General features: G+C 71.7%; 94 protein-coding genes and 1 riboswitch (1 of these 95 running past the window's edge). Of the genes, 60 read left to right on the forward strand and 34 right to left on the reverse strand.

Translation table 11 applies throughout. From position 1 onward, the window contains the following. Positions 1 to 104: 104 nt before the first annotated feature. The 6 genes from F9C41_RS23735 to F9C41_RS23760 all read left to right on the forward strand — a co-directional run bounded on the left by F9C41_RS23735 (position 105) and on the right by F9C41_RS23760 (position 5,011). Complete coding sequence (locus tag F9C41_RS23735) at positions 105 to 878, forward strand: hypothetical protein (protein ID WP_155389048.1); 774 nt, start codon at positions 105 to 107, stop codon at positions 876 to 878. 170 nt (positions 879 to 1,048) lie between these two features. Further along, positions 1,049 to 1,624 (forward strand): TetR/AcrR family transcriptional regulator, encoded by a 576-nt coding sequence (locus F9C41_RS23740; protein WP_155389049.1) that lies wholly within the window; start codon positions 1,049 to 1,051, stop codon positions 1,622 to 1,624. Further along, positions 1,608 to 3,068 carry a nitrilase-related carbon-nitrogen hydrolase gene (locus tag F9C41_RS23745; protein ID WP_155389050.1) on the forward strand — a complete coding sequence of 487 codons (1,461 nt, stop codon included), beginning with the start codon at positions 1,608 to 1,610 and terminating at the stop codon, positions 3,066 to 3,068. Before F9C41_RS23740 ends, F9C41_RS23745 begins: the two co-directional genes overlap by 17 nt. 35 nt (positions 3,069 to 3,103) lie before the next feature. Beyond that, a complete protein-coding gene (locus F9C41_RS23750) occupies positions 3,104 to 3,829 on the forward strand; it encodes a M23 family metallopeptidase (protein WP_155389051.1) in 726 nt (241 codons plus the stop codon). A gap of 35 nt (positions 3,830 to 3,864) precedes the next feature. Then, on the forward strand, positions 3,865 to 4,371 hold the full coding sequence (locus F9C41_RS23755) for a hypothetical protein (protein ID WP_155389052.1): 507 nt from the start codon (positions 3,865 to 3,867) through the stop codon (positions 4,369 to 4,371). Positions 4,372 to 4,426: 55 nt separating this feature from the next. After that, on the forward strand, positions 4,427 to 5,011 hold the full coding sequence (locus F9C41_RS23760) for a mycothiol transferase (RefSeq protein WP_155389053.1): 585 nt from the start codon (positions 4,427 to 4,429) through the stop codon (positions 5,009 to 5,011). Between the two features lie 52 nt (positions 5,012 to 5,063). Here the strand turns inward: F9C41_RS23760 and F9C41_RS23765 are convergent, their stop codons facing one another. Then, positions 5,064 to 6,467, reverse strand: coding sequence for a pectate lyase (locus F9C41_RS23765; RefSeq protein WP_155389054.1), 1,404 nt, complete (start codon positions 6,465 to 6,467; stop codon positions 5,064 to 5,066). 321 nt (positions 6,468 to 6,788) lie between these two features. Between F9C41_RS23765 and F9C41_RS23770 the strand changes: the two genes are divergently transcribed. Then, positions 6,789 to 7,244 carry a hypothetical protein gene (locus F9C41_RS23770; RefSeq protein ID WP_155389055.1) on the forward strand — a complete coding sequence of 152 codons (456 nt, stop codon included), beginning with the start codon at positions 6,789 to 6,791 and terminating at the stop codon, positions 7,242 to 7,244. Between the two features lie 60 nt (positions 7,245 to 7,304). Then, positions 7,305 to 8,006 carry a class I SAM-dependent methyltransferase gene (locus F9C41_RS23775; RefSeq protein ID WP_155389056.1) on the forward strand — a complete coding sequence of 234 codons (702 nt, stop codon included), beginning with the start codon at positions 7,305 to 7,307 and terminating at the stop codon, positions 8,004 to 8,006. 10 nt (positions 8,007 to 8,016) lie between these two features. Here F9C41_RS23775 and F9C41_RS23780 read toward each other — a convergent pair whose 3' ends face one another. Continuing rightward, on the reverse strand, positions 8,017 to 8,748 hold the full coding sequence (locus F9C41_RS23780) for a TioE family transcriptional regulator (RefSeq protein ID WP_155389057.1): 732 nt from the start codon (positions 8,746 to 8,748) through the stop codon (positions 8,017 to 8,019). A 117-nt stretch (positions 8,749 to 8,865) separates the two neighbouring features. On the opposite strand from F9C41_RS23780, the gene F9C41_RS23785 reads away from it, so the two are divergent. Beyond that, positions 8,866 to 10,128 carry an erythromycin esterase family protein gene (locus tag F9C41_RS23785; RefSeq protein ID WP_155389058.1) on the forward strand — a complete coding sequence of 421 codons (1,263 nt, stop codon included), beginning with the start codon at positions 8,866 to 8,868 and terminating at the stop codon, positions 10,126 to 10,128. 78 nt (positions 10,129 to 10,206) lie between these two features. On the opposite strand, the gene F9C41_RS23790 is transcribed toward F9C41_RS23785, so the two are convergent. Beyond that, positions 10,207 to 11,760 (reverse strand): DUF1349 domain-containing protein, encoded by a 1,554-nt coding sequence (locus tag F9C41_RS23790; RefSeq protein ID WP_155389059.1) that lies wholly within the window; start codon positions 11,758 to 11,760, stop codon positions 10,207 to 10,209. A gap of 110 nt (positions 11,761 to 11,870) precedes the next feature. Here F9C41_RS23790 and F9C41_RS23795 point away from each other — a divergent pair, with 110 nt between their 5' ends. Further along, the gene (locus tag F9C41_RS23795; protein ID WP_155389060.1) at positions 11,871 to 13,043 is read left to right on the forward strand and encodes a sensor histidine kinase; all 1,173 of its coding nucleotides are present in this window, start codon (positions 11,871 to 11,873) and stop codon (positions 13,041 to 13,043) included. Next, positions 13,040 to 13,708 carry a response regulator transcription factor gene (locus tag F9C41_RS23800; RefSeq protein ID WP_196279915.1) on the forward strand — a complete coding sequence of 223 codons (669 nt, stop codon included), beginning with the start codon at positions 13,040 to 13,042 and terminating at the stop codon, positions 13,706 to 13,708. The genes F9C41_RS23795 and F9C41_RS23800 overlap by 4 nt, the downstream gene beginning before the upstream one ends. Before the next feature lie 16 nt (positions 13,709 to 13,724). Here the strand turns inward: F9C41_RS23800 and F9C41_RS23805 are convergent, their stop codons facing one another. Next, complete coding sequence (locus F9C41_RS23805) at positions 13,725 to 15,332, reverse strand: ABC-F family ATP-binding cassette domain-containing protein (protein ID WP_155389061.1); 1,608 nt, start codon at positions 15,330 to 15,332, stop codon at positions 13,725 to 13,727. Positions 15,333 to 15,553: 221 nt separating this feature from the next. On the opposite strand from F9C41_RS23805, the gene F9C41_RS23810 reads away from it, so the two are divergent. Beyond that, the gene (locus F9C41_RS23810) at positions 15,554 to 17,527 is read left to right on the forward strand and encodes a PASTA domain-containing protein (protein ID WP_230689944.1); all 1,974 of its coding nucleotides are present in this window, start codon (positions 15,554 to 15,556) and stop codon (positions 17,525 to 17,527) included. A gap of 30 nt (positions 17,528 to 17,557) precedes the next feature. Here F9C41_RS23810 and F9C41_RS23815 read toward each other — a convergent pair whose 3' ends face one another. Both F9C41_RS23815 and F9C41_RS23820 read right to left on the reverse strand, forming a co-directional pair. Then, the gene (locus F9C41_RS23815) at positions 17,558 to 17,785 is read right to left on the reverse strand and encodes an ATP-binding cassette domain-containing protein (RefSeq protein ID WP_155389062.1); all 228 of its coding nucleotides are present in this window, start codon (positions 17,783 to 17,785) and stop codon (positions 17,558 to 17,560) included. Further along, positions 17,782 to 18,183, reverse strand: a complete 402-nt coding sequence (locus tag F9C41_RS23820) for a GntR family transcriptional regulator (protein ID WP_155389063.1) — start codon at positions 18,181 to 18,183, stop codon at positions 17,782 to 17,784. Before F9C41_RS23820 ends, F9C41_RS23815 begins: the two co-directional genes overlap by 4 nt. Positions 18,184 to 18,392: 209 nt before the next feature. Between F9C41_RS23820 and F9C41_RS23825 the strand changes: the two genes are divergently transcribed. The 11 genes from F9C41_RS23825 (at position 18,393) to F9C41_RS23875 (ending at position 41,401) form a co-directional block, all read left to right on the forward strand. Then, positions 18,393 to 19,871 carry a glycoside hydrolase family 3 protein gene (locus F9C41_RS23825; protein ID WP_155389064.1) on the forward strand — a complete coding sequence of 493 codons (1,479 nt, stop codon included), beginning with the start codon at positions 18,393 to 18,395 and terminating at the stop codon, positions 19,869 to 19,871. A 371-nt stretch (positions 19,872 to 20,242) separates the two neighbouring features. Further along, a complete protein-coding gene (locus F9C41_RS23830; protein ID WP_196279916.1) occupies positions 20,243 to 23,314 on the forward strand; it encodes a condensation domain-containing protein in 3,072 nt (1,023 codons plus the stop codon). Continuing rightward, the gene (locus tag F9C41_RS23835) at positions 23,311 to 28,848 is read left to right on the forward strand and encodes a non-ribosomal peptide synthetase/MFS transporter (protein WP_230689945.1); all 5,538 of its coding nucleotides are present in this window, start codon (positions 23,311 to 23,313) and stop codon (positions 28,846 to 28,848) included. The genes F9C41_RS23830 and F9C41_RS23835 overlap by 4 nt, the downstream gene beginning before the upstream one ends. A 43-nt stretch (positions 28,849 to 28,891) precedes the next feature. After that, positions 28,892 to 30,418: a class I adenylate-forming enzyme family protein gene (locus F9C41_RS23840; protein ID WP_155389066.1), complete on the forward strand. Its 1,527-nt coding sequence runs from the start codon at positions 28,892 to 28,894 to the stop codon at positions 30,416 to 30,418. Beyond that, positions 30,415 to 33,612 (forward strand): non-ribosomal peptide synthetase, encoded by a 3,198-nt coding sequence (locus F9C41_RS41890; protein ID WP_155389067.1) that lies wholly within the window; start codon positions 30,415 to 30,417, stop codon positions 33,610 to 33,612. Before F9C41_RS23840 ends, F9C41_RS41890 begins: the two co-directional genes overlap by 4 nt. Continuing rightward, on the forward strand, positions 33,609 to 33,860 hold the full coding sequence (locus F9C41_RS23850) for a phosphopantetheine-binding protein (RefSeq protein ID WP_155389068.1): 252 nt from the start codon (positions 33,609 to 33,611) through the stop codon (positions 33,858 to 33,860). The genes F9C41_RS41890 and F9C41_RS23850 overlap by 4 nt, the downstream gene beginning before the upstream one ends. Further along, positions 33,860 to 35,329, forward strand: a complete 1,470-nt coding sequence (locus F9C41_RS23855) for a condensation domain-containing protein (protein WP_155389069.1) — start codon at positions 33,860 to 33,862, stop codon at positions 35,327 to 35,329. Before F9C41_RS23850 ends, F9C41_RS23855 begins: the two co-directional genes overlap by 1 nt. Further along, positions 35,326 to 37,203, forward strand: coding sequence for a N,N-dimethylformamidase beta subunit family domain-containing protein (locus F9C41_RS23860; protein WP_155389070.1), 1,878 nt, complete (start codon positions 35,326 to 35,328; stop codon positions 37,201 to 37,203). The genes F9C41_RS23855 and F9C41_RS23860 overlap by 4 nt, the downstream gene beginning before the upstream one ends. Before the next feature lie 183 nt (positions 37,204 to 37,386). Continuing rightward, positions 37,387 to 39,798: a hypothetical protein gene (locus tag F9C41_RS23865; RefSeq protein ID WP_155389071.1), complete on the forward strand. Its 2,412-nt coding sequence runs from the start codon at positions 37,387 to 37,389 to the stop codon at positions 39,796 to 39,798. Then, on the forward strand, positions 39,795 to 40,454 hold the full coding sequence (locus F9C41_RS23870; protein WP_155389072.1) for a hypothetical protein: 660 nt from the start codon (positions 39,795 to 39,797) through the stop codon (positions 40,452 to 40,454). The genes F9C41_RS23865 and F9C41_RS23870 overlap by 4 nt, the downstream gene beginning before the upstream one ends. Beyond that, positions 40,451 to 41,401: a hypothetical protein gene (locus tag F9C41_RS23875; RefSeq protein WP_155389073.1), complete on the forward strand. Its 951-nt coding sequence runs from the start codon at positions 40,451 to 40,453 to the stop codon at positions 41,399 to 41,401. Before F9C41_RS23870 ends, F9C41_RS23875 begins: the two co-directional genes overlap by 4 nt. Positions 41,402 to 41,438: 37 nt before the next feature. Here F9C41_RS23875 and F9C41_RS23880 read toward each other — a convergent pair whose 3' ends face one another. Continuing rightward, a complete protein-coding gene (locus F9C41_RS23880; protein WP_155389074.1) occupies positions 41,439 to 42,953 on the reverse strand; it encodes an FAD-binding oxidoreductase in 1,515 nt (504 codons plus the stop codon). A gap of 197 nt (positions 42,954 to 43,150) precedes the next feature. On the opposite strand from F9C41_RS23880, the gene F9C41_RS23885 reads away from it, so the two are divergent. The 12 genes from F9C41_RS23885 to F9C41_RS23940 all read left to right on the forward strand — a co-directional run bounded on the left by F9C41_RS23885 (position 43,151) and on the right by F9C41_RS23940 (position 58,429). Beyond that, positions 43,151 to 43,699, forward strand: a complete 549-nt coding sequence (locus F9C41_RS23885) for a hypothetical protein (RefSeq protein ID WP_155389075.1) — start codon at positions 43,151 to 43,153, stop codon at positions 43,697 to 43,699. Between the two features lie 159 nt (positions 43,700 to 43,858). Then, a complete protein-coding gene (locus F9C41_RS23890; protein WP_155389076.1) occupies positions 43,859 to 44,332 on the forward strand; it encodes a hypothetical protein in 474 nt (157 codons plus the stop codon). After that, positions 44,329 to 44,415 (forward strand): K(+)-transporting ATPase subunit F, encoded by an 87-nt coding sequence (kdpF, locus tag F9C41_RS42210; RefSeq protein WP_120315222.1) that lies wholly within the window; start codon positions 44,329 to 44,331, stop codon positions 44,413 to 44,415. Before F9C41_RS23890 ends, kdpF begins: the two co-directional genes overlap by 4 nt. Before the next feature lie 21 nt (positions 44,416 to 44,436). Beyond that, positions 44,437 to 46,107: a potassium-transporting ATPase subunit KdpA gene (gene kdpA / locus F9C41_RS23900; protein ID WP_155389077.1), complete on the forward strand. Its 1,671-nt coding sequence runs from the start codon at positions 44,437 to 44,439 to the stop codon at positions 46,105 to 46,107. Between the two features lie 31 nt (positions 46,108 to 46,138). After that, positions 46,139 to 48,352 (forward strand): potassium-transporting ATPase subunit KdpB, encoded by a 2,214-nt coding sequence (kdpB, locus tag F9C41_RS23905; protein WP_155389078.1) that lies wholly within the window; start codon positions 46,139 to 46,141, stop codon positions 48,350 to 48,352. Continuing rightward, positions 48,352 to 49,233, forward strand: a complete 882-nt coding sequence (locus tag F9C41_RS23910) for a potassium-transporting ATPase subunit C (protein WP_155389079.1) — start codon at positions 48,352 to 48,354, stop codon at positions 49,231 to 49,233. The genes kdpB and F9C41_RS23910 overlap by 1 nt, the downstream gene beginning before the upstream one ends. Before the next feature lie 83 nt (positions 49,234 to 49,316). Next, complete coding sequence (locus tag F9C41_RS23915; RefSeq protein ID WP_155389080.1) at positions 49,317 to 51,893, forward strand: sensor histidine kinase; 2,577 nt, start codon at positions 49,317 to 49,319, stop codon at positions 51,891 to 51,893. Beyond that, positions 51,890 to 52,591: a response regulator gene (locus F9C41_RS23920; RefSeq protein WP_155389081.1), complete on the forward strand. Its 702-nt coding sequence runs from the start codon at positions 51,890 to 51,892 to the stop codon at positions 52,589 to 52,591. The genes F9C41_RS23915 and F9C41_RS23920 overlap by 4 nt, the downstream gene beginning before the upstream one ends. A gap of 56 nt (positions 52,592 to 52,647) precedes the next feature. Further along, the gene (locus F9C41_RS23925) at positions 52,648 to 55,278 is read left to right on the forward strand and encodes a sensor histidine kinase (RefSeq protein ID WP_155389082.1); all 2,631 of its coding nucleotides are present in this window, start codon (positions 52,648 to 52,650) and stop codon (positions 55,276 to 55,278) included. A gap of 112 nt (positions 55,279 to 55,390) precedes the next feature. Continuing rightward, entirely contained in the window at positions 55,391 to 56,299 is a 909-nt protein-coding gene (locus F9C41_RS23930) for an ABC transporter ATP-binding protein (protein ID WP_155389083.1), read from the forward strand. Next, positions 56,296 to 57,921 (forward strand): ABC transporter permease, encoded by a 1,626-nt coding sequence (locus F9C41_RS23935; protein ID WP_155389084.1) that lies wholly within the window; start codon positions 56,296 to 56,298, stop codon positions 57,919 to 57,921. Before F9C41_RS23930 ends, F9C41_RS23935 begins: the two co-directional genes overlap by 4 nt. Positions 57,922 to 57,955: 34 nt before the next feature. Continuing rightward, positions 57,956 to 58,429 carry a GbsR/MarR family transcriptional regulator gene (locus tag F9C41_RS23940; protein WP_120315213.1) on the forward strand — a complete coding sequence of 158 codons (474 nt, stop codon included), beginning with the start codon at positions 57,956 to 57,958 and terminating at the stop codon, positions 58,427 to 58,429. 75 nt (positions 58,430 to 58,504) lie between these two features. Here the strand turns inward: F9C41_RS23940 and F9C41_RS23945 are convergent, their stop codons facing one another. Together F9C41_RS23945 and F9C41_RS23950 are read right to left on the reverse strand one after the other, a co-directional pair. After that, a complete protein-coding gene (locus F9C41_RS23945) occupies positions 58,505 to 61,381 on the reverse strand; it encodes a beta-L-arabinofuranosidase domain-containing protein (protein WP_155389085.1) in 2,877 nt (958 codons plus the stop codon). A 95-nt stretch (positions 61,382 to 61,476) separates the two neighbouring features. Continuing rightward, a complete protein-coding gene (locus tag F9C41_RS23950) occupies positions 61,477 to 62,079 on the reverse strand; it encodes a class I SAM-dependent methyltransferase (protein WP_155389086.1) in 603 nt (200 codons plus the stop codon). A 159-nt stretch (positions 62,080 to 62,238) separates the two neighbouring features. Here F9C41_RS23950 and F9C41_RS23955 point away from each other — a divergent pair, with 159 nt between their 5' ends. After that, positions 62,239 to 63,327 (forward strand): mandelate racemase/muconate lactonizing enzyme family protein, encoded by a 1,089-nt coding sequence (locus tag F9C41_RS23955; RefSeq protein WP_155389087.1) that lies wholly within the window; start codon positions 62,239 to 62,241, stop codon positions 63,325 to 63,327. 15 nt (positions 63,328 to 63,342) lie between these two features. Here F9C41_RS23955 and F9C41_RS23960 read toward each other — a convergent pair whose 3' ends face one another. The 6 genes from F9C41_RS23960 to F9C41_RS23985 all read right to left on the reverse strand — a co-directional run bounded on the left by F9C41_RS23960 (position 63,343) and on the right by F9C41_RS23985 (position 69,185). Continuing rightward, a complete protein-coding gene (locus F9C41_RS23960) occupies positions 63,343 to 65,844 on the reverse strand; it encodes a M48 family metalloprotease (RefSeq protein WP_230689988.1) in 2,502 nt (833 codons plus the stop codon). Then, on the reverse strand, positions 65,844 to 66,326 hold the full coding sequence (locus F9C41_RS23965) for a hypothetical protein (RefSeq protein WP_155389089.1): 483 nt from the start codon (positions 66,324 to 66,326) through the stop codon (positions 65,844 to 65,846). Before F9C41_RS23965 ends, F9C41_RS23960 begins: the two co-directional genes overlap by 1 nt. Then, on the reverse strand, positions 66,323 to 66,943 hold the full coding sequence (locus F9C41_RS23970; RefSeq protein WP_155389090.1) for a hypothetical protein: 621 nt from the start codon (positions 66,941 to 66,943) through the stop codon (positions 66,323 to 66,325). Before F9C41_RS23970 ends, F9C41_RS23965 begins: the two co-directional genes overlap by 4 nt. A 118-nt stretch (positions 66,944 to 67,061) precedes the next feature. Next, a complete protein-coding gene (locus F9C41_RS23975) occupies positions 67,062 to 67,742 on the reverse strand; it encodes a DUF4166 domain-containing protein (protein ID WP_155389091.1) in 681 nt (226 codons plus the stop codon). After that, positions 67,739 to 68,299 carry an SRPBCC family protein gene (locus tag F9C41_RS23980; protein WP_155389092.1) on the reverse strand — a complete coding sequence of 187 codons (561 nt, stop codon included), beginning with the start codon at positions 68,297 to 68,299 and terminating at the stop codon, positions 67,739 to 67,741. Before F9C41_RS23980 ends, F9C41_RS23975 begins: the two co-directional genes overlap by 4 nt. 85 nt (positions 68,300 to 68,384) lie before the next feature. Then, a complete protein-coding gene (locus F9C41_RS23985; RefSeq protein WP_155389093.1) occupies positions 68,385 to 69,185 on the reverse strand; it encodes a helix-turn-helix domain-containing protein in 801 nt (266 codons plus the stop codon). A 42-nt stretch (positions 69,186 to 69,227) separates the two neighbouring features. Here F9C41_RS23985 and F9C41_RS23990 point away from each other — a divergent pair, with 42 nt between their 5' ends. After that, entirely contained in the window at positions 69,228 to 69,803 is a 576-nt protein-coding gene (locus tag F9C41_RS23990) for a TIGR03086 family metal-binding protein (protein WP_155389094.1), read from the forward strand. A 52-nt stretch (positions 69,804 to 69,855) separates the two neighbouring features. On the opposite strand, the gene F9C41_RS23995 is transcribed toward F9C41_RS23990, so the two are convergent. Then, positions 69,856 to 71,928, reverse strand: a complete 2,073-nt coding sequence (locus F9C41_RS23995) for an NPCBM/NEW2 domain-containing protein (RefSeq protein ID WP_155389095.1) — start codon at positions 71,926 to 71,928, stop codon at positions 69,856 to 69,858. 220 nt (positions 71,929 to 72,148) lie between these two features. Between F9C41_RS23995 and F9C41_RS24000 the strand changes: the two genes are divergently transcribed. Both F9C41_RS24000 and F9C41_RS24005 read left to right on the forward strand, forming a co-directional pair. Continuing rightward, positions 72,149 to 72,838 (forward strand): response regulator transcription factor, encoded by a 690-nt coding sequence (locus F9C41_RS24000; protein ID WP_155389096.1) that lies wholly within the window; start codon positions 72,149 to 72,151, stop codon positions 72,836 to 72,838. Between the two features lie 64 nt (positions 72,839 to 72,902). After that, positions 72,903 to 74,540: a sensor histidine kinase gene (locus F9C41_RS24005; protein ID WP_155389097.1), complete on the forward strand. Its 1,638-nt coding sequence runs from the start codon at positions 72,903 to 72,905 to the stop codon at positions 74,538 to 74,540. A 5-nt stretch (positions 74,541 to 74,545) separates the two neighbouring features. Here F9C41_RS24005 and F9C41_RS24010 read toward each other — a convergent pair whose 3' ends face one another. After that, entirely contained in the window at positions 74,546 to 75,052 is a 507-nt protein-coding gene (locus F9C41_RS24010) for an NUDIX domain-containing protein (protein WP_155389098.1), read from the reverse strand. A 110-nt stretch (positions 75,053 to 75,162) separates the two neighbouring features. Between F9C41_RS24010 and F9C41_RS24015 the strand changes: the two genes are divergently transcribed. Beyond that, entirely contained in the window at positions 75,163 to 76,053 is an 891-nt protein-coding gene (locus F9C41_RS24015; protein ID WP_155389099.1) for a DUF3152 domain-containing protein, read from the forward strand. Positions 76,054 to 76,370: 317 nt separating this feature from the next. Further along, positions 76,371 to 77,531 (forward strand): serine hydrolase domain-containing protein, encoded by a 1,161-nt coding sequence (locus F9C41_RS24020; protein WP_230689946.1) that lies wholly within the window; start codon positions 76,371 to 76,373, stop codon positions 77,529 to 77,531. 26 nt (positions 77,532 to 77,557) lie between these two features. Here the strand turns inward: F9C41_RS24020 and F9C41_RS24025 are convergent, their stop codons facing one another. Next, complete coding sequence (locus F9C41_RS24025; RefSeq protein ID WP_155389100.1) at positions 77,558 to 77,938, reverse strand: hypothetical protein; 381 nt, start codon at positions 77,936 to 77,938, stop codon at positions 77,558 to 77,560. A gap of 43 nt (positions 77,939 to 77,981) precedes the next feature. Further along, on the reverse strand, positions 77,982 to 79,010 hold the full coding sequence (locus F9C41_RS24030; protein ID WP_120315197.1) for a LacI family DNA-binding transcriptional regulator: 1,029 nt from the start codon (positions 79,008 to 79,010) through the stop codon (positions 77,982 to 77,984). 189 nt (positions 79,011 to 79,199) lie between these two features. On the opposite strand from F9C41_RS24030, the gene F9C41_RS24035 reads away from it, so the two are divergent. The 5 genes from F9C41_RS24035 to F9C41_RS24055 all read left to right on the forward strand — a co-directional run bounded on the left by F9C41_RS24035 (position 79,200) and on the right by F9C41_RS24055 (position 87,731). Beyond that, entirely contained in the window at positions 79,200 to 81,095 is a 1,896-nt protein-coding gene (locus F9C41_RS24035) for a glycoside hydrolase family 127 protein (protein ID WP_230689947.1), read from the forward strand. 66 nt (positions 81,096 to 81,161) lie between these two features. After that, positions 81,162 to 82,451: an ABC transporter substrate-binding protein gene (locus F9C41_RS24040; protein ID WP_155389102.1), complete on the forward strand. Its 1,290-nt coding sequence runs from the start codon at positions 81,162 to 81,164 to the stop codon at positions 82,449 to 82,451. Positions 82,452 to 82,520: 69 nt separating this feature from the next. Continuing rightward, positions 82,521 to 83,480 (forward strand): carbohydrate ABC transporter permease, encoded by a 960-nt coding sequence (locus F9C41_RS24045; RefSeq protein ID WP_155389103.1) that lies wholly within the window; start codon positions 82,521 to 82,523, stop codon positions 83,478 to 83,480. Positions 83,481 to 83,491: 11 nt separating this feature from the next. Continuing rightward, a complete protein-coding gene (locus F9C41_RS24050; protein WP_155389104.1) occupies positions 83,492 to 84,301 on the forward strand; it encodes a carbohydrate ABC transporter permease in 810 nt (269 codons plus the stop codon). A 124-nt stretch (positions 84,302 to 84,425) separates the two neighbouring features. After that, the gene (locus F9C41_RS24055) at positions 84,426 to 87,731 is read left to right on the forward strand and encodes a discoidin domain-containing protein (RefSeq protein ID WP_155389105.1); all 3,306 of its coding nucleotides are present in this window, start codon (positions 84,426 to 84,428) and stop codon (positions 87,729 to 87,731) included. A 69-nt stretch (positions 87,732 to 87,800) separates the two neighbouring features. Here F9C41_RS24055 and F9C41_RS24060 read toward each other — a convergent pair whose 3' ends face one another. After that, positions 87,801 to 88,967: a serine hydrolase domain-containing protein gene (locus F9C41_RS24060; RefSeq protein WP_230689949.1), complete on the reverse strand. Its 1,167-nt coding sequence runs from the start codon at positions 88,965 to 88,967 to the stop codon at positions 87,801 to 87,803. A 295-nt stretch (positions 88,968 to 89,262) separates the two neighbouring features. Next, complete coding sequence (locus tag F9C41_RS24065) at positions 89,263 to 89,469, reverse strand: hypothetical protein (protein WP_155389107.1); 207 nt, start codon at positions 89,467 to 89,469, stop codon at positions 89,263 to 89,265. Between the two features lie 208 nt (positions 89,470 to 89,677). Here F9C41_RS24065 and F9C41_RS24070 point away from each other — a divergent pair, with 208 nt between their 5' ends. From F9C41_RS24070 to F9C41_RS24080, 3 genes are all read left to right on the forward strand, one after another. Beyond that, positions 89,678 to 90,883: a helix-turn-helix domain-containing protein gene (locus tag F9C41_RS24070; RefSeq protein ID WP_155389108.1), complete on the forward strand. Its 1,206-nt coding sequence runs from the start codon at positions 89,678 to 89,680 to the stop codon at positions 90,881 to 90,883. Beyond that, on the forward strand, positions 90,880 to 91,626 hold the full coding sequence (locus F9C41_RS24075; protein ID WP_230689950.1) for a nucleoside 2-deoxyribosyltransferase domain-containing protein: 747 nt from the start codon (positions 90,880 to 90,882) through the stop codon (positions 91,624 to 91,626). The genes F9C41_RS24070 and F9C41_RS24075 overlap by 4 nt, the downstream gene beginning before the upstream one ends. A gap of 180 nt (positions 91,627 to 91,806) precedes the next feature. Continuing rightward, positions 91,807 to 93,270 carry a hypothetical protein gene (locus F9C41_RS24080; RefSeq protein WP_155389110.1) on the forward strand — a complete coding sequence of 488 codons (1,464 nt, stop codon included), beginning with the start codon at positions 91,807 to 91,809 and terminating at the stop codon, positions 93,268 to 93,270. Between the two features lie 7 nt (positions 93,271 to 93,277). On the opposite strand, the gene F9C41_RS24085 is transcribed toward F9C41_RS24080, so the two are convergent. From F9C41_RS24085 to F9C41_RS24100, 5 genes are all read right to left on the reverse strand, one after another. Then, positions 93,278 to 93,940 (reverse strand): hypothetical protein, encoded by a 663-nt coding sequence (locus F9C41_RS24085; protein WP_155389111.1) that lies wholly within the window; start codon positions 93,938 to 93,940, stop codon positions 93,278 to 93,280. Positions 93,941 to 93,989: 49 nt separating this feature from the next. Beyond that, positions 93,990 to 94,688 (reverse strand): ATP-grasp domain-containing protein, encoded by a 699-nt coding sequence (locus F9C41_RS24090; RefSeq protein ID WP_196279928.1) that lies wholly within the window; start codon positions 94,686 to 94,688, stop codon positions 93,990 to 93,992. Continuing rightward, positions 94,571 to 94,924, reverse strand: a complete 354-nt coding sequence (locus F9C41_RS24095) for a serine hydrolase domain-containing protein (RefSeq protein WP_155389113.1) — start codon at positions 94,922 to 94,924, stop codon at positions 94,571 to 94,573. The genes F9C41_RS24090 and F9C41_RS24095 overlap by 118 nt, the downstream gene beginning before the upstream one ends. Next, the gene (locus tag F9C41_RS40795) at positions 94,834 to 95,049 is read right to left on the reverse strand and encodes a hypothetical protein (RefSeq protein ID WP_196279918.1); all 216 of its coding nucleotides are present in this window, start codon (positions 95,047 to 95,049) and stop codon (positions 94,834 to 94,836) included. The genes F9C41_RS24095 and F9C41_RS40795 overlap by 91 nt, the downstream gene beginning before the upstream one ends. A 92-nt stretch (positions 95,050 to 95,141) precedes the next feature. Further along, entirely contained in the window at positions 95,142 to 95,855 is a 714-nt protein-coding gene (locus F9C41_RS24100) for a hypothetical protein (protein WP_155389114.1), read from the reverse strand. A 211-nt stretch (positions 95,856 to 96,066) separates the two neighbouring features. On the opposite strand from F9C41_RS24100, the gene F9C41_RS24105 reads away from it, so the two are divergent. The 3 genes from F9C41_RS24105 to dinB all read left to right on the forward strand — a co-directional run bounded on the left by F9C41_RS24105 (position 96,067) and on the right by dinB (position 98,349). Further along, the gene (locus tag F9C41_RS24105) at positions 96,067 to 96,621 is read left to right on the forward strand and encodes a TIGR03086 family metal-binding protein (protein WP_230689951.1); all 555 of its coding nucleotides are present in this window, start codon (positions 96,067 to 96,069) and stop codon (positions 96,619 to 96,621) included. A 91-nt stretch (positions 96,622 to 96,712) separates the two neighbouring features. After that, a complete protein-coding gene (locus F9C41_RS24110; protein WP_230689953.1) occupies positions 96,713 to 97,108 on the forward strand; it encodes a nuclear transport factor 2 family protein in 396 nt (131 codons plus the stop codon). A gap of 50 nt (positions 97,109 to 97,158) precedes the next feature. Further along, positions 97,159 to 98,349 (forward strand): DNA polymerase IV, encoded by a 1,191-nt coding sequence (dinB, locus tag F9C41_RS24115; protein ID WP_155389116.1) that lies wholly within the window; start codon positions 97,159 to 97,161, stop codon positions 98,347 to 98,349. A 41-nt stretch (positions 98,350 to 98,390) separates the two neighbouring features. Here dinB and F9C41_RS24120 read toward each other — a convergent pair whose 3' ends face one another. Both F9C41_RS24120 and F9C41_RS24125 read right to left on the reverse strand, forming a co-directional pair. Continuing rightward, entirely contained in the window at positions 98,391 to 99,008 is a 618-nt protein-coding gene (locus F9C41_RS24120) for an MBL fold metallo-hydrolase (RefSeq protein ID WP_155389117.1), read from the reverse strand. A gap of 1 nt (position 99,009) precedes the next feature. Beyond that, on the reverse strand, positions 99,010 to 99,375 hold the full coding sequence (locus tag F9C41_RS24125) for a VOC family protein (protein ID WP_155389118.1): 366 nt from the start codon (positions 99,373 to 99,375) through the stop codon (positions 99,010 to 99,012). 386 nt (positions 99,376 to 99,761) lie between these two features. Between F9C41_RS24125 and F9C41_RS24130 the strand changes: the two genes are divergently transcribed. Further along, the gene (locus F9C41_RS24130) at positions 99,762 to 100,067 is read left to right on the forward strand and encodes an EthD family reductase (protein WP_155389119.1); all 306 of its coding nucleotides are present in this window, start codon (positions 99,762 to 99,764) and stop codon (positions 100,065 to 100,067) included. Positions 100,068 to 100,424: 357 nt separating this feature from the next. Here the strand turns inward: F9C41_RS24130 and F9C41_RS24135 are convergent, their stop codons facing one another. Next, positions 100,425 to 100,904: a VOC family protein gene (locus F9C41_RS24135; RefSeq protein ID WP_230689954.1), complete on the reverse strand. Its 480-nt coding sequence runs from the start codon at positions 100,902 to 100,904 to the stop codon at positions 100,425 to 100,427. A gap of 562 nt (positions 100,905 to 101,466) precedes the next feature. Here F9C41_RS24135 and F9C41_RS24140 point away from each other — a divergent pair. From F9C41_RS24140 to F9C41_RS24155, 4 genes are all read left to right on the forward strand, one after another. After that, positions 101,467 to 101,856 (forward strand): GntR family transcriptional regulator, encoded by a 390-nt coding sequence (locus tag F9C41_RS24140; RefSeq protein WP_144128208.1) that lies wholly within the window; start codon positions 101,467 to 101,469, stop codon positions 101,854 to 101,856. Beyond that, the gene (locus tag F9C41_RS24145) at positions 101,853 to 102,740 is read left to right on the forward strand and encodes an ABC transporter ATP-binding protein (RefSeq protein ID WP_155389121.1); all 888 of its coding nucleotides are present in this window, start codon (positions 101,853 to 101,855) and stop codon (positions 102,738 to 102,740) included. The genes F9C41_RS24140 and F9C41_RS24145 overlap by 4 nt, the downstream gene beginning before the upstream one ends. Beyond that, positions 102,737 to 103,735: an ABC transporter permease subunit gene (locus F9C41_RS24150; protein WP_155389122.1), complete on the forward strand. Its 999-nt coding sequence runs from the start codon at positions 102,737 to 102,739 to the stop codon at positions 103,733 to 103,735. The genes F9C41_RS24145 and F9C41_RS24150 overlap by 4 nt, the downstream gene beginning before the upstream one ends. A gap of 356 nt (positions 103,736 to 104,091) precedes the next feature. Beyond that, positions 104,092 to 105,672, forward strand: coding sequence for a hypothetical protein (locus F9C41_RS24155; RefSeq protein ID WP_155389123.1), 1,581 nt, complete (start codon positions 104,092 to 104,094; stop codon positions 105,670 to 105,672). A 55-nt stretch (positions 105,673 to 105,727) separates the two neighbouring features. Here F9C41_RS24155 and F9C41_RS24160 read toward each other — a convergent pair whose 3' ends face one another. Beyond that, entirely contained in the window at positions 105,728 to 106,306 is a 579-nt protein-coding gene (locus F9C41_RS24160; RefSeq protein ID WP_155389124.1) for a GNAT family N-acetyltransferase, read from the reverse strand. 97 nt (positions 106,307 to 106,403) lie between these two features. Further along, a riboswitch (FMN riboswitch) is annotated at positions 106,404 to 106,532 on the forward strand. Between the two features lie 127 nt (positions 106,533 to 106,659). On the opposite strand from F9C41_RS24160, the gene F9C41_RS24165 reads away from it, so the two are divergent. Together F9C41_RS24165 and lpdA are read left to right on the forward strand one after the other, a co-directional pair. Then, positions 106,660 to 107,412 (forward strand): nicotinamide mononucleotide transporter family protein, encoded by a 753-nt coding sequence (locus F9C41_RS24165; RefSeq protein ID WP_230689955.1) that lies wholly within the window; start codon positions 106,660 to 106,662, stop codon positions 107,410 to 107,412. Positions 107,413 to 107,574: 162 nt separating this feature from the next. Next, on the forward strand, positions 107,575 to 108,951 hold the full coding sequence (gene lpdA, locus F9C41_RS24170; protein WP_230689956.1) for a dihydrolipoyl dehydrogenase: 1,377 nt from the start codon (positions 107,575 to 107,577) through the stop codon (positions 108,949 to 108,951). Positions 108,952 to 109,058: 107 nt separating this feature from the next. On the opposite strand, the gene F9C41_RS24175 is transcribed toward lpdA, so the two are convergent. The 4 genes from F9C41_RS24175 to F9C41_RS24190 form a co-directional block, all read right to left on the reverse strand. Next, entirely contained in the window at positions 109,059 to 109,487 is a 429-nt protein-coding gene (locus tag F9C41_RS24175; protein WP_155389127.1) for a DUF3592 domain-containing protein, read from the reverse strand. A gap of 88 nt (positions 109,488 to 109,575) precedes the next feature. Further along, entirely contained in the window at positions 109,576 to 111,303 is a 1,728-nt protein-coding gene (locus F9C41_RS24180) for a glycoside hydrolase family 9 protein (RefSeq protein ID WP_155389128.1), read from the reverse strand. Between the two features lie 177 nt (positions 111,304 to 111,480). Continuing rightward, complete coding sequence (locus F9C41_RS24185) at positions 111,481 to 112,491, reverse strand: methyltransferase (RefSeq protein ID WP_155389129.1); 1,011 nt, start codon at positions 112,489 to 112,491, stop codon at positions 111,481 to 111,483. Positions 112,492 to 112,591: 100 nt separating this feature from the next. Then, a complete protein-coding gene (locus tag F9C41_RS24190; protein WP_155389130.1) occupies positions 112,592 to 113,689 on the reverse strand; it encodes a LacI family DNA-binding transcriptional regulator in 1,098 nt (365 codons plus the stop codon). Positions 113,690 to 114,213: 524 nt separating this feature from the next. Here F9C41_RS24190 and F9C41_RS24195 point away from each other — a divergent pair. Then, positions 114,214 to 115,343, forward strand: partial view of an RICIN domain-containing protein gene (locus F9C41_RS24195; protein ID WP_230689958.1) — the 5' portion only. 226 nt of this gene lie beyond the right edge of the window; the window shows 1,130 of its 1,356 coding nt (coding positions 1-1,130); it begins with the start codon at positions 114,214 to 114,216; its stop codon lies beyond the right edge, outside the window.

The raw sequence follows: 115,343 nt of genomic DNA on the forward strand, positions 1-115,343 counted from the left end.
GCGGGGGGCCCCGCCGCTCATATCCCGTTGCGCCGTCGTGGATCCGGTGCGATCATCGGCGCCATGATCTCCTCCGTACGAAAGGGCGTGCGCGCCCTCGCGGCATGACCGCCCCGCGGCACGAACGTGCCGCCTTCTGGCAGCGAGCTGCCGCCGTCCGGGACGAATGGCTCGGCCACGGCACGGCCTGCGGGCCGACCGGACAGGCAGTCGCCGAGCAGGCCATCACCGAGCTGTACCGGCGCATCGGCCGCCCCCGGCCCGAGTTCGTCTGGGTCCGCTCTCCTTGGGAAGCCCAGCCGCTGGTCGGGCACCTGCCCACGCTGCAGGACCTCCACACCTGGGTGACTCGACCTCCGTCCGGCAGGCGACCTCCGCTGGCCAGTGACCTGGCCACTTCCCTGGCCAGGATGCGCGGGGCCATGGACGAGCGGATAGACACGCCGCTGTTCGACCCCAAGCCGCCCAAACGCGACAAGGATCGGCCGTGGCCCGAGCTCTCCGCGGAAGCGGCGCTGGCGTACGGCATCCCGTTCGTCGACATCGTGCGCCGCCACGTCCGCGACGCCCTCTACACCTCACTCGCCGGCGGGTTCTACCTGCCCGGCAAGCGCCTGCTGGGCACACCCGGGCCGGTCTGCTGGTACGGCCAGCAGGAGGCGCACTGGATCGCCTACTACGAGGTGTGGCGACGGCTCGGCCTGGCCGTCTACGGCTCCGCCCTGGACGCGGAACTGGACGGCTGGCAGGCCATCGCCCGCACGGCGGGCTGGTTCTGGCCTGACGAAAGGCGCTGCGTCGTCTCGGCCCGCCCGGTCGCCGGAACGACCTTCGCCGACGGCTGGTCGATCACTCCATCCCCGGTCACCACCGGCTGACCTCTGCCGCCGAGCACGTGACGTGCCCGTCGCCACGGGGGCAGGTGGGCACGTCATCCCAGTTCACCGCCATGTTTCGGGACGCTCAAGCGTTCGGAAACGAGCACCGTTCGCCACCTGTCTCCGGGAGACGCTTGTCTACACCGTAGACATAGGTCTACGGTGTAGACATGAACGGTACTGCTGATCGTCTCGTGGAGATCGCCCGGGAGATCCTGCTCGCCGAGGGCGCGGAAGCGGTCAGCATGCGGCGGGTGGCGACGGCGGCCGGGGTCACCCCGATGACCATCTACCGGCACTTCGCCAACCGCGAAGCACTCCTGACGACCATCGCCGACGCCAGCCTCGCCGAGATCGGCGCACGCTGGGCCGCCCGCCCGGCCGCCGCCGACTTCGACAAGCGGGTGGCCGAGCTGCTGGACGACCACCTCGACTTCGCCCTCGGGCAGCCGCACCTGTACGACTTCGTCTTCACCGATCCGCGCGAGGGCGCGCGGCGCTGGCCGGACGACTTCCGCGCGGGCGGCTCGCCCTCGATGAACCTCGTCGCCGACGCGCTGACCGCCGGTATCCGGCAGGACGTGCTGCGCGACCAGGATGTGTGGCCGCTGGCGCTGACCGTCGCCGCACTGATCCACGGCCTGGTCCAGCTGTTCCGGGGCAGCCGGATCGACCTGCCGGAACAGGACTTCCGGGCACTGGTACACCAACTCGTCGGGAAGGTGCTCGATGGCAACCGGGCTTGAGACCGTCGCGGAGCGCGCCGAGGCCGCGCCGGAAAAGCCAGCACATCATGCGGTACGCCGCATGGCGGTGCTCGCCGTGCTCGCGTCCGCGACGCTGGTGTGGTTCGGCACCGGACTCGCGCCGGTCCCGTGGCTGACCTGGCTGGCGCCGCTGCCGATGTTCCTCCTGGCAGCACGGGTGCCGGGGCGGGCCGCCGTCGTGGCCGCGTTCCTCGCCTGGGCTGCCGGAAGCCTGAACATGTGGACCTACTACACGGTGACACTGGAGGTTCCGGCCGTCGTGGTCGTCGGCTTCCTGCTGTTGCAGGCGTCGGCCTTCGCCGGAGCCGTCGGGCTGTACCGTGCGCTGCTGCGACACGGCCGGCCCGTATCGGCCGCACTCGCCGCAGCGGCGGCCTGGGCCGGGGCCGAGTACCTGGTGTCGCTGTTCTCGCCAGGGGGCTCGTTCGCCGCCGTCGGCTACACGCAGGCGGAGGTGCTGCCGGTGGTCCAGGTGGTCTCGCTGACCGGGATCTGGGGCGTCGGCTTCCTGCTGATGGCGCTGCCCGCGCTCGCGGCCGCGGGGCTGGCTGATCGCACGGCCTGGAGACAGCTGCTGGCCGCGGCGGCCGTCCTCGCCGTCGGCACCGCCGGATACGGCCTGCTGCGGTTGCAGGGCTCGCCCACGGGTCCGGGCACGACGGTCGCGCTGGTCGACGTGTGGCAGTCCGAGGACTCGCTGCCGGTCACGTCGCCCGAGGCCCGGCAGGTCCTGGCCGGCTACCTGGACCAGGCGTCGCGGGCCGCATCCGCCGGTGCCACCGTGCTGGTGCTGCCGGAGAAGGTGTTCAAGGTGACCGAGCCGGAGCTCGCCGACCTGGGCCGCAGCATCAGCGCCGTGGCCGCGGGCAGCCGGATCACCATCGTCGTCGGGCTCACGCTCAGGGACCAGGCCGGGGCGCACAACATCGCGATGGCGTACGACGGCGCGTCCGCGGTGCGCTACGACAAGCAGCGCCTGGTCACCGGGTGGGAGGACCACATGATCGCCGGGGACCGGCCGGTGTGGCTGCCCGGCACGCGCACGGGTCTGGTGATCTGCAAGGACCTCGACCATCCCGAGCTGGGCCGGGCATACGGCACGCAGGACACGACCGTGCTGCTCGCGCCCGCGCTCGACTTCGACCGCGACGGCCGGCTGCACAGCCGCATCGCGGTGGTGCGCGGAGTCGAGAACGGCGGCACCGTGATCCGGTCGGCCGGGCGCGGCAGGCTCGTCGCGGCGGACTCCCGGGGCCGCCTCGCCGCCGACGCGGTCACGGGTGCGGGCACCACCAGCGCGCTCGTGTCGGTGCGGCCCGGGTCAGGTGCCACGCCGTACGCCCGGCTCGGCGACTGGTTCGCGTGGCTCTGCCTGGTGTTCATCGCCGGCTGTCTGATCCGGCTCCGTGTCGTTCGCCGCTGACGGCGGGCCTGGCGCGGCCCGCCTAGGCTGGGCACATGGCTGACGGGGCGCCTTCGCGGGCGGCGGCGGGACGCGAGGTCGTCCTGTCGCTGCCGTTCACGGGGCTTTGGCTGGCCCGCAACAGTCCGGCCCGGCGGGTGCCGAGCCACGGCACCGACCTGATGGGCGAGCGCTACGCCATCGACTTCGTCGGGGTGGACGAGCGCGGCCGCTCCGCCGGGCACCGGGACTGGCGGACGCTGCTGGCCACCGAGCCGCCCGACCGGTTCGTCGGCTTCGGACGCCCGATCCTCGCGCCCGGCGACGGGGTCGTCGTGGCGGCACACGACGGCGAACCCGACCACGAGGCGCGCCGGTCGCAGCTGGCGCTGGTGCCGTACATGTTCGGCCAGGTCGGACGGATCCGGCAGGGCGTCACGGCGATCGCCGGGAACCACGTGGTCATCGAGCTGGCGCCGGGCCGGGCGTACGCCGCGCTCGTGCACCTGCGCGCCGGATCGCTGCGGGTCGCCGCCGGGAACCGGGTGACGGCGGGGCAGCAGCTCGCAGCGTGCGGCAACTCCGGCAACTCGACCCAGCCGCACGTGCACCTGCAGGTCATGGACAGCGCGGACCTGTCGGTGGCCCGCGGTGTGCCGATGGCGTTCCGGCACTTCCGGGAACGTCCCGCCGGTGCGGCCCAGTTCCTGATCAGACAGACCGGCGTGCCGGGGGAGAGCGCGATCGTCGAACCGCTGCCCGCCGCCGACGTGAATCACTGACGCGTTCTCGCCGCGAAGTCAGTATCGTCGATGCGATGACGGGCGACCTGACCTTGGATGTGTCCATTCTGGTCGCCGCGCAACTGCTCATCCTGCTGATTCCGGTGCTGACGCCGCACGTGGTCTACGTCGGCCACATCGACCCGGGCCGCTACGGCGAGCAGGCGGCCACGGTCTATCGCGCCAGGATCCTGCTCGCGTTGCCCGCCACGGTGGCGCTGTGCTGGTTCGGCGCGACCCGGTGGCTGGACACCGGCCACGACGTCGTGATCGTGGTGTACATCGCGCTGATCTGCCGCCTGGTCATGGCCGCGGCCCGGGCCGCCCGCGCCACCTGGCGGGGCCTGTCGTGGATCTTCACGGGGCTGGTCGGGCCGCTCGCGTCCTGCGCCGCGGCGTTGAGCGTGGCGGAGCGGGTGGCCTACGTCGATCCGTCGGCCGCGGCGTGGATCTTCGGTGGCCTGCTCGCCCTCGTCGGGCCACCCGCGCTGGTGCTGCTGGCAGGCAGGTTCGCCGGCCAGGGCCCGACCATCGTCGACTGATCGGGGGCCGCGCGCTCGGTCGATGGATGTCGGACGTGCGCGCTAGAGTGTCGCGATGATCGACATCGATAAGCCTTGGGAGCCGCCGGCGGCCGGATCTGAGGTCGAGCACCTGGTCGGGGCCCTGGAACGGCTGCGGACGGTCTTCCGGTGGAAGACCGACGACCTCGACGCGGACGGCCTGCGAGCCCGGGTCGGCGTCTCCACGCTGACCCTCGGCGGCCTGCTCAAGCATCTGGCGGCGATGGAGGACTACCAGTTCACGGTGAAGCTGCGCGGCGAGCCGCTGGGCGCGCCGTGGGACGCCACCGGCTGGGACGGCGACGACGACTGGGAGTTCACCTCGGCCGCCGAGGACAGCCCTGAGCAGCTGTACGCGTACTGGGACGGCGCGGTGGAGCGCTCGCGTGCCCGGCTCGGCAAGGCGCTCGCCGACGGCGGGCTCGACCAGCTGGTGCACGCCGCCTGGCCCGACGGCCGCCGTGCCAGTCTGCGTCGGGTGGTCTGCGACCTGATCGAGGAGTACGGCCGCCACACCGGACAGGCCGACCTGCTGCGCGAGGCGGTCGACGGGCTTATCGGCGAGGACCCGCCGGCGGGCTGGCGGGCTCGGGCGGGGCACTACCGCCTGCCCGGCTGAACCTTGCGGACGCCGCTGCCGGGACCACCAAGGTCCCGGCAGCGGCACCGTGTCACTGCCAGCTGATGTCGCTGGCGCTGTAGAAGCAGTTCACGCCGTCCGCGCCGCTGCCGACGTGGGTGGGCTCGCTGCCCTTCGGGACACCGTTGAACTTGTCGCAGATGACGGTCTCGTGGCTCGAGTCGCCGATCACGGTGATCCGGGTGAACCGCGCGGTGTCACCCCAGTTGATGTTGATGCCGGCGATGACGTCGCCGCTCTTGACCCGCACGTTGTCGATGACCACGTGCCGCTGGTACGACGAGCTGCAGTTGCCGCAGGCCCGGTAGAGCTTGCCGAAGTTCTCCGCGTAGAACCCGCTGATGTGCAGCGTGCCGGGTCCGTTGTGCTGGAAGATCTTGTCCGACGCCGCGCGGGCGCCGCCGCCGATCACGTAGTAGTTCGTGCCGCCGAGGAACGTCGCCGCGTCCTCGCCCACGTCCTCCCACCAGACGTTCTCGATGGTGCAGTTGCCCAGGCAGTGGATGCCGTCACCGGCGGGTGCGCCCAGGATCACGTTCTTGATGGTGGCGCCGGGCGCCAGCTCGAACACGGGGTCCTGGCTCTCGCCCTGGCCGCCGTCGCCGATGCAGCAGTACCGCTTCATACCGCCGTCGAAGACTCCGCTGACCGCGATGGTGCCGTTGCTGACCGGCGCGCTGCCGCTCGGCGTGGGCCAGCCGGTGGGCGGCGGGCTCACGGTCGGCGAGGCTGTCGGCGAGGCCGGAGTCGACGGTGACGACGACGGCCGCGGGCTCGTCGTCGCCGACGGGGCCGGGGTGGTGGGCGTCGTCGTGCCGCCGGTGTTGACCGCGATGTCGTCAAAGGACGCGTTGCTGTACGCGGTCTGCAGGCCGATGCGTCCGCCGGCGATCGCGGTGTTGGTGGCCGATGCGATCACGGTGCCGTCGACGAGGCCGCGGATGGTGCTGCCGTTGGCCTCGATGCCGAGGGTGTACCAGGTGCCGGTGGCCACGGTGCGGGTGACGCTGCCCAGCACGGTGACCGTGCTGCCGTTGACCGCCTGCAGCTGCACCGAGTTGCCCGGCCGCAGGGACAGCCGGTAGTAGACGGTCGCTCCGGTCGAGCGGGCCAGCAGGGAGACGTGGCCGTTGCTGCCGAAGCTCAGCGGCTTGACCCGGGCGGTGACGGTGTACGCGGTCCAGCTGGTGGAGCCGGCGAACTGGCGGGCGTTGTCGGTGCCGGTGTTGCTCTGCTGCAGGGCCTTGGTGCCGTCGGTGACGACCGTCCAGGTGCCGCCGGACTTGGACCAGCCGTCGGCGGTGCCGTCCTCGAAGTTGTCGCTGAAGACGGTGGCGGCGAAGGCGTTCTGGCTGAGCGCGAACGCGCCGGTGGTGAGGGCGAGGACGAGCCCCGCGATGAGGGACCACGTTCGTGGTCGGGGACGGGGGAGCATACGAGTTCCCACGGGTGCCTCCGGGTCGGGGGACCGTGCCGTTGGGCGACGGCACGGGACGTGCGCGGTCCGATGGCGACAGTGCTGATCAGGCACTGGTGGACCGGTGTTTCCGGCTTTGGAAAGCGCTTCCCGAGTGCTGACCGTAGACCCGTTGCGATCTGCCGTCAACAGGCGGACTTCCATGCGGCGATCTGATCTCTGCGAGGGTTCGCCGGCCGGCTCCGGCGAAACGGATACGGGCGGACGGCCGAACTAGCGGTCGCCCGGTAGTGTGCGGCTCGCGCCGAGACGCGGCTCGGCCTGACGGGAGGGCAGCTCGTGGCGGGTTCCCAGATCCGGCTCGGCGCGGTGTTGCTGGCCGTCGGGCTGGTCGCCGGTTGCGGCGCCGACCGCGACGTCAGCGCGGTCGAGGAGACGCTCGTCGAGGGGTACCTCGACCCGCTGGCGGCAGCGGGGATCACGACCGCGGTGACCGACACCTGCAAGTACGCGGGCGGCACGAAGGAGCCCTGGCACCTCAGCATCGAACTACGGCTCGCGGCACCCGAGGGGCAGGTCGCCGACGTGCTGGAGAGCGAGGGCATGGTCGTACGCCGCAACCGTGAACCGATGATCGTGCAGCAGGTGCCGGGCGCGCCCCGTGAGGGCTGGAACGGCGTCCTGGCCGGCGCGGCAGACGGCTCCGTGCTGAGTCTGGTGTTCAACAACGCCAACCACTCCGACTGGCGCGGTGCTGTCGGCTGGTCGGAGGTGTGCCCCACCCCGCAGAGCTGAGGCCCGGGCGCCAACGCGGCCTGCTCCGGCCTTGCCGGGTCGGCCCGATACGGTGGGCGCGTGACCGATCAAGATCTCAAGCCGCTGTTCGCCGCGGCCGCCGCCAACCTCGTCTACAACGCGCCGCTGAGCGAGGAGCGGGTGGCAGACCTCGTCCGGCGGCTGGCCCCCGCGGGCTCGGATCGGCGCGTGCTGGACCTGGGCTGCGGCAGCGGCGAGCTGCTCCGGCGGCTGTGCCGTGCGCACGGCATCGGCGGCGACGGGGTGGAGTACGACCCCGCGATCGCCGAACGCGCCCGCGCGGCGGAGGTCGGCCTCGACCAGGTCACCTTCCACACCGCCGACGCGACCACCTGGACGCAGCCCGCCGACGTCGTCGTCAACGTCGGCGGAAGTCACATCTGGGACGGGACCGCGCCCGCGCTCGCCGCGCTGCACCGGCTCACGACGCCCGGTGGGCGGCTGCTGTTCGGCGAGGGCTTCTACCGGACCGAGCCCACCGGCCAGGTCCGCGAGGCGTTCGGTGACCTGCCCGATCTGGCCGGGCTCGCCCGCATGGCGGTGGCCGCCGGGTTCCGGCCGCTGCACATCGCCGAGTCGACGCTCGCCGAGTGGGACGACTTCGAGTCCGACTGGCGGGCCGGGATCGAGCTGGTCGGCACGCCGCAGGCCCGGGCCTTCGCCGACCAGCGCCGCGAGGAGTACCTCGGCGGCTACCGCGGCGTGCTCGGCTTCGCCTGGCTGATCCTGTTGCCCGCCTGAACCCGTCGTTTCAACCTCTCCCGCCGGGACTGCGTGTTCCGGTCCGTTCGCGCAGGTAGGCGTCCAGTTCGGCGGCGCCGGACAGCATCGCGCGGGCGCGTCCGGTGAGCCGGTCGTGCCAGTCTTCCAGCATCGCCTCCAGCGGCGCGACGCCGCCGGCCGTCCGTACCCGGTCCAGCAGGGGTGCGATCTGGTCCAGCAGGTAGCCGCCGCGCCGGAGTTGGTGCGCCAACCGGGCGTCGCGCACGTCGGCAGGGGAGTAGACGCGGTAGCCGGTCGACGGATCGCGCCGCGGGCGGACCACCCCGGCCTGCTCCCATTTGCGCAGCGTCGCCGGTTTGACGCCGAGCTGCCGGGCGAGCGGCCCGACGAAGGCACCCGCGGCTCGGGACACCACGGGCTCGGTGCCGGCCAGGTCGCGTAGTGCCTGCTCGACCGCCGTGAGGGTGCGTCGGTCGTCGCGCAGCTGCAGGTGGCTGTCGTCGACGATGGCGAGCGCGACCTCGACGGCGTCCTCGTTGACCGCCCGCATGATCGCTGTCGCGGTCTGGTGGCCGTGTCCCGGTGCCAGGGCCGCGAACGCGCGCAGCGCCATGACGTGCAGTCCGGTGTAGACGCGGTAGCCGGACGGGGTGCGGTCCGCGGGCGGGAGGATGCCCGCCTCCTCGTAGTTGCGGATCGCCTGGGTGGACAGCCCCTGTCCCCGGGCCAGGTCGACGGGCCGTAGCCGCGATTCGCTCATGAGGTGACCATCGTTTGAGGGTTTGAGGGCTGATGACGCCAAAGATCGAGAGAAAGTTTACACCGTTGGTTCAACGATACGGTTGAAGGTGTCGACTCGTCGAGAGGATCACACCTGATGACCATCCATTCCGCCCTGCCCGACGCCGGTTGGGCGTTCACCGACGATGCCGGGCCCGCCGTGACACGACTGCTCGACGCGCTGCCGGCTCGGCCGCGGCTGCTCGGCCTCGGCGAACCGATCCATGGGGAGGAGCTTTTCCTTCAGGTGCGCAACCGGCTGCTGCGCCATCTCGTGGAGCACGAGGGCTACCGGTCGATCGCGCTGGAGAGCGACTGCCTGGCCGGGCTGACCGTGGACGCGTACGTCGCGGGCGGCCCGGGCTCGCTCGACGACGTGATGGCGCACGGCGTCAGTCACGGCTGGGGCGCGTTCGCGGGCAACCGGGAGCTGGTCGCCTGGATGCGGGAGCACAACCAGGGCCGTCCGGACGGCGACCGGCTGCGCTTCTACGGCTTCGACGCGCCGACGGAGATGATGTACGCCGCCAGCCCGCGCCACGCCCTCACCGAGGTGCGCGACCACGTGACGGCCTGGGGCGACCCGGGGCAGCTCCCGGACGACGCGGCCCTGATCGAGGAGCTCGCCGGCGGCGACGACCGGTGGACCGATGAGGCGGCGGCGATGGACCCGTCGCGGTCGGTCGGCTCGTCGCCGGAGGCGGTGCGGCTCCGGCTGCTCGCCGACGACCTGCAGGCGCTGCTCTTGGCGCAGGCACCGCGCCTGCTCGCCGCCGCGCCGGAGGAGGACCGGTGGCGGGCCCGGCTGCACGCGCGCGCGGCCGCGGGCCTGCTGCGCTACCACGCGGTCATGGCGGCCGCCTCCCCGTCGCGGTATGCCCGGCTCATGATCACGCGCGACACGATGATGGCCGAGAACCTGCTGGCGATCGAGTCGCGGGAGGCCGACCGGGGCCCGACGCTGGTGTTCGCGCACAACGCGCACCTGCAGCGCGAGGAGGGCCACTGGCAGTCCGACTACCTCAACCAGTCGCTGACCTGGTGGACCGCCGGCGCGATCGCCGCCGCCGGCCTCGGCGAGCGCTACGCCTTCGTGGCCACGGCGGTCGGCGCGATGCACCATCGCGGCCTCGGGGCACCGGCGGCCGACACCTTTGAGGGCGTGCTGTCGACGCTTCCGGACGACCGCTACCTGCTCGACGGCCGTTGCCTGGCGGCCGCGCTGCACGCCGCCGGGGTGGAGCCGGTGCGGCGCGCCGACAACACCGACGACCACGGCTACTTCCCGCGGGACCCCGCCCACGTCGCCGACAGCGACGGCATCCTGTTTCTGCGGGAGGTGCCCGCCGACAAGGGTTGAGTTCGTGCCGGAGGTCCCCGCCGACCAGGGCTGAGCAGACCGGTGCGGGAGGAGTCGCGCTCCCGCACCGGTGGCTGCTCACCGCCAGTCGACCGGCGACGCGTCCGGCCGGTCCGGGGCGCGGCGCAGCGCGAACCCGAGCGCGAGCGCGGCGAACGCGCCCGTCACCGCGAGCCCGGCCCACCACGGCAGCGGAAAGTATCCGGCGTACGGCGCGTAATGCATGGTGACCTGGGGGTATGCCGTCAGCGTCTGCAGCACCGCGAATCCGGCGGCCGGGGTGAGCCGCAGCAGCCAGTCCGCGACGGCGTCGGGCAGCAGCGGCACGACCACCAGCAGGTACGGCAGCACGAGCCCGGCCAGCAGCACGGTCACCGCGAGCCAGGCCCGCCGCAGCAGCACGCCGAGCGCCAGGGCGAGCACGGCGACGAGCGCGAGCAGCACCGCTGTTCCGACGATGACGCGCAGTTCGGTCAGCGGGCCGGCCGAGACGACCGTGATGCCGCCGTCGCGCAGCAGTTTCGTGCCGAGCGGCACGGCCACCGCCACGGCGGCGAGCCCGGTCGCGAACACGGCGCCGCCGAGCACCAGCGCCCGGGCCGCCAGTTGCCGTCCGCCGGGCGCGGCACCGGCGGAGGTGCGCGATGCCGCAAACCGGGCGGCGGTCACGATCAGGATGATCACAGCCACGAACAGGCCGACCAGGGTGTCCTTGGACGTGCGGCCGCCCTCGGTGCCGACCGGGCCGATGTCGCCGGAGCCGGTCACGGTGAGCGTGCCGCCCTGCTCGACTAGCCCGGGCGCGCGGTGGAACTTCTCCCAGTCCGTGTGGCCGAGTTCGCCGACGGTGTCGGCGCGCCACGGGCCGGCCGCCACCCCGCCGGCCGTGGTGACGTTGTCGAAGGAGCCGACGGCCTGGGTGAAGCGCACCTGGCCGATGCTGCCGCCGAGGCCGACGGGGGCCAGGGTCAGGTCGCCCGGCGAGGTGGCGAACAGGCCGATCTGCACCGTTTCCGGCAGCCCGGCGAGCCGGATGGTGCCGACCGGCGTCCACGACGTGCCGCCGGCCGACTCCTCGCCGGTGATGGTGTCGCCCGCGCGGGTCAGCCGCAGCCAGCGCGGCGACTGCGGGGACACGCCGCCGGGCCGGCCGGCCGTGTCGTGGGTGTAGTCGTGCTGCATACGCACCCCGTGCGCGCCGGTCATCAGCAGCGCGGCGTAGGAGGAGCCCTGCCCGAGGCCGTCCTTGATGATGATCCCGGTCTTCGCCCACGGCACCACCCCGGAGACGATCTCGTCGTGGTCCGGCGGCGGGTAGGTGATGGTCCCGGTCATCGAGGTCAGCCGGACCGTGAGGCTGCCGTCGCCGGTCAGCGGCCGGTGCGCGAAGGAGAACAGGTCGGCGACGGGCCGGCCGTCCGGGTCCAGCGGATCGGTGGGGCAGGGCACCTCCACCGGGCCTTCGCTGCAGGAGCCGTGGGTGCTCAGTGCGGGCAGCACGGCGAGCGCGATGACGGCCAGCGCCGCCACGAGCAGGGCGGCCATCCGGCCGCGGCCGGACCGGAAGGCGGACCACTCCGCCCGCGCCAGCGCCCGCGGGCCGATGACCGGGTTTTCGTCAGGGGTAGACATGCTCTCGGTTCTACGGAGCACGCCGTAACACGGGCCGAACCGGCGCTGTCATGCCCCTGTTATGCCGGTAGCGGCATCCTGGAGACCGGCGACATGACGGGGAGGCGCTGATGAGCGGGCGGCGATGGTCGGGCAGGACGGTGAGGCTGCGGTTCACGCTGCTCTACGCGGCGGTGTTCCTGCTGTCCGGGTGCGCGCTGCTGGTGCTCACCAACGTGCTGGCGTCGGTCAGCAACACCCAGCCCGCTCCCGGCCAGTTCCCATCCGCGCAGCAGACCGACCCCGCCCTGGCGCAGCAGCACATCCGCGAGCTGCAGACCCGGCTGGACGAACTCCAGACCATGCAGTCGCGGCGGCTGCTGGTCGGCTCGGTGGTCGCGCTGGTGGTAATGGGGTTGGTGTCGCTGCTGCTGGGCAGGCTGATCTCGGGCCGGGTGCTGCGGCCGCTGCGTACGATCACCGCCGCGACCCGGCGCATCTCCGCCGAGAACCTGCACGAGCGCCTGGCCGTGGCCGGGCCACAGGACGAGGTCAAGGACCTGGCGGACACCGTCGACGGGCTGCTCGCCCGGCTGGAGGCGTCGTTCGCGGCGCAGCGGCGGTTCGTCGCCAACGCGTCGCACGAGCTGCGTACGCCACTGGCCACCATGCGGGCCTCGCTCGACGTCGCGCTCGCCAAGCCCGAGCCCGTGCCCGCGCAGACGGTCGCGCTCGCCGGACGGGTGCGCGTCGAGCTCGACCGGGTCGACCGCCTGCTCGACGGATTCCTGATGCTGGCCCGCGCGCAGCACGGCGCGCTCGCCGACCAGGCGCCGATCGCGCTCGGCCGCCTCGCGGGACAGGCCCTCGCCGCGCGGGCGGCGGACATCGACGCCAGGCGCCTGGCCGTCGACACGACCGGGGTCGCGGACACCGCCGTCGCCGAGGGCAGCGCCACGCTGCTGGCCCGGCTGGTGCAGAACCTCGTCGACAACGCGGTGGTGCACAACCAGGACGGCGGCTGGCTGCGGATCGCGACCACCGCCGCGGACGGCACGGTCGAGCTGGTCATCGAGTCCGGCGGGCCGGTGCTGGACCAGGCGCAGATCGACGGGCTCGCCCTGCCGTTCCGGCGGCTCGGCGCGGACCGCACCGGCTCCGACGACGGCTCCGGCCTGGGGCTGTCGATCGTCGCCGCCGTCGCCGAGGCCCACGGCGGCCGGCTGGAGTTGCGGGCACGTCCGTCGGGCGGCCTGCGCGCCGCGGTGACGCTGCCGCAGGTTCGGCAGGGGGCCGCGGCGTGAGGGTGCTCGTGGTCGAGGACGCGCGGACGCTCGCCGAGGTGCTGGCCGAGGGGCTGCGGGATCAGGGCATGGCCGTCGACGTGGCGCACGACGGCCTGGCCGCCGCGGCCAAACTCGACGTCAACGCGTACGAGGTGGTGGTCCTCGATCGTGATCTGCCCGGCATCCACGGCGACACGCTGTGCCAAATGATCACCGAACGGGACGACCGGCCCATGGTGCTGATGCTGACCGCCGCCGTCGCGCCAGGTGACCGGGTCAGCGGTCTCACCCTGGGCGCGGACGACTACCTCGGCAAGCCCTTCCACTTCCCGGAACTGGTGCTGCGAGTGCGCGCGCTGGCCCGCCGCCGTCCCACGGCGCGGGCGCGGACGCTGCGCGCGGCGGGCGTCGAACTCGATCCGGTGCGCCGCACCGCCACCCGCGACGGTCGGCCGCTGGACCTGTCGGTGAAGGAGTTCGCCCTGCTGGAAGCGCTGCTGTCGGCGAGCCCAGCGTTCCTGAGCACGGAGGACCTGCTGGAGCGGGTCTGGGACGAGCACGCCGACCCGTTCACCAACACGGTCACTGTGACCGTCGGGCGGTTGCGCCGCAAGCTCGGCGGTCCGCCGGTCATCACGACCACGCCCGGCGTGGGCTACCGCATCGCCGATCCGGCGACCTGAACCGGCCGCGCCCCGGTCACAGCCGCAGTTCGCGGCCCGGCCAGCGGGAGCGCAGCCAGCGGTCGTGGCTGGCGACCACGATCGCGCCCGGACCGCTGCCCAGCGCCTGCTCCAGCTCGTCGGCCAGGCGTGGCGACAGGTGGTTGGTCGGCTCGTCGAGCAGCAGCAGCTCCGGCGGGTCGGCCACCAGCAGCGCCAGGGCCAGCCGGCGGCGCTGGCCGACCGACAGGTCGCCCACCCGGGTGCCCTGGTCGCGTGGGGCGAGCAGTCCGAGGTCGCCCAGCGGCACGGCCTCGGCGCGCGCGGTGCCCAGTGTCAGCTCGTAGGTCTCCCGGGCGGTGCGGTCGGGCCGGTCGAACACGGTGTCCTGGGCCAGCAGTCCCACGGTCAGCCCGCGCCGCCGCTGCACCTCGCCCGCGGTGGACAGCCGCCCGGCGAGCACCGCGAGCAGCGTCGACTTGCCCGCGCCGTTGGCCCCGGTGACCAGCAGCCGGTCCGCCGACGACAGGTCGAGCCGGTCGAGGGCCAGGCGGCCGGGCACGTGTACGTCGCGCAGCGACAGCAGGGTGCCGTCGGCCGACGTGCTCGCGAGCCGCGTGGCACGGAACCGCAGCGGCTCCGGCGGGCGGCGCACCTGCTCGCGTTCCAGTTCGTCGAGGCGGCGGGAGGCGTTGCGGACCCGGCGCGAGATCTGGTTCTGCACCCGGCCGGTGGTGTGGCCGTAGTTCATCTTCTCGTTGTCGCGCTTGGCCCGGCCCGGCGCGACCTGGTGCGCGGTGACCGAGGCGGCCTGGCGCAGGTCGTCGAGCTCCTCCTGCTCCTGCTCGAAGCGGCGCTGCCAGCGGGCCCGCTCCGCCTGCTTCTCGGCCTGGTACGCGGTGTAGTTGCCGCCGTAGCGGGTCGGGCCGCCGACGGCCGGGTCGAGGTCGACCAGGTCGGTGCAGACGGCGTCGAGGAACGCCCGGTCGTGGCTGGCCACCACGACGACCCCGGGCAGGCCGCGCAGCTGCTCCTCGAGGAAGGCCGCGGCGGCGTCGTCGAGGTGGTTGGTGGGCTCGTCGAGCAGCAGCGCCGACGGGCGCCGGGCCAGCAGCGCGGCCAGCGCGAGCCGCGCGCGCTGCCCGCCGGACAGCGAGCCGAGCGGGCGCTCGTGCGCGATGCCGCCGAGGCCGAGCCCGGCCAGCACGATCTCCGCGCGCCGGTCGGCGTCCCAGGCCTCGTGCTCCTGGGCGCGGTCCAGCCGCTCGCCGTACGCGGCGAGCAGGTCCGGGTATCCGGGGGACTCCGGTGCGGTCGCGGCGAGTTCCGCGGTGAGCCGGTCGAGCTCGGCGAGGTCCGTACGGGCCTCGCGCAGCGCGTCGTCGATCACGTCAGCGATCGTCGCGGCGGCGTCGAACGGCATCTCCTGGTGCAGGTAGCCGAGGTCGTCGGGGCGCACGACGGTGCCGGAGTCGGGTTCGTCGGCCCCGGCCAGCAGCCGCAGCAGGGTGGACTTGCCGGCGCCGTTCTCGCCGATCAGCCCGATCCGGTGACCGGGGGACGCGGTGAGGCTGACGCCGTCGAGCACCCGGCGCGTGCCGAGGGTACGGACGAGATCATGGGCAAGCAGGGCGGAATAGGACATGGAACACCACCGACAAGATCGACTCTTCCGCCCGCCGGGCAGTGCCTCGGTCGCGGGCGCGGAAAGGTGTCAGTGGCTCACATCGCCGTCGACGGTACGTCGACTTCCGGTGATCGGCAAACGAATATCGGGGTCGGCGTGTCGGTACATCGCCGCAGGTCGCGGCCTATCCCGCCATCGGGCGAGTCATGATCTCGGCAACTGCCCTAGACTGCGCTGCCATGGACGCTCAGCTCGCCGATCCCCTCCTCGGCACGCTCGTCGACGGTCGCCTGCGCATCCGCGGATGCGTGGCCCGCGGCGGCATGGCGACGGTCTACGCCGCAGTCGACGAGCGCCTGGGCCGCACCGTCGCGCTCAAGATGATCCACCCACCGCAGCCGCGCCGGGGCCAGGCCGCGGCCTTCCACCCGGACCGGTTCGCCGAGGAGGCGACGGGGCTGGCCCGGCTGACGCATCCGAACGTGGCCGCGTTCTACGGCCAGGGCATGCACGGCGGTGTGCCGTTCCTGGTGACCGAGTTCGTGCGCGGCCGCACGCTGCGCGACATCCTCGACGAACGCCGCCGGCTCAGCCCGACCGAGGCGCTGGCGGTGACCGAGCAGGTCCTGGCCGCGCTGGCCGCGGCGCACCGTACCGGGCTGGTGCACCGCGCGGTCAAGCCGGAGAACATCATGATCGCCGAGGCGCCCGGTGGCGGCCGCGACCTGACCGAAGCGGTGGTCAAGGTGACCGACCTCGGGCTCGCCGACGCCGTCGAGGCCGGCGGGGCGGAGCCGTCGATCAGCGCCGCGTACGTCGCGCCGGAGTTCGTGTCCGACGGCCGCGTCGACCCGCGCGGCGACGTGTACAGCACCGGGATCATGCTGTTCGAGCTGCTCACCGGCCGGGCGCCGTATCAGGGCGAGCGCCCGGTCGAGGTGGCCTGGCAGCACGTCCAGCAGGACGTGCCGGCGCCCTCGCAGGTGGTCGGCGGGCTGCCGCCGATGCTCGACGACCTCGTCGCCTCGGCCACCCGCCGCGCTCCGGGCGCCCGGTTCATGGACGCCGGCGCGATGCTGGCCGCGGTGCAGTCGGCCCGCCACGGCGTCGCCGACGCCACCACGCGGATGCGCCAGGTGGCGCAGGAGACCATGATGGTCAACCAGGTCCAGCCCACCGGCCGCCCCGCCTGGGCCCGGCTGCACGACGCGCCCGCCGAGCCGCGTACGCGCCCGCGCACCGAGAAGGTGTCGGCCTTCCCGGTGGCGGGCCTGCTGGAGCAGGCGAAGCAGCAGTACACGCGGCTGATGGGCGATCCGCGCGGGCGGATGGCGCTGACGGCGGGCGCGGTCGTGCTGGCGCTGCTGGTGCTGACCGGCGGCTATTACGTCGCCTTCGGCCGGTACGACACCGCGCCGCAGCTGCTGAACCTCACCCGGGAGCAGGCCGAGGCCACGCTGCGCGGCGCAGGCCTGCAGTTCGCCTACGCCAAGCCGCTGTTCCGCGAGGACGTGCCCAAGGACGTGGTGCTCGCGCAGGATCCGGCCGCCGGCGACGACGTGGTGAGCGGCGGCACGGTGACGCTGACCCTGTCCGCCGGCCCCGAGCGTTACGTGGTGCCGGACGTGTCCGGCAAGCCGTGGGACCAGGCCGTCGCCGACCTGCAGGCCGACCCGCTGAAGCTGAGGCCGCAGAAGGCCGCGGAGAAGTACACCGACCTGGTCCCGAAGGGTTCGGTGCTGGAGACCGTGCCCAAGGCGGGTGACGAGGTCGAGGTCGGCGCCGAGATCCAGGTGGTCCTCAGCAAGGGCCGTGCCCCGGTGACCGTGCCCTCGGTGGAGGGCAAGCCGCTGGGCGAGGCCAGGTCCATCCTGGAGGGCCTGGGGTTGCGGGTCGAGGTCGAGCAGGTCGACTCGGACAAGCCCTTCGACACCGTGGTCAAGCAGGACCCCGTGCTGGGCACCGGCGTGGAGCGCAACACCGTCGTGAAGCTGCAGGTCAGTAAGAACGCCGACGGCACGGTCATGCCGGAGGTGGGCAACTGGGGCTGCGGCGACGCGGAGAACCACCTCACCGCGATGGGCCTGCGCGTCGAGCTGCGCGGGGTCCGCGGGGACAAGAACCAGTACCGGGTGGACCGGCAGTTCCCGAACGCGGGCAGCAAACTCCAGCCGGGCCAGCGCGTCGTGCTCAGGTGCGAGCCGCGGCGCTGAGCGTCAGACCGGGCGCGGCCGGCGCGCGGCTCAGGCCGTGCGCCGGCGCACCAGCCCGAACATCGACACCGGGCCCTCGGTGGGCTTGAGCAGGCCGATGGCCAGCTGCAGCAGCGTGGTCTCGCCCGCGCCGTTCGCGCCGACCAGGCCGATGACGTGGCCCTGGGGCAAGTCGAGGGTGCAGTCGCGCAGCGCCCAGGCGCGCCGGCCGTAGCGCTTGCCGAGCCCGAGCAAGCGCAGCGCGGATACGCCGGTCATGCCGCCTCCGCCCGGGCCGTGGTCCGCTCGTCGTCCAGCACCGTGGTGACCAGGGCGCGGACCTGCTCGGGGGCGAGGCCCGCCTCGTGCGCGGCCCGCACCCAGGCGCGCAGCCGGGCCGACAGCCTGGCGTGCACGGCGGGCGGCACCTGGTCGGCGCCGGCGATCACGAAGGTGCCCTGCCCGGCGCGGGGTGCGGCGAGCCCGGCGCGTTCGAGTTCGCGGTACGCCTTGGCGACGGTGTTCGGGTTCACGACCAGCGCCGCGGCGACCTCGCGTACGGTCGGCAGCTGCTCGCCGTCGACCAGGTACCCGAGCAGCAGCCCGCGGCGCACCTGCTCGACCAGTTGCAGGTACGTCGGCACTCCCGATCGGGAGTCAAGGCGGAAGGCGAACACGGCACCACCTCGCACGACACGGTTACTAATGTACTAGTGCGATAGGACACAGCAGATCTTGGCGCGCAAGAGCCGCCGGGACGGTGCTGCGGTTTTCGGGTCGAGGCCGGTACGCTCCCGCGCAGTCGTGCGCACAACTGACGCTCCGGCGTTCACAACGCGCGCGAACGAGCACCGCGCAAGCGTTTGGTGAGCGAAGGGGAAGCGACATGACGCAGCTCGACACCGACCTGGCCCTGCTGGCCGACACCGTGCTGCAGCCGGGCTTCGTCGGCACCGCCGCGCCGGACTGGGTGCGCCGACGCCTCGGCCGCGGCCTGGGCGGCGTCGCGCTCTACTCCCGCAACATCACCGATCGGGCGCAGGTCGCCGCGCTCACCGCGCAGTTGCGGGCGGAGAACCCAGACGTGGTCATCGCGGTCGACGAGGAGGCCGGGGACGTCACCCGGCTCGACGCGGGCACCGGCAGCGACCGGCCCGGCAACCTGGCCCTCGGCGCGGTCGACGACGCCGTGCTGACCGAGGCGGTGGCCCGCGACATCGGTGCCGACCTGGCCGCGGTCGGCGTCACGCTCAACTACGCGCCGACCGTCGACGTCAACTCGAGGCCGGAGAACGTGGTCATCGGGGTGCGGTCCTTCGGCGCGGACCCGGCGCTGGTGGCCCGGCACAGCGCGGCCTGGGTGCGCGGCCTGCAGTCGGCCGGCGTCGCGGCCTGCGCCAAGCACTTCCCCGGCCACGGCGACACGGTCGAGGACTCCCACTACGACGCCGCCCGCGTCGACTCGTCCCGTGCGGAGCTGGCGGCGGTCGCGCTGCCGCCGTTCGCCGCGGCGATCCGAGCCGGGGTGCGTGCGGTGATGACCGGGCACCTGCTGGTGTCGGCGTACGACGCCGAGCTGCCCGCCACGCTCAGCCCCGCCCTGCTCGCCGGGCTGCTGCGCGAGGAGCTGGGCTTCGACGGGCTGATCGTCACCGACGGCATCGAGATGGCGGCGGTGGCCCGGCAGTGGGGCGTCGGCGGGGCGGCGGTGCGGGCGCTGGCCGCGGGTGCGGACGCGATCTGCGTCGGCGGCGAGTACAAGAACGAGGGCATCGTCGGGCTGCTGCGCAACTCGATCGTCACCGCGGTGCGCGAGGGCGTGCTGGCCGAGCAGCGGCTCGCCGACGCCGCGGCGCGGGTGCGCGAGCTGGCGGCGTGGCAGCGGGTGGCGTCGGCGGCGACCGTGCCGCGTACGCCCGAGGTGGGGTTGCGGGCGGCCCGGCGCGCCGTGCGGGTGACCGGGCCGGGCCTGCCACTGGCCGCGCCGCCGCACGTGGTGGAGCTGGACACCCCGACCGGCATCGCGGTGGACCAGGCCATGCCGTGGGGGGTGGCCGCGCCGCTCGGCGCTCGGTGGGCCGCGACGACCGCCGAGCGGGTGGCCGCCGACGCCGCACCGTCGTGGCTGGACGCGGCGCTGGCCGCTGCCGCCGGCCGCCCGCTGGTCGTGGTGGGACGCGACGTGCGGCAGCGCCCGTGGGCGGTGGCGGCCCGCGCGGCGCTGCTGGCCGCGCGGCCGGACGCGGTCGTGGTGGAGCTGGGCATGCCGGAACCGGCTCCGGTCGGCGCGACCTATCTGGTCACCCACGGCGGCACCCGCGCGTGCGCGGTCGCGGCCGCCGAGGTCCTCACCGGACAGAGCTGAGGCCACCGCGCCCGGCCACCGCCGCCCGGGTCCGGACGGGCCCGTTTTGAGATAGACGTTGGCCTATCTGGTCGAGCTTTCGAAGATCGAACTCGATCAGATAGGCCAACGTCTATGGAAGAGGGCGACCGCCGCCCACGGTGACGTTGCGCGCCACTGGGACGAATCGACTCGCTCGATCGCCACGGCCACAAAACGGCATGCTGTCGATTGCGTCAGCCGGTTTGCAGGCCGGAGGCGGTAATGGGTCGAGGGGTGTCTATTCGCAGGCCACGGCTGTCGATGCGTCTCAGTTAAGAGTCTTGCCAATTACGGAAATGCACTTTACGGTGGCGTCCGAATCAATCGCATTCGGACGGCGGGGGAGGCGCATGCCCGAGCCCGAGCACGGCCCGCTGACGGCGGCCCAGGAGCGACTGTGGTTCCTGGACCGGCTCGACCCCGGCGACGCCGCGTACCACATCTCGACGACCAGCCGCCTGCGCGGCGAGCTGGACCGCGAGCTGCTGGCGCGGGCGTTCGACGACGCGACCCGCCGGCACGAGAGCCTGCGCACCCGCTTCGGCGACCACGACGGCGTGCCGTACCAGCAGATCCAGCCGCCCCGGCCGACGCCGATCGAGTACACCGACCTGACCGGCGAACCCGACCCGCAGGCCGCGGCACGTCAGCGGGTCGAGGAACTACTGGCCCGGCCGTTCGACCTGGCGCAGGGCCACCTGATCCGGGTCGGCCTGCTGCGGCTGGCCGCCGACGAGCACGTGCTGTGCATGGTGGTGCACCACATCGTCGGCGACGGCTGGTCGATGAACCTGCTCTACCGGCAGGTCACCGAGTCCTACCGCGGCATCGAGCCGACCCCGCCCGCGGTGCGCCACCTCGACCACGCCCGCGACCGGCGCACCGCCGACACCTCGGCGCTCGACTTCTGGACGGGTGTGTTCGCCGACCCGCCGACGCTGGACCTGCCGCTGGACCGGCCACGCCCCCCGGTGCGCACCTCGTCCGGCGGCGTGGTGCTGCGCGAGTTCCCGGGCGAGATCCAGCAGGCCGTGCAGGCCGCCGCCCGGCAGCTGCGCTGCACCCCGTTCATGCTGCTGGTGACGCTGTACGAGCTGACCCTGGCGCAGTTTGCCGGGCAGGACGACATCTGCGTGGGGACCCCGGTCGCGGGGCGTGACGACGTCGCGCTGGAGGCGGTCTTCGGCTACTTCAGCGGCATGCTGGTGCTGCGCGCCGACCTGTCCGGCGACGTGAGCTTCCGCGACCTGGTGCTGCGCACCCGCAAGTCGTTCATGGAGGCGTTCGCGCACCCGGAGATCCCGTTCGAGGACCTCACCGCGCGGCTGCACCTGCCCCGCGACCTGAGCCGCAACGCGCTTTTCCAGGCCACCTTCACCCTGCACACCACCATGAACATCTCGGCGACGGCGACCGAGGGCTTCGGCGGCCTGGCCGCGGAGGCGTTCGACTCCGGCGCGCCGCACGTCAAGACCGACGTCGCGATGGACGTGCAGACCAGCGTGGACGCGATGGACGTGGTGCTGACGTACAACAGCGACCTGTTCGACGCGGCGACCGCGCACGCGCTCGCCGACCGGTTCACCGCGCTGCTGCACGCCGTGCTCGCCGACCCCGACCTGCGGGTGCGCGAGCTGCCCCTGGTCGACGACGACACCGGGGCCGAGCTGCTGCGCCTGGCCACCGGCCCCGAACTGCCGCAGGCCGAGCCGCTGCTGTCCCGGATCGAGCACACCGTCGCGGCCACGCCCGACGCGGTCGCACTGATCAGTGGCGGCGAGCGGGTGTCCTACCGCGACCTGTGGATGCGGTCCGGCGAGCTGGCCGACGCGCTGCGGACCGCCGGGGTCGCCCCGGGCGGGCTGGTCGGGGTCAGCGTGCCGCGCGGGCCGGACCTGGTCGCATCGCTGCTGGCAGTGTGGCGGGCCGGGGCCGGTTACGTCCCGGTGGACCCGCAGCTGCCCGTCGCCCGCCGCGAGGAGATGACCGCGCAGGCCGCGCTCGCCGCGGTGCTCACCCCGCAGGGCGTCGCGCCGGGCGCGCCCGTCCCGGCCGCCGCACCCGGCGCGGCATACGTGCTGTTCACCTCCGGATCCACGGGTACGCCCAAAGCCGTGCTCGTCGGCCGCGCGGCCCTCGACGACCGCACCGCCTGGATGGCCGACGCCTACGCCCTGACCGCCGCCGACCGGGTCGTGCAGTTCGCGGGTATCGGTTTCGACACGCACGCCGAGGAGATCTGGCCGACCCTGGCCACCGGCGGCACCCTGGTGCTGCTGCCCGACGGCCCGCAGTCGCTGCCCGAGGTGCTCGCCGCCGACCCCGCCATCACCGTGCTCGACCTGCCCACCGCCTACTGGCAGGCGCTGCTGGACGTGGTGCCCGCCTGGCCCGCCGCGCTGCGCCTGGTCATCCTCGGCGGCGAGCAGGTCGACGCCGCCGCGGTCGCCGCCTGGCGCGACCGGCACGGCGACCGGATCCGCCTGGTCAACACGTACGGCCCGACCGAGGCGACGATCATCGCGACCGCCGCCGACCTCGGCCCCGCCGACACGACCCGCCGCCCGCCGATCGGCCGCCCGCTGGCCGGGGTGCGCGCCTACGTGCTCGACGCGGCCGGCCGCCTCGTGCCGCCGGGTGCGGCCGGCGAGTTGTGCCTGGCCGGGGCCGGGCTGGCCGACGGCTACCTGGGCCGACCCGACCTCACCGCCGAGCGTTTCGTGGCCGACCCGTACGGGCCGGGCCTGATGTACCGCACCGGCGACCGGGTCCGGCTGCTGCGCGGCGAAGGCACGCTGGAGTTCCTCGGCCGCGTCGACCGGCAGCTCAAGGTGCGCGGCGTACGCGTCGAGCCGGGCGAGGTCGAAGCCGTCCTCACCGGACACCCGCAGGTCGGGCAGGTGGCCGTGACCGCGGTCGGCGACACCCTGGTCGGTTACGTCACCGGTGCCGCGGGCGCGGACGAAGTGCGCGCGTACGCCGCATCGCGGCTGCCCGCGCTGCTCGTGCCCAGCGTGATCGTGGTGCTGCCCGAGCTGCCGCTGACCCGCAACGGCAAGGTCGACCTGCGGGCGCTGCCCCCGGTGACCGTCGGCGACGAGGTCCACGCCGCGTACGTCGCGCCGCGCACCGACGCCGAGGCGCTGGTCGCCGGGATCTTCACCGAGCTGCTGCCGGTGGACCGGGTCGGCGCGGGCGACGACTTCTTCGCCCTGGGCGGCCATTCACTGCTGGCCACCCGGGTGATCGCCCGGTTGCGGGCCGCCGTCGACCTGGATCTGCCCATCCGGGCGCTGTTCGACCGGCCCACCGTCGCCGGGTTCGCCACCGCCGTCGAGGAGGCGCTCATCGCCGAGATCGACCGGCTCACCGAGGACGAGGCCGCGGCACAGCTCGCGGCGGCCGGACAGGGAGCGCCGTGACCGACATCGCCGAGAACCCGCAGGCGGTCGCGCTGTCGGCGACGAAGCGCTCGCTGCTGGCCGCGCGGCTGAAGCAGAGCGCCGCCGCCCCGGCCGCGATCACGCCGCGGGCGGCGGGCGGGCCGGTGCCGCTGTCGCACGCCCAGGAGCGGCTGTGGTTCATGGAGCAGTTCGCGCCGGGCACGGCCGCGTACACGATCCCGGTGGTGCTGCGGGTGCGCGGTGCGCTGGACCCGGCGGTGCTGCGGGCGGCGCTGAACGCCGTCGCGGCCCGGCACGAGAGCCTGCGCATGCGGTTCGGTGCGACCGCCGATGGCGAGCCGGTGCTGCACCTCGACGACATCGTCGACGTCGACCTGCCGGTGCTCGACGTGGCCGGTGACGACGCCGCCGAGCGCGAGGAGTTCGTGCACCGCGCCGTGCAGACCCGCCTCGCCGAGCCGTTCGACCTGGCCGCCGGCCCGCTGCTGCGCGCCGCCCTCTACCACCTCGGCGCTGACGAGCACGTGCTGATGCTCGCCGTGCACCACATCGTCTGCGACGGCTGGTCCGTGGACGTCCTGGTCGGCGAGCTGGTCGCGTACTACGACGCGCTTGCCACGGGCGCACCCGAGCCGCTGACGCCGCTGGCGGCGCAGTACGGCGACTTCGCGGTCTGGCAGCGTGCCCGCGTCGTCGACGGTGCGCACGAGCGGGACGTGGCGTTCTGGAAGGAGCGGCTGACCGGGGTGCCGCCGCTGGACCTGCCGACGGACTCGCCGCGCCCGGTCGAGCAGACGTTCGCCGGTGCGGCGCACGGCGTGACCCTCGACGGGGAGCTGGTCGGGGCGTTGCAGCGGCTGGCCCGCGAGCACGGGGCGACGCTGTACATGACGCTGCTGGCGGCGTACGCGGCGGTGCTGGCCCGGCATGCCCGTGCCGACGACTTCGCGATCGGCTCGCCGCAGGCCGGGCGCACCCACGCCGAGCTGGAGCCGCTCATCGGCATGTTCGTCAACATGCTGGTCACCCGGATCGACGCGGCCGGCGACCCGACGTTCGCGCAGCTGCTGGGCCGGGTCCGGGAGGCCACCCTGGACGGCTACGCCCACCAGGACCTGTCGTTCGAGCAGCTGATCACCGAGCTGAACGTGGTCCGCGACGTCGGCCGCTCGGCGGTGTTCCAGGTGGTGTTCGCGCTGCAGAACTACACCGCGCCGGGCCGGGCCTCGGCGACGGGGCTGAGCGTGTCGCCGTTCGGCTCCCGGGCCGTGGCGACCCGGTTCGACCTGGAGCTGTCGCTGCTGGAGGGCGTGGACGGGCTGTGGGGTTCGTTCACGTACAACACCGACCTGTTCACCGCCGACACCGTCGCCCGCCTGGCCGACAGCTTCGAGCAGCTGCTCAGCGCGGTCGTCGCCGACCCGCACCGGCCGCTGAGCCGCCTGTCGACCGTCACCGGCGCCGCCCGCGAGCAGGTGCTGACCGGCTGGAACGACACGGCCGCCGCGTTCCCCGACACCGCCACGCTGCACGGGCTGATCCAGCGGCAGGCCGCGGACACTCCGCACGCCCCGGCGCTGACCTTCGAGGGCGACACCCTCACCTACGCGCAGCTGCTGAGCCGGGCGCACCGCATCGCGCACCGGCTGCGCGAGCACGGCGCGGGACCGGGCCGCCTGGTCGCGGTGTGCGCCGAGCGCAGCCACGACCTGGTGGCCGGGCTGCTCGGCGTGCTGATCTCGGGCGCGGCTTACCTGCCGCTGGACCCGGAGTATCCGGCCGAGCGGCTGGCGTTCATGCTCGACGACGCCGACGTGGCCGCCGTGCTCACCGCGGGGGACGCCCGCACGGTGCTGCCGGACACGGACCGTCCCGTGCTCGCCCTCGACGACGCGGCCACCTGGGACGGCGTTCCCGAGACCGCGCCCGAGCCGCTCGCCGGGGCCGACGACGTCGCCTACGCCATCTACACGTCCGGCTCGACCGGCCGCCCGAAGGGCGTGCTCAACGGGCATCGCGGCATCGTCAACCGGCTGCACTGGATGCAGCGCCGCTACGGCCTGTCCGCCGCGGACACGGTGCTGCAGAAGACCCCGGCCGGGTTCGACGTGTCGGTGTGGGAGTTTTTCTGGCCGCTGCTGGCCGGAGCGCGGCTGGTGCTGGCCCGGCCCGGCGGCCACAAGGACGCGGCATACCTGCTTGACCTGATCGTCGCCGAGGGTGTGACGACCCTGCACTTCGTGCCGTCGATGCTGGGCATGTTCCTGGCCGAGTCCGACGTGGACCGGTGCGGCTCGCTGCGGCTGATCGTGTGCAGCGGGGAGGAGCTGCCCGTCGACCTGGCGACCCGGACCCTGGCCGCGCTGCCCGGCGCGCAGCTGCACAACCTGTACGGGCCGACCGAGGCCGCGATCGACGTCACCGCGTACCACTGCACACCGCAGCACCTGGCCGGGCTGGCTCGGGTGCCGATCGGCGCGCCCATCGACAACATGGCCGTCTACGTGCTCGACGAGCACGGCGAACCGCTGCCCGTCGGGGTGCCCGGCGAGCTGCACCTGGCCGGTGTCGGCCTGGCCCACGGCTACCTGAACCGGCCCGAGCTGACCGCGGAGAAGTTCGTCACCGGCCTGTCCGGGCGGCGCCTCTACCGCACCGGTGACCTGGCCCGGTGGCGGCCCGACGGCACGATCGACTTCCTCGGCCGCATCGACGGCCAGGTGAAGCTGCGCGGCCTGCGCATCGAGCTCGGCGAGATCGAGGCGGCGCTGCGCGACCAGCCCGGCGTCCGCGAGGCGGCCGTCGTGGTCCGCGAGGACTCACCCGGCGACAGGCGTCTGGCCGCCTACCTCGTGGTCGACGCCGAACCCGACACCGCCGAGGTGCGGGCGGCCCTCAAGCGGCGGCTGCCCGACTACATGGTGCCCACCGCATACGTGGTGCTCGACGCGCTCCCGCTGAGCCCGAGCGGCAAGCTGGATCGCCGGTCGCTGCCCGCGCCGCAGCGCGGCCGGGACGCCAACGCCGCGTTCGAGGCCCCGGCGACGCCGACCGAGGTGACCGTCGCCGCGATCTGGGCCGAGGTGCTCGACGTGCCGCAGGTCGGCCGCGACGACGACTTCTTCGACCTCGGCGGGCACTCGCTGCTCGCCACGCAGGTCATCGCGAAGCTGCGCCGGGCGGTCGGCGCGGGCGTGTCCGTGATGGACCTGTTCAAGAACCGCACGGTACGCGAGCTGGCCCAGCTCATCGACGTGCCGGAAGACCAGCGCGGCCCGCGGGCCCTGGTGCACGAGCTGACCCGCCCGGTGCCGTCCGCGCAGCTGGTGCGCAGCCTGGTCTGCGTGCCCTACGGCGGCGGCAGCGCCGTGGTGTACCAGCCGCTCGCCGACGCGCTGCCCGCCGGGCACCGGCTGTTCTCGGTCGCCATCCCCGGCCACGACATCGGCCTCGACGAGGCGGCGCTGCCCTTCGACGAGCTGGCCGAACGCTGCACCGTCGAGATCATGGAGAAGGTCGCCGGACCGGTCGCGCTGTACGGCCACTGCGGCGTCGGCTCCGCGCTGACCGTCGAGATCGCCCGGCGGCTCGAACAGCGCGGCCGCGACCTCGAAGCGGTCTACATCGGCGCGATCTTCCCGTTCGCCCGGCCGCAGAGCAAGGTGTGGATGGCCCTGTCGCGGATCACGAAGATGGAGTCGCTGCGCTCGGACAAGGCGTACGCCAACTGGCTGACCTCCATGGGCGTCGACATGAGCGACATCGAACCCGGCCAGGCCCGCCAGATCATCCGCAACATGCGCCGGGACTCCGACAGCGCCGAGGAGTACTTCACCGAGCTGATGCACAGCGGCGCGGAACGGCTGCGGGCCCCGATCATCGCGGTGGCGGGCGAACGCGACCCGGCGACCGAGTTCTACCCCGAGCGCTTCAAGGAGTGGCACTTCCTCACCGACCGGGCCGCGGTCGTCGTGCTCGACGAGGCCGGGCACTTCTTCCTCAAGTGGCGGGCCGACGAGCTGGCCGAGATCGTCACCACGGTCGACCCCGCGGTCACCGCCGAGCAGCCGCAGCCGCTGACCCGCCCGGAACGCGGCGAGCGGGCGAGCTGGTGGCTGCACGACACCTCGCAGGCCACGAGCCGCGTCGTCACCGCCGGTCCGCAGCCCAGCATGGGCCGCTTCCTCGCGGTCGCGTTCGCGCAGCTCATCTCCATCCTCGGCTCGACGCTGACCGACGTGGCGCTGCCGCTGTGGGTGCTGCAGCAGACCGGGTCGCTGCTCGACTTCTCGCTGCTCGCGGTCGCCGGGCTGGTGCCGGGCCTGATCGTGCTGCCGGTGGCCGGGGCGATCGTCGACCGGTACAGCAGACGGGCCGTCATGCTCTGCGGCGACGTCGGCGCGGGCGGCACCCAGCTCGTCCTGGGCCTGCTGCTGTGGACCGGATCGCTGCAGGTGTGGCACATCTACCCGCTGATCGTGCTGCTGTCGGTGTCGCTGACGTTCCAGCGCCTGGCCTACGGTTCGGCGATCCCGCAGCTCGTGCCCAAGCAGTACCTGGGCCACGCGAACGGCGTCGTGCAGATGATCGGCGGCGTGGCCACCATCATGATGCCGATGCTGTCGGTGGCGCTGCTCGCCGTGATCGACCTCGGCGGCATCCTGATCATCGACGTGCTCAGCTACGCGGCCGCGATCGTCATCGTGCTGCTGGTGCGCTTCCCGCGCACGCTGGCCTGGCGGCGGCGGGAGAGCCTCGGCGCGGAGATCCGCGAGGGCTTCCGCTTCTCCTGGGGCAATCGCGGCTTCCGGGCCATGCTCGGGTTCTTCATGGGACTCAACGTGTTCCTGTCGCCGCTGTTCCTGATGATGACGCCGCTGGTGCTCGCGTTCGGCGGGCTCGACCAGGTCGCGCAGGTGTCGGTGGCGGGCGGTGTCGGCGCGTTCCTCGGCGGCCTCACGATGAGCGTCTGGGGCGGCCCACGGCACCGGCGGCTGTTCACCGTGCTGTGCTGCACCCTGGTGCTGGCCGTGTTCTGCCTCGTCATCGGGCTGCGGCCGACGCTGTGGGTGATCGCGATCGGCTCGTTCGGCATCTCGATGTGGCTGGTGCTGCTCAACGGCGTCTACACCACGATCGTGCAGGTCAAGGTGCCGCAGCGGTTCCACGGCCGGGTGTTCGCGATCAACACGGTGATCGCCTGGTCGACGCTGCCGCTCGGCTGGACGCTGGTCGGGCCGGTCGGCTCCAGCATGCTGGAACCGCTGATGGCCGACGGCGGCGCGCTCGCGAGCACGGTGGGGCGGGTCATCGGCACCGGCGAGGGCCGCGGCATCGGCCTGCTCTACCTGATCCTCGCGGTCTGCATCGCGGCCGTGGTGCTGGTGTCCATGCGGATTCCGCGCATCGCCCGCTTCGACGACGAGGTCCCCGACGCCCGCCCCGACGACCAGGTCGGCCTGGAACTGCTACGCAGCCGCAATGCGCAGCAGGACGGTGGACCGGCTGCCGACGTGAGCCGGCCGCGGGACCGCGAGAAGGTGGCCGCGTGAACGCGCGGGCGATGTGGGCTCAACGCGGCCGAGGGAGCGCGGCATGAGCGCCCTCGCGGCCGCACGGGCCGCTCGTGCCGCGGGACGGGTCGCGCTGACCGTGCCGCAGTTGCTGGCGGCGCGAGCTGCCAAGCAGCCGGAACACGTGGCGGTCACGCAGGGCTCGGGCACGCTCGACCTGGCCACGTGGCAGCGGCGCACCCAGGCCGTCGCGGCCGGGCTGCGGGCGGCCGGGATCAGGCCCGGCGACCGGGTCGCGCTGGTGTACGGAGCCCGCGACTGGATCGCCTACGCGACGGCGTACACCGGAGTGCTCGCGGCCGGGGCCGTCGCGGTGCCGCTGTCGACCCGCAACGCCGCCGCCGAACTGGACTTCATGCTGCGGCACAGCGGCGCGGCCGCGGTGCTGCACGGCCCGGACGCGGTGCTGCCCGCGGTGCCGATCCCGCTGGTCTGGGCCCCGGCCGCGGTCGCCGCGCTGCCCGACGCCGAGCCGCTGCCCGGCCCCGGCCCGGCCGACCCGGCGCAGATCCTCTACACCTCCGGCACCACCGGTCGGCCCAAAGGGGTCACCGCGGTGCACGCCAACCTCACCCACGGCTGCCGCATCGACCCGCCCCTGCGCAGGCTCGCCCACTCGAAGCAGTTCCTGCACGCGTTCCCGATCGGCACCAACGCCGGGCAGACGATGCTGCTCAACGCGCTGGACGCGCACGCCGGGATGCTGGCCACGGCCCGGTTCGCGGCCGCGCACTTCGCCCGGCTCGTCGCCACGCACCAGGTGGGCAGCGTGTTCGTGGTGCCCGCGATGGCGATCGAGCTGCTGTACTCCGGGGCGCTGGGCGAGCACGACACGTCCTGCGTGAAACTGTTCGGCTCCACCGCCGCCGCCCTGCCGCCCGCGATCGCGGCCGGGCTGGCCGCCGCGCTGCCGCAGGCCACCATCGTCAACTACTACACCTCGACCGAGGCCGCGCCGACGCAGACCAGCATGGTCTTCCACCCCGACCGGCCCGGCGCGTTGGGCAAGGCGACCGGCGGCGGCGAGCTGCGCATCCTCGCCCCCGACGGCACGCCCAGCCCGCCCGGCGAGGTCGGCGAGGTGTGGCTGCGGGCCGCGGGCGCCGCCCGGTCCTACCACGACGATCCGGACGCGACCCGGTCGGTGTTCCGCGACGGCTGGACCCGGATGGGCGACGTCGGCCGGCTCGACGCCGACGGTTACCTGTACCTCGCCGACCGGGAGAGCGACGTCATCAAGAGCGGCGCGGACAAGGTGTCCACGGTCGCCGTCGAGGCCGCACTGCACGAGCACCCCGACATCGCCGACGCGGCCGTGCTGGGCCTGCCCGACCCGGTGCTCGGCCGGGTGCCCGCCGCGGTCCTGGTGGCCACGCGGCCGCTGACCCTGGCGGAAGTGCGGGCCTTCCTCGCCACCCGGCTGGCCGCGCACGAGCAGCCCAGCCGCCTCGCCCACGTCACCGAACTGCCCCGCAACGCCGGGGGCAAAGTCGTCAAGCACCGGCTCCGGGCGTTGTTCGACCGGCCCGACCAGGAGGGGACCCCATGACCCAGGCACTCGACGGCATCCCCGTCACCCTCGCCCAGCAGGGCATCTGGTTCACCGAACGGGTCGGTGACGCCGGCTCGGCATACCGGCTGGCGGTCGCGGTGACCCTGCCCGGCACGGTGGACCGGCTGCGATGGGAGCAGGCGTGGGCCGAGGTCGTCGCCCGGCACCCGGCGCTCGCCGTCGCGGTGGCCGACGCGGACGGCGAACCGCTGCTGCGGCCCGTGCCGCCCGCGCCGGTCGAGCACCACGACGTCACCGGCAGCGCACGCCGCACCGACGCGGACGCCACCGTGGCCGGTGGGACGGCGCGGGCCGACGACGGGCTCGACGCGGCTGTCGCGCAGGTGCTGGCCAGCCCGTTCGACCTGGTCACCGGGCCGCTGGCCCGATGCGTCGCGCTGCACGCCGAGGGACGCACCGTCGTGCTCGTCGTCGCCCACCACCTGGTCTTCGACGGGGCGTCCAAGGACGTGCTGGTCGGTGACCTGCTCGCCGCGTACGACGGCCGCCCGCTGCCCTCCGGATCGCTGACCGCGCTCGGCGACGCCGCCCGCGCCCAGGCGGCGCGGATCGCCGAGGCCACCCCCGCGGCACGGGAGTTCTGGTCGGCGCGTCCGGCACCGGTCGACGAGCTGGTGCTGCCGTACGCGACGGGCGCGCCCACGGCCGCCGAACCCGACGTGCGGGTGCCGTTCACGCTTGGCCGCGACCTCGACGCCGCGCTCACCGCGGCGGCGGACGCGCTGGGGCTGACCCGGTTCGAGCTGCTGCTGTCCGCCGTGCACACCGTGCTGGCCCGCTACGGCAACGCGATCACCTCGGTCGCCGTGGACCTCACCACCCGCACCCCGGAGCTGTCCGGCGAGATCGGCATGTGGGTCAACGAACTGCCGGTCACCGTGACCGGCGACCTGGCACTGCCCTGGGCCGAGTACGCCCGCGCCGTGCGCGCCGAGGCCCGTGCCGTGTACGCCCACCGCGAGGTCCCGTACGGCCGGGCCGTGCCCGGCCTGCTGCCCCGACTGTCGTTCGCCCCCGTGTCGATCAGCTACCGCCGCCGCACCCAGGCCACGGCGGAGGTGGACTGGCTGCTCACCCCGCCGGCGATCCGGACCGCGCTGCACCTGCACCTGGTCGACTCCGCCGACGGGCTCACCGGCTCGGTGCACGTGCCCGCTCGCCACGCGGCCACCGCCGACCGGTTCGCCGGGCACCTGCGCACCCTGCTGGCCGCGGCACTGGCCCACCCGCGGACCCCGGTCGGCGACCTGCCCCTGCTCACCGCCGCCGAGCAGGCCGAACTCGCCGCCGGCAACACCACCGCCCGCCCGCGCCCCGCCGCGACCGTGCTCGACCTGGTACGCGACCAGGCCGCGCGCACCCCCGACGCGCTCGCGGTCACCGGCCCGGACGGCGAGCTGACCTACCGCGAGTTGGTCGACGCGGCCCACCGCATCGGCAACGGGCTGCGCTCGCGCGGCGTCGCCGACGGCGACCTGGTCGGCCTGTGCGCCCGTCGTGGCACGGAGCTGGTCGCCGGGGTGCTCGGCATCCTGGCCGCCGGCGCGGCATACCTGCCGCTGGACCCGGCGTACCCGGTCGCGCGGCTGGAGTTCATCGCCGCCGACGCGGGCGCGAAGGTGATCCTCGGGCACTCCGGCGGGCCGCTGGACGTGCTGGCGCTGGACAGGCTGGCCGCGTTCGCAGCCGAGCCGGTCGCCGCACCGGCCGTCGCCGCCGACCCCGACGCGCTCGCGTATGCGATCTACACCTCCGGTTCCACCGGCCGACCCAAGGGTGTCGAGATCGGACATGCCGCGCTGGCCAATCTGATCGCGGCGTTCGCTGAGCTGCTCGGCGCACGGCCGGAGCACCGCTGGCTCAATCTGACCTCGCTGTCGTTCGACATCAGCGGCCTGGAGCTGTTCCTGCCGCTGACCACCGGTGGGCAGGTGGTCGTCGCGTCCGACGCGGCCACCCGCGAGGGGGGCGCGCTCGACCGGCTCATCCGTGACAGCGGCGCCACCCACGTGCAGGCCACCCCGTCGACCTGGCGGATGCTGCTCGACGCCGGGTTCGCCGGTGCGCCGATCACCGCGCTGTGCGGCGGCGAGCCGCTGCCGCTGCCACTGGCCCAGCGCCTGCGCGCCCGCACCGGGCGGCTGCTCAACGTGTACGGCCCGACCGAGACCACGATCTGGTCCACCGCCGCGGAGATCCCGGCCGACCCGGCGCGGATCACCATCGGCGGCCCGCTGGCCAACACCACCCTGCACGTCCTCGACCCCGACCTGCGGCCGCTGCCGCCCGGCGTGCCCGGCGAGCTGTGCATCGGCGGGGTGGGCCTGGCCCGCGGCTACCGCGACCGGCCGGAGCTGACCGCGCAGCGGTTCGTGGTGGACGCGGCCGGGCGGCGGCTCTACCGGACCGGTGACCTGGTGCGGCTGGCCGCCGACGGCGAGGTCGAGTTCCTGGGCCGGGTCGACGACCAGATCAAGCTGCGGGGCCACCGCATCGAGCTGGGCGAGATCGAGCAGACCCTGCTCGGCGCGCCCGGCGTCGGCCAGGCCGCAGTCGCGGTCCGCGGCTGCACCCTGGTGGCGTACCTGATCGGCGCGGGTGAGGTGCCCGAGATCCGCCGCCATCTCGCGGGCAGCCTGCCCCGCTACATGATGCCCGGCCAGTACGTGTGGCTGGACCGGCTGCCGCTGACCCCGAACGGCAAGCTCGACCGCAAGGCCCTGCCCGAGCCGCCCGGCCTCGCGGACGGCACGTCCGACACGGACGCGCAGCTCGGGGAGCCCGTCGAGGACCTGCTCGACGGCATGGCGGACCTGTCCGCCCTCGACGGGGTGTGCGCCGCCGCACCGACGACCGCGCCGCGGACCCTCGCCGCGCCGTCGAGCGCGAGCGACGGCCCTGCGGTCGAGGAGCGGATGGCTGCCGGTGCGGGCGAGGCCGACCTGATCGCGGGCGTCACGGCGATCTGGCGGGAGGTGCTGCGCATCGAGGACATCGCGCCCGACGACACCCTGTTCGACCTGGGCGGGCACTCGCTGACGATCATGCAGATCACGGCACGCATCCGGGACGCGTACGGCGTCGAGGTGCCCTTCGACGTCTTCTTCGACACCCCGACGGTCGAGGGCATCGCCGACTCGATCGCAGAGCTCCGCGAGGAGGAGTCGTGACCGCAGCCACCCTCGAAGCCGACCTCGCCATGCTGGTCGCCCAGGCCAGCGAGGGCGTCATCACCGCCGCCGACGCGCTCGCCGAGCGGGAGTCGCTGGGCCTTCTCGGCCTGACGTCGCTGGGGTTCCTGCGTCTCATCCACGCAGTGGAGCGCGGCTACGGCGTCGTGCTCGACCTCGACGACGACGTGTCGTTCATGGACACCGTCGCGAGCCTCGCCGCCCACCTGCGCGAGCAGGGCATCTGATGCGCCGGGTCGCCGTACGCGGCACGCCGGTCGCCGACGGGCCGCTGACCTGGGGTCAGCACGCCATCTGGGCGGCGATCGGCCGGACCGCCCCGAACGACCACTACTTCAACCTGACCCGGGTGCTCACCCCACCGGAGCGCTGCCGCCCGCTGCCCGTCGACGACGCGCTGGACCGGCTCGGCGCGGCGCTGAGCCGCCATCCGACGCTGCGGACCCGGATCGTCGCGGACGCGGTGGCCGGGTCCGGAGATCCTGGCCGTAGCGATGACCGGTCCGAGGCGACCGTCCTCGCCCCGCGCACAGCCCCGGCGGGGCCGGTCGTGCCCGGCGAGCCGGTCCGGCAGGAGCTGCTCGCCGAGGTCCTGGTCACGGTGCATACGGTGGAAGCGGCTGACGAGTTTGATGCGGACCGGGCCGCGGACGGCCTCGCCGCGGATCTGGCGGGCACCGCGTTCGGTTACCGGACCGAGCCGCCGGTGCGTATCGGGCTGGTGCTCGTCGGCGGCCTGGTGGCCAGGGTCGTGCTGGCGCTGTGTCATCTGGCCACCGACGGCCACGGGGCCGATATCCTCCTGCGGGACGTCAGGCTGGCGCTGCTGGCCCGCACCGGGCCACCGCCCGGCGACCCGCTCGCCGTCGCCGTCGAGGAGGCGTCCGACGCGGGCCGGGCTCGCAGCGACGCCGTGATCGGCACCTGGCGCGAGGCTTACCGGGCGCTGCCGCCGAGCATGTTCACCACCGAGCGCGCCGAGCCGCAGCCGGTGCGCTGGTGGGTCGGCCGGCTCACCTCGCCAGCCCTTGGCCTGGCCGCGGCCGCGCTCGCCGCCCGGCACCGGACCAGCGTGTCGTCGGTGCTGCTGGCGGCCACCGCGGCACTGGTCGCGGCGGACGGCGGCGGGGACCGGGCGGCCGTGCTGACCATCGTCGGCAACCGCTACGACCCGGCCCGGCGGGACCTGGTGGCGACGCTGTCCCAGGAAGGCCTGTTCACCCTGGACACGGCTGCCGCCGACTTCGCCAACCTGCTGCGGCCCGCGTGGCGGGAGAGCCTGCGGGCGTACCGGTCCGGCAGCTACGACCAGGCGGCGCTGGACGCCGCCCTGGCCGCGGTGAGCGCCGAGCGTGGCACGACTGTGCACCCGATGTGCTGCTTCAACGACATGCGCCTGGTCGACCTGCCGCCCGGCGCTCCGCCGACGGCCGAGCAGGTCCGCACCGCCCGCGCCGACTCCGCGTTCGCGTGGGCGTCGCCGCAGCCGCAGGTCGCCTGCCGGTTCTGCGCGCACGTGACCGCCGACGGGCCCGCGCTGACCTACCAGGTCACCGGCGATACCCGGTTCCTGCCGCCGGCGCGGCTGGAGGCGTTCGTGCTGACCCTGGAGGACCTCGTGGTGTCGGCCGTGGACGGTCCCGCGCCCCTGGCGGCCCTGCCGGCGCGGCTCGGGTCTGCGGTGGTGGCGGCGTGAGGCTCACCGCGTACGCCCGGGCCTGCGCCGTCGACCCCGGCAAGACGCTCGGTTTCGTGGTCGGGGCCGCGGACGGCCACCCGGCCGGGCTGGTCACCGTCGTGGACGTGCCGACCGGCCGGGTCTTGGCCAGCGACACCGTCGACGGCCCGCACTGGACGCTCGACGTCCCCGAGGACTGGCCCAGCTCGCTGTACCGGGCCGCGTTCCGCGGCGACGGCAGCTCCGCCACGGCGACGGTCGCGGACGGGCCCGACGCCGACGCGCACTTCGTGGTACGCGGCAGCGGCGACGCGGACGTACTCGTGTCGGTGCCGTTCCTGACCTGGCAGGCCTACAACCGGGCGGGCGAGCCGGGGCACGGCCTCTACTACGCCGAGGAGCCGACGCGGGCCGCCAGGGTCAGCTTCGACCGGCCCGGCGGCGGGCCACCGCCCCAGGAGTGGGAGCACGGGCTGCTGCGCTGGCTGCGGGGCAGCGGACACCGTGTCGAGTACTGCGCCAACCTGGATCTGCACGACCAGCCCGAGCTGCTGGCCCGCCACCGGCTGCTCGTGATCAACGGGCACGACGAGTACTGGACCTGGGAGATGCGCGACCACGTCGAGGCGTACGTACGCGACGGCGGCAACCTGGCGATCTTCGCGGCGAACACGTGCTGGTGGCAGATCCGGCTGGAGGACGGCGGCCGCACCATGGTCTGCCACCGCGACGCCGTCACCGACCCGATGGCGGCCGTCGACCCGTCGCGCGTCACCGTCGAATGGTCCAGCGCCCCGGTGAACCGGCCCGAGAACGCGCTGACCGGGGTCAGCTACCGCCGCGGCGCGGGCACCTGGGGTGAGCACATGCCGAGGATGCGCGAGGAGGCCTACCGGGCCCGGTTCGCGGAGCACTGGGCGTTCGACGGCACCGGCCTGCACGACGGCGACGAGTTCGGCCGGGGCGCGCTCGGCTACGAGACCGACGCCGCCGACTTCACCGAGGTCGACGGTGTGCCGCGGGTGACCGGCCGGGACGGCACCCCGCCCGACTTCGTCATCCTGGCCACCGCCGACCTGCGCCACTGGCGGCACTACGGGCAGGGCGGCCATGCCACCATGGGCGTGCACCGGCTCGGCCAGGGCACGGTGTTCACCGCCGCGACCGTGAACTGGGGCAGCGCGCTCGGCGACCCGGTCGTGGACCGGATCACCCGCAACGTCCTGGACCGGCTCGGGCGGCCCGCGCCCGTCGAGTTCGAGCCGATCGGACCGGCGGTGTCGGGTGCCGCGCTGGCGGCCTGCGAGGGCCTGCTGTTCGCGGCGGCCGGCGGCGTGCTGCGGGTTCGCGAGCTGTGCGCGCAGAACCTGCCGTGGCGTGAGATCGACACCGCTCCGGACCTGGTCGCGCTGGGTTCACCGCGGGAGGCGTACCGCGGCATGCCGTCGGGTCTGATCGGGGTGACCCGCGACGGCCAGGTGGTGTATCGCGACCCGGTGCCCGACAGAGGCGATTGGTCGGTGCTCGGTGACGCGCCCGCCGGGACGGTGGCGCTGGGCTGCGTCAACGCCACGTTCTTCGCGGTCGCGGACGGCGCACTGTGGTCGCGCACCGCGGCGTCGCTGGCCGACCGCATCGGCTCCTGGCAGGTCGTCGACGTGGCCGAGGGCGTCGTCGCGTTGACCGGCCTGGCCAGCAACCTGTTCGCCGCGACCGGCGACCGGCTGCTGTCGCGTCCGCCCGTGGACGGCCCAGCCCCGTGGACGGACCTTGGCCCGGCCGCGGACGTACGGTCGCTGACCGGCGCGGCCGGCTGGCTGGTCGCGGGTGGTACGACCCTGCGCCGCCGCCCGGCCGTCAGTTCGGCGCCGGCCTGGTACGGCCATCGCTGAGCACCATCCGGCACTGGGGTTTTCCCTAGGTCCTCGGGTACGCCATCCGGCCACACTGGACTGGCCGGGTGGTCGATCCGGTGCGTTGAGCTGCACTGATGCGCCGATCGAGGGCTGCCCGCGAGACCGTCGGAATCACGACGGTCTACGGAGGCGGAGCACAGTCCCGTCCAGACTCCAGCCATGACTCAGCGTGTGACTTTCGGCGTGCCGGTGGAGGCCCTGCAAGGCGTCCCCGGATCCGGTGACCGATTCGTCTATTCCTATCGATATGCGGCATTGAGCAACACCGGCAGCAACGGCCGGCCGGTCCTCACCCGCGCGCAGTGGGTGTACCTGGCCAAGGCGGCCGGCCTCACCGGCGAGGCCACCGCCGAATGGGCCGAATGGCACGGCGGCACAGGCAAGATCATCGAGTCCGCCCAGGCGGCCCGGTCGGCCGGACCGGAGGGCGAGGCGACCATGCGGATGCGGCTGGCCCACGGCGTGCCCGGCGTCGACCCGGCCGAGGCGGCCGTGCCGGTTTCGCTGCTCAAGCTGGCCAGCCTGCTGCGGCCGGGAGCCAATGTGGCGACCACGGCAGTCGGCAAGGGCGCGGCCGGCGGCACTGGCAGCACCGGTGGTGGCTCGCACACCCACATGCCTCCGACCGGCAGCTCCGACGGCGGGACGCCCACCGGCACGGTGCTCGACCGCTCGCCCGAGCAGGTGCTGCTGGACCTGGCCCGATCCGAGATCGGCCTGCTGTTTTTGGACCGCACCCGGCTGCGGCCGGCCGGATTCGTCGTCGGCGAGCACCTGCACACCATGGGCCTGGCCCCGGCCGAGGAGGTGGTGCTGGAGCAGCGCTCGTTCGTGCAGCGTGACACCCTGTCGGAGTCCAGCGGCGAGACCGAGGGCAGCACCGAGAGCGAGCAGTCGTCCACGACGACCATCGACCACGCCGAGGTGATCGCCGGCTCGCTGACCACCACCCGCACGGACGGCTTCACCGCCGGCGGCACGGTCGGCTTCGAGTACGGCATCAAGGCCCAGGTCAACGCCGGGGTGTCGGACACCACGACGCAAGCCGACAACGACACCCGCACCGACTCGGTGAAGGAGGTCGCCGCCCGCACCACGAAGAACGTGGCCAAGCTGCGCGACGTGCACAAGACCGTGTTCCGGGTGTCCGAGTCGGACCGCTTCGAGCGGGCGGCCCGCCGCACGATCCGCAACCCCAACCAGTTCACACCGATCGACCTGCACTTCTACAAGGTGCTCCAGCGGATCCGGTTCTCCCACGAGCGGTTCGGGGTGCGGCTGTGCTGGACGCCGTTCGTCCGGGACCCGGCGGGCGACTTCTACGCCGCCGAGACCGCGATGAAGGAGGAGATGCTCAAGGCGGCGCGGGACTCGATCCCGGCGGTGGCGCTGCCCGCGCAGCCGAACGTCGGGGAGGTGCCCGGTGCGCGCCTGGTCGGGCTGGACCCGCCGCTGACCGAGCTGACCCAGTGGGGCGGCTGGCCGGGCACCGACATGAGCGCCGACTACACCCTGCCTGTCAACGTGCCCCACGGGATGAAGTGGGACGGCGATGTGCCGGGCCTGCAGGGCAGTCTGCGCTCGACGCTCACCGGCGCGCCCCGCGGGCACGGTGTGCGCGTCGTCGGCGACCCGTGGGAGGTCATGAACTCGGCCGGCGACCGGACCGTCTTCCAGCTCATCCACTGCGGTGCGGGCTGGCGGCTGGCCGGCTCGTCGCAGATCTGGGTGTCCCTGTCGGCGCGGGTCATCCCGGACACCACGTCGCTGGGCCAGGAGCAGGCCGCCGCTACCGCCGCCTGGGAGGCGCAGTGCGCGACGCTGATCGCGGGGCGCGCGGCGAAGGTGGCCGCCGCCGAGGCGATCGCGCTGGCCGAGTTCGAGGCCTGGCGCATCGCGCACCGGGCGAGCCTGAACCCGGCGCAGGAGCTGATGCGCCGCTTCATCAACGCCATGTTCCCGGCCGACGCCCGCGACGAGATCGCCGAGCTGGACGTCTGGGAGCAGGTCTTCGACTGGGAACTGGCCGCCGCCCGCACCTACTCCGGCACCTGGAGCGGCGACGGCAGCCTGCGCGACCCGGCCCGGCCGGCCGGAGACTTCGTCAACGCCTCCTGGGCGCGGCTGTTCCTGCCGGTGCGCACCGGTTTCGAGGACATCGCGCTGCGCTGGATCTTCCTGCGCTCGCAGCAGGGCACCGGCCCGGCCGGCATCGAGGAGCTGGTCCGCAAGGTGCTCAAGGAGCTGACCGACTGGCGGGTGACCCATCTGGGTGGACCGTCCGAGGTGGTGCTGACACCGGGCAACCCGTGTCCGGAGGTGGTTCAGAAGCACGTCTGCCTCGGCACCTGGGCGGAGGATCTGCCGACCGACGGGGTGCACACCGAGGTGACGCTGGCCGGCACCACCGCGGCCGACCCGTTCACCGAGAGTGTGGCCCAGGGCGAGGCGGACCGTACGGCCGCCGCGTCGGCCGTGCTGCTCGCTCAGGGCAAGGTCGGCGAGGCCGTGGCGGCCAGTGGACTGGCGTCGGTGGATGTGGCGGTGCACCTCACCGAGCCGCGGCCGTGACCGGCCTTTCCGGACAGCTCAGCGCCGTCGAGCAGACGGCGCTGAGCTCGGGCCTGATCCAGGCGGTGACCGCGCAGGCACCCGGGTCGGCCGGGGCCGACGTGGCGGCGTACCTGCGGATGGTCAGCGCCCCCGGGTATCCGATGCCGGCCACGGTCGGTTTCGTGGACGGCTTCGCCGACGGGTTCCTGGAAGGCGCCGCCGCCTGGAAGCACGACCTGCAGGCGCTGTTCAAGCTGGTCGGGGTCGGGGTCACGGTGAGCCTGGCCGAGTTCTTCTACCGGCCGGTCGTGGAGGAGGCCCCGCAGGGACTGTCCCCGCAGGTCATGGCGGAGCTGGAGACGCTGCGCGCGATGCAGCGCATGGGCGCGGTGTTCCGCTGGCTGGACGAGGTGGGGCCGGTCGATGCGGCGAAGGCACTGCGCGACATCATCCCCGACGCCGAGGACATCGCCACCATGATCGGCCGGGCCGGCTTCGAATGGTGGTCCGAACAGGTGGGCACCACGCCGGACGCCACGGCGTCCGGCCGGCACCTGGGCCGCCTGGTCGGCCGCATCGCGCTGGAGCTGGTCCGGGCGTTCTGCGAACCGGACAGCTTCTCCGTGGGCGAGGCGCTGGAAGTGTCCTACGACGAGGCGGAGGCGACGCCGTGAGCAAGGTGGTGGCCCTGGTCCGGCTCGGGCACGGGACGAAGTTCGCCCGCCGCGTGAAACGGCTCAGCCTGCAGATCTTCGGCAAGGAGGTGGTCCGGTACGAGATCCGGGCCGCGCCGAGGGCGATCGCCGCCGCGGGCAGGCGCGACCTGGAGCGGCTGGTCAAACTGATCACCGGGGCGGTGGTGTCCGCGGCCCTGAAGCTCTACGACCGCTTCTACTCCGAATACTCGAAGACCATCCTCAAAAATATGGATCGGGTCACCTTCGCCGACATCGTGGCCCAGGCGATGAACCGCGGTGAGATGAGCACGCAGTCGCTGCGCGGCCTGATCGTCGAGCGGCTGGCCCGGTTCCGGCCGGAACTGACCGACATGATGGCGGCCCTGGACCGGGTGCGACTGCGGGCCTCGGAGAAGCTGGTCAAGAAGTGGGGCGACGTGCAACTGGTCGGCGGGGTCGTCGACGGTCGGGGCAAGCAGCTCGGCGACCTGCTGGCTGTTTCGGTGCACCCGGACGGCCGCGTCTGGGTGCTGGCCGTGTTCGAATCCAAGTCGATCTCCAACGTGGACGACCTGACCCGGCTGAAGGACCTGCCGGTGGGCCAGCACCTTTGGGACTACGTGCGGGCCAAGGCGCATGGGGTGACCATCGAGGGCCGGCATTTCAAGCCGGAGAAGGTGGTGCTGGAACCGGTGCCGATCTCGGCCCGCACCGGCACGACGGCGGTGGTCGGGCCGAAGACCGCGGACCAGCGGCTGGCGGAGCTGAACGGCTACTACACCCAGTTCATCGGGTTCGTGCCCAAGGAGATGTCGAACAACCAGGCGCGGCGCATCTCCGCCCAGGGCATCCAGCTCGAGCTGTGGCGCTGGCCGTTCGACCTGAAGGAGTACGACCAGTTCCAGGAGGCGCTGATCAAAGCGCTGGACGCGAAGCTGAAATAGGCGGCGCGCTCCGTGACGCCTGCCCGGCCGGGTGCGGTCAGGGCAGGCGCACGGACTGCGCGTGGCGGAACGTGTCCCGCGGATCCCAGCGGGCTTTGACCTGCTGCAACGGCAGGTAGTTCGCGCCGAAGTACAGCTCGGTCCAGGGCGTGCCGGAGCTGTTCCAGTCCTGGTCGGACAGGTCCACGTCGGGGTAGTTCACGTAGCAGCCGTCCAGCTGCTCGCCGGGCACCGGCACGCCACCTCGGTCGGCGAACACGTCGCGGTACGACCGCCTGATCCAGGACAGGTGCCGCTCGTCGTCGGACCGGTCGGCCCAGTACACCTGCCACTGCGCCTTGAGCACGCTGTCGCGGTGCGGATACGCCGTCGCCCCAGGTGCGACGTCGTTGATCGCACCGCCGAACGAGTCGAGCTGCAGCTGCGCGTCCGGGTGCGCATACTCCAGCGACGCCCAGATCGCCGCGCGCTGCGCCGGGGTGAACCCGCGCCGCAGGAACGCCGACTTGTACTTGGCCCGCAGGCCCAGGTCGCTGCCCGCGGCGAGCTGGTTGGCCCACTGCCAGCGCAGCCGTCGCGGCGCGGCCGCCTCAGGCAGCGGGGCCATCTTGCCGCTGTCGCGGGTCGTCGGCCCGGCGGGCGTCACCCCCGCGCCGACCTCGGCGACGAAGGCGTGGAGCAGCTGCTCGGCATCGGGGACGGTCGCGTCCATCGTGGTGCGCAGGCTGACGCCGGCCGCGGCGCGGGTCGGCACCAGCAGCGCGGCGGCCAGGCCCGCGTACGGGTCGTCGGAGGCGGCGTGCCGCTCGTGCCAGCTGCCGAAGTTGTCCAGCAGCCGGTCGAAGCCGTCGCGGTCGAGGCTCGCCCAGGGCCAGGTCACCGCGTGCAGCCAGACCTCGGCCGGAGGCGCGGGCAGCGCGCCGGCCGGGGTCGTGCCGCCCGACGCCGAGCGCAGCCAGAAGCGGGTGACCACGCCGAAGGTGCCGCCACCGCCGCCGGTGTGCGCCCACCACAGGTCGTGGTGCGGGTCGGCCGGATCACGGCTTGCGACGACCGCGCGGACCTCGCCGTCCGCGCCGACCACGACCACCTCGACCGCGTGCAGGTGGTCGACGGTGAGGCCGTGCCGCCGCGACAGCACGCCGTATCCGCCGCCGGTGAAGTGCCCGCCCACGCCGACGCTGTGGCAGGACCCGCCCGGGACCGTGACGCCCCAGTTCTTGAACAGTGCCCGGTAGACGCCGCCCAGGGTGGCCCCGGCTCCGATCGCGAACGCCCCGCGCGCCTCGTCCCACTCGACCGAGGCCAGCCCGGACATGTCGAGCAGCACGGACACCTCGGGGTCGGCGACGAAACCCTCGTAGCAGTGGCCGCCGCCGCGCACCGCGATGCGGCGTCCGGTGTGCACCGCCCGCGCCACAGCCGCGACTACCTGGCCGGTGTCGTGCACCAGGTGCACCTCGTCCGGCTTGCCGGTGAAGCGGCGGTTGAGCGCCCGCACCGGGTCGGCGTACGCGGGGTCGGCAGGTCCCAGGATCAGCGCTTCCGCCATGTCGAGCACACTACTAGAAACAAACCTAAATGTAGACCGCCTGCGGCTGGGTGCCCGGATGCGGACGGTCACCTCGTCAGGGCACCGTCAGGAATCCGGCTCCTGCCGTACGAAGTGCGTCAACGCGGGCAGGAAGGTCAGGTCCGGGGCGCGATCGTGGGTGCGCACACGCACCCGATCGACGGTTGGTGGACTCGATGGACGCGCTCGGCGCGCTCGCCCTGGGACTGGTACTACTCGCGATGCTCGCCGCACGGGCGCGCTCCTGCCGGCCGACGGGGGAGGCCGTCACGTTCGACGGGGCCGCGCTGCGCATCCTCGCGGGCGCGGCGGCCGACGGCCGGCTCCGACTCATCGCCACCACGCCCGCACGTCGCGATCCCGCACCCGCGCCCGCCCGCCCGGCGTCACCGGAGCCGGCGGCCGCGATCTTCATCGAGGTGCTCGTCGACCCGGAACGGCGCGGCCCCATCGAGGTCCGCGGCGATCATCACCGCGGGTACTCGATCATGACGGTCCGCGGCCGCGCGGCGGGACCGGCGATCGCAGCCGCGCTGCTGAAGATCCGCGACATCACCGGGATCGTTCCGCGCGTCGACTTCGCCTGGCCGGAGCGCGGTCAGACCGGGCAGTTGCTGCGCTTCCTGCTGCTGGGCACCGGCCACGTCGCGGCGGTGACGCTGGAGGTCCTGCGCCGGGCCGAACCAGACCGGGACCGCCGCCCCCGCATCCACGTCGGACCATGACCCGCTGCCGGGTGCCGCAGGCGGGTGTCAACGCGACATCCTCGGCCGGGCTCTGCGCCCCGGCGCGGCCCCCGCCGATCGCGCCGCCGCGTGCGCGCTCGTGATCGTCCAGGCGGTGCTGCTGCTGGCCTGCGTAGTGGGCGTGCTCGCCACCCTGTGGTGAGTTGTGCCTGCGGTGTATGTGCCCGGGCGGCGCTGCTCACCGCGCTCATCGGCTTCCTGCTGTTCGACGGGTTCCTGGTGAATCAGTACGGCGCGCTCACCTGGAACGGTGCTGCGACGCTGTGGAACCTCGCCGTGTTCGGCCTCGGGCTGGGGCTGGGGCAGCGCTGGATACGGCACACGCTGGCGAGGGCCTCGGTCGAGGCGGCGCTCACAGCCGCGTCAAAGCCGCGTCAAGAACGTCCCGGCGTCCGTAGCGATGACGTCAAGAGCGCTCAGGTGAGCCGTTTTCGGGAGTTTGATTGCGTCCGTTCCGATCACCGGCCGGTGCCGGGCGGAGCAGAATACGGGCAAATGCCGCAAACAACACTCGATAGGAGGCGCACGGTGGCTGACCTGGCTTACGTGCTGCTCACGGTGGGTCTGTTCGCAGTGCTCGCTCTCGTCGTACGAGGAGCGGAGCGACTGTGACTGCCAACCTGGTCGGCCTGGTGATCGCCTGCGCGCTGGCGGTCTTCCTGGTCTTCGCCCTGCTGTTCCCCGAGAAGTTCTGAGATTCGGAGAGTTGTCCTCAGATGAGTACGACAGCCGCGGGAGTGGTCTTCATCCTCTCGCTCATCGTGGCGCTGGCGGTCGCGTACCGCTACCTCGGTGACTACATGTTCCGGGTGGTCGCCGCGGAGCGCCACGGCCGCGTCGAGCGCGGCATCTACAAGGTGCTCGGCGTCGATCCGAACGCCGAGCAGTCCTGGGGCGTGTACGCCCGCAGCGTGCTCGCGTTCTCGCTGATCTCGATCCTGTTCCTGTACGCCTTCCTGCGCCTGCAGGACCTGATCTTCAAGGTCCCGGACTTCGCGACCTCGATCGACGACCGGGTCTTCCCGCACCTGGCCTGGAACACGGCCGTCAGCTTCGTGACCAACACGAACTGGCAGGCCTACTCGGGCGAGTCGACGATGACGCACTTCGTGCAGATGGCCGGTCTGGCGGTGCAGAACTTCGTCTCCGCGGCGGTGGGCATCGCGGTGGCGGTGGTCCTGGTGCGCGGGTTCGCCCGGCGCAAGTCCGAGCAGTTGGGCAACTTCTGGGTCGACCTGACCCGGATCACGCTGCGCATCCTGCTGCCGATCGCGGTGGTCGGGGCGGTTCTGCTGATCGTCGGTGGGGTGGTGCAGAACCTGACCGACGGCACGATGCTGTCGACCTTGACCGGTGCGCAGCAGCACATCACCGGCGGGCCGGTGGCCAGCCAGGAGGCGATCAAGGAGCTGGGTACCAACGGCGGCGGCTTCTACAACGTCAACTCCGCGCACCCGTTCGAGAACCCCACGACCTGGACCAACTGGCTGCAGATCTTCCTGATCTTCTGCATCCCGTTCGCCATGCCGCGGGTCTTCGGCCGGATGGTCGGGGACAACCGGCAGGGCTACGCGATCCTGGCCGTGATGGGCATCATCGCCGTCGCCAGCATCGCGCTGACCAACGTGTTCGAGCTCGGCCACGCCGGCACGGTGCCGCAGGCGGTCGGGGCGGCCCTGGAAGGCAAGGACATCCGCTTCGGGGTGTCCGACTCGGCGACCTTCGCCGCGGCGACGACGCTCACCTCGACGGGCGCCGTGAACTCGTTCCACGACTCCTACACCGCGCTCGGCGGCATGATGCCGATGATCAACATGATGCTCGGCGAGGTCGCGCCCGGCGGTGTCGGCGCGGGCCTCTACGGCATGCTGATCATCGCGGTGATCACGGTGTTCGTGGCGGGTCTGATGGTGGGCCGCACCCCCGAGTACGTCGGCAAGAAGATCGGCGCCCGCGAGATCAAGTTCGCTTCGCTGTACTTCCTGACGACCCCGGTGCTGGTGCTGGTCGGTGTCGCGGCGGCGATGGCGACGGGCAATTGGCAGACCCAGCTCAACGTGGGCCCGCACGGCTTCTCCGAGGTGGTGTACGCGTTCACGTCGGCGGCCAACAACAACGGCTCGGCCTTCGCGGGCATCACGGTCAACACGCCGTGGTGGGACACCGCACTGGGGCTGGCGATGCTGCTAGGCCGGTTCCTGCCGATCATCTTCGTGCTGGGTCTGGCGGGTTCGCTGGCGCGGCAGAAGCCGGTGCCGGCGTCGGAGGGCACGCTGCCCACGCACAAACCGCTGTTCATCGGCATGGTCGTCGGCGTCGTCGTGATCCTGATCGCCCTCACGTTCCTGCCCGCGCTCGCGCTCGGCCCGCTGGCCGAGGGCCTGTGAACCCGGCCGCAGAAACAGACAAGGACTAGAAATGACTGTCACATCAGTGGCATCCCCCAAGCCGCGGCAGGAGCCGCGCAAGGTGGGCGGCGGGCTGCTCGACCCGAAACAACTCTGGAAGGCGCTGCCCGACGCCGCGCGCAAGCTCAACCCGGCGACGCTGTGGCGCAACCCGGTCATGCTGATCGTCGAGGTCGGCGCCGTGTTCACCACGCTGCTCGCCATCACGCAGCCGTCCTGGTTCGCCTGGGCGATCACGATCTGGCTGTGGCTGACCGTGATCTTCGCCAACCTCGCCGAAGCCGTCGCCGAAGGGCGCGGCAAGGCGCAGGCGGCGACGCTGCGCAGTGCCAAGAAGGACACCCTGGCCCGCCGACTGGTCGGCTGGTCCGAGGGTGCCAAGGCGACGCAGTTCCGCGAGGAGTCCGTCGCGGCGGCCGAGCTGGCGCAGGGCGACATCGTCGTCGTCGAGGCGGGCCAGATCATCCCCGGCGACGGCGACGTGATCGAGGGCATCGCCAGCGTCGACGAGTCGGCGATCACCGGCGAGTCGGCCCCGGTCATCCGGGAGTCCGGCGGCGACCGCAGCGCGGTCACCGGCGGTACCAAGGTGCTGTCCGACCGGATCGTCGTGAAGATCACCCAGAAGCCGGGCGAGAGCTTCATCGACCGGATGATCGGCCTGGTCGAGGGCGCCAACCGGCAGAAGACGCCGAACGAGATCGCGCTCAACATCCTCCTCGCCGCGCTCACGATCATCTTCCTGCTGGCCGTGGTCACCCTGCAGCCGATGGCGATCTACGCCAAGAACTGGCAGGGCGCCGCCCTGGACACCGCGTCCTTCGGCCCGAACGGCATCAGCGGCATCGTGCTCGTCTCGCTGCTGGTCTGCCTCATCCCTACCACCATCGGGGCACTGCTGTCCGCGATCGGCATCGCCGGCATGGACCGCCTCGTGCAGCGCAACGTCCTCGCGATGAGCGGCCGCGCCGTCGAGGCGGCCGGCGACGTCAACACGCTGCTGCTGGACAAGACCGGCACGATCACGCTCGGCAACCGCCAGGCGTGGAAGTTCCTGCCCGCCGCAGGCGTCTCCGAGGAGGCCCTGGCCGACGCCGCGCAGCTGTCGAGCCTGGCCGACGAGACGCCCGAGGGCCGCTCGATCGTGGTGCTCGCCAAGGAGCAGTACGGCCTGCGCGCCCGCGAGGAGGGCGTCATGCCGCACGCCACCTTCATCCCGTTCACCGCGCAGACCCGCATGTCCGGGGTCGACCTGACCGAGGACGGGACCGCCGTCGCGAGGAGTGAGCATGCGAGCCCCGCAAGCGGCGGCAACGGTGGCACGGTCCGGCAGGTCCGCAAGGGCGCGTCCTCGGCGGTCATGAAGTGGGTGCGCGACAACGGCGGCCACCCGTCCGACGACGTCGGCCCGGCCGTGGACGCCATCTCCGGCCAGGGCGGCACGCCGCTGGTGGTCGCCGAGCACATCGACGGCCAGCCGGCCCGTGCGCTGGGCGTCATCCACCTCAAGGACGTCGTCAAGTCGGGTATGCGGGAGCGCTTCGACGAGATGCGCCGGATGGGCATCCGCACCGTCATGATCACGGGTGACAACCCGCTGACCGCCAAGGCGATCGCCGACGAGGCCGGGGTGGACGACTTCCTGGCCGAGGCGACGCCGGAGGACAAGCTCGCGCTGATCCGCAAGGAGCAGGAGGGCGGTCGGCTGGTCGCGATGACCGGTGACGGCACCAACGACGCCCCGGCGCTGGCGCAGGCCGACGTGGGCGTGGCCATGAACACCGGTACGTCGGCCGCGAAGGAGGCCGGCAACATGGTGGACCTGGACTCCGACCCCACCAAGCTGATCGAGATCGTGGAGATCGGCAAGCAGTTGCTGATCACCCGTGGCGCGCTGACGACGTTCTCCATCGCCAACGACATCGCGAAGTACTTCGCGATCATCCCCGCGATGTTCGCGGTGGTCTACCCGAGCTTGGACAAGCTCAACATCATGCGGCTGTCCAGCCCCGAGTCGGCGATCCTGTCGGCGGTCATCTTCAACGCGCTGATCATCATCGTGCTGATCCCCCTCGCACTGCGCGGCGTGCGCTACACGCCCAGCAGCGCGAGCAAGCTGCTGACCCGCAATCTGTGGATCTACGGCCTCGGCGGCATCGTCGCACCCTTCATCGGAATCAAGATCATTGACATGATCATCTCGCTCTTCCCAGGGATCTCGTGATGCGCATTCCCAGTTGGATCTCCCAGCACCTGGCGGCCGTCCGCGCCGTGGTCCTCTTCACGGTGCTGACCGGACTGCTCTACCCGCTGCTCATCCTCGGCGTCGCCCAGATTCCCGGGCTGCGTGACAAGGCCGACGGCTCGCTCGTCAAGGCGAACGGGCAGACCGTGGGCAGCTCGCTCATCGGCCAGTCGTTCACCGACGCCGACGGCAACCCGGTGCCGAAGTACTTCCAGAGCCGCCCGTCGGCCTCCGGATACGACCCCGACGCCACCGCCGCCTCCAACCTCGGCCCGGAGAGCATGGAGGACACCCTCGGTGACCCCGCGCTCGACCCGAACTCCGAAGAGGGCAACGGCAGCAAGAACTCCTTGCTGACCGACGTCTGCTCGCGCAGCAAGGCCGTGGGCGAGCTGGAGGGTGTGGACGGCAGCCGGCCGTACTGCACCGCCGACGGTCTCGGCGCCGTGCTGCGGGTGTTCTACAGCGACGGCGTGACCGGCAAGGTCACCCGGGCGGTCAGCGTCAACCAGGCCTGCCCCGCGACGCCGTTCATCGCCGGCTACCAGGGCGTGCCGGTCGAGTGCGGCAAGTTCGGTGAGGACTACAGCAAGGGCGTGCTCGTCCCCGTGCGGGGCAGCGCTCCCGAGCAGTCGGCCGTGCCCGCCGACGCGGTCACCGCCAGCGGCAGCTCGCTCGACCCGCACATCAGCGTCGAGTACGCCGAGCTGCAGGCCAAGCGCGTCGCGGCCGCACGCGGGGTGAGCGTCGACAAGGTCACCGCCCTGATCGGAGAGCACACCGACGGCAGAGCCCTCGGGTTCATGGGCGAACCCGCCGTCGACGTCCTGGCACTGAACCTGGCCCTGGACCGCATGTAGTGCAAGGAAGGGCACCTTCACAACGCCATGCGTAGAGGAAGGTGCCCTTCCCAACCCCTTGGACCCGTCGAAGACAGGAAGCCATGTCCCGAGGCCAGTTGAGGATCTATCTCGGCGCCGCCCCCGGCGTCGGCAAGACGTACGCCATGCTGGAGGAGGCGCACCGTCGCCGCGAGCGCGGCACCGACGTGGTGGTCGGCTTCGTGGAGACCCACGGCCGCAAGCACACCCTCGACATGATCGGCGACCTCGAACTGGTGCCGCGGCGCACCGTCGAGTACCGCGACGCCACGTTCACCGAGATGGACGTCGACGCCATCCTCGCCCGCCGGCCCGAGGTCGCGCTGGTGGACGAGCTGCCGCACACCAACGTGCCGGGCTGCCGCAACGCCAAACGCTGGCAAGACATCCAGGAGCTGCTCGACGCCGGCATCCACGTCCTGTCGACCCTGAACATCCAGCACCTGGAGTCGCTCAACGACGTGGTGCAGACGATCACCGGCGTGCCGCAGCGGGAGACCGTGCCCGACGAGGTCGTCCGCCGCGCGGAGCAGGTCGAGCTGGTCGACATGACGCCGGAGGCGCTGCGCCGCCGGATGGCGCACGGCAACGTCTACCGGCCGGAGAAGATCGACGCGGCGCTGGGCAACTACTTCCGGGTGGGCAACCTTACGGCCCTGCGCGAGCTGGCCCTGCTGTGGCTGGCCGACAAGGTCGACGAGCAGCTCGACCGCTACCGCAACCAGCACCGGATCGAAGCGACGTGGGAGGCCCGGGAGCGCGTCGTCGTCGCGCTGACCGGCGGGCCCGAGGGCGAGACCCTGATCCGCCGCGCGGCCCGCATCGCCGACCGCGCCCGCGGCGCCGACCTGCTGGCCGTGCACGTGGCCCGCAACGACGGCCTCGCCGGGGCCGACCCGGCGCTGCTGGCCAGGCAGCGCATTCTCGTCGAGAGCATGGGCGGCACCTACCACCAGGTCATCGGCACCGACGTGCCCAAGGCGCTGCTGGACTTCGCCCGCGGCGTCAACGCCACCCAGCTGGTGCTCGGCGCCAGCAGGCGAGGACGCTTCGCGCAGATCCTCTCCCAGGGCGTCGGTGTGTCCACCATCGTGGAGTCCGGCACGATCGACGTGCACCTGGTCACCCACGGCGAGGCCGGGCGGGGCCGGTTCGGCGGACCGGCCGGCACTGCGCTGTCGGCACACCGCCGCCTGGCCGGCTATGCCCTGGCCGCGCTGGGCCTGCCCCTGCTGACCCTGCTGCTCCACCAGTTCGGCGATCTCGACCTGGGCACCGACATCCTGCTGTTCCTCGCCGCCGTGGTGGGCGTCGCGCTGATCGGCGGCAAGTGGCCCGCCGTCGTCGCCGCGCTGGGCGGCTCCGGGCTGCTGAACTACTTCTTCGTCCCGCCGGTAGGGCGGTGGACCATCACCGACCGGGAGAACCTGCTGGCCCTGACGGTGTTCGTCGTCGTGGCGATCGCGGTCAGCGCGACCGTCGACGCCGCCGCCCGGCGCACCCGGGAGGCGGCGCTGGCCGGCGCGGAGGCGCAGACCCTGGCCACCGTGGCGGGTTCCGTGCTGCGCGGTGACCGGCCGCTGACCGCGCTGCTGGAGCGGCTGCAGGAGACCTTCGGGCTGGAGTCGGTGACCCTGCTCGAAGCACGCGAGGGCACCGGGCACGGCCCGGAGCGCCGCCATGAGGTGGGCTCGTGGCGAGTGGTCGCCACGATCGGCGGGCAGCCGTGCTTCGCACCCAACGAGGCCGACACCGACGTGCCCGTCAGCGACGACCTCACCCTGGTGCTGCGGGGGCAGCCGCTGGCCGCGGCCGACCGGCGCATCCTGGAGGCGTTCGCCTCGCAGGCCGCGCTGGCGCTGCGCCACGAGCGCCTCGCCGAGCAGGCGGCCGCCGCGCTGCCGCTGGCCGCGGCCGACCGGATGCGGACCGCGCTGCTCGCGGCGGTCAGCCACGACCTGCGTACGCCGCTGGCGTCGGCGAAGGCCGCGGTGGACAGCCTGGTCAGCGATGAGATCGACTTCGACGAGGCCGACCGGGTGGAGCTGCTGGCCACCGCCGCCGAGTCGCTGGACCGGCTGCATCGGCTCGTGGAGAACCTGCTCGACATGAGCCGCCTGCAGGCCGGCGTGCTCGGCGTCGCGCCGCGGCCGATGGGGTTCGAGGAGGTCGTGCCGCACGCGCTGGACGAGCTCGGCGACAGCGGCCGTACGGTCCGCATGCGCATCCCCGCCGACCTGCCCGCGGTCAGTGCCGACCCGGGGCTGCTGGAGCGGGTCCTGGTCAACGTGATCGGCAACGCGCTGCGCTACAGCCCGCCCGCCCGGCCGCCCCTGGTGAAGGCCAGCGCGCACGCCGGACGCGTGGAGCTGCGCATCGTCGACCACGGACCGGGCATTCCCGAGGCGGAGTGGGACCGGGTCTTCCTGCCGTTCCAGCGGTCCGGCGACCGCAGCAACGACACCGGTGTCGGGTTGGGACTGGCGCTGGCCAGGGGCCTGAGCGAGGCCATGGACGGTACGCTCGTCCCGGAGGTCACCCCCGGCGGCGGCCTGACCATGGTGCTGTCGCTGCCCGTGGCCCCGGCCCGTGCGGCGGTGCCGGAGGTCATGGCGGGGGAGGGGGCCGGAGCGGCATGACGAAGATCCTGATCGTGGACGACGAGCCGCAGATCCTGCGTGCCCTGCGGATCAACCTGCGCGCCCGCGGCTATGACGTGGAGCTGGCCCCGGACGGCGCGACCGCGCTGCGCGCCGCGGGGTCCTACCACCCCGACGTGGTGGTGCTCGACCTCGGCCTGCCCGACATGGACGGCGTCGAGGTGATCCGCGGCCTGCGCGGCTGGTCGGCGGCGCCGATCATCGTGTTGTCCGGGCGCACCGGCAGCGAGGACAAGGTGGAGGCGCTCGACGCCGGGGCCGACGACTACGTCACCAAGCCGTTCGGTGTCGACGAGCTGCTGGCGCGCATCCGCGCGGTGACCCGCCGGCACCCCGCGTCGCCGGACGCGCAGAGCGTGGTGCGCATCGGCCGGCACACCGTCGACGTCGGCAACCATCAGGTCCGCCCGACGACCGGTGGCGGTGACGTGCGGCTGACCCCGACGGAGTGGCACCTGCTCAGCGCCCTGGTGCGCAATCCGGGCAAGCTGGTCAGTCAGCGGCAGCTGCTGCAGGAGGTGTGGGGACCGCAGTACGCCACCGAGACGAACTACCTGCGCCAGTACATGGCCCAGCTGCGGCGCAAGCTCGAGGACGACGCCGCGCACCCGCGCCAGCTGCTCACCGAACCCGGTATGGGCTACCGGTTCGTGCCGTACGACGAACCGGCGGTCTGAGCGCGGCTTGGCGGTCACCGCCGACATACCGCCGCCGATGCGGGATGATCGCGGTTATGGCACGTGGACAGCTGCGCATCTACCTGGGCGCCGCGCCCGGCGTCGGCAAGACGTACGCCATGCTGGAGGAGGCGCAGCGTCGTCGCGGCCGTGGCACCGACATCGTCGTGGGCTTCGTGGAGACCCACGGCCGGCAGCACACCGCCGACATGCTCGACGGCCTCGAGGTGGTGCCCCGCAGGCAGGTCGAGTATCGCGGGGCGTCCTTCACCGAGATGGACGTCGACGCGGTGGTGGCCCGCGCGCCGCAGGTGGTGGTGGTCGACGAGCTGGCCCACACCAACGTGCCCGGCAGCCGCAACGTCAAGCGCTGGCAGGACGTCCAGGAACTGCTCGACGCCGGGATCACCGTCGTGTCCACGGTGAACATCCAGCACCTGGAGTCGCTCAACGACGTCGTCGAGCAGATCACCGGCGTCGCGCAGCGGGAGACCGTGCCCGACCAGGTCGTGCGCCGGGCCGACCAGGTCGAACTGGTCGACATGACGCCGGAGGCGCTGCGGCGGCGGATGGCCCACGGCAACGTCTACGGCGCGGAGAAGATCGACGCGGCGCTCGGCAACTACTTCCGCATCGGCAACCTCACCGCCCTGCGCGAGCTGGCGCTGCTGTGGCTGGCCGACAAGGTCGACGACCAGCTGGACCGCTACCGCGCCGACCACGGCATCGCCAAGACCTGGGAGACGCGCGAGCGGGTGGTCGTCGCGGTGACCGGCGGACCCGAGGGCGAGACCCTGATCCGGCGGGCGGCCCGCATCGCCGGCCGCAGCAAGGGCGCCGACCTGCTCGCCCTGCACGTGGCGCGCTCCGACGGCCTCGCCGGGGCCGACCCGGCCCTGCTGGCCAAGCACCGGCTGCTAGTGGAGAGCCTCGGCGGCACATACCACCAGGTGGTCGGCAGCGACATCCCGCGCGCGATGCTCGACTTCGCCCGCGGCGTCAACGCCACCCAGCTCGTGCTGGGCGCCAGCCGCCGCGGCCGGTTCGCGCAGATCTTCTCGCCCGGTGTGGGGGTCACCGCGACCGCGCTGTCCGGGCCGATCGACGTGCACCTGGTGTCGCACGAGCGGATCGGCCGCGGCTGGCGGCCGGCTTTCGGCACCGGGATGTCGGCGCTGTCCCCGCGCCGCAGGACGGCGGGTTTCGCCCTGGCCGTGGCGGGGATGCCGCTGCTGACGCTCGTGCTCTTCAGCCTGCGCAACGACCTGTCACTGGCCAGCGACATCCTGCTGTACCTCGCGATGGTGATCGCCGTCGCCCTGGTCGGCGGGCTGTGGCCGGCGCTGCTGGCCGCCGTGGCCGCCTCGGTGCTGCTGAACTTCTTCTTCACCCCGCCCGTACACACGTTCACCATCGCCGAACGCGAGAACGTGCTGGCCCTGGCTGTGTTCATCCTGGTCGCCGCCGCGGTCAGCGCGGTGGTCGACCTGGCGGCGCGGCGCACCCGGGAGGCCGCCCGCGCCTCCGCCGACGCGGGCACGCTGGCCACGGTGGCGGGCAGCGTGCTGCGCGGCGCCCGCCCGCTGCAGGCGCTGCTGGAGAACCTGCGCGAGACCTTCCAGCTCGACGCGGTAACCGTGCTCGAACGCCGCGGGGACGGGCCGCCCGGCCCCAACTGCCAGGGCGACCCGACCGCCTGGCGGGTCGCCGCGACCGTCGGCGGCGAACCCTGCTTCACCCCGGCGCAGGGCGACACCGTCGTGCCCGTCGACGAGCAGGTCACGCTCGTGCTGCGCGGCCCGGCGCCGGTGGCGGCCGACCGGCGGATCATCGAGGCGTTCGCGGCCCAGGCGGCGGTCGCACTGCGCCAGGAGCGCCTCGCGGAGGAGGCGGCCAAGGCCAAGCCGCTGGAGGAGGCCGACAAGCTGCGTACGGCGCTGCTCGCCGCGGTCAGCCACGACCTGCGTACGCCGCTGGCCTCGGCGGTCGCCGCGGTGGCCGGGCTGCGCAGCCAGGACGTGGAGTTCAGCGAGGAGGACAAGCGGGAACTGCTGGCGACCGCCGCCGAGTCGCTGGACCGGCTCAGCCGGCTGGTCAGCAACCTGCTGGACATGAGCCGGCTGCAGGCGGGCGCGCTGGGGGTCACGGCCGTCGACGTCTGGCTGGACGAGGCCGTCCCGTCGGCGCTGGACGAGCTCGGCCCGGCCGGTCGCGAGGTCGGCGTCCGGATACCCGACGACCTGTCGGCCGTGCGCGCCGACCCGGGCCTGCTGCAGCGGGTGCTGGTGAACGTGGTCAGCAACGCGCTGCGGTTCAGCCCGCCGGACCGGCCTCCGCTCGTCACCGCCAGCGAACACGGCGACCTGGTCGAACTCCGGGTGATCGACCACGGTCCAGGCATTCCCGAGGAGCAGCGTGATCAGGTCTTCCTGCCGTTCCAGCGGCTCGGCGACCGCAACAACGAGTCGGGCGTGGGGCTGGGGCTGGCCCTGTCCCGGGGTCTGGTCGAGGCGATGGGCGGGACGCTGCTGCCGGAGACGACTCCCGGCGGCGGGCTGACGATGGTGCTCAACCTGCCCGCGGTGCCACCGCCGCCGGGCCTGACCGCGGCGGAGGCCGCGGCCGCCGACCGCGCGTTCACCGAGGGGCTGCACCGCCCCGCACCGGACGGCCCCGACGAGCGCTGACCGCTCGGAGTGCGGGCGCAGGGCGGTCGTCAAGCCCCGAGTGGTCTTCACTACGAAATCCTGACGCTCCAGAACCTTCACGAAGTTGTGAAATGAGCGTACGTTCCGAAGCATGACTTACGCGATCTCCGCGACCGGTCTGACCAAGTCGTTCGGGCGCAGCCGCGCTCTCAACGGCCTGGACCTGACCGTCGCCACCGGCGAGGTGCACGGCCTGCTCGGGCCGAACGGCGCCGGGAAATCGACCACCATCCGGGTCCTGCTGGGCATGCTGCGCGCCGACGCGGGCGAGGTCCAGGTGCTTGGCGGGGACCCCTGGCGCGACGCCGTCGCCCTGCACCGCCGCCTGGCCTACGTGCCCGGTGACGTGAACCTGTGGCCCAACCTGACCGGCGGCGAGGCCATCGACCTGTTCGGCGACCTGCGCGGCGGGCTGAACCCCGCCCGCCGCAAGGAGCTCGAGGAACGCTTCCAGCTCGACCCGACCAAGCGCTGCCGCACCTACTCCAAGGGCAACCGGCAGAAGGTCGCGCTGGTCGCCGCCTTCTCCTCCGACGTCGAGCTGTTCGTGCTCGACGAGCCGACCTCGGGCCTGGACCCGCTCATGGAGGCCGCGTTCCAGCAGACCGTGCGCGAAGTGACCGCCAAGGGCGCCACGGTGCTGCTGTCCAGCCACATCTTCTCCGAGGTCGAGGCGCTGTGCTCGCGGGTGAGCATCATCCGCGAGGGCGTGACCGTCGAGTCCGGCACCCTGTCCGAGCTGCGCCACCTCACCCGGACCACGATCACGGTGGAGGCCGGCGAGCCGCTCACCGGCCTGGCCGGGCTGCCCGGCGTGCACGACCTGGAGGCCGACACCACCCGGGCCCGGTTCGACGTCGACTCGACGGCGCTGCCCGCCGTGCTCGCGCACCTCGCGACGTTCGACGTGCGGGCGCTGACCAGCCAGCCGCCGACGCTGGAGGAGCTGTTCATGCGCCACTACGGCCAGGAACCGGCCGAGATCGGGGCGTCCCGGTGAGCGCTTACGCGGGCACCGGCCGGCTGGTCCGCCTCGCCGCCCGGCGGGACCGGATCCAGCTGCCGATCTGGATCCTCGCGTCCGCCGCGATGATGTCGGCCGGCACGAGCGCGGTCGCCGACGAGTTCCCGACCGAAGCGTCGCGGATCACCGCTCTGCAGGGCGCGGGATCCAGCCCGGCCGTGCTGGTGATGCGCGGCGTGCCGGTCGGCTCCGACCTCGGCGCCCTGGTCAACTTCCGCAACCTCGCCTCGATCCTGGTGGTCGTGGCGCTGATGAGCACCTTCGCGGTGGTCCGGCACACCCGGCAGAACGAGGAGACCGGCCGCGCCGAACTGATCGGGGCCGGCGCGGTGGGCCGCCACGCCCCGCTCACCGCCGCACTGGTCCTGGTCTTCGCCGCCAACGTGCTGTTCGGCGCGGCGATGACCGGCACCATCCTCGCCAGTGGCCTGCCGGCTGAGGGCGCGCTCGCGTTCGGGGCCGCGTGCGCCGTCACGGGGCTGGCCTTCGCCGGAATCGCCGGGGTCGCCGCGCAACTCTTCCAGGGCGCACGCGCCGCCAACGGCTTCGCGGCCTCCGCGGTCGGCGTCTTCTACCTGGTCCGCGGCATCGGCGACGCGCTCGGCGAGCGGTCGGCGGACGGCCTCACGGTCACCCCGTCCTGGCTGTCCTGGCTGTCGCCGCTGGGCTGGGGCGGGCTGGTCCGCCCGTACGGCCAGGAGCGCTGGTGGGTGCTGGCACTACCGCTGGTCCTGTTCGCGGTATGCGTGGCCGCCGCCTTCGCCCTGGTCGACCGCCGGGACCTGGGCGCGGGCCTGATCCCCGACCGGCCCGGACCGGCTCACGCCTCGCGTGGCCTGCTCAGCCCGCTGGGTCTGGCCTGGCGGCTCAACAGGGGCTCCACCATCGGCTGGGTGATCGGCGGCGCGGTGTTCGGCCTGGGCATCGGCTCGCTGGGCAAGACGGTGCAGGACGCGCTGGGCACGAACGCGGGTGTGGTCGAGATGATGGAGGGGCTTGCCGGCAGCGGCGGGCCGGATCTGGTCGCGATCTTCTTCGCCGCCATGATGAACACCTACGGCGCGCTCGCCGCGGGCTTCGTCATCCAGGCGCTGCTGCGGCTGCGCTCGGAGGAGGTCGGCGGCACGGCTGAGGCGGTGCTGGCCACGGCAGTCGGCCGGGTCCGCTGGGTGGGCTCGCACGTGGCATGCGCCGTGGCCGGCGCGGCGGTGATGCTGGTGCTGGCCGGCGCGTTCACCGGGCTCGCCGACGCCGCGTCCGGCGGCGACGTGGGTGTGCTGACGCTGGCCGGGGCCGGTCTCGCCCAGCTGCCCGCGGCCCTGGTCGTGGCGGGTGTCGTGGTGCTGGCGTTCGGTGGCCTGCCCCGGCTCGCGGTCGGCCTGGCCTGGGGGATGCTCGTGCTGAGCATCGCCTGCGGCCTGTTCGGCGACCTGTTCGGGCTGCCCCAGGTGGTCCGCGACCTGTCCCCGTTCACGCACGTGCCGGCGATCCCGGCGGTCGACCCGTCGGCCACGCCGCTGCTGGCGCTGACAGCGGTCGCGGTCGCCCTGACGGCGGCCGGCATGGCCCTGTTCCGGCGGCGCGACCTGGCCACCTGATCCTCAGGCGGCCTCGGTGATGGAGGATGTGCGGATGGCAGAACGTGACGAGGAAGCCGTACGGCGGTTCGTCGAGCACCTGGCGATGACGCTCAACGACCTCGGCTTCCCCCGGATGCCGGCGCGCGTGCTCGGCGCGCTGACGGTCGCCGAGGACGGCGTGCTTACCGCCGCCCAGCTCGGCGCATGGCTCGGGGTCAGTCCTGCCGCCGCCTCCGAGGCCGTGCGCTACCTGGTCCAGGTCGGACTGGTGCTGCGGGAGCCGGTGCCCGGTTCCCGCAGCACCCGCTACCGCGCGGTCGGCAACTCCTGGTACATGGCGAGCGTCGCCAAGGGCGGCGTCTACAAGCAGGTGGCCGACGTGATGGGCGAGGGTGTCGCGGCGGTCGGCGCGGACACCGCGGCGGGTGCCCGGATCACGGAGATGACCGAGTTCTTCCTCTTCCTGCAGGAGGAGATCGCCGCCCTTGTCGAGAAGTGGCAGGCCAAGCGGGCCGGCACGGCCTGAGCCGGCCCTCGCCGGGCGCATGCACCGCGCCAGGGCCGACCGCGCGGACCGCGGTCGGCCTTGGCGTCCGGCGGTTCAGCCGAGCAGCCGCCAGCGGTGGTCGGGGGTGCCGTTGTCCTCGAACTGCACGACCTGGGCGTTGTCCGCGGTGGACATGCCGGACACGCCGAGCACCAGGCCGCTGTTGAGGTTGCGGATGCGCAGCAGCCCGCCGCCGTCGCCGATCAGCTGCCAGTAGTGGTCGGCGCTGCCGTTGTCGGCGTACTGCTGCACCAGCGCGCTGTTGGCCTTCGACATGCCGCTGACCGCGAGCACCTTGCCGCTGTGCTGGTTGACGATCAGGTACCAGTTGTTGCCGACGTGGTCGAAGCGCCAGTTGTGGTCGGCGCTGCCGTTGTCGCCGTACTGCACCACGTTGGCGCTGTCGGCCGTGGACATCCCGGACACGGCGAGCACCTTGCCGCTGTTGGCGTTCTGGACGCGATACCAGACCCCGGCCCGCACGACCGCGGGTGTGGCGGTGACCTTCCACTGCAGGATCCCGCCGGAGAAGCCGGGCTTGAGCTGGGCGACGACCCGCAGCGCCGTCGTGGTCACGGCCGTGAAGGTCGTGTTGTTGTACGCGTTGAGCGCGGTCCCGTAGCCCGAGGCCCCCGACACGGCCTGCCAGGTACCGGTGGACGTCAGGTACTCGACCCGCCACGACGCGGGCACCCGGCACTGCCCGTTGCCGGTGTCGTCGTACCAGTACAGGCTCACCCCGGTCGCGGTGACCGGCGCGGCGTAGGTGTACTGCGCCCACTCGGACGTGCCGATGTGGTCCCACCACGTCATCCGCCGCCGGGCCTGGTCGAACGAGCTGGTCGGGTCGTAGTAGCTGTTCATCGCCGCCACGGTGTCGCCGCTGAAGCACCACGACGCCGACGGGGTCGCGGGCAGCTGCCAGGGGTTGCCGCCGCCGACGGTCGGGAACGAGCTGATCCGCAGGCTCGCCGCGCCCATCGGGATGAGCCGCACGTTCTTGATCGGCTCGCTGGACGCGACCGGGCTGTTCTGCAGCGGGGTCACCACGTTCTCGATGTCGGACTGCCAGTTGGGGATGGCACGCGCCTGCGCGGTCAGCGCGACCGGCGTGCCCGCGGCGGTGAACGGGTTGCCCGTGCCGCCGCCCGCGACCGGCGCGAACGTGCCCGGGATCAGCCCGTAGTTCCAGGCCGAGGTGGGCATGACCTGCCACTCCGGCCAGGCGTTGGCGGGGTCGTTGTAGCGCAGGAAGTTCTGCCCGATCTCCAGCGCGTAGGTGAGCGGCCCGTGGCTGACCGAGATCGCGTTGTGGTTGGCGTTCCAGGTGGTGGTGCGCGGCGTCATCGGCAGGGTGAGCACGATGGTGTCGCCGTTGTTCCAGGTCCGGTTGACCGCGACGTAGGCCGGGCCGGCCACGACGGGCCGGCTCGCGCCGTTGACGGTCAGCGACGGGTTCGGGCACCAGCCGGGGATGCGCACGTACAGCGGGAACGCGACCGCGCCCGGGGTGCTCAGGCGCAGCGTGACGGTGCCGCCGAACGGGTACGCGGTGTCCTGGGTGAGGGTCACCGTGGTGGCCGCCGACCCGACCTTCGCGGTGGTGGTGCTCGGCGCGAACATGGTGACCGCGAGCCCGCGGTCGGCGGTGGCCTGCACCAGGTTGTCGGTGAAGTAGCTCCAGCCCTGCCCGTAGTTGTGCGGGCAGCACCGGTACTGGTCCACGCCGAGCAGGAACGCCTGCATGGCGAACCCGTTCTGGTACTGGCCACGGGTCTTGGCCCGGTTGTCCAGCTGCACGCTGTTGGCGCTGACGACGTAGTGCAGCGAGCGGTGGGTCGGCTCGACGGCGGCGGGCAGCGAGTTGAAGGCCAGGTTCTCGCAGCCGTCGGCCCAGCTCGGGTCGCCGGTGAGCCGGGTCATCGACTCGAAGCTCTGCATGTACTCGACGATGCCGCAGGTCTCGAAGCCCTGCCGGGGGTCGCGGTACTCGGACCGGATGTTCTCGTCGCCGGCGAACCCGCCCCCGGGGAACTGGCCCCAGTTCGACTGGATGTTGGCGTAGTTGTTGTAGGACGCCTGGGTCAGCGCCGTGTTGCCGCGCAGCGCCATGAACGCGGGCTCGGTGAAGCCCTGCGCGAGGTCGACGTTGTGCATGGTGGGCAGGTTGTTCACATAGTTCTTGCTGTACTGATGGATCTTGTCGGCGAGCGAGAGCAGGAAGGTCTGCCCGGTGCGCGCGTACAACCAGTACACGGTGTCCAGGTTGGTCGCCCAGCGCACCGAGCCCCAGCTCTGGTTGAACACCGAGGCCCCGAACGTGTTCTGGTACTGCAGGAACTTCGTCAGCAGCGGGACGATCCGGGTGTCACCGGAGTACTCCTGGTAGGTGCGCAGCGCCTGCAGCATCGGCATGAACGGCCAGAAGTCCGGGCCGCCGCCGAGTGAGGTGCGCAGCGCGTTCGGGCCGAAGAAACCGTCGGCCTGCGCGGTGGCGACGATGCCGTTGACCCAGGTGGCGACCTTGCCGCGCAGCGCCGTGTCGCCGGTGACGGCCGCGATCGCGGCCAGCCCGCGCAGCCAGTACGGCAGCTCCTCCCAGCCGCCCTTGGTGCGGTCGGTCCAGCCGGTGTTCGCGTACACCAGGAAGTGTGAGACCTGGTCGTAGCTGCCGCCGATGCCGGACGCGTCCAGCGACAGCTGCTGGGACAGCCAGCCGGCCGGCCGGGTCGACCCGGCGGGCAGCTTGAGGAACGGGGTGCGGGTCAGGCCGGGGGAGTAGGGGAAGTAGATCCCGCCGGACGAGGTGTCGCCGACCAGGGTCACCGGCGTGCCGGTGCCCCCGGCCCAGGACTCGGTGACGGCCTGCCCGGCGAGGGCGAGCCCACCCGCCACGGCGAGGCCTCCACGCAGGACGGAGCGACGGTGCATGACGCCTCCCGGAAGCTCTATAACGTTATAGAGCAACAGGGTAAGTTCGATGAATGCAAATGTAAACAGGGTGTTTCCGGAGCCGGCCCGGTGAGTCAAGCCGGTCGGCGCAGCACCGTCACCGCGAAGTCGGCGTCCTCGCGCCACGGCCGCAGGTCCCACGTCGCGAAGCGGTGCTCCAGGACCAGGCCGGCGCCGGCGGCGTGGGCGTCGAAGTCGGCCAGGCCGTAGCCGCGCCCGGTGCCGAAGCCGACCACCACCGGGCCGTCGGGCCGCACGTGCGCGGCGACCTGGCGCAGCACCTCGGCCTCGGTGTCCGGGGCGAGGTAGAGCATGACGTTCCCGGCCAGGATCGCGGCGTCGAACAGCCGGGGCTGCCCGTGCGAGCGCAGGTCGAGTTCGGTGAGGTCGCCGACGACCCACTCGACGTCCGGGAAGTCCTGGCGGGCGGCCTCGATCAGGGTCGGGTCGGCGTCGACGCCGAGCACGGTGTGGCCGCGCTCGGCCAGCGCCGCCCCGACCCGCCCGCTGCCGCAGCCCGCGTCGAGCACGGTGGCACCGGGCGCGATCATCGCATCGAGCGTTCGCGCCTCACCCGCGAGGTCGTGACCCGCCGCCGCCATCTGCCGGAACCGGTCGGCCATCCGCTGCGCGTGGCCGCTCGCGGTCTCGGTCACCCACCGCGTCTGCCGTCCCATGCCCGCCCCCACTCCATCCGTCCCGCCCAGCCTGCCACCTCCGCTCTGCCCCGCGTCGTCCGGGCGGCCCGCCCCTTGACAGCCGTGATCATCGTGCGGAGCATGGCGGAGTCCCACCCGGAGTCTCCGGCCCGAACGCGGGCAAGAGGGCGGTATCACATGAGTGCGGTCACACACGCGCAGGCTTACCTGGTCGACGTCGAGGTGGAGACGGTACGCACCGACGCGGTGCAGGCGTTCCTCAAGCAGGAGACGGTGTTCGTCGAGATCACCACCGCCGACGGCGGCCACGGCACCGGTTACACCTACACCATCGGCACCGGCGGCACCGCCGTTCTGGCGATGCTGCGCGATCACCTGCTGCCCCGCCTCATCGGCGCCGACGCGCGGCGGGTCGAGGCGGTCTGGCACGACCTGTTCGCCGCCACCCGCGCGACCACCGTCGGCGCGATCACGTCGCTGGCGCTGGCGGCGGTCGACACCGCACTGTGGGACTGGCGGTGCCGCTCGGCGGGCCTGCCGCTGTGGGTGATGGCCGGTGGCGCGAAGGACCGCATCCCGCTCTACGACACCGAGGGCGGCTGGCTGCACCTGTCCACCGACGAGCTGGTCGACGGCGCGAAGCGGTCCCAGGCGGCCGGTCTGCCCGGCGTGAAGATCAAGATTGGGAAGCCGTCGGCGGCCGAGGACGTCGAGCGCGTCGCCGCGCTGCGCGCCGCGGTGGGCCCGGCGTTCGACGTGATGGTCGACGCGAACCAGTCGCTGACCGGGGCCGAGGCCGTCCGGCGGGCGCGCCTGCTCGAACCGTACGACCTGGCCTGGCTGGAGGAACCGCTGCCCGCCGATGACGTCGCCGGGCACGAGGCGCTGGCGAGGTCGACCTCGATCCCGGTCGCCGTCGGCGAATCGCTGTACTCCGTCGGCCAGTTCCGGGAGTACCTGCAGCGCCAGGCCGCCGGCATCGTGCAGGTCGACGTCGCCCGCATCGGCGGGATCACGCCGTGGCTCAAGGTCGCCCACCTGGCCGAGGCGTTCAACGTCGCGGTGTGCCCGCACTTCCTGATGGAGCTGCACGTCAGCCTGTGCTGCGCGGTGCCCGCCAGCCGCTACCTCGAGCACATCCCGCAGCTGCGGGCGATCACCCGGGAGTCGATGGCCGTCGTCGACGGTCACGCCGTCGCCCCGAGCACCCCCGGCCTCGGCATCAGCTGGGACCGCGATCAGATCGACAACCGCAGGGTCGCCTGACGGCACGTGCCCGCCTCACGGCGCGGCCGGCTTGCCCCGCCGGGTCTCGTACACGCGCTCGGCGGCCGCGACGATGACGCAGTAGTTGCCGATGGCCCGGTTGGCGCGGTGGTTGCGGGGCAGGTCCCTGGCGTGGAGCGCGCGCATCGCCTCGCCGCCCAGCGCCCGCAGCACGGCGTCGTCGGCGGACGCCGCGGTGACCGCCCCGGTGGACAGCCGGGACAGCCAGACGGTGTTCAGCTCGGTCAGGCCCACCCCGTAGGAGAGGTTGCTGCTGTACGCGCAGGCGGTCGGCCGGGTGATGCTGCCCGGCCGGATCGCCGCCGCGTAGCGGTCCAGCTCGGCGACCTGAGCGTCGTCGAACCTGGTGAAGGAGTCGGTGCTCGCGACGAACGTCCCGGTGCCGGTCCACACGAGCGCGGCGACCGACAGCAGCGCGGGCAGCAGCGCCGCGGCGACCAGCGCCGGCGGCCGCCGGAATGGCTCGTCGGTGCGGGTGCGCCGGTGCACCGCCAGCGCTCCCGCGGCGGCACACAGCGCGGCCAGCGCCGTCGCCACCGACGCGAGCGCGAGGATCGCCCCGCCCAGCCCGGTGGTCTGCGGCACCGGCATCCGGGACAGGCACTGCGACAGGGTGTCCGTCGGGCAGCCCAGCACGGCCAGGTGGGCGAGCTGCTCGACGACGAGCAACGGGGCGGCGGTCAGCGCGGCCGCCCCCGCCAGCACGGCAGCCTCGCCGACCCGTCTGCGGCCACCCCGCCACAGGCCCAGCACGAGCCCGCAGGCCGCGGTGGCCGCGGCGGACCCGGCACCCAGGACGAGGAACGCGGTCCACCACTGCCCGTCCCGGAGCAGGCCCGTGAGGTAGGGGTGCAGTGGCAGCAGCACGGCCGGGAAACCGGCCACGATGAGCGCGACCCCGGTCAGCCAGGCACGCCAGGTGCCGCGGGTGGTGCGCAGCAGCCCGGCGAGCGGGTAGAGGCAGCCCCACGCGACGCAGGCGGCCAGCACCGGGTTCAGCACCGCGGCGCCCACCCCGATGCCCAGCGTCTGCCAGGTCGGATAGGACGACGACAGCATCGCCAGCGCCATGAACCAGGTGGACGCCCAGAGGCCGAACACGGCCGCCGACGCGGTCACCCCGAACGCGGCCGAGCGTCCCGGGCGTGGCGTGCCACGCAACCGGGTGTACGCGCTGAGCACGGCCCAGCGCAGGTAGACCTGGCACAGCACGAGCAGGGCCAGCGCCGTCACCGCGCCGAACAGCGGCTCCGCGCCGGCGATCATCGCCCAGCTGCCCACGTCCGGCATGGCCGGCACGGCGACCTGCCCGGTCAGCACGCCGGCCGTCAGCGCGAGCGCGGCCCGCCACGTCGCCGGCGCGCGGTCGGCCTGCTCGGCCAGCGCGTGCTGGACCGCCCGCCAGGCCGACCCGGCCAGCGCCGCGGCCGCGCACGCGCCCAGCACCAGTCCCACCACCCAGTCCCGCACGAAGGTCGCGCCGGGCATGACGTTGCTGAGCAGAAAGGACAGCAGCGGGTAGGCGTACCCGAGCAGCAGGCCCGCGCCGAGCGCCTCCCCGGCGCCGACCCGGAACAGCACCGGCTCGCCGCGCAGCGCCGCCACCCGGTCCGGGCCGTCGGGGTGGTTGGACAGCAGCCGCCACCAGCGCCGGGGCCGGTCGGCGAGGGCCGCTTCGAGGCTGTCGGGGTCGCCGGTGGCGGCCGCGGCACGCGCGTCGGCGTAGTACTCGCGGGCGCGCAGCACCGCGGTCCGGGCCAGCCACAGCACCAGCACGAACAGCCCGACTCGCCACCACACCTCGGTGATCATCTTCGGTTCCACGGCCGCGTAGAGCAGCGCCGGCAGCGCCGCCGCGAGCAGGAACGCCCACCACAGGGCCAGAGTGAGGTAGGTGATGTCGATGTCGCGGTTGCGCACGTGCGCGAGCTCGTGGAACAGCACCCCGCGCAGCGCGCGCGGGTCGCGTGCGCCCCGGGCCAGCAGCCCGGCGTCCAGCAGCAGCCGGTACCGGCCCAGCCGCCCGTAGGCGCGCGCGCCGGTCGTCGGGCGCAGCGTGGCCACGTCGACGCGCACCGGCTGCCCGGCCTCGGCGAGCACCTCCCGGACCCGGTCGGCCGGGGCACCGCCCAGCGCGGCGAGCGGGACCGCCGGTCCGCGGCGGCGCACCAGCCACGGGGCCGCCAGGTATGCCGCCACCGCGACGGCCAGCAGCAGCGCCACCATCAGCGCGATCCGTCCCACGGCGGACAGGTACGCCGTGTCGATGCAGTCGCCGAAGCGTTCGGTCAGCACCGTCTCGTCCACGGCCAGCACGCTGCGGCGGGCGTCGTTGACGCAACCGACCCGGTCCACCGCGAGCGGGCCGTGGAACCGTCCGCCGGCCATCCCGGCGGGCCACAGGTAGACCAGCACCGAGCCGACGACGGTGCTCAACATCAGCAGCGCGAACCTGGCCCCGGTGGCGCTGGGCAGCGCGAACGGATCCGGCCGCATCACGCCGGCCGGGTCAGTCGCGCCGCGATCAGGTTGGCCACCCGCTGGGCCCGTTCCGGATCCACCTTCGACTCGACGGCGAGCTGATACGCCAGCCGGCCGATCTCGGCCGCGTCCACGCTGGACAGCTGGGGCAGCGGCGTGTCGGCGCCCTGCGCGGCGACCCGGACCGCCAGCTGCCGTCGCAGCTTGCGCCGCTGCCACCAGCCGGTGGTCCGGCTCGTGATCCCGGCGGCCAGGACCTCGCAGGTCACCCCGTTGAGAATGGTCAGGATCAGGGCACTGAGCAGGGCGGCGCCGGTCGCGGCGTCGAACCCGACCGGGTCGTCGCCGGTGCTGCCCGCCAGCACGGACCGCACCGCGCGGTCCCGCCCGGTCGCGCTGCCGAAGAATCCCGCCGACACGACGCCGAGCAGGTCGACCTCTTCCGGCGCGATCTCGTCGAGGATCGAGCGGGCGGCGTCGTGGATGGTGGATGTCATGGGACCCTTTCGGCGCGGGTGACGGCGGCACGGACCGCGGTCGCGGTGACAGCGGTGTCGAGCTGGTAGAACGCGTTGTGGGCGAGCAGGAGCAGCAGCCCGCCCCGGCGCACCAGGATCTGGTCGGACAGGAACGGCGGGTAGCCGTCGGCGGTGGTGGTGAACCTGGTCGCGACGGTCTCGTCGCCGAGGCCGGTGATCGATCCGGCGGTGATCCGGATCGTCAGCAGCGTGCCGTTCATGTCCCGCAGCGTGTACGACGGGCACTGCTCGGCGAAGCGGCGCGCCGCCAGCATCAGCGCAGTGGCGTCGGCGACGCTGAGCCGGGTCAGGGTGGTGTGCACGAACGGTCCGGTCTCGGTGCGCCGGAACTGGGTGACCGCGTCGGGTTCCGGCGGGTCGAAGTCGCCGGCGCAGCCGGTCGCCCCGCTGGTCGGCTGTTCGAAGTAGTCGAAGTGGACGAACCCGGCGGGCAGGTCCGCCGCGGTGAGCAGGGCGGCCTGCAGCGCCCCGGCGGGCGGGGAGGCGACCGCCGTCGACGGCGTGGGCAGTGGCACCAGGTCGGGGATCTCCTGCGGCATGCATCCGGACAGCAGCACGCAGCAGAGCAGTGACACGCGGAGACGAGGCCACTTCACCCCGTAGTTATAGATCGACGCCGGCCGGTCCGGCACCCCCCGAACCGGTCGTCGTGAGTGTTCACCCGGAGCAGCGATGGCGGCCGTGTCGCAGCGGTCAGTACCGGGCCTGCTCGCGATAGGGCTTGACCGAGGCGGGCACCGGGGTGGCCTCGGTGTCCAAGTAACGCACGGTGAACGCGCCCGTGTAGCCGAACACCGGCCCGAACCACGGGTTGACCACCTGCACGTCGATCCGGAAGACGTCTGCCGCGTCGTCATACCGCTCGTGGACCTCGGCGACCGCGGTGGCGGCCGCGGGCAGGGCCGTGTCGACGCCTGGTCCGCGGAAGCGCATCTGCCCGCTGCGCAGGTGCAGCCCGCCCTGCTCGTCGACGCGCAGGTGCAGGTCGGCGGCGATGTGCTGGTGGGTGCCGAGGTAGTCGACGATGACCTCGCGGTGCGGGTCCCAGACCATCGTGGCATCGAAGCGGCGGCGTCGCCGGGGCAGTTCGAAGGTGCGCACGAAGGTGAGCGTCTCGCGGCCGTACGAGTCGGGGTAGGCGTAGTTCTCGATGGTGAAGGGCACGTTGCGGCCCTGCTCCGGGAACATGATGTTGCGCATCGTGCCCAGCGCGAGGAACGGCCGGGTGTACGCCGGTCCGCGCCAGATGCGGTCCATGACGCCGTGCCCGACGCAGCCGCGCCCGTCGGTGCTGGTGAAGCCGAAGCGCTCACGCAGGCGCGGGTGCAGGCGGTCGAAGTCGGCGCCGAGTGCGGTGTGGAACAGGGAGTTCACAGTGCCTCCAGCAGGGTTGGGGCGCGACCGGCGGTCCGGTCCGGTGCAATGCGCAGGCAGCGGCGGGCCGACGGCGCGCCCCAGCGGGGGAGCAGCCGCAGCGGCGAGCGCCGGGGTGGGACGCCGTCCTCCAGCCAGATGCGCAGGCGGTCGAACGACCAGGCGGTCGCCCAGCCCATCAGCGGCCGCATGAGCAGGTCGAGCAGCGGCCAGCGCGGCGTGTAGTCGTACCCGGTCAGGAAGCGCACCCCGGTGGGGGTGGGCACGTAGCGCCAGTAGCCGGAGCCGGTCATCAGCGGGGAGTGGAAGCGCAGTGCGGAGGTGCGGGTGCCGTCCGGGCGCGTGTGCTCGCCGGCGGTCACCCCCTCGCCCGCGACGGTGAGGCCGGGGGCGAGCCGGGTCGCGTAGCGGAAGCGCTGCGGGTCGGTGCCGGGGAGGTAGGCGATGGTGGTGAACCGGGCGTCCCAGCGCTGGTGCAGGGCCGGGTCCTGGGTGAACTGCCACACCGTGTCGAGGTCGGCCCGGATGTGCACCTCGATGTAGAGCCCGCGTCCCATCGGTCCACCCCCCTCTCTTGAGCGGTCGCTCAAACAGACTGTACGACTGTTTGAGCGACCGCTCAAGAGGAGATTTCGGGCGGGCTCAGCGCAGCGAAGCCGCGTACGCGGCCGGGGACACCCCGATCGCGGCCGTGACCTCGCGGACCAGGTGCGCCTGGTCGCTGTAGCCCAGCTCCGCGGCGACCGCCGCCCAGTCCACCTCGCCCTCGGCCTGCTCGATCGCCCCGTGCACCCGGTAACGCAGGATCACTTGCTTCGGTCCGATGCCGACGTACTGCGTGAACAGCCGTTGCAGCGAGCGCGCCGACATGGCGGCCTCCCGCGCCAGGTCGTCCACGCGGCGCAGCCCGCCGTCCTGCCGCACGCGGTCCACCAGCCGCATCGCGAGCCGCACGGACTCGTCCGGGTCCGGGCGCAGGCCCAGCAGCAGCTCGTCGAGCACCGCGGCCGCCGCCGGGTCACCCGCCGCGGCGGCGAGCCGGCCACCGGGGTCGGCGACCGGCAGCACCTGTGCCAGCGGCACCCGCCGACCGGTCAGTTCCGCCGGGGAGCGGCCCGAGAACGCCCGGAACGCGCCCGGCCGGAACTGCACGCCGCGCACCCAGCCGCGGTCCGCCAGCTTGATCGAGAACAGCTCCCGGGCTATGCCGGACACCTCCGAGGTCACCGGGTCGTCCCGGGTCGGCCGAAGCACGACGAGGTTCACCGCCGGGTGCCCGACGACGTGCTGCGCGTACGGCTGGTCCAGGTCCCAGTCGATGAACCAGTAGTGCTCGACCAGCCCGGCCAGCTCCGCGGCCGGTGCCAGCCGCCGGAACCGGACCTGCCGCATCAGCTCGGCAGGGTCGACGATGCCCCGGGTGTCCCGGCGTGGCTGTCGCATTTGTTCAAGACCTTCCGAAGCGCTGCTGGTTAGCGTGGGCGGATGACCACGATCTCGAAACTACTGCGAGAGTCCGCCGACGTCGCCCTACCGGTGCTCCAGGGCATCACCGACGAGCAGCTCACCGCCGCCACCCCGTGTGCCGAGTTCCGGGTCGGCGATCTGGTCAACCACCTGTTCCAGGTCGTCGTCAACTTCCAGGGTCTGGCCCGCCGGGAGGCGGCCGACTTCTCCGGCACGCCCGACGTGCTCGGCACGGATTGGCGTGCCCGCTTCGTCACGGAGACGGACGCGCTGGTGCAGGCCTGGACACCGGAGTCGGTCCTGGAGGGCGTCTCGCCCGGCATGGGACTGCCGCAGCCGACCGTCGGCAGCATGGCGCTGCTCGACCTCACGCTGCACGCGTGGGACCTGGCCGTGGCGACGGACCGGCCGTACACCCCGGATCCGGCCGCGGTCGAGGAACTGCTGGTGATGGTCGACGAGATGGGGCCGAAGGCTCGGGAGTGGAAGGTGTTCGGCGAGCCCGTGCCGACGGCTCCCGACGCGGACCCCTTCACGCGCCTGCTCGGCAGGACCGGCCGCGACCCCGCTTGGCATCGGCCGCAGGCCGGATGACGTCGGACGGCCGCATCCGGGCGGGTCACCACCCGGATGCGGCCGTACGGGTTCAGCAGGTGGCGGTCAGGCCCGCCCAGTTGGCGCGGTCGTTGTAGCCGCCGTCGCCGCCGTCGCCGACCACCAGGTCGAGCACCCGTACCCCGGTCAGGTCGACCGCGACCTGGCGGGTGTCGTCACGGGTCAGCAGGCCGCTGTCGAACAGCGTCCGGCCGTCGCCGATCACCTGGAACGTCGACGTGGCGCCCTCGGGGCCGACGTTGCGCACCGCGTCGTCCAGGCCGATGGTCGCGGTCAGGCCGGTGCACCTGGCGCCGACGTAGTAGCGGATCGTCGACGGCGAGGCCACGCCGATCCCGGTCGGGTACACCGTGCCGAGCATGCTGATCGGCGACCAGCCGCCGACGCTCAGGTCGACGGTCGGGCTCATCCAGCCGCTGGTGGCGCTGATCCAGGTGTGGTGCGACAGGACGACCGAGCCGGCCGGCGGCGCGGGCGCCACCACGACCGCGGTGGCGGTCACCTGCTGCTTGCGGCCGTGCCCGAGCACGTCGTACGAGGTGGTGGCGGTCAGCGTGCCGCCCCCTGGCGCGGCGGTGCCGGGCAGGGTCACCGTGAAGGCGAACGTGGCGGTGCGGCCCGGTGCCAGCAGCAGCGGGGCCTGGCCGAGTTCGCGCACCGTCCAGCCGGTGGGACCGGCGAGCTTCGCCTTGGGCAGCAGCGCGGGCAGCAGTCCGTCGTTGCGGACGAGCACCTCGACCCGGGCCTGGTCGCCACCGGCTAGCACCGGCGCGGCCCCGGCCGGCAGTGCCACGGCGTTGACCTGGGTGACCTGCGGGATGCCGGCGGTCACGTGCGGCACGCCGGGCAGGCCGCGGGCCGGGGCGACCCGGAGCAGCGCCGCGCCGTGCGCGGGCACCGCCGCGCTGAGCGTTCCTGCGCTCTCGGTGTCCTGGCCGGTCCACGCGTTGCGGACGGTGAACCGCGAGCCGGTCAGGCCGGTGGCGGCGGCCTGCGCGGTCAGCGTCTGCGCGCTGTCGCCGCGGTTGAGCAGCACCACCGCCCGGTCGCCGTCGGCCAGGCGCTTGACCCAGGTCTCCGTGGTGCCCGCCGGTCCGATGCGGACGGCCTGCACGGCGGCCCGGTCCTGGTTGATCGCCAGCACGTCGCGGTTGGTCAGGATGTCGACCGAGGCCTGGTTGAGTTTGCGGATGTCGCTGCCGACGACCAGCGGCGCGGCGGCCGCCGCCCACAGCGTCATCTGCGTGCGGAACTCCTCGTCGGACATGCCGAGTCCGGGCGCCAGGTAGTCGGGGTCGTTGTAGTGGCCGGGACCGGTCGCCTCCGGGTGCCGGGCGTTGGCGTCGTAGTTGCGCAGCACGTCCTTGAACTTGATGTCACCGACGAAGCCCACGTCGGTGTACGTGCGCCAGGACTGGGCGATGCCCGGCGCGTAGCTCCAGGAGTAGGTCGACTGCTGCTCCTCGGGGTAGTTGCCCCAGTCCGGCGAGGTCACCGGGTTGCACAGGTTGAAGATGATCGGCCGCCCGCTGGCGTTGTTGCGCAGCGCCGCGGCGAACTCGGTGTAGACCGTCTTCGGGTCCAGGTTCGCGGCGATGCCGCAGAGGAAGTCCACCTTCACCGCGTCGAACTTCCAGGCCGCGAACTGGTCGGCGTCGCGCTGGTAGTAGCCGCCGCCGCTGCCGAGCCCGCACTTGCCCGGGATGTACGGTCCCGCGTCGGTGTAGATGCCGGCCCGCAGGCCCTTGGCGTGGATGTAGTCGACGAGCGGCTGCAGCCCGTCGGGGAATCGGGTCCGGTCGGCCTGGAGGTCGCCCGCGGCGGTGCGCGGTTCGGGGTCCTGCCAGCCGCCGTCGAGCCACACGATGTCGTAGCCGGCCCGGGCCAGACCGCGGTCGACCAGCGCGTCGGCGACCTCGCGCACCGACTGTTCGGAGAAGTCGCCGCCGAGCCCGAAGTAGGTGTTCCAGCCCTGGTAGGGGGTGGGGCTGAGGATCTCCTGGCGGGGCCTGGCGGGCGCGGGGGTGGTGGCGGCGGCCGGTGGCGGCGCGATCAGCAGGCCGGTGGCCAGGCAGAGCAAGCCGGTGAGCACACGTCGTTTCACATCGGATTCCTTGCTGCGAAAGGGGTTTCCACGATCTTGTGGTCTGTTACGCGCGTGTGTCAAGAATAATTCATAATTTATGTACGAAGCCGTGGCGCGAGCGCCATCCCGTGAAGAACCGATGAAGGACCGATGCGAGCGCGATGAAGGGCGCGACCACTCCGATGCCCCCGTTCTGACCAGCGACTAAGGTCGGTAACTCGCAGAACGGGAGGCCGCAGTGAGCGCGCGGGTGCTGATCGCCGAGGACGACCCCAAGCAGGCCCACCTGCTCCGCGTCTACCTCGAACGGGAGGGCCACAGCGTCCAGGTCGTCGGCGACGGCCTCGCCGCCCTGGAACGCTGCCGCGCGTACCGGCCCGACCTGGTCGTGCTGGACGTCATGATGCCGACCCTCGGCGGCCTCGACGTGTGCCGGATCCTGCGGGCCGAGTCCGACGTGGCGATCCTGCTGCTCACCGCGCGCAGCACCGAGGACGACATCCTCGTCGGCCTCGACCTCGGCGCCGATGACTACGTCACCAAGCCGTTCAGCCCCCGGCAGCTCGCCGCCCGGGTGCGGGCGCTGCTGCGCCGGACCCGCCCCGGCACCGCCAAGGAGGAGATCCTGCGCGTCGGTGACCTGGAGATCGACGAAGGACGGTTCGAGGTGCGGGTCGGCGGGCGGCTCGTCGCGCTCACCGCCAAGGAGTTCGGCATCCTCGCGGCGCTGGCCGCAGCCCCCGGCCGGGTGTTCTCCCGCGCGCAGATCATCGACCGGGCATTCGGCTTCGACAACCACGTCGAGGAGCGCACCGTCGACGCGCACGTGATGAACCTGCGCCGCAAGATCGAGGACGACCCGGCCGAGGCCCGCTACGTGCAGACCGTCTACGGCCGCGGCTACCGGCTGGCCGAGCAGCCGGCATGAGCGAGCGCAGCGAGCGAATCGGCGGGCTCAATGGTGCCGCCGACGAGCGCAGCGAGGAGAAGGCATGAGCTTCCGACTGCGGGTCGTCGCGCTGGTCATGTTCATCGCCGTGACGGCCACCGCGGCGACCGCCTGGCTCACCCTCCAGCAGGCGTCGCGCGAGTTCGACCGTACGGTCAGCGCGAGCGCCGAACAGCAGGCGCTGATCACCGCCGAGCTGGGCGACTTCGCCCGCACCCGCGGCGGCTGGGACGGCGTCGCCGACCGGGTGCGCGAACTGTCCCTGCAGACCGGGCAGCGCATCCAGGTGACCACCGTCTCCGGCGCGGTCGTGGCCGATTCCGACACGCTCGCGGGGGCCGTGGCACGTGGCGTCACCGGGCCGCCGCTGCTCGTCGATCCGCGCCCGACCTGGCAGCCGCTGCCCGAGAACGGCATGCCGCTCGGCGCGAAGACCGTGCTGCTGGCGTCGTTCGAATACCGGGTCGGTCTGCGCCTGGCGTCCTGCCTGACCGGGGCGGGCATCGGCGTGCGGCTGGCCGAGGTGCGGCTGGGCATCCCGCTGCCGCAACCCGTCGCTTACAGCGCGCAGTCGAAGGCGTGCGAGGTCGCGGCGCGAGCACAGGTCCCGATGGAGATCGACCGGGCGTTCGAGGCCGATTTGCAGGCCTGCCAGAACCAGGCCGCACGACTGATCCCGTGCCTGCAGGACGCGTTCTCGCGGGCCGTCGGCGCGTACGCGCCCGCGCAGATGCGGGTGCACGTCGGCGCGGCCGAGCAGCCGCGGCCCCGCCTGCCGGTGAAGTCCATCGTGCTGACCGCCGCCGTCGTCGCGGTCACCGCGGTCGGCGCGTCCTGGCTGCTCAGCCGCCGGGTGCTGCGTCCCATCGGCGCGCTGACCGCAGCCTCCGCCCAGGTCGGCGACGGCAGGCTCACCGAACGCGTGCCGGTCCGCGGCCACGACGAGCTCGCCGGGCTGGCCCGCTCGTTCAACCGCATGGCCGACTCCCTGCAACGCAGCGAGGAACTGCAACGCCGCATGATCTCCGACGTGGCGCACGAACTGCGCACACCCCTCGCGAACCTGCGCGGCTACCTGGAGGCGCTCAAGGACGGCGTGCTCCCGCCGAGCCCGGAGCTGTTCGAGTCGCTGCACGACGAGGCCGTGCTCCAGCAGCGCATCGTCGACGACCTGCAGGACCTCGCGCTGGCCGAGGCGGGCGCGCTGACCTACCAGAAGACCCGGCTCGACCTGGGCGAGCTCGTCGCCACCTGCAAGACGGCGCATGCCGCGCTCGCCCACGCGTCCGGCGTGACCCTGACGATCGAGAGCACCGGCCCGCGCTGGGTACACGCGGACCCCGACCGGCTCCGCCAGGTGATCGGCAACCTCGTCCGCAACGCGCTCGCCGCCACCGCGGCCGGCGGCACGATCACCCTCGCCGTCGCCGCGCACGGGGACCGTCACGTCGTGCGCGTCGCCGACACCGGCAGCGGCATCGCCGAGGCGGATCTGCCGTTCCTGTTCGACCGGCTGTGGCGGGCAGACCGCGCCCGCGGCAGGGCGGAACAGGGCACCACCGGCTCCGGCCTCGGCCTGTCCATCGCGCGGCAGATCATCGCCGACCACGGTGGGACCGTGGACGTCGTCAGCGTGCTGGGCGTCGGCACGACCTTCACCATCGGGCTGCCCGCCGCCTGACCCGGTCAGAGGCCCATCGGTATGGGCCGCCGGGGCGGACCATCTGCCAGCAGCGCCGCCAGTGCGGCGGGCAGGGCCCGGGGCGCGAACACGTCGGTGCCCCGGTACCGCGCGAGTTCCTGCTGCGTCCACCAGCGGAAACCGGTGATGTGCTCCCCGGCGAGCTCGTCGTCGGTCCACGCGCCACGCGGTGCGAACGACGTCGTGCGTACCAGAAAAATGTCGTTGAGGACGCCGTCATAGCCGTCGAAGTGGCCGGCGCGCACCACTTCCTGATGCCACACGTGCGGCGGATCGGCGGTCAGGGCCAGCCCGATCTCCTCGGCGAGCTCGCGCCGTAGCGCGGCCAGCAGGGTCTCGCCGGGCTCGACGCCGCCGCCCGGGGTACCCCAGACCACGAGCTGGCCTTCCGGCTTGTCGAAGGCGAAGCGGCACAGCAGCACGCGGTCCTGCTCGTCCAGCACGAGGGCACGCACACCGGCCCGAAGCCGGGGGGAGGCGGGCGACAGCATGGCCACGAACCTACCGCTGACCACGCGTGCGCGCGGTCCGCCGGGACCACGGACAGCGGACGCACTGAATTTTCACAAGTTCTTGATCGCCCGCTGCCTACCGTCCCCCGGTGCCGAACGTTACGCAGGCCGCCCTCACCGGGGCCACTCCCGATGCAGCGGTCCACCAGGACCGGCCGACGGGCCCCGTCGAGCCGAAGCGTCGCCGACCCCGCGGCTGGATCGCGCTGCTGTGCCTGGCGGTCGGAGCCGTGCTGGTCGGGCTTGCGCTGCTCCGGGGGGCCGTCGACGCCGTCGCCGGGGCGCATCAGGTGCCGGGTGGCGGGACGACGCCGTCACCGTCGCCGTCGTCTGCTCCAGCGTCGCCGAGTCCGTCGGCGTCGCCGCCACCGGTCTACCAGCTGCCCGGAGACTTCCCGGCTTCCGGGCCCGGCACGTGGAAGTACGCGACCAGCACGGGCGGTGTCCTCGGCAGTTCGGGCGGGCTGCGGCGGTTCCGCGTCGCGGCCGAGACGAACATCGCCGGGGCCGAACTAGCCGAGTTCACCCGGCTGGTCGACCTGACCCTCGGTGACCCGCGCAGTTGGATCGGCGGGCAGCGCCGCCTGCAGCGGGTGCCCGCGGGCTCGGCGTACGACTTCACGATCTACCTGGCCACCGGCGAGACCGCCCGCAAGCTGTGCGCCGCGGGCGGGATGGATACCAGGCTCGACGGCGTCTCGTACACGTCGTGCCGCCTGCCGGGACGCGTCGTGATCAACTTCAACCGGTGGCAACTGTCCGTGCCCGACTACGTCAAGGGCCACGTCGAGCTGGCGGTGTACCGCATGTATGTCATCAATCACGAGGTCGGCCACGAACTCGGCCGCAACCACGAGCGGTGCCCCGGCCGGGGTCGACCCGCTCCGGTGATGCAGCAGCAGACGTACGGCCTGCAGGGCTGCCGCGCCAATCCGTGGCCCTACCTTGACGGCAAGCGCTACGCAGGTCCGCTGATGTGAAGCCGAACGATGGAGCCACCGCTAGATCTCGGCCGCTGATGCGTGCAGACTGGTAAAATTGTCCCGATATTAGCGGTTCTTCGACCTGGCCGTCACCGCTGGGTGCTCGGCTCCCGGGCAGAGGCTGTGAAACGCCGATGATGAAGACCTCCTGGGCGAAGGATGGGTTCTCAGCGCGTCGGGCGGAACTTCACCGCCGGGTTACGCGCCCCGTCGGCTTCGCCGGACTCGCGGCCTGTGCCGCATTCCTGATCGCCGGCTGCTCGGTGGCAGCCACCGTCCCGAGGCCGGCCGCCGGCGCGGCGGCAGGCGGCTCCGTGTCTGGGCGCCACGCCTTGCCCATCGACCAGGCCGCACTCCAGGCCGCGGTGGAGACGGCCGTCGAACAGATGATGGTGCCCGGGGCGTTCGTCCTGGTGCGTACGCCGCAGGGGACCTATCGCGCGGTCGTCGGCACCACCGAGCTGGGCGCGCAGATACCGCCGGCCGGCGATACGCACTTCCGGATCGCCTCGAACACCAAGACCATGACGGCGGCGCTGATCGTGCTGCTCGCCCAGGACGGCAAACTGAAGTTCAGCGACCCGGTGTCGAGGTACGTGCCGGGCGTACCCAATGGCGCGAACATCACCCTCGCCGACCTGCTGAAGATGCGCAGCGGGCTCTACGGCTACACGGGCGCACCGGAGATGGCCGCGGCCATGGACGCCGACCTGGCGAAGGTCTGGACACCGCAGGAGGTGCTGGACATCGCGTTCAAGCGGCCGCCGAACTTCGCGCCGAACACGGACTACGAATACAGCAACACCAACTACGCCCTGCTGGGCCTGGTCGCCGAGAAGGTGGGCGGGCGGCCGCTCGCCGAGCAGTTCACCGACCGGCTGTACGGCCCACAGGGCCTGCGGCAGACGTCCCTGCCCGCCGCCACCGACGACACGCTTCCGCAACCCTTCTCGCACGGCTACATGTACGGCGGGACCGCGTACGCCCTGGTCGACGATCCGTATCCGGCCGACATGCAGGCCGCCATCCGCGCCGGGACGCTCAAGCCCATCGACTACACCAACCAGAACCCGTCCTACGCGACCGCGGCCGGCGGGGCGATCTCGACGGCCGACGACCTGGCCACGTGGATCGACTCCCTGGTCTCGGGCAAGGTCCTGAACGCCGACTTCCGGCAGCAGTGGCTGCGCGGCCTGCAGGCCGAGGACCCGGCCACACCCAACGGCCAGCAGTACGGGTACGGCATCTCCTACCAGCGGTTCGCGCCGAACGCCTCGATGTACTACCACGGCGGCGAGCTGCCGGGCTTCAACTCGTTCATGGGCCACGACCTCGACAACGACGTGACGCTGGTCATCTGGACCAACTCGACCCTGTCGCCCGAGGGCAAGACCACCGCGCAGGCCCTGCTGCCGATGGTCCTCGACGAGATCTACGGCCTGAACCTGGTGCCCGCGCCGACTCCCACCAGCTGACGCCGGTCGGCGAGCAACAACCGACGTCAGGAGTCTTGCCGCGAGTGCCGGCCGCCACCGTCGGGCGCCGGCGGAAGCGATTCGGGCTCGACGTAACCGAATGCCCGCTCGGCGAGCATCTGCCCGAACACGCCGTTAAGGCCGCCGCAGTCGCGGCACTGGAAGTTCTCGTCGAGCCGCGGACCGCCGCAATGGTCGCAATATCCCTGGTCGCGGGGATCGTGGTAGTCCTGCAGCGCCAGCCTGAGCGCCTGGGCGACGGGCTCGCTCAGCATGAGGCGGGACTCGCGACCGTCGACCCGCACCGTCAGCTCCGTGCCCGCGGGCGCGTGCGGATCGAGCGCGTGAATCCGCGCCACGAACCCGTTGATCTCGCCCAGGATGTCCTTCGGCTGCTCAGTCGCCATGGCATCGACCGTACGACATCTACGTACATGAGTCGGTGGTGCGTCAGCCCTGCTGGGGGAGTGGGCCGGTGGATTCGCGGACGACGAGGCGGCAGGGCTGGCGGATGACGCCGGAGGACGGGGTGCCGTCGAGGGCGGCGAACAGGTGCATGACCGCGGTCGCGCCGAGCTGTTCCAGGTTGAGGTCGACCGTGGTCAGCGGGGGCCGGCAGTCGGCGGCCATCTCCTCCCAGTTGTCGTAGCCGATGATGGCGACGTCGTCGGGGATCCGGCAGCCGTGCTCCTGCAACGCCTGCGCGGCCCCGGCCGCGATCTGGTCGTTGCCGCAGAAGATCGCGTCGATCTCCGGGTGCGCGGTGATCAGCATGCGGGCGGCGTGGCGTCCCCAGCGCTGGGACCATTCGCCGTACAGCGGCTCGCCGCCTACCAGTTCCAATCCGGACTCGGCCAGCACGGCCTGCAGGCCGGTGACGCGGTCGCGGGCGGCACGGTAGCTCTGCGGGCCGGTGATGTGGGCGATGTTGCGCCGGCGCAGGCTGATCAGGTGTTCCATGGCCAGCCGGCCGCCGCCCTCGTCGTCGGCGAGCACGCTCAGGTCGGCGGGGTCGGTGGACTGGCCGTACACGTACACGACCGGGACCGGGATGTCGCGGCTGAGCGAGGGGCGCAGGTCGTTGCTGTCGCCGAGGATGATGAACCCGTCGACCTGCCGCGCGAGCAGGGTGCGGATGTAGTGCTGGCGGCGGATCGCGTCGCCGCGGGCGTCGCACAGCAGCACCGACATCTGCTCGTTGCCGAGAGCGTTTTCGGCGCCGAGCAGGATGGGGATCGAGAAGCGGCCGCCGAGTTCGTCGGTGAGCAGGCCGATGGTGCGGGTGCGCCCGGAGATGAGCCCGCGGGCCAGCACGTTGGGCTGGAAGCTGAGCTGGTTGGCCGCCTGCAGCACGCGCAGCCGGGTGTCGGGCGCGACCTCGCCGCGCGCATTGAGTGCCTTGGAGGCGGTCGCCACGGACACCCCCGCCAGCCGTGCCACGTCGGTGAGTGTCACCGACGTCGATCGCCGCCTGCCCACGGAAAGCCTTTCGCTCGTTTTTCGACAACGTGTCGGAGCTTAACCACGCGAGCGTTGCTGTGTATAGAGGGTGGCACGTTATCGAGATGTAACACGACGAGCATCTTGCCGAAAAGGTTTTCGGGATTCATGGTTGCTCCAACGCGGAAGTGACCGCGGTCACGAGAGTTGTTGGAGGCGGAGATGACGGTGGCGGCGCGAACCGCCGACCTCACCGGAGGTCGGCCCGTGGTGCCGTCGCGAGGAGTCCTGCGACCGCTGGGCCTGAGCGAGGTTCGGATCACGGGGGGCTTCTGGGCGCAGCGGCAGGCGACCAACGGGCGGGCGACGCTCGACCACGGTCGCGAATGGATGGACAAGCTCGGCTGGACCGGCAACTTCACCGCTGAAGTGGGCCACGGCAGCGCCGAGCGGCGCGGTCGTGAGTTCTCCGACTCCGAGGTGTACAAGCTGGTCGAGGCGATGTCGTGGGAGACCGGCCGGCAGGCCGACCCGGCCCGCGACGCCGAGATCACCGAGCTGACCGCGATGATCGCGAGCGCACAGGCCGACGACGGCTACCTGCACACCGCGTTCGGCCGGTCCGGCCAGCGCGCCCGCTACGGCGACCTGGCCTGGGGGCACGAGCTCTACTGCGCCGGGCACCTGCTGCAGGCGTCGGTGGCACGGGCCCGCACCAGCGGCGACGACACGCTGCTCAACGTGGCCCGGCGGGTCGCCGACCACGTCTGCGAGGAGTTCGGGCCGACCGGCCGCGACGCGGTCTGCGGGCACCCGGAGATCGAGCCGGGGCTGGTCGAGCTGTTCCGGGCGACGGGGGAGCAGCGCTACCTGGACCAGGCGTCGCTGTTCGTGTCCCGGCGCGGCCGGCGCACCCTGCCGCGGCACGAGTTCGGCTGGGCCTACTTCAGCGACGACATCCCGGTGCGCGAGGCGAAGGTGCTGCGCGGTCACGCCGTGCGGGCGCTCTACCTCGCCGCGGGCGTGGTGGACCTGGCCGTGGAGACGGGTGACGACGAGCTGCTGGAGACGGTCGCGGCGCAGTTCGACCGCACCCTGGCCCGGCGCACCTACCTGACCGGCGGCATGGGTTCGCGGCACCTCGACGAGGCGTTCAGCGACGACTTCGTGCTGCCGGCCGACCGGGCGTACTCGGAGACCTGTGCGGGCATCGCGGCGATCATGGTGGCGTGGCGGCTGATGCTGGCCACCGGCCAGGAGCGCTACGCCGACGTCATCGAGCGCATCCTGTACAACGTCGTGGCCACCGCGATCGGCGACGACGGCCGGTCCTTCTTCTACGCCCACACGCTGCACCAGCGCTCGCTGACGGCGGTGCTGCCCGGTGACGTGGAGCAGCTCGGCTTCGGCGGCGGACCCCGCGCGCCGTGGTTCGAGGTCTCCTGCTGCCTGGCCAACACGGCCCGGATCCTGGCCAGCCTGTCCACGTACGTGGCCTCGGCCGACGACGACGGGTTGCGCGTGCACCAGTACGCCGACGCCGACATCGACACGACCCTGGCCGACGGGCGGCGGGTCGGGCTGCGGATGCGCACCGGCTACCCCGACGAGGGCACGGTCGGCATCGAGGTGACCGCGGCCGAGCCCGGCCCGTGGACGCTCGCGCTGCGGCTGCCCTCGTGGGCGGCGGGCGCGACCGTCACCGTCAACGGGGAACCGCAGCCGGTGTCGGGAGACCGGGCGGTGCTGCGGCGGGATTTCGCCGTCGGCGACCGGATCGTGCTCGCGCTGCCGATGCGGCCCCGGTTCACCCGCCCCGACCCGCGCATCGACGCGGTCAGAGGCTGCGTGGCGGTGGAGCAGGGGCCGCTCGTGCTGTGCGCGGAGTCGGTCGGCGGCGCGCTCGACCTGGACAGCCTGCGGGTCGACGCGGGCATCGACCCGGCCGCCGAGGGCGGCGTGACGGTCCGCGGGCTGACCGAGGAGCTGCCCGAACGGCAGTGGCCCTATGCCGACGCGGGACCCGTCGGTCAGCGCACCACCCGGGACGTGCCACTGGTCCCGTACCACCGCTGGGCGCGCAGCGGACCCTCCACGATGCGGGTCTGGCTGCCCACCACATGATCCACCACCCACGCACCAAGCACATCCGCTCCACCGCTCATCTACATACCGATGGAAGGAGAGATTGTGAGATCTAGAGGACTTCGGGCGCTCGCCGTCACCGCGGCGGCCCTGCTGGTGACCGCTGTCGCCGCGTGCGGCGGGGACGACCCGGAGGCCCCCGGCGCCTCGGGCACCGCGGGCGTCGACGACGGCGCGCAGCTGACGCTGTGGACCCGTGCGGCCACCGAGTCGGTGTCCAAGGCGTACGCCGAGGCGTACAACGCCAAGCACAAGAACAAGGTGACCGTCACCTCCTACCCGAACGAGGAGTACCCGGCGAAGCTGGCCTCCGCGGCCGGCGCGAAGGCGCTGCCCGACCTGTTCGGCGCGGACGTGGTGTTCGCGGCGCAGTACGCCTCGCAGGGTCTGTGGACCGACCTGACCGACCGCCTTTCGGCCAGCGGCCTGAAGGACAAGGTGTCGCCCGGGCACCTCAACGCCGGCACCTGGGAGGGCAAGAACTACGCCGTCCCGCACACCGTCGACATGTCGGTGATGCTCTACAACAAGGATCTCTACACCAAGGCCGGCCTGGACCCGGAGAAGGGCCCGAAGTCGCTGAAGGAGTTCGCCGAGCACGCCCGCAAGATCGACAAGCTGGGCGGCGACGTGAACGGCACCTACTTCGGCGGCAACTGCGGCGGCTGCGTCGAGTTCACCTTCTGGCCCTCGGTCTGGGGCGCGGGCGGCGACGTGCTCGACGCCAAGGGCGAGAACGCCAAGGTCGACTCCAAGGAGATGTCCGACGTCTTCGCGCTCTACCGGGCGCTGTACGACGAGGGCGTGGCGGCTCCGGCGTCCAAGGACGAAGCCGGTCCGACCTGGCTCGGCGCGCTGCAGAGTGGCAAGATCGGCATCGCCCCCGGGCCGTCGGTGTGGCTGGGCCTCATCGAGGAGAAGGGCGTGAAGATGGGCGTCGCGCCGATCAGCGGGCCCGACGGCGGCGACTCCACCTTCATCGGCGGTGACGCGATCGGCGTCGGCGCCACCAGCACCAAGACCGCCCAGGCCTGGGACTTCCTGCTCTGGACGATGTCCGAGGAGGCCCAGGTCGAGGTCATCGCCAAGGGCAAGGGCGTGCCGATCCGCACCGACCTGGCGTCGAACAAGTACTCCTCGGCCGACCCGCGCATCGTGCTCATCAACAGCCTGGTCGCCAAGGGCAAGACGCCGTACGCGAAGAACTTCAACGCCTCCTTCAACGACCCGCAGAGCCCCTGGCTGCAGACGGTCCGCGGAGCACTGTTCGGTGACGCCGCCAAGTCCCTGACCGACGGCAACACCGCGATCACCAAGTCACTCCAGCAAGGCTGACCCGACCCGGCCCGGCCGCCGCCCTACCCCGGCGGCCGGGCCACCTCGACCGACCGACCCGGAGACGCGATGTCCACGCTCACCCCGCCCCGCAGCGGCAAGGCGCGCCCGCTGCCCGCCCCGGAGGCGCCCCGGCCGCCCCGGCGGTTCCGGCGCAGCGCCGCCCGCAGCCGCGCCGCGCTCGGGGCCCTGTACGCGACGCCCACCGCGGTCATGGTCGGCCTGTTCTTCCTGGTGCCGCTGGTGCTGGTCGGCTGGATGTCGCTGCACAAGTGGCCGCTGCTGGGCGCGCCGACGATGAACATGCCGGACAACTACACCCGCATCGCCGACAACGAGCTGGTCGCCTCCGCGGTCTGGTTCACCGTCAAGTACACGGTGCTGATGACGGTGGGGCTGTTCGTCGTCGCGTTCGGGCTGGCCCTGCTGGTTCAGCAGCGCCGGCGCGGGGTCGGCTTCCTGCGTACGGCATTCCTGCTGCCCATGGCCGTCGGCTTCGCCAGCGCCTCGCTGCTGTTCCTGGGGCTGCTGTCCGACGAGATCGGCCCGGTCAGCGACCTGCTCCGCTCGATCGGCCTGATCGACGGCTACGTCTCCTGGACCAGCGGCAGCTCGGAGTCCGCGCTGGGCTCGGCGATGGTGCTGGTGCTGTGGCGCTTCGCCGGGTTCAACATGCTGATCCTGCTCACCGGCCTGCAGGCGATCCCGCTGGAGGTGTACGAGGCGGCCCGTATCGACGGCGCGAGCCGCTGGCAGACCTTCCGCCGGGTCACCATCCCGCTCATGCGGCCCACCATCGCGCTGGTGCTCACCATGATGATCACCGGTTCGCTGCTGGCCTTCGACCAGTTCTGGATCCTCACCCGCGGCGGCCCGGACAACAGCACCACGTCGCTGGTGATGGTGATCTACCGGGAGGCGTTCATCCGCCTCGACCTCGGCTCCGCCGCCGCCATCTCGGTCGCGCTGCTGGCCGTGCTCGTCGTCTTCAACGTCATCCAGCTCGGCGTGCTCCGCCGGCGCTCCTAGGAGAGGCAACCATGACCAGGTCTTCCCTTGCCGGACGGTGGGGCTACTACGTCACCGGCACGGCGCTGGCGATCCTGTTCCTGTCGCCCCTGCTGTGGAGCGGCTGGGCGTCGCTGCGCACCAACAGCGGCTTCGGGCTGGAGAACTACGACCGCCTGTTCACCTCCGACAACGGCATCCGCGTGCACCACGTGGTCAACAGCCTCACCGTCAGCGCGCTGACGGTGGCCGGCACGCTGCTGGTGGCCACGCTCGGCGGGTACGCCTTCGGCCGGTTCCGCTTCCCCGGCCGTGACCTGCTGTTCCTGCTCACCCTGGCGATCCTGATGGTGCCCTACGCGACCATCCTCATCGCCCTGTACGTCCTGCTCGGCTGGATCGGCCTGCAGGACAGCCTGATCGGCCTGAGCCTGGTGCTGATCATGTTCCAGCTGCCGTTCTCCATCTTCATGATGCGCAACTCGTTCGAGGCCGTGCCCCGCGAACTCGAAGAGTCGGCCCAGGTCGACGGCTGCAACAGCGTGTCCACCCTGCTCCGGATCATGCTGCCCGCGGTGAAGCCCGGCCTGGTCACCGTCGGCCTGTTCGCGTTCCTGACCTCGTGGAGCGAGTTCTTCGCCCCGCTGATCCTGCTGAACTCGACCGACCAGTTCACCACCACCCTGGCCGTGGTCAACATGCGCACCGCCAGCCACGGCTCCATCGACTACGCCGCGCTGGAGGCGGGGGTGGTCTTCATGGCCGTGCCCTGCCTCCTGCTGTTCGCCTTCATGCAGCGCAGCTACGTACGGGGGTTCACCTCCGGCGCGCTGAAGGGCTGAACAGCGACGAAGACCCCCGGCCGCGCCCGCACCGCCTACCCGGCGGGCGCGGCCGGGTCAAAGACCTCTCACCGCCGAACACTCACCGCGTCCCACAACCGTCCCCTATGTGGAGGTGAACACCATGCCACTGCTTTCGCGCCACCGGCGCAGAAGCCTGGCACTCGGCCTGTCCGCAGTACTGGCCACCGGTGTGATCGCCGTACAGGCGAACAACCCGGCGATGGCGGCACAGACCATCGGCTTCCCCACGTTCAGCGGCCCGGCGATCCCTGCCCCGCCGGTCGCCTACACCAGCGGCAACATGATGCAGGCCATCTACAACGCGGAGTCGGGCGGCACCGACTTCTGGATGGACCGGCTGCTGGCCCGTCCCGGCAACGACCCGGCCGGCACCTGGCTGATGTCCCGCGGCCGGGCCCTGTACATGAAGACGCACACCCCGGGCACGCTCGGCTTCGCCGGTCAGGCCGCCTACTGGGAGAGCATCAACAACAGCAACGCGTACACCGTCGCGGTCACCCCCGGCACGTTCACCGAGCAGGTGGGCTCCCGCTGGCAGGCGCCCAGCCACTGGAAGAGCGTGCACACCAGCGGCTCGATCACGATCAACCAGACCAAGTTCATCACCGACAACAACGTCGCGGTGACGAACCTGTCGATCACCAACGGCGGCAGCAGCTCGACCACGCTGCAGCTGCGGGCGACCTCGCCGTTCGCCACCTCGGGCAGCGGCAGTGAGCTGACCGGTCAGGTCAACGCCTACAACAACCTCACCACGCTGTATCCGCGCATCACCGGTGACGGCTTCACCGTCTCCAGCGGCGGCCTCAACCGCTCGGTGACCATCGCCGCGGGCGCGACCGTGACCGCCAAGGTGGTCATGGGCTTCGTCACCAACGAGATCCCGGCGTCGCTGACGGAGTACAACGCCTACGCGGGCTACAGCAACGCGACCGCGTTCGCGACCCACGTGCGGGCGTACAACCAGTGGTGGGCGCAGAACCTGCCCTACATCGACGTCGCCGAGCCCGCGATCAAGAAGAACATCTACTACCGCTGGTGGCTGATGCGCTTCAACAACCTCGACGCCGACATCCCGGGACAGAACTTCCAGTTCCCGACGTCGACCGAGGGTGTGCTGGGCTACAACAACGCCATCGTGCTGACCCAGCCGATGCACATCGACGACCTGAAGTACCTGCGCAACCCGATCTACGCGTACGGCAACGTGCTGTCGACCGGGCAGGTCTCCAAGGGCGGCCGCTTCCTGGACAACCCGGGCGACCCGGAGAACTGGTCCAACAGCTACACCCAGTACATCGCCGAGGCGGCGTGGAAGGCCTACCAGATCTACGGCGGCCAGCCGGCGATCGCGGGCAACATCGCCAAGTACGCCGAGGGTGACGTCAAGGGCCAGCTGGCGTTCTACGACACCAACAACAACGGGCTCATCGAGTACGACTGGGGCGCGCTGACCGGCAACGACGCCGACGCGGTGTCGTTCCACTACCGCTCGGGCCGGATGGACCGGGCCGAGTCGGCCTACCAGTACTCGGGCGCCCTGGCCGCGGCGCAGGCGTACGACGCGATCGGCAACACCACCAAGGCCGCCGAGATGCGCACGCTGGCCACGCGGATCCAGAACGCGCTCACCAGCGTGCTGTGGAACTCGAGCCGGCAGCTGTTCGAGCACCGCTACCCGGACGGGACCTTCAACCCGTGGAAAGAGATCAACAACTACTACCCGTTCGCGGTCGGCGCGATCCCGAACACCGCCACCTACCGTGAGGCGCTGCGCCTGTACGACAACCCGGCGCAGTACCCGATCTTCCCGTTCTACACGGCCAACCAGGTGGACAAGGCGGCCGCGGCCGCGCAGGGCCAGCCCGGCTCGAACAACTTCTCCACCATCAACTCGACCGTGCAGTTCCGGCTGTACTCCTCGGTGCTGCGCAACTACCCGAACGCGTGGATGAACGCCCAGGACTACAAGAAGCTGCTGTACTGGAACGCCTGGGCGCAGTACCCCAACGGCAACACCCAGTACCCCGACGCCAACGAGTTCTGGGCCGACTGGAACGGCTCGTCGATCCAGTACCGCTCCTGGATTCACCACAACATCCTCGGCTCCAGCAACTGGACCGTGATCGAGGACGTGGCCGGCCTGCGGCCGCGCAACGACAACAAGGTGGAGCTCTCGCCGATCAACATCGGCTGGACCCACTTCGCGATCAACAACCTGCGCTACCGCAACGCCGACCTGTCGATCGTCTGGGACGACCCGGCCGACGGCGTGGTCCGCTACACGGGCATCCCGCAGGGTTACTCCATCTTCATCAACGGCAACCGCGTCGCCACGGTCAACAGCCTGGTCCCGTTCACCTGGGACCCGGCGACCGGCGCGGTCACCACCAGCGGCACGGTCGCGTTCAACACGGCGGTGTCGGGCCTGCAGGCTCCGAACCAGGTCGTGCAGACCGAGGCACGGCTCACCGACATCATGGCCAAGGCCGGCGTCGACCTGACCGGGAACCTCACCAACCTGGCCACCGGCGCGACCGTGTCGGCGTCCTACAGCGGCTCCGGTGCGGGCACCGGCGGCGCGGTCGACGGCTTCCCGATCAACGAGCCCTTCTGGGGCGCGGGCGGCTCGCCGAACTCGCAGGACTGGTACGAGGTCAACTTCGGCACGGCCAGGACGCTGAACGAGGTGCGGCTCTACTTCAAGGACAGCCGGCCGCAGTCCAGCACCTACCGCGCGCCGTCGTCGTACCAGATTCAGTACCTCAACGGCAGTACCTGGACGAACGTCGCCAGCCAGGTCAAGTCCCCGGCCGCACCACGGGCCAACTACAACCTGGTCACCTTCCCGGCGATCAGTGCCCAGCGGGTACGTGTGCTGGCCACCAACGCCTCCGGCGCGAAGACCGGTCTCACCGAGGTCAAGATCTTCAACCGGGGCGGCGTCCAGCCGCCGGACCCGCCGGTGTCGACCAACCTGGCCCTGTCGGGTTCGCCGGTCTGCTCCTACACGTCGGCGTGGGAGGCCTGCGCGGCGATCAACAACGGTGACGAGCCGACCAGCTCCAACTACGGTGGCACCAACCAGGGCAACCGCTGGGGCACCTGGCCCGAGACGGGCACCCAGTGGGCCGAGGTGCAGTGGTCGGCCGCGCAGTCGGTGAAGCAGGCACAGGTCTACTTCTTCGACGACGAGGGCGGCATAGACATGCCCTCGACGTGGAAACTGCAGTACTGGAACGGCAGCGCGTACGTGGACGTGCCCGGCGCGAGCGCGTACACGCTGACGAAGAACGCGTACAACACGGTGAACTTCACCTCGGTCAGCACCACCAGACTCCGGGTGTCGCTCACCGCGACCGGCACGGCCTCCCTCGGCCTCCTCGAGGTCAAGGCCTTCGCCTGAGAGAAGGAAGGGCACCTTCCCATCGCCATGCGATGTGGAAGGTGCCCTTCCCCTCATCCGGGCGGCGTTTCAGCGGGTCGGGCTGGGTGCCGGGGCGGGCGCGGTCGGCAGGTTGAGGCCGGCGTACACCTGGTTGAGGACCGTCGGCACCAGGGCGATGGCCGTCTTCTGGCTGCCCGGGTCGATGGTCAGGTTCGTCCAGATCACCATTGTCACGTCGTTGGCCAGGTCATGGGCCATGAACGAGTTGAAGCCCGGCAGCTCGCCGCCGTGGAAGTGCAGCGCCACGTTCGGCGCGATCGGCTGGTACGCGACGCCGTACCCGTATTGCTGCCCGCCGGCCCCGGCGTCCGGGTTCTCGGCTTGGAAGCTCCCCAGCCACCGCTGCTGCATGTCGGCGTCGAGGACCTTGCCGGTGGCCAGCGACTTGATCCAGGTGGCGAGGTTCTCGGCGGTGGAGATCGCGGCGCCTGCGGCGCCTGCGTACGACGGATTCTGGTTCGTGTAGTCGATCGGCGCCAATGTTCCGTCACGCATGGCGGCCTGCATGTCCGCCGAGTACGGCTCGTCTGTCATCGCGTGGGCCGAGCCGCCGTAGAGGTAACCGTGCGAGCCGGGGGCCGGGATGGCGGTGTCCTCGGGTGCGGGCACCGAAGTCTGGTCCAGCCCGAGCGGGGCGTACAGCCGCTCCTGGAACTGCCTGCCCAGCGGGGCACCGCCGACCTTCTCCGCGACCAGCCCGAGCAGGACATAGTTGGTGTTGTTGTAGTCGTACTCCGTGCCCGGTGCGGAGTTCGGCGGGTGCCGGAACGCGAGCGCCAGCAACTCCTGCGGCGTCCACGCCTTCGCCGGGTCGGCGTCCAGGGTCGCCGAGAGCTCCGGCGCGTCCGTGTAGTTGTACAGGCCGCTGCGCATCTTCAGCAGCTGCTCGATGGTGATGTTCGCGCCGTTGGGCACGTCCGGGACGTACGCCGACACCGGGTCGCTGAGCTTGAGCCTGCCCTCCTGAGCCAGCAACAGGACCGTCGCCGCGGTCATGGTCTTGGTGTTGGAGCCGATCCGGAAGTGCGTGCCCGCGGCGGGCGGCGTCTGCGCGCCCCGCTGCAGGGTGCCGGACAGCACGGCGTGGCTGCCCTGCGGCGTGCAGATCAGCACCACGGCCCCGGGGACCAGCATCTGTTTGACGGCGGTGTCCACGGCGGCCTGCAGGGACGCCTGGTCGATCTGCTTCAGCACGGATCCCCTCGGTGACGGTGTGGCCCCCGCGACGGGTGGGGCGCATGCCTGCGCGACCGGCGCGCCGGCCGAAGGGAGGCCCGCGTGTGCCACACCGGGCGACACGACCGCCACAGACCAGCTCACCACCAGCACTGCCGCGCACGCCCGAGAACGTCTCAACATCGCCATCACGGCCTTCGTCGGGGACTCCGTGCCGGACGCCGGCTGTGCCTGACCCGCCGACGGCACGTCAACCCATCCTAGTTCCGTACACCGGCTCGTTTCGCCTGGTCACGGCATTGATGCGGTAGGTTCAGCCGTTCCGGCGGCGTACCGCAGCCTGCCGTTTGTGCTCGTGGCACAGCGCGGCCGTCGGTTGGCCGCAGTTGCCGCACCAGGTCAGCGGCACGTCGTCGGCGGGCATGGTCGCCCTGCGGTGGCGGCGTGCCAACCACAGGCCGGTGAGGACGCCGAGGGCCAGGCCCGCGATCGCTCCGGCGAACGTGTCCAGCGCAGACATGGTCCGTCCTCCGTTCGCCGTCGTGGTGCCGGGACGGATGAAGCGCGAGCGATGGCGTCACGGCACCGGGTGCCGGGTGTGCGCGCTGCGGGCGCGTACACCGGCCCTGTCTCCACCGTATTGAGGTTCACCGTTGTGGGTGGCACCATTTGGCACCGCGGGCTCTAATCTGGAGTCGACGCCCTTCGCCTACCTCGTAGGACACGCGATGAAGTCACCCGAACGCCCCTCACCCGAGCCGATCGGCGACAAGATCAGACGACTGCGCGACATCCGCGGCTACTCGGTGCGGCACGCGGCGGCGCTGGCAGGGATCTCCCACACCCAGTGGGGGCGCATCGAGAAGGGGCAGCGCAGCGCGGACAACAGGTTTCAGCTGGCGGACATCGCGCAGGCGCTCAAGGTCTCGCTGTCCGACCTGACCGGCGCGGCCGGTCTGGTGGCCGGGGACTACGCGCATACCCGCACCGCCGTTGCGCAGACGATGCAGGCCGTCATCGAGGCCGACCTCGAAGATCCGCCGCTGGCCGAGCCGGTGCCGATGGACCTGCTCACCCAACGCCTGGAACTGGCGCAGAGCCTTCGCTTCAAGTGCGACTACACCGGCGCCTCGACCGTACTGCCGGAGTTGTTGAAAGGCCTGCACGCGGCGTCGTTCGGGCAGGAACGGACACCGGCGCTGCGGGGCCTGGTCCTGGCGCAGGAGACGGCGTCGTTCGTGGTGCGCTACCTCGGCGACCCGGCCAGCGCGGTCATGATCGCCGACCGCAGCCGGCAGGCCGCGGCGGCGCTCGGCGATCCGGTGATCATGGGCCTGTCCGCGTGGACCCAGGCGCACGCGGCCGCCGGCTGCGGCCTGTACCCGCGGGCCCAGCGCATCGCCGACCGGGCGGTCGCGGACCTGGAGCGGGCCGCCGGCCTGCCGGATGCGCGCGAGATGCTCGGCCAGCTGCTGATGGTGGCCGCGTTCACCCGGTATGCGCAGGGCGACGTCGGCGGGGCCGCGAGCGCCGTCGCCGAGGCGGAGCGGCTGGCCGAGCTGACCGGGCAGAGCGCCGCGCTGGGGCTGAACTTCGGTCCGACGAACATCAGGTTCTGGCAGGTCAACATGGATGCCGACGGTGCGGACCCGGGCCGGGCCGTCCAGATCGCCCGCGGCGTGAACCCGAACGACGTGCCCGTCGTGTCCCGGCAGGCGGGGTTCCACATCGACGTCGCGCGGGCGCTGGCCAACATCGGCCAGGACCAGGCCGCCATCCGCCAGTTCCTGATGGCCGAGCGCATCGCCCCGCAGCGGGTCCGCATGTCGCCGATCGTGCAGGAGACCGCCCGCGGCATGCTGGAGCGGGCACGCCGCGGCACCGGATGGGTGGAGCTGCGGGGCCTCTGCGAGCGGGTCGGCGTCGCCCTGTGACGGCGCGGCAGGTCACCGTCGTGTACGCGGGCGAGGAGCCGCCCGCCGGCTGGCACGCGTCGGTCTTCCTCGCGGGCCCGATGCCGCGCGATCCCGACTCGCCGTCGTGGCGGCCCGAGGCACTGCGGCTGATCACGCAACGCTGGTCCGTGGACGGTCCGTTGGCGGTGTTCGTGCCGGAGCCACGCGACCGCCACCATCCTCCGGCCGGTTACGTGCACCAGCTGTGGGAGGACCGGTGGATGTCGGTCGTCGACGCGATCCTGTTCTGGGTGCCCCGCGAGCTGCCGGGCACGCCCGGCCTGACCACCAACGTCGAGTTCGGCCGGTACGAGGGCAGCGGGCGGGTGGTGCTGGGCATGCCTCCACACGCGCAGAGCGTCCGCTACCTGCGGCACTTCGCCGACCTGCACGAGGCGCCGGTGGCGGACACGCTGCCGGGGACGGTGTCGGCCACGCTCGATCTCGTGGGGTGCGGGTCGTGGCGGGAGGCGGGCACCCGGGACGTGCCGCTGCTCGTGTGGCGCAGTTCGGCGTTCCAGACCTGGTGGAGTGCCTTGTCGGCGCGTGGCGAGGAGTTGCGCCGGGCGCGGGTGCGCTGGACCTCCGGTTCCGGCGCGGCGTCGTGGGTGCTCGACGCGACGGTGGCGGATCGGGCCGGTGGTGCCGAGCTGCGACGGGTGATGTGTCTGGACGGCTCCAGCGGCCCGGCGACCGCGGTGGTTCAGGCGACGGTGGCCTGAGCGGTCGGCGGCGGCTCCTGGCCGGGAGCTGCGCATCGCGACCCGTCGACTTGTTCGCGCCGAAATGCGGTATCCGCCGGACAGAGTGTGTTCATGCCGTTACCGTTTGGGCATAATGTCCCACTTTGGCGGTTGTTGTTCTCTGTGAGGCACACCATGCACGTATCTCGGCTTCGTCCCATGCTGCTCGCCTGCGTACTGCTGGCCGGCGGTTGCACCGCGGCCTTCAACTCCGACGCCAAGGCGGCGTCCCGCACGGTCATGCCGACCGAGCTGACCACCGTCGTGGCCGGCGCCACCGGCGCGGAGCTCGCGGTCCAGGCCAGCCGCTCCCTGTTCAGCCATGCGCCGGCGGTCATCCTCGTCGGGGAGCAGGACGCGCCGAGCATGGCCCGTGCCGACGCCGCCGCCGTCGAACTCGGTGTGCCCGTGCTGCTCACCGCGGCAGCGGACGGCACCGCGGCCGCGGTGCGCGAGGAGCTGGGCCGGCTCGCGCCGAAGACCCTGATCCCGATCGGCGACGCGGCCACCGGCTGGGCCAAGGACCACGCGACCGAAGGCCAGGCGGTCAAGCCGTTCCAGGGCTCCGGGCTGCCCCGGCTGGCCGCCGTGGCCCCGCTCGACCAGCTGGTCGTGCTGACGCTCGACCGGGCCGACGCCGCTGCGGCCACCGCCACCGCCAAGGCGAGCCGTGCTCAGGTGCTCGTGCTCAAGGACCCCGACCCGCGCGCCGACGACGAGGTCATCAAAGCGCTCACCGGACGTCCGGCCGCGCACGTGATGGCCCTCGGCAGCGCCTTCGGCCCCGCCGAACGGCTCCGCAACCGGATCGCCACCGCCGCCACCGGCACGCTGCTGCCCGGCGGCCGCCAGGTGGTGTACCCCAACCGCCGTCTGATCGCCCTCTACGGCCACCCGGGCGACTCCGGCCTCGGCTCGCTCGGCGAGCAGGGCGTCGAAGCCGCGGTCAAGCGCGCCCGCAAGGTCGCCGGCCAGTACGCCGACATCGACAAGGGCCTGGTCGTGCCCGCCTTCGAGATCATCACCACGGTGGCGTCTAGCGACCCGGGACCCGACGGCGACTTCTCCAACGAGTCGACGGTCGAGCACCTGCGCCCCTGGGTCGCCGCCGCCGGCGCCGCGGGCATCTACGTCCTGCTCGACCTGCAGCCCGGCCGGACCGACTTCCTCACCCAGGCCAAACGGTACGAGGAACTGCTGGTGCAGCCGCACGTCGGGCTCGCGCTCGACCCGGAATGGCGGCTCTCGCCCGGCCAGCGCCACATGGTGCAGATCGGCTCGGTCGGCGCCAACGAGATCAACAAGACGGCGGCCTGGCTCGCCGAGCTCACCCGCAGCCGCCACCTGCCGCAGAAGATCCTGATGCTGCACCAGTTCCGGACCGACATGATCACCAGCCGGCAGAGTATCGACACGAACTTCGACGAGCTGGCCGTGGTGATCCACGCCGACGGCTTCGGCTCGGCGAGCGAGAAGATGGCGACCTGGGACAACGTCCGCGCCGAGGCGCCGAACCAGGTCTGGTGGGGCTGGAAGAACTTCTACGACGAGGACAAGCCGACGTTCTCGCCGAAGCAGACCATCGCCATCGAACCGTCCCCGGTGTTCGTCTCGTACCAGTAGGACGACGTCACCTGGCTGCCATCGGATACCCGATGGCAGCCAGGTCTTTCTGCATTTCGGCGAGGGTCACGTCGGGATTCAGGGCTCGTACGACCGCGTCGGTGAGCGGCCGGTGCGCGACGACGTGCGCGACGATCGCCGGGTCCACCCCGATCTCGTAGTAGTCCTCGGCGAACTCGACGTACCGGTCGACGATGTCGTCGAGCATGATCGCGAGCATGCCGGAGCCGTCGGTGCTGTCGTCAGCCGGGAACGCGATGCCCTCGCCCGCACACCAGCGATCGCCACCGGCCAACCGCCACAGCACGGCGGTGGCGACGAACCGCCCCTCCCCGTCGCTGAACGCGGGCTCCTCCACCTGCGGGCGAAACACCGCAGGCAGGCCGTCGACCAAGCCCGGCCACAGCTCGCGGTCCGGATCGCAGTACGGAGACATCTCCGACTCGTGATCGAACACCCGGATGAACGCGCCGTCGGCGGTGAACACGACGGCCCACTCGTCACCGCAGCCGTTGCTCATCAGCGCTGCCTCGTCGTCGCCCCACGTGGACGTGTAGGCGTAGTACGGCTCCGAGCTGTCGACGATGCGCTCCAGCACGGCGAGTGCTCTGCAGCGCCCGCGCAGCACGTCGACGGCGGGCAGCTGGGCGGCGATCTCGTAGGCGCTCACCGGGCGATCCTAGGCCGGAACTGTCCCGGTCACCTGCCCGAGCCGACTGCTACACCGCGGCTGTGTGCAGCCGGATGAACGCCAGGTCGCGGGGAGCGAGTCGGTCGCGTGGTCCGGCCGCGCGGAGCACGACGTCCAGGACGCGGTCCGGGTCGGCGGCGTAGCTGGTGCTGAACCAGGCCATGTTCGCCTCCACGACGGCCCAGTGCTCGGTGCCGCGGTCGGCGTCGCTGGCCAGGCCGACGTCGACGACGACGGCGCTGGGCAGGCTGTCGCCGCACGTGCCGAGCAGGCCGGCGGCGAAGTTGAGCACGTCGGCCCGGTGCAGGCAGACGTCGAGCGGCGCCGGGTCGAGCCGGCCGTGGGTGGCGTAGCGGCTGGCGGCGTGCACCGTGCCGTCGAGGACGAACAGCCGGTACTCCACCAGGAACGTCACGATCTCGCTGACCAGCACCGGAGTGTCGGCGGCGTGGTGCTCGTCGCCGGGCAGCCGGGAGCCGTCGGCGTAGACGCAGGCGGTCAGCGACTTGTCGCGGGGCGGCTTGACGAACATCGGCGTACGGAACCAGCGAGCCTCGCCGAGCGTGGTCAGGGTGATGTCGCGGCGGGTGTACTCGTACGGCAGCCGCGTCAGCCAGTCGTCGTCCGGTTCGAGCAGCGCCAGGTCGAGATCCTCGGCGACCGCGCCGGCGAACACCGGCCCGCCGCGCAGGTGCCCGCCCGTGGCATGCCGCAGCCGCTCGGGCACCACCGGTCGGCCCAGGCGTCGGTGTAGTTGTACCGCCCTGCCGTGTGCATCAGCAGGTGGCGGACGGTGACGGCGTCCCCGTCGGCGAGCTTGCCCGGCAGCCATCGTTCGACGGTGTCGTCGAGGCGCAACGCGCCGTCACCCGTCAGCTGAAGTACGGCAACGGCCGTGAACGTCTTGGTGACGCTGCCGATCCGGAAGTGGCCGGCCGGGTCGACGGGATGTCGGTTCCCCATGCGGACACGCCGCTGGACAGCGCGTACGAGCCGGTGTCGTCGCGTGCCTCGGCCAGCGCGCCCACCGCCCACTCGGCCGCGACCGTGTCGAGGGCCGCCTGCAGCCGGGCCGGGGAGATCCGCATGAGCCACACCCTAGGTGTGCGTGCTCTCAGTCAGGACGCGGGCTGTCCGCCGGGATCATCGGCGGCGGGACGCCGGTCTCTCGGCGACGGTGTCACAGGACGGCGACGGTGAGCCAGTCGGCGGAGCGCGCCTTGTAGCCCAGCCGTGTGGTGAGCCCCTCGACGATTGCGGCGACGTGTCCTGCACCGTAGACCACCGCGACCTCGATGGGCTCGTCGCCGCGCTCCTCGTGCAGCCGGTAGAGGGCGGCCAGGAGCCGGTCGTCACGAGTGCCGGTGAAGGCCACGTGGACCTCTGGCGGCACGGAGTCGTTCTGGTCCTCTTCCTCCGGCGACGGCAGATCGTTGACCTCCATCGACTTCGACCAGATCACCTGGGTCCCGCCGAACAGGCGCACCAGCGCGATGGCCGGCAGGATGCACCACACCACCAGCCGGTGGCCGAGGGGCACCTTGCGCCAATCGTCCTGGAACTCCTCGACGGTGACGTCGGGGTTGATCACCGGCACGCCCAGCGCGCGGTAGTCGATGTCCTGCTTCACGAGCTTCATCCGCCGGTTGAAGCGCAGCGTGGTGTAGCTGAGCATCAGCGCGCCCATCAGCGGTGAACGCCGCCGCCCGCCGCCCCGGACTCCTTCGGCCACCACGACGTCGGCCTTGCCGAGCCGCGCGGTGACCGCCTCGTAGAACTCCGGCTCGGCCATGTGAATCATGGGGTAGATCACGAACTGCAACGGTGATTCGCGGTGCCGCAACCGGATCACCGCGGACCGGACCCAGAACTCTGTCACCTCGATGATCTGCATACGGCTGTCGGGCGCCCTTCCTGTGGATCACGTCATGGTGGCAGCCGCTGTCCACCGTCACCGGCCTGAGCGAATCGCAGTTCGTGCATACCCCGCCGTGTCACAGCCGGCCAGTAGCATGTCGACGGCCCGACCGCACCGAGCGTCCGAAGCCGGGTCCCGCACGTGTGCGAGATCGTCCGGTCCGGGCCTGGCCGAAGGAGTTGACGTCATGACCGGTCCCGCTGACGAACACCGCCACACCGCCGAGGCGTTCACCGAACGCGTGCGCGGCGTCGCCCCCGGCGACTGGGATCGTCCGGCGCCCTGCGCAGGCTGGGTCGCCCGTGACGTGGTGGGCCACCTGGTCGAGTGGTTCCCCGGCTTCCTGCGGGCGGGTGCGGGCGTCGACCTGCCGAAGGGCCCGTCCGTCGCGGAGGACCCGGTGGGCGCCTGGACTGTCCACAGCGACGGCGTGCAGGCCCTGCTCGACGACCCCGCCACGGCCGACCGGGTCCTCAACAACCCGAACATCGGCGAGATGCCGCTGGACCAGGCGGTCGCCATGTTCTACACCACCGACGTCTTCCTGCACACGTGGGATCTGGCCCGGGCCACCGGCCAGGACGAGCGTCTCGACGCCGAGCGGTGCGCCATGCTGCTGGAGGGGATGCTGCCGATGGACGCGGTGCTGCGTTCCAGCGGGCACTACGGCCCGAGGGTCGAGGTCCCCGACGACGCCGACCCGCAGACGCGCCTGCTGGCCTTCATCGGCCGCACTCCCTGACTGAGCACATCGCCCCGGAGATCATGCGGTGCCCCGGCGGTCCGTGTCGGCGGCGGTTGGGAGATCGTCGGGCGCGTAGGCTGCGCGGGGCGTGACGCGTATCGATCAGGAGGGCGGTGCCATGTCGCAGAACCGGCAGACGGTGGAGACCTATCTCGAGGGCTTTCGCAAGAACGATCATGCACAGATCCTGTCCTGCCTCACCGATGACATCGAGTGGACCGTCTATGGGGCGTTCCACCTCACCGGCAAGCAGGCGTACGACGAGGCCATCGACGGTCCCGCGTTCGTCGAGCCGCCGCAGTTGGAGATCGTCCGCATGGTCGAGCAGGACGACGTGGTCATGGCCGAGCTGACCGGTTCGGTGCTGCGCCCCGACGGCACCACGATGCGCATGTCCATGGCAGAGGTCTTCGTCATGCGTGACGGCCTGATCGCCGAGCGCCGGGCCTGGGTGATCGAGCTGAAGGAGAACGACTACCGCTGAGCTGCGGGTGCCGGTTCCCTTTCTCGTACAGGCGTACTAAACTGCTGGTCGTGACCAGCCCGGCGACGATCCTGCACGCGGATCTCGACTCGTTCTACGCGTCGGTGGAACAGCGGGACGCCCCGCGACTGCGGGGCCGACCCGTGATCGTCGGCGCCGGGGTGGTGCTGGCCGCCAGTTATGAGGCCAAGGCATACGGGGTGCGCACCGCGATGAGCGTGCGCGCCGCCCGCGACCGGTGCCCGCAGGCGATCGTGGTGCCGCCGCGGATGTCGGCGTACACCGAGGCCAGCCGAGCCGTGTTCGAGGTCTTCGACGACACCACGCCGATCGTCGAACCGCTCTCCATCGACGAGGCGTTCCTCGACGTCGCCGGCCTGCACCGGATCGCCGGCACGCCCGTGGCGATCGCGGCCCGGCTGCGCCGCGACGTCCTCGACCGGGTCGGGCTGCCGATCACCGTCGGGGTGGCCCGCACCAAGTTCCTGGCCAAGGTCGCCAGCCGGGTCGCGAAGCCCGACGGCCTGCTCGCCGTCGAGCCGGCCGACGAGCTGACGTTCCTGCACCGGCTGCCGGTAGAGGTGCTGTGGGGCGTCGGCGAGGTGACCTCCGGCAAGCTGCACCAGCGCGGCATCCGCACCGTCGGGCAGGTGGCCCGGCTGGGCGAGGCGGCACTGGTGTCGATGCTCGGCCAGGGCTCAGGCCGCCACCTGCACGCCCTCGCCCACAACCGGGACCCGCGGCCGGTCGTCACCGGCCGCCGCCGCGCGTCGATGGGAGCGCAGCGGGCGCTGGGCCGCGGCCCGCACACGGTCGAGTTCCTGGAGGCCGCGCTGGCCGGGCTGGTCGAACGGGTCACCCGCCGGATGCGCAGCGCGGAGCGTCCCGGCCGCACCGTGGTGCTGCGGCTGCGGTTCGCCGACTACACCCGGGCGACGCGGTCGTCGACCCTGGCCAAGGCGACGTCGCAGACCCAGGCGGTTCTCGACACCGCCCGGGCGCTGCTCGCGACCGCCTCGCCGCTGGTGGCCGAGCGCGGCCTGACGCTGATCGGCGTCTCGGTGGGCAACCTGGACCGGGCCGGCCACATCCAGCCCGAGCTGCCCTTCGACGACCTGCCACGGGACGCGCTGGACACCGCCGTCGACGCGGTGCGCCGCCGGTTCGGCACCACCTCCCTGCAACGAGGCACGCTGCTGGGCACCGACACCGGCCTGGTCATGCCGATGCTGCCCGACTGAACTCCGTCCCGCCGGGATGCGCACTGCCGGGCTGGGCCGTGCTACAGGGTGACGGTGTCGCCCAATGGGATGCGCGAGTAGCCGATGCCCTCCTCGTCGCCCAGCCAGGCGTCGAACTGGTGGAGTCCGAGGTCGTTGAGCACCCCGTCGTGGATCGGGAACGAGCGATGCGGCCGAACAGCCCGGGCGAACCGGATCGCGTCGCCGATCTTCAGCCACGGACCGGCCGCCGGGATCAGCAGCGTCTCGACCGGCTCCGACGGCACGAACAGCGAGTCGCCGGGGTGGTACACGCCGTCGACGACGAAGCCGACGTTGGGGCAGCCGGGCAGGCCGTCGATGATCTCGGCGTGCTCGCCGCCGACCGCCCGCACCGTGAACCCGGCTGCGGTGAAGACGTCACCGGGGGAGACCGCCTGCACGCCCTCGCCAAGCTCCGCGGCCAGCGCGGGGTGGGTGTGGACGGTGAGTTCGGGGTTGCGCTCGCGGGCCGCCCGGAGCAGGTCGCGGTCTACGTGGTCGGCGTGCTCATGCGTGACGAGCACCGCTGCAACGCCGTCGAAGGACACCGGCTCCGAGTAGACGCCCGGATCGATCACCAGGGCCGCGTGGCCGTTCTCGACGCGTACACAGGCATGGCCGTATTTGGTCAGGCGCATGTCAGTGCCCCCGCTCGGCGAGCGAGCGCAGCACGCAGAACTCGTTGCCCTCGGGGTCGGCGAGCACCGCCCAGCCGGTGCCGTCCGCGTTGCGGTGGTCGGCGGCCATGGTCGCGCCCAGGGCCAGCACCCGGTCGACCTCGACGTCGCGGGGCGTGTCGGACTGCAGGCAGAGGTGCAGGCGGTTCTTGACCGACTTGGGCTCGGGGACCCGCTGGAAGAACACGATCTGGCCCGACGCCAGGTCGAAAGCGGCCTCGTGGCCGTCGTCGAACACGACCTTGCTGTCGAAGACCTGTGCCCACCAGCGCGCGAGGGCGCCGGGATCGGCGGCGTCGAAGGTGACGTTTCTGATGATCGTCGTCATACGGCCACTCTGTTGCCTCGACGGCCGCATCGTCAAACGAGATGCGACGAGGCCGCGTACATCCGGGCCGGTTCCACGGAGCCTGCGGCGATGCGCCTGCGTAACGCCGCAGGCTCCGCCACCTCGACCGTGATCGAGAGGCTCGGATGTTCCAGGTGCATCGGAACCACGCAAACCAGCCGTGGGCTGTCGACACCGAGCGCCTCGGGTCTTCTGCGCCGCAGCTGACCGCGGCAACGCCCCCACCTGCGCGTCTTCGGGTCATCCGGGTTCCGGCATCCTCCCGCGCTCAAGGCCGCACTTCCATACGCTGTCGGTAGGCGTCTCGGTCATATGCCGGCCGTGGCGCCGAGAGCGGTCATCCAGGGATGTGCAAGGAGGGTGTCGTGCCCACGAAGATCACGTTGATGATCGACAATCCTGCGAACCCTGACGACTTCGAGCGCGCCTACGCGGACGTGAAGGCGGCCGCGAAGAAGCTCCCGAAGCTGCAGCGACTCGAGTCTGCAAAGGTGTGGCCGAAAGAGGACGGCACGGCTACCCCCGCTTACCGGACGCTCGACCTCTACTTCGACAGCTACGACGACGCCTCCGCCGCGGTCGCGACGCCGGTTGCCGCCGAGGTCTTCGGCGCCCTTGCGGGGGCGCACGCCACCTTCACCGGGTTGTTCTCGGACATCGAGCGGGCTTGATGACCGTGCTGGGCGACAAAGGTCGCCGGTCCGCAGTCCGGCGGCGCGTCGATGGAATGAAGGCAGCGGAGCTTTGGTAGAGAGGTTCGTCCAGACTGCCTGCATCGGCTTTGCCAGACACTGTCTGGTCAGCGAGCTGAACTGTGTCGACAGCGAGACCGTGAGCGTCCGCATGTGGCCCCCAGAAGGTCCGGTGCGGACATCGTGGGCCTCGTCGCGCACGCGCTTGCCCCCGGCGTTGGTGGGCGTGCTCGCACCGGGCACGAGCACCGGGTAGGTGACTGCACGGGCGGACCGGGTCGGTCGCCGTTAAGCTGCGCTAACGTGCAGCGTGCCGGTTAGCTCCAGCTCGCCGACTCAGCCCGGGAGATCCTCCGGGCGCTTTTCGGCAAGCTTGCCGTGCAGCAGTCCGGTGGACTGGCCGACCTCGATGAGGTATCCGTCAGGGTCCCGCATGTAGCAGCGGATCTCCGCCCCGCGGTCGATCGGCGGTGTGACGAACTCTGCGCCCTTCGTTTTCCAGTCCTCATAGCAGGACTGAATGTCAGCGACTCGCAGGTTCAGGAAGATCGAGGTGGTATCGCCGGGCTGGTAGTCGACCACCGAAATACCGGGCTTGTCGGGGGTCGGCGGCCCGCCGGGGTTCATGATGATCCACGAATTGGACAGTTTGACGATGCATGGGTTCTCGTCAAGGACGACAGTGCCGCCTAGAACGCGGGAGTAGAAGTCGCGGGAACGCGCGATCTTGCGGACGGTGAGGAACAACGTCACCAGAATGCCCTCAGCGGGAGAGGGGAGGTTGGCGACGTCGGTGCGGGGCGCAGGTTCTGTCACGAGGTTGCTCCACTCTGGCGGCATTGGTTGGGGCGGTTGCCTAGGCCTCGACGATGAAGGAGCCACCCTATTATCGCGGCACACGGCGGACCAGGGGGCGAACTGCGGCGATCCCCTGCGATGTTGGCCGACACCGCGCAGCGGTCGAGCGGATGGCAGGAGAGATCAGGCTGGGCGGATGGCGTCCCCCCATTCACCTGTCAGCCAGTCACTGCACGGATCAGAGGACCGTCCTGAGCGAGTGAGTGTCGCTACACGCGGAAAGGGCCCGTGCCTCGCCCGAACCGCCGAGCGCGGGTGAATCGGCTCCTCAATCTGGCCAACCTACGTCTGGGTCGAGTGCTTCTCCCGGGTTCGGGCTGGTGGTGCGTGCGGTGGCCGTAGCCCGAAACTGGCGCGGTCGGGGACCCGCTGGAAGAACACGGTCTGGTCCGACGGCAGGTCGAAAGCGGCCTCGTGGCCGTCGTCGAACACGACCTTGCTGTCGAAGACCTGTGTGGCTTGACGCGCGCCCCGGCACTATCACTATAGTGCTAGGCATCTAGTGAAATGAGACGTCACGGTGATTGAGTTCCATCTCGACGGGCGCTCCGGCGTTGCCCCCTACATGCAACTGATCCAGCAGGTGCGGCAGGCGCTGCGGCTGGGGCTGCTGGTCGAGGGGGACCGCCTGCCGACCGTCAAGGAGGTGGTCGCCAAGGTGGCGATCAACCCGAACACGGTCTTCAAGGCGTATCGAGAACTCGAGTACCAGGGACTGGTTGTCGCCCGGCCAGGAGTGGGCACGTTCGTCACTCGCACCCTGACCGATCAGTCGCTCGCCGCGCACGAGTCGCTGCGCGAAGAGCTGCGCACCTGGCTGGCCAAGGCGCGCGCCGCCGGGCTGGACGACGAAAGCATCGACGCGCTCATCGCGACCACCGTCCGCACCCCCACCGAGGAGTCCACATGACCGCCCCCGCGCTGAAGGCCGTGGGTCTGACCAAGCGATACGGACGACACCACGCGTTGTCCGACTGCACCCTCGACATCCCGGCCAGCCGAGTCGTCGGTCTCGTGGGCCCGAACGGCGCCGGCAAGACGACTCTGTTGCAGCTGGCGGCCGGTATGCTCGCCCCGACGGCAGGCACCATCGAGGCCCTTGGCGGCCACCCGGCATCCGGCGCGGACCAACTGGCCAAGGTCGGTTTCGTCGCGCAGGACACCCCCACCTATGCGAACCTGTCCATCGCCGATCACCTGCGATTCGGGGCCCACACCAATCCGGGCTGGAGCCAGGCGACGGCCGAGGAGCGGATCGACCAGCTCGGCCTGGATCCGCGGCAGAAGGCCGGCAAGCTCTCCGGAGGGCAGCGTTCACAGCTCGCGCTCACCATGGCCATCGCGAAAAGGCCGGAGCTGCTCATCCTTGACGAACCGGTGGCGAGCCTGGACCCGATGGCCCGGCGGGAATTCATGAAAGCGCTGATGGGCTTCACCGCCGACGACAAGGCCAGCGTCATCCTCTCCTCCCACCTGGTGTCGGATCTGGAACGCGTCTGCGACTACCTCGTCGTGCTCGTCGCATCCCGAGTGCAGATCGCGGGCGACGTCGACGACCTGTTGGCCGGACACTTCCGGCTCACCGGCCCCCGGCGCGAACTCGCCGAACTGCCCGGCGGCGTGGACGTCATCGAGGAAAGCCACACCGAGCGGCAGTCCACGCTCATCGTCCGCGCCGACGTTCCGCTCGACGGCAGGTCATTCACCGTCGAGAAGCTCACCCTCGAAGACCTGGTCCTGGCCTACATGTCGAAGGCCATGCCGGCTCAGCCCGCAAGGGAGTCCACCCGATGATCTGGTTCACCTGGCGTCAACTTCGCACTCAGACGCTGATCACCGCCGCAGCGCTTGCCGCATTCGGCGTCCTGCTGTTCGTCACCGCACTCATGGTCACCGACCTGTACGCCGACGTGGCGGCGTGCACGAGTGACTGTGACGGCGTCACGAAGGCATTCATTCTCAGGTTCAACAGCAGCGCCGCTTTCACCGCGCACGCCACCGCCCTGGCGGCCTTGTACGTGCTGCCGGCACTGATCGGGATCTTCTGGGGCGCTCCGCTGATCGCCCGGGAGGTGGAGACGGGCACCCATCGTCTGGCGTGGAACCAGTCGGTGACCCGTACCCGCTGGCTGGTTGCCAAACTCACGGTGGGCGGCGCGCTCGCCGTGGCGGCCACCGGCCTGCTCAGCTGGGGGTTGACCGTCTGGGCGCAGCGCATCGACAGCGCGTCGCAAGACCGGATCAACCCGCTGATCTTCGGGGCACGAGGCATCGTGCCCGTCGCGTACGCACTCTTCGCCTTCCTGCTCGGCGTCACGCTGGGGATGCTGATTCGTCGGACTCTTCCCGCCATGGCGACGACGCTGGCGGTCTACGTCGCAGCGGCGGCGGCGATGCCACTGTGGGTCCGGGGATACCTGGTCCCGAGCCGGCACGACACAGTCCCACTGATCGCCGAGAGCATTCACGGGATGTCCATCAGCGGCGACACCGGCGCGATCGAAGTCTTCGGCGACGGCGTGGCGAACGCCTGGACGGTCAGCAACCGGACCATCACGGCCACCGGCGCCACCTTCACCGGTCCTGCCGACCCCACGGTCTGCGGCGTACAGGGAGTGCCGGCCAAGTGCCACGAATGGATGGCCTCACTCGGCCTGCGTCAGGACCTGCTGTATCACCCTGACAGTCACTTCTGGTCGCTGCAATGGGCGGAGGCCGGAGTCCTCATCGGGCTTGCCGCACTGCTCGCCGCGTTCTGCTTCTGGTGGATCCGCCACCGGATCGTCTGAATCGCCACCGGCCCGCTTCCAAGTCACCGCTACTCGAAGCGGGCCGGTCCCGATGCCGCCACGCCAGACCCGGTGCCACATAGGGGAAACGATGAGTCCGGCCGTCGTTCGGTCAGCGCGAGTGATCAGTGGTCCGGACGGCTGATGGGGAACTGGTGATTGTCGTGAATCGGACCTGGATCGCCATCGCATCTCGACCGGCAGCCCATCGCCAGGGCCTGCTGCGACGGCTATCGTTCGGGTCACTCCGGGCCTGTCTCTGAACGACGGGTGTGCATCCGCGCCGCCGGAACTCCGCGAGAAGGAGTCCGACGTTGTCGCACCTCGGTCCAGCCCGCAGACTTTCCCTGGTCGCCGTGGCAGCGCTCCTGCTCAGCGGATGCGGCTCGGGGTCGAACGGCCCGGACGACCGGCCGGCGCAGCAGGGCCCGATCGTGGTCGACGGTGTAGTCGACCTTACGGCGCTGCAGCAGTTGGTCGACACCCAACGGGCGCGATCGAAGGAGCAGCAGGAGGTCGAGCTCGCCAGGCTCGACAATGTCCTCGAGCGGAGGCTCTGGACCGAGTCGGGTCTGGAAGCGGCGCTTGGCGGAGCTGCGGCAGCCGACGCCGCGTTCGCCGCCCATGGCAAGGCAATCACGGGCGAGGCGCGGGCGATCGGCGAGAAGCCGATCGTGTTCCGGCCGGCGGTGTTCGTAGCCGGCGCAGCGGACCCGAGCATCGGCGAGGGCCTGTTCGGCGGCGTCCTCATCGCCAACATCGGTGCCGAGGGGATCGTGGTCGGCTCGAACGATCTCAAGGACGGCGAGCGCGGTTCCACCGAGTGGGCCAAGGGGGTCAAGGTTTCGGGCTCGCGCGAGCAGATGGAACTGGCCGTGGATGCCACTCACGAGTCGGACGGTGTGACCACCAAACTGGTGGTGAAGGCCGAGGTCAGCCCCTGTCCTGACACGAACGGTCGTGTCAAGGCCAGCGCCAAGGTCGACATCTCCGTGACGAAGACGGGTGGCAGCACCGGTCAGAAGGGCACTCTGGATGTCGCAGTCACCGGCCAGGTCGACGACGACGCCAAGCTGGAGTCCAGTGACGCCGAATACCGCATGCAGTGGGCCGCCTTCGCCAACAGCAAGGGCAGCTTCGTCGATGTATCGGGCGGCATGGGGTCCACGAAGTTTCGGTCCGTGACCCTCGACCGCAGTGGCGGCACGCCGAACGGCTCCCTGCAGTCAGACGCGGTCGCCCTCGCTTCGGTGTACGCGATGCTCATCAAGTCCACGCTCGGCGAAGCAGCCGAGAAGGGCTGGCAGTCGGGCCGTTGTGTGGCCCTCAAGCCGACCGCCGCGCCGGGGCCGAAGGGCATGAAACCTAGCGCGACCTCGACGATCAACGCCGCGCCCCGTAGCCGGATCGACGGCGGTCCCGTTGGCGGGACGGTCAGGGCGGCGCTCACCGCAGGCGGCGCCGCGGTCACGCCCAGCGACAGCAAGGTGAAGGCCGACGCGACCTTCACCTACACCGCCCCGGACGCCCCCGACAAGAGCGGGACGGTGTCCCTCGAGGCCCGGTCGAAGCGAGGCGTCGCCAAGGCGAGCATCGACTTCGATACCAAGCAGGGGGCGTATGTCGCCAGCGGCGGGCTCGCGGTGAAGGTCTCCGGAACCGTTCCCGATCTCGCCGCACCGTTCGACCTGCAAGGACAGGGCAAAGGTTTCACGGTCGTCTACTCGTACACCCCCACCAGCGCCACCGGTGGCACCTACACCTACCGCGGCTCGGGCGGGGGCGTGTCGATGGCGGGGTCAGGCACCTACCAGATCACGGGTAGCGACCCCGTGCTCACCCTGAAGCAGAACGCCCACGGCTGCGTGAACCTACCCGGCGGCTGCGCCAGGACCGCCAACGTGATCACCCTGACCAGAGTGGGAAGCACAGGTTAGGCACCCCTTCCGGCACCGTATGCGCCGAACGATGCGTTGCGGCGGTGGAGCATTGCTACGGTTGCGCCGGCTTGGCGAATTCGTCGGCGAGCACGGCGTACACCGCCACATCTCGGTGACCATCCGGGAACCGGGCCGCCCCGCGCAGGACGCCTTCAAGGGTGAAGCCGAGACGTTCCGCCAAGCGGCGGCTGCGGTCGTTGGTGGTCAGCGTCCGCATCTCGACCCGATGCAGGCCGAGGTCATCGAAGGCGTGGCCGAGCACGGCGTTCAGTGCCCGGGTGACCAGTCCCCGGCCCTCTGCGGCGGCGTCGATCCAGAAACCCACCTCGGCACGGCCCGCGGAACTGTCGATGGCCAGATTCATCGCGCCGACCAGGCGGTGGCCGTTGTCGGCGGGAACGCCTATCGCCAGCGGAAGGCGGGTGCCGTCGAGCCAGGCACGCCCGGAGCGTTCCAGGGCGGTGCGGGTGGTCTCCGGAGTGGGCTCCTCGGAGCCGGGTGACCAGACAGCCAGGCGGACATGGTTGGCGGCGAGCAGGGCGTGGTAGGCGGTGGCGATCGCCGGCGTCCGCGGTATGAGGACGGTCCCGTCCCCGATCGGCCAGATGAACCGGGTGGTGGTGCTCGGCATGCAGCGGATCCTAAGGGAGGAATGCGACGGGGTGACGTTGTCCCCTCGTGAGCCCCGCCCGAGTCGCCGACTCTGCCGCGCGTGCCATAATGCGGCCCACGTGCTCCGGGGTCGGTGAAATTCCGAACCGGCGGTGATAGTCCGCGACCCGACCGCAGCCAGCGGCCGGTTGACCCGGTGGAATTCCGGGACCGACGGTGAAAGTCCGGATGGGAGGCAGCACGCGACGACCGCAACCGGTCCGCGTGGCGTACGGCATCACGCCGTCCGTCACATGCGGCCCGGTGCGGTCCGCATGTGTGCTGCACGCACAGCCCCGGAGTTCAGCCACCGCTGAATGGAAAGGGCACCTCGTGAGCGTTCTGGAAAGTCTCTTCGACGCACAGCTGTCGATCTTCGGCCAGTCGATCCTGTGGCGCGAGATCGTCGGCAACGCGTTCGGGTTCGCCTCCGCCATCGGCGGGCTACGCCGGCGCGTCTGGGCCTGGCCGGTCGGCATCGTCGGCAACGCCCTGCTGTTCACCGTCTTCTTCGGCATCGCGTTCGCCAATCCGCAGCACACGACACTGTTCGGGCAGGCCGGGCGACAGGTCTTCTTCATCGTCGTCAGCGTGTACGGGTGGTGGCGTTGGACCTCACTGCGGCGCGACCGCGGCGCCCCGGCGATCACCCCACGCTGGGCGAGCGCACGGGAACGGCTGGCCTACCTCGCGGCCTGGGCCGTCGGAGTCGTGGTCGCCCAGCAGATCTTCGTATGGGTCGGCACGGCCTTCGCGGCCCCGCGCTGGTACTACTGGTGCGACGCCTGGATCTTCATCGGTTCGATCATCGCGACCTACGCGATGGCACGCGGATGGAACGACTTCTGGCTCGTGTGGATCGGCGTCGACGCGGTCGGAGTGCCGCTGCTGGTGAAGTCGCACTTCTACCCGTCCGCCGTGCTCTACGTCGTATACGCCGGGCTCGTCGCGTACGGCTTCACCGTCTGGCTGCGATCTTCCAGCGCCACGCTGCCAACCGAGCAGCCACCCGACCAGGCCGTCGTGCCCTCGACCGACACGGCGCCCGCGAAGCTGAGAACGACCAGCGCCGGCGGGCACCGGTAACCCCCTGGCTGGTGGGCCGCGAAGCGACCTGCGAATCCGCCTCGACGAGCGAGACAAGATCTTCAGCAGGGATGTCATGTGGCGGAGGTGGGTCGCTGGCGCGCTCTTACGGTGGGGGTGCGAAATTGTAGTATCCGACGCGTGAGTGCATACGATGTTGTCGTGTTGGGTGCCGGTCCCGGCGGTTATGTCGCGGCGATCCGCGCAGCTCAGCTGGGGTTGAAGACCGCCATTGTCGAAGAGCGCTATTGGGGTGGTGTCTGCCTCAACGTCGGCTGCATCCCTTCCAAGGCACTCCTGAGAAACGCCGAGCTGGCACACATCTTCATGAATGAGCGCAAGACCTACGGCATCGAGGTCGACGGCGAGGTTCGCTTCGACTACGGGCAGGCGTTCCAGCGCAGCCGCAAGGTCGCCGACGGGCGCGTCAAGGGCGTCCACTACCTGATGAAGAAGAACAACATCACGCAGCTCGAGGGCGTGGGCGAGTTCGTCGACGCCAACACCCTGCGCGTCGTGTCGGCCGGCGGCGGCACCGAGACCGTGACCTTCGCCAACGCCATCATCGCGACCGGGGCCACCCCGCGCCTGCTGCCGGGCACCCAGCTGTCCGACCGCGTGGTCACGTACGAGTCGCAGATCATGTCCGACACCCTGCCGGCCCGCATCGTGATCGCGGGCGCGGGCGCGATCGGCGTCGAGTTCGCGTACGTGCTGCACAACTTCGGGGTCAAGGTGACCATCGTGGAGTTTGCGGACCGGATGGTGCCGATGGAGGACGAGGACGTCTCCAAGGAGCTGATCCGCCACTACCGCAGGCTCGGCATCGAGGTGCGCACCGGCACCCGCGTGGTCTCCGTCGAGGAGGGCGCCGACAGCGTCCGGGTCGTGGTCGACAGTGGCAAGGGACCCGAAACCATCGAGACGGACAAGGTGCTCCAGGCCATCGGCTTCGCGCCGCGTGTCGAGGGCTACGGGCTGGAGCGCACCGGCGTCAAGCTCACCGACCGGGGCGCGATCGAGGTCGACGGCCGCTGCCGCACCAGCACCCCGCACATCTTCGCGATCGGCGACGTGACCGCCAAGCTCATGCTGGCCCACACCGCCGAGGCCATGGGTGTCATCGCCGCGGAGACCATCGGCCAGGCGCCCACCATGGAACTCGACTACATCATGATCCCCCGCGCCACCTACTGCCAGCCCCAGATCGCCAGCTTCGGCTACACCGAGGCGCAGGCCAGGGCCAAGGGACTGGACGTACGGGTGGCGAAGTTCCCGTTCAGCGCGAACGGCAAGGCGCACGGCCTGGGTGACACGGCCGGCTTCGTGAAGCTGATCAGCGATGCGGGCAGCGGCGAACTGCTCGGCGGCCACCTCATCGGGCCGGAGGTCACCGAACTGCTGCCGGAGCTGACCATGGCGCAGATGTGGGAGGCGACGGTGTCGGAGATCGCGCGCAACGTGCACGCGCACCCGACGCTGGGCGAGGCGGTGAAGGAAGCGGTGCACGGACTCGCCGGACACATGATCAACATGTGAGCTCGGCCGAGGCTGAACGCATCACGATGACCTGTGCCGCCTGCCAGGACAGGTCGAACATGGCCCCGTGGCCGTCGTCGAACACGACCCCGACGGCGGCCACGCACCTACCCGTTCGCCGGCGACTGTTTGCGGGACGAGGTCAGCCGGCCGACAACAGATATGAAGGCGGCGAAGACCGCCAGGACGGCGAACCAGCCGGGCGCGGAAGTCCAGGGCGGGGTGGAATAGCCGTCGGCGGTGGCGATCCGCTCCGGGTGGTCTGGGTCGACGTAGACGGTGAGGGCCTGACCTACCGGGATTTTGTCGATCACCCATGGGTAACGCAGTTCGGCTGTGCGGGCCTGCCCCTGCGCCGTGTAGCTCACGACGTACCAGTGATCAAATTCGTCGTTGTGGTCTGACGTGACGGTGGCCCGGGTCGGGCTGCCGTGATCGACGATCCGTGTCCGTTGCTGTTCGCCGACGAGGAAGATGCCGACGGAGATCAGGCCAAGGACGAAGGCGATCGCCAGCCCGGTGATCGTGCGCCGCATGGTGAATATCATCGCTTGTCCTCTCTCGTGGTGGTCGCGCATACGAACGCTACGCGTAAAGAGACCGGCGCTGTGAGTCGGTGATCGGTCAGCGGGCGCAGGCCGCGGCGAGCAGGAACCACCCGGCGTGGGGGATCCACTGCTCGGCCCAGCGCCAGGAGTCTCCCGCGGGGGCCCCAGACGGCAGGAAGGCGATGTCCGCCTCGTCTGACCAGCCGGCGGTGATCCCGTTGACGATGCCGCCCGGCAGGTTGGGAAAGTCCGACTCGTAGTCGACGTTGTTGTGGCCCCGGCCCTGGATCATCGAGACGTCGAAGGGGTTGCGGCCGGTGATCCAAGCGACCTGGTCGTCGGCGAAGGCGGCGAGTTGCTCCCGTTCGCCGTCGGTGACCCCGTCGAGGTCGGCGCAGGCGGCCGCCGCCGCTGCGAGCGAGGCGATCGTGGCGTTCTCGCCCTGCCACCAGTAGCCGGTCTCGTTGGCGTGTGGGAAGAAGAAGGCGTCGGTGGCGTCGGCGTCCGCGGGTTGCACGCGCTGGCGCGGGTAGCCGAAGGGGTTGGGCACAGCCTGGCTGCGCCGCAGCGTGTCCAGGGTGGCCTCGAGGGCCAGCGCGCGGGCGGCCGCGGCCTGCGGCGCTTCGGGCAAGAGGTGCGCGAAGCGCAGCAGCGCCAGCATCGGCAGCCCGGCCTCGACGGCATGGAAGAACGGCCGTCCCTGCGCGTCCGCGAGGAACCACCCGGGGCCTTGGTCCTGCGGGCGGACGTAGCGGGCCAGCAGTGATGCCGCGCGTCGCCCGGCGGCGGCGCGTACGCTGCCGTCGCCGGCCCCGGCGGCGACGAGTTCGGCGGCGGCGAGCAGCGCACAGTAGTCGTCGACGATGTTCTCGGCGTGGTCGTCGAGGTGGTCGAGGTTGTGCTCTTCCAGATGGGCGAAGCCGTGCAGGGCCGCGGACAGGTAGTCGGCGCGGCTGAAGTCGCCGTCGTCGTCAAGGGTTGCGGCGCGGGCCAGGGCGGCGATTGCCAGACCGCCGCCCTGCCGGTAGCCGGCCTGATAGCGGTCGGTGCGGACGCATTCGGCGAGAGGGGCGGTGATCACGCGCTCGTCGAGTCGCTTGGTGAGGGCGTCGAAGATGCCGGTGTAGAAGTAGCCCTCGGGGGCGCGGAAGCGCACCAGGAAGTCGGCGCCCCACAGCGCCTCGTCGCGCAGCCGGGCACCCAGCGAGCGCAGCAGCGCGGGATGGCGTTCGGCGAGGGCGTCGCGGGCGGCCATCATCGCCCAGGCGCACAGCGGCGTCTGCTGCGGGCTCATGGTCCGGGTGTAGGTGAGATGGCTGAGGAACTTGCTGGTGTCCCCGCTCGCGTCCAGCCAGCCGCCGCGGGCGTCGATGGTGCGGCCCGAGTCGTCGCCCCACAGAGCGGCGTGACGGTCCTTGCGGTCCATCTCGCCGCTGGATCGCATCGCCCTGAAGTAGGCGAGCACGTCCGACATGGTCTGGCGCTGCAGCCGGTCGGCCGCGATCTCGAATACGTGCGAGGTCGCCTCACGGCCCGCGGCGTCCCGGATGCGGATGCGATAGCTGCCGGATCCGAGGTCCGGTGGCAGGTCGATGCGGGCGAACGGCCCGGCGGTCCAGCCGGACACCGTCTGTACTGGACTCGCCGCCAGGGGTGGCTGCGGCGTCCCGTCCTCGGCCAGCAGTTCGACCCGTTGCGGCGCCGCGCCGTCGGGCAGCACCGCGATCGCGGCCTTGGCCGCCCGTAGGCCATAGCCCAGGTGGGCGACCAGGACGGCTGGAGCCGCGTCAGCCTTTGCAGGCACGGGCGAACACCGCCCCACTGACCACGACGGTGCGGCGTGCGACGCCGAGCGCGGGGGCCGGGCACGCTCGGCTGCTGTGCCGACCGCAATCGGCGCGTGCGGTCAGAGGCCCGCGTCCGGGAAGTTCCATGCGGCAAATCTACGATCCCGCGGCGAGCACGTTCGGTGTGGATGTGCTCAGGCGCGTACGGCCTCGACGACCGCGTAGCCGCTACTGCTCACGGTGGTACGCACATGGCTCAGGCCCGCCGATGCCAGGAGCGAGCGGTATTCGTCCTCGGTCCGCTCCTGCCCGCCGGGGGCAACAAGCATGTTGAGATCGGAGAAGGCGCCAACGGGGTTCTGGTTGAGCCCGGTCAGGACCCGCTCGACAAGGAGCACCACCGCGTCCGCGGGCATGTCCCGACGGCAGGTCGCCAGAATGCGGACGGAGTCCTCGTCTGCCCAGTCGTGGATGACGCTCTTGAGGACATAGGCGTCGGCGTCGGTCGGCACCGCGTCGAAGAAGCTTCCGGCCTCGATGCGGCAACGCTGCGCCACGCCGGCTGCCTCGAGCAACTTCGGCGCACCGGCGACGACGTGCGCCTGGTCGGTGAGCACCCCGGTGAGGTGCGGCCACCGGTCGAGGATCGCGGCGAGAAACGCGCCGCGTCCGCCGCCGATGTCGGCGATCGTGTCGAATCGACCGAAGTCGTAGGCGTCCATGACCGAGGCGACGTCGGTCGACGCCAGTGCCGTCATCGCGCCGTCGAAGATCTCGCTCTCCTCGGGACGCGCGGCACGGTAGGACCACACGTCCTCGCCGTACACCGAGCGGAACGCGTTTTCACCGGTACGGACGCTGTGCCCCAACGCCGACCAGGCCTGCCAGAAGTACGGCCGGCCGACCAACCGGGCCCAACCCGTGAGGGAGTCCGGTGCGTCGGACCGCAACGCCTCACCGATCGCCGTCGACCGGAACCGCCCGTCGGGCAACTCCTCGTAGACACCGACCGTCGACAGCGCTCGCAGCAGTCGGTAGAGCGAGCGCGGATGGGCCCGTGCGCGGGCCGCGAGTTCGTCGGCGCTCAGCGGCCCACCGGAGAGCAGGTCGGAGATGCCGAGCTCGGCCGCGACGTGGATCGCCTGGCTCACGCGAAACCCACCCACCATGCGCTGAAGCTGCTCTGCCGCAGTCGGTTCCGCCATGGCGCCATCGTGGACCTCCGGCCCCGCCGGTGCCAGCCGCAGTCTGATGTCCGTCAGCCGGGCAGCATCGCCAGGCTGCGGCCGGGCCCGGGTCGGGCGGCTACTTGACCAGGCCACGACCTATCGACGACTGGCGCACGATCAGCTCGGGTGCCACCAGGATGCGCTGGGTCGGTCGGCGCTCGCCGTCAAGCAGGCGGGAAACCATGAGTTCCACCGCCGCCCGACCGACGTGGGTCTTGGCTGGTCGGACGGCGGTAAGCGAAGGTTCGGCCAGGTGTGCCACCTCGTCGTCATAGGAGACCAGGGCGAGGTCATCGGGAACTGCGATCGCCTTCTCGGCGCAGAACTGGGCGAAGGCGATGGCATCGGGATCACTGTGGATGATGACAGCGGTGATCCGGGCGGCTGCGCATTCGTCCAGGATTCTGTCGATGATCGCCCGATGTCCGGGCGCGGTGAAGGCGACGGACTCGCGGAACACGACGGCGTCGGGGATGTCGAGGTCGGCGCATGCGAACTTCCATCCCCGGAGCAGGTACGCCGACGTCGGGCTGCCCTTCGAAAGCAGCAGTGCCATGCGCCGGTGGCCGCGTTCGTAAAGGTGGTGGACCGCCATCTCGAGGCCCAGTGCGTGGTCGCTGCGTACACACTCGATCTGCCTGGTGGTCGGGGTCCACCGCTCGGGTTGGCGCTCGACCAGGATCGTCGGCACGGGAAGGCGGCCGATCCAGTCGATCATTTCGTCGGCACGCGCACCGTCCAGGCTCGGCGCGAGCAGCAGGCCCTGGACCTGCTTCGCTTCGATGAGCCGGGTGATCTGGCGGCGGTCTTCGTCGGGGTCGTAGCTCGACCCGCGCAGTTGCAGTTGCACGCCGAGAGCTGCCGCCGCGGCTCGAGCGCCGCCGACGATCAGCGGCCAGTAGAAGTCGAGCGATGGGACGACCATGCCGATGGTGAACGCGGCGCGAGACTGTTTCGACAGGGCGGGCCTGACCACCGAGCTCGGCAGCGTCGCTCCGCCATGCACCTTGGTCACCAGGTTCCGCTTGGCCAGTGCGTCGATGTCCCGGCGGACGGTGAGTTCGCTGACGGAAAGCTCGCGGGCGATGTCGCTGACCCTCACCCCGCCATGGCGGCGCAATTCGGCCAGCAGGCTTTCCTGCCGCTGCGCCCTGAGGGGTCGCCGCGTCGACATGGGCGCCTCCTGGGTCGGCCAGGACCGCCATCTGGCCGGGCCGGGGGTGGCTCCTGCGGCAAGCGCCCGAGGTCATGCTGCTGGTCTGGCTGTTCGTATCTGTCAACTTTTTGAGCGTTCCTGACCGTAACAGATCAGTCATGGAACGTCGATGACACCACTGACGACACCTCGGCAGACGCGCCACCAGGACCGGCAACGGCACCGACAGCCGGCAGAGCAGCCGTGCACCGCCATCGCCTGCAGAGTTCGATTCTGAACGTTTCTGAACACATCGGATCACTTTCTGGTGCTAGGTGGCCGATTCCGTTACCGATGTAACACCGACGAAATCAACCCTCCGGGTGATTGGACATTTCATGAAACTGACCGCGCCGGCTGATGTCTGCGTATCAGGACCATCGCGTAGCAGTCGATCGTTGCTCCGGTTGCTGATCGCCCTCGGGCTGACAGCGCTGACAGCACTGGCAAGTCTCGTCGTCCTTGCGTCGCCGGCCAACGCCGCCACCCGTCAATTCCGAGGCATGAACTGGGCCGTGCTGGGTGACAACTTCAGCACCGGCACGCTCGTCGTGCAGGGCCTGAGCCAGTCCGACAGCAACGCGACAGTGCGCGCCAAGGCCAACGCCCTCTACGACGACATGGCCTCCACCATGGGGGTGAACACCGTCCGGCTGCCCATCAACACTCACACGGTGGCCAACACGACCTGGTGGAACGCCTACCGCGGCGCCATCGACGCCGCCACCGCCCGTGGCTTCAAGGTCATCCTCGCCTATTGGGAGGACGGCGCCGCCTCCGGCGGCAGGATCACGAACCTCGCCGCGTGGAACACGATGTGGTCCAGCGTGACCAACACCTACGGCTCGAACGGCAACGTCTACTTCGAGCCGATGAACGAACCGCACGGCTACAGCTCGACAGAGTGGCGCGACGTCGCGGCGAACTGGCTCAGCTACCACACCTCGGCGGTGCCGGGCCGGGTGCTCGTCGGCGGCACCGGCTACAGCCAGGACCTGCGCGACGTCTGCAACGACAGCCGCTTCAACGCGACGTTGCTGTCCTTCCACCACTACGCCTTCTTCTACAGCGCGATGACCTACGACGAGTTCCGGACGCACATCCAGACGCGTCTGGGCAACTGCGCCGCCCGCGCGGTCGCGACCGAGTTCGGCGGGGCCATGCACACCGGTCTCAACTACGGCGACGCGAACAGCACCGACAACTTCGTACGCCACATCCGTGCCATGGCCCAGGTGATGCGGGACAACCAGATGGGCGGCACCTACTGGCCCGCCCTCGGCGGCAAGCCGACCGGAAGCCTCGGCTACGACGGGTACTCGATGTTCTCCCTGAGCGGCAGCGGCACCGATCTGAACCTGACCATCCGCAACGCCTCCGGCGCCGACCGGATCCGGTACGGCTGGGGCGACACCGTCGGCGACTCCACGCCGGTGCCGACGACGTTCTACCGGGTCAACGTGCGGCACAGCGGCAAGGCCATGGACGTCCAGGCACCGAACACCGCCAACGGCGCCCGCGTCGGCCAGTACACGTATGGCGGCAATGCGTGGCAGCAGTGGCAGTTCCAGGACGCCGGCAGCGGATACTGGCGCATCATCAGCCGGCACAGCGGAAAGTGCCTCGACGTGGT

The organism is Catellatospora paridis (assembly GCF_009720365.1).
Classification (GTDB): domain Bacteria; phylum Actinomycetota; class Actinomycetes; order Mycobacteriales; family Micromonosporaceae; genus Catellatospora; species Catellatospora paridis.

What these genes read in the sequence shown, in the direction of transcription:
- F9C41_RS23735 (WP_155389048.1), top strand. Translation starts at nt 105, where the DNA reads ATGACCGCCCCGCGGCACGAACGTGCCGCCTTCTGGCAGCGAGCTGCC.
- F9C41_RS23740 (WP_155389049.1), top strand. Translation starts at nt 1,049, where the DNA reads ATGAACGGTACTGCTGATCGTCTCGTGGAGATCGCCCGGGAGATCCTG.
- F9C41_RS23745 (WP_155389050.1), top strand. Translation starts at nt 1,608, where the DNA reads ATGGCAACCGGGCTTGAGACCGTCGCGGAGCGCGCCGAGGCCGCGCCG.
- F9C41_RS23750 (WP_155389051.1), top strand. Translation starts at nt 3,104, where the DNA reads ATGGCTGACGGGGCGCCTTCGCGGGCGGCGGCGGGACGCGAGGTCGTC.
- F9C41_RS23755 (WP_155389052.1), top strand. Translation starts at nt 3,865, where the DNA reads ATGACGGGCGACCTGACCTTGGATGTGTCCATTCTGGTCGCCGCGCAA.
- F9C41_RS23760 (WP_155389053.1), top strand. Translation starts at nt 4,427, where the DNA reads ATGATCGACATCGATAAGCCTTGGGAGCCGCCGGCGGCCGGATCTGAG.
- F9C41_RS23765 (WP_155389054.1), bottom strand. Translation starts at nt 6,467, where the DNA reads ATGCTCCCCCGTCCCCGACCACGAACGTGGTCCCTCATCGCGGGGCTC.
- F9C41_RS23780 (WP_155389057.1), bottom strand. Translation starts at nt 8,748, where the DNA reads ATGAGCGAATCGCGGCTACGGCCCGTCGACCTGGCCCGGGGACAGGGG.
- F9C41_RS23785 (WP_155389058.1), top strand. Translation starts at nt 8,866, where the DNA reads ATGACCATCCATTCCGCCCTGCCCGACGCCGGTTGGGCGTTCACCGAC.
- F9C41_RS23790 (WP_155389059.1), bottom strand. Translation starts at nt 11,760, where the DNA reads ATGTCTACCCCTGACGAAAACCCGGTCATCGGCCCGCGGGCGCTGGCG.
- F9C41_RS23795 (WP_155389060.1), top strand. Translation starts at nt 11,871, where the DNA reads ATGAGCGGGCGGCGATGGTCGGGCAGGACGGTGAGGCTGCGGTTCACG.
- F9C41_RS23805 (WP_155389061.1), bottom strand. Translation starts at nt 15,332, where the DNA reads ATGTCCTATTCCGCCCTGCTTGCCCATGATCTCGTCCGTACCCTCGGC.
- F9C41_RS23810 (WP_230689944.1), top strand. Translation starts at nt 15,554, where the DNA reads ATGGACGCTCAGCTCGCCGATCCCCTCCTCGGCACGCTCGTCGACGGT.
- F9C41_RS23815 (WP_155389062.1), bottom strand. Translation starts at nt 17,785, where the DNA reads ATGACCGGCGTATCCGCGCTGCGCTTGCTCGGGCTCGGCAAGCGCTAC.
- F9C41_RS23825 (WP_155389064.1), top strand. Translation starts at nt 18,393, where the DNA reads ATGACGCAGCTCGACACCGACCTGGCCCTGCTGGCCGACACCGTGCTG.
- F9C41_RS23830 (WP_196279916.1), top strand. Translation starts at nt 20,243, where the DNA reads ATGCCCGAGCCCGAGCACGGCCCGCTGACGGCGGCCCAGGAGCGACTG.
- F9C41_RS23840 (WP_155389066.1), top strand. Translation starts at nt 28,892, where the DNA reads ATGAGCGCCCTCGCGGCCGCACGGGCCGCTCGTGCCGCGGGACGGGTC.
- F9C41_RS41890 (WP_155389067.1), top strand. Translation starts at nt 30,415, where the DNA reads ATGACCCAGGCACTCGACGGCATCCCCGTCACCCTCGCCCAGCAGGGC.
- F9C41_RS23855 (WP_155389069.1), top strand. Translation starts at nt 33,860, where the DNA reads ATGCGCCGGGTCGCCGTACGCGGCACGCCGGTCGCCGACGGGCCGCTG.
- F9C41_RS23865 (WP_155389071.1), top strand. Translation starts at nt 37,387, where the DNA reads ATGACTCAGCGTGTGACTTTCGGCGTGCCGGTGGAGGCCCTGCAAGGC.
- F9C41_RS23880 (WP_155389074.1), bottom strand. Translation starts at nt 42,953, where the DNA reads ATGGCGGAAGCGCTGATCCTGGGACCTGCCGACCCCGCGTACGCCGAC.
- F9C41_RS23885 (WP_155389075.1), top strand. Translation starts at nt 43,151, where the DNA reads ATGGACGCGCTCGGCGCGCTCGCCCTGGGACTGGTACTACTCGCGATG.
- kdpA (WP_155389077.1), top strand. Translation starts at nt 44,437, where the DNA reads ATGAGTACGACAGCCGCGGGAGTGGTCTTCATCCTCTCGCTCATCGTG.
- kdpB (WP_155389078.1), top strand. Translation starts at nt 46,139, where the DNA reads ATGACTGTCACATCAGTGGCATCCCCCAAGCCGCGGCAGGAGCCGCGC.
- F9C41_RS23910 (WP_155389079.1), top strand. Translation starts at nt 48,352, where the DNA reads ATGCGCATTCCCAGTTGGATCTCCCAGCACCTGGCGGCCGTCCGCGCC.
- F9C41_RS23915 (WP_155389080.1), top strand. Translation starts at nt 49,317, where the DNA reads ATGTCCCGAGGCCAGTTGAGGATCTATCTCGGCGCCGCCCCCGGCGTC.
- F9C41_RS23920 (WP_155389081.1), top strand. Translation starts at nt 51,890, where the DNA reads ATGACGAAGATCCTGATCGTGGACGACGAGCCGCAGATCCTGCGTGCC.
- F9C41_RS23925 (WP_155389082.1), top strand. Translation starts at nt 52,648, where the DNA reads ATGGCACGTGGACAGCTGCGCATCTACCTGGGCGCCGCGCCCGGCGTC.
- F9C41_RS23930 (WP_155389083.1), top strand. Translation starts at nt 55,391, where the DNA reads ATGACTTACGCGATCTCCGCGACCGGTCTGACCAAGTCGTTCGGGCGC.
- F9C41_RS23940 (WP_120315213.1), top strand. Translation starts at nt 57,956, where the DNA reads ATGGCAGAACGTGACGAGGAAGCCGTACGGCGGTTCGTCGAGCACCTG.
- F9C41_RS23945 (WP_155389085.1), bottom strand. Translation starts at nt 61,381, where the DNA reads ATGCACCGTCGCTCCGTCCTGCGTGGAGGCCTCGCCGTGGCGGGTGGG.
- F9C41_RS23950 (WP_155389086.1), bottom strand. Translation starts at nt 62,079, where the DNA reads ATGGGACGGCAGACGCGGTGGGTGACCGAGACCGCGAGCGGCCACGCG.
- F9C41_RS23955 (WP_155389087.1), top strand. Translation starts at nt 62,239, where the DNA reads ATGAGTGCGGTCACACACGCGCAGGCTTACCTGGTCGACGTCGAGGTG.
- F9C41_RS23960 (WP_230689988.1), bottom strand. Translation starts at nt 65,844, where the DNA reads ATGCGGCCGGATCCGTTCGCGCTGCCCAGCGCCACCGGGGCCAGGTTC.
- F9C41_RS23965 (WP_155389089.1), bottom strand. Translation starts at nt 66,326, where the DNA reads ATGACATCCACCATCCACGACGCCGCCCGCTCGATCCTCGACGAGATC.
- F9C41_RS23980 (WP_155389092.1), bottom strand. Translation starts at nt 68,299, where the DNA reads ATGGGACGCGGGCTCTACATCGAGGTGCACATCCGGGCCGACCTCGAC.
- F9C41_RS23985 (WP_155389093.1), bottom strand. Translation starts at nt 69,185, where the DNA reads ATGCGACAGCCACGCCGGGACACCCGGGGCATCGTCGACCCTGCCGAG.
- F9C41_RS23990 (WP_155389094.1), top strand. Translation starts at nt 69,228, where the DNA reads ATGACCACGATCTCGAAACTACTGCGAGAGTCCGCCGACGTCGCCCTA.
- F9C41_RS24005 (WP_155389097.1), top strand. Translation starts at nt 72,903, where the DNA reads ATGAGCTTCCGACTGCGGGTCGTCGCGCTGGTCATGTTCATCGCCGTG.
- F9C41_RS24010 (WP_155389098.1), bottom strand. Translation starts at nt 75,052, where the DNA reads ATGCTGTCGCCCGCCTCCCCCCGGCTTCGGGCCGGTGTGCGTGCCCTC.
- F9C41_RS24025 (WP_155389100.1), bottom strand. Translation starts at nt 77,938, where the DNA reads ATGGCGACTGAGCAGCCGAAGGACATCCTGGGCGAGATCAACGGGTTC.
- F9C41_RS24045 (WP_155389103.1), top strand. Translation starts at nt 82,521, where the DNA reads ATGTCCACGCTCACCCCGCCCCGCAGCGGCAAGGCGCGCCCGCTGCCC.
- F9C41_RS24050 (WP_155389104.1), top strand. Translation starts at nt 83,492, where the DNA reads ATGACCAGGTCTTCCCTTGCCGGACGGTGGGGCTACTACGTCACCGGC.
- F9C41_RS24055 (WP_155389105.1), top strand. Translation starts at nt 84,426, where the DNA reads ATGCCACTGCTTTCGCGCCACCGGCGCAGAAGCCTGGCACTCGGCCTG.
- F9C41_RS24065 (WP_155389107.1), bottom strand. Translation starts at nt 89,469, where the DNA reads ATGTCTGCGCTGGACACGTTCGCCGGAGCGATCGCGGGCCTGGCCCTC.
- F9C41_RS24070 (WP_155389108.1), top strand. Translation starts at nt 89,678, where the DNA reads ATGAAGTCACCCGAACGCCCCTCACCCGAGCCGATCGGCGACAAGATC.
- F9C41_RS24080 (WP_155389110.1), top strand. Translation starts at nt 91,807, where the DNA reads ATGCTGCTCGCCTGCGTACTGCTGGCCGGCGGTTGCACCGCGGCCTTC.
- F9C41_RS24095 (WP_155389113.1), bottom strand. Translation starts at nt 94,924, where the DNA reads ATGGGGAACCGACATCCCGTCGACCCGGCCGGCCACTTCCGGATCGGC.
- F9C41_RS40795 (WP_196279918.1), bottom strand. Translation starts at nt 95,049, where the DNA reads ATGCGGATCTCCCCGGCCCGGCTGCAGGCGGCCCTCGACACGGTCGCG.
- F9C41_RS24100 (WP_155389114.1), bottom strand. Translation starts at nt 95,855, where the DNA reads ATGCAGATCATCGAGGTGACAGAGTTCTGGGTCCGGTCCGCGGTGATC.
- F9C41_RS24105 (WP_230689951.1), top strand. Translation starts at nt 96,067, where the DNA reads ATGACCGGTCCCGCTGACGAACACCGCCACACCGCCGAGGCGTTCACC.
- F9C41_RS24120 (WP_155389117.1), bottom strand. Translation starts at nt 99,008, where the DNA reads ATGCGCCTGACCAAATACGGCCATGCCTGTGTACGCGTCGAGAACGGC.
- F9C41_RS24125 (WP_155389118.1), bottom strand. Translation starts at nt 99,375, where the DNA reads ATGACGACGATCATCAGAAACGTCACCTTCGACGCCGCCGATCCCGGC.
- F9C41_RS24145 (WP_155389121.1), top strand. Translation starts at nt 101,853, where the DNA reads ATGACCGCCCCCGCGCTGAAGGCCGTGGGTCTGACCAAGCGATACGGA.
- F9C41_RS24150 (WP_155389122.1), top strand. Translation starts at nt 102,737, where the DNA reads ATGATCTGGTTCACCTGGCGTCAACTTCGCACTCAGACGCTGATCACC.
- F9C41_RS24160 (WP_155389124.1), bottom strand. Translation starts at nt 106,306, where the DNA reads ATGCCGAGCACCACCACCCGGTTCATCTGGCCGATCGGGGACGGGACC.
- F9C41_RS24175 (WP_155389127.1), bottom strand. Translation starts at nt 109,487, where the DNA reads ATGCGGCGCACGATCACCGGGCTGGCGATCGCCTTCGTCCTTGGCCTG.
- F9C41_RS24185 (WP_155389129.1), bottom strand. Translation starts at nt 112,491, where the DNA reads ATGGCGGAACCGACTGCGGCAGAGCAGCTTCAGCGCATGGTGGGTGGG.
- F9C41_RS24190 (WP_155389130.1), bottom strand. Translation starts at nt 113,689, where the DNA reads ATGTCGACGCGGCGACCCCTCAGGGCGCAGCGGCAGGAAAGCCTGCTG.